This is a genomic window from Candidatus Allofournierella merdavium (assembly GCF_944382735.1).
Lineage (GTDB): Bacteria > Bacillota > Clostridia > Oscillospirales > Ruminococcaceae > Allofournierella_A > Allofournierella_A merdavium.
Window position 1 is genome coordinate 1 of record NZ_CALWND010000012.1, and the last position, 88,402, is coordinate 88,402.

An 88,402-nucleotide genomic window follows, 5' to 3' on the forward strand; every position below is an offset into this window, starting at 1 on the left:
AGGTGCGCCGCGAGCGCATGGGCCACATCGAGCTGGCCGCCCCCGTCAGCCACATCTGGTACTTCAAGGGCATCCCCAGCCGCATCGGCCTGATGCTGGACATCAGCCCCCGGCAGCTGGAAAAGGTGCTGTACTTCGCCAGCTACATCGTCATCGACCCCGGCTACACCCCGCTGGAGAAAAAGCAGCTGCTCAGCGAAAAGGAATACCGGGAGATGCGCGAGCGCTATGAGGACGAGTTCCGCGCCGCCATGGGCGCCGAGGCCATCAAGGAACTGCTGGCCGAGATCGACCTGGACGCGCTGAGCGAGCAGCTTCACGCCGAACTGGAAGAGGCCGGCGGCCAGAAGCGGGTGCGCATCCTCAAGCGGCTGGAAGTGGTGGAGGCGTTCCGCCACTCCGGCAACCGCCCCGAGTGGATGATCCTGGACGTGGTGCCGGTCATCCCGCCGGACATCCGCCCCATGGTGCAGCTGGACGGCGGCCGCTTCGCTACCAGCGACCTGAACGACCTGTACCGCCGGGTCATCAACCGCAACAACCGCCTCAAGCGCCTTTTGGAGCTGGGTGCGCCGGACATCATCGTGCGCAATGAGAAGCGCATGTTGCAGGAGGCGGTGGACGCCCTGATCGACAACGGCCGCCGCGGCCGCCCGGTCACCGGCCCCAACAACCGCCCGCTGAAGAGCCTGTCCGACATGCTCAAGGGCAAGCAGGGCCGCTTCCGCCAGAACCTGCTGGGCAAGCGCGTGGACTACTCCGGCCGTTCCGTCATCGTGGTCGGGCCCGAACTGAAGATGTATCAGTGCGGTCTGCCCAAGGAGATGGCCCTGGAGCTGTTCAAGCCCTTCGTCATGAAGGACCTGGTGCAGAAGGGCCTGGCCAACAACATCAAGTCCGCCCGCAAGATGGTGGAGCGCACCCGCCCCGAAGTGTGGGACAGCCTGGAGACCGTCATCAAGGGCCACCCCGTCATGCTGAACCGCGCGCCTACGCTGCACCGTCTGGGCATCCAGGCCTTTGAGCCGGTGCTGGTGGAGGGCCGCGCCATCAAGCTGCACCCCCTGGCCTGCACCGCCTTCAACGCCGACTTCGACGGCGACCAGATGGCCGTGCACCTGCCCCTGTCGGTGGAGGCCCAGCGGGAGGCCAAGATGCTGATGCTGGCCTCCGGCAACCTGCTCAAGCCCAGCGACGGCGCCCCCGTCACCGTGCCCACCCAGGATATGATTCTGGGCAGCTACTACCTGACCATGGTGAACAAGGGCGACAAGGGCGAGGGCAAGGTGTTCCGCGATGAGAACGAGGCCATCATGGCCTACGTCAGCAAGGTCATCACCCTGCAGGCCCCCATCAAGGTGCGCCGCACCCGCGAGGTGAATGGCGAGGTGCGCTCCAAGCTGGTGAGCACCACCGCCGGCCGCATCATCTTCAACCAGCCCATCCCTCAGGATCTGGGCTATGTGGACCGCAACGACCCCGAGACCATGTTCAACTTCGAGGTGGACTTCCAGGTCACCAAGAAGAACCTGCCGGACATCATCAGCCGCTGCCTTGCCATCCACGGCACCAAGCCCACCAGCGAGATGCTGGACCGCATCAAGGCCCAGGGCTACAAGTACTCCACCATCAGCGGCATCACCGTGGCCGTGTGCGACGCGGTCATCCCGCCCCAGAAGCCGGAGCTGCTGGCCGAGGCCGACGAGCGGGTGAGCAAGGTCATCAAGCAGTTCAACCGCGGCCTTATCTCCAACGAGGAGCGCTATAACAGCGTCATCCAGATCTGGCAGGAGACCACCGACAAGGTGTCCAAGGCGCTGGCCGACAACCTGGAAGAGCGCAACCCCATCTTCATGATGGCGGATTCCGGCGCCCGCGGCTCCATGAACCAGATCAAGCAGCTGGCCGGCATGCGCGGCCTGCTGGCCAACACCGCCGGCAAGACCATCGAGATGCCCATCCGCGCCAACTACCGCGAAGGCCTGAACATCCTGGAATACTTCGTTTCCAGCCGCGGCGCCCGCAAGGGCCTGGCCGACACCGCCCTGCGCACCGCCGACTCGGGCTATCTGACCCGCCGTCTGGTGGACGTGTCCCAGGACGTGATCATCCGCGAGGAGGACTGCGGCGCCACCGAGGGCATCGTGGTCAGCGACATCCGGGAGGGCAAAGAGGAGATCGAGACCTTCCGCGAGCGCCTGATCGGCCGTTTCGCCGTGGGCGACGTGACCAATCCCGCCACCGGCGAGGTCATCGTGCCCGAGGGCAAGATGATGGACCTGTTCGACGCCGACAAGATCATGGCGGCCGGCATCACCAGCCTGGAGATCCGCAGCGTGCTGAGCTGCCGCAGCAAGCTGGGCGTCTGCGCCCGGTGCTACGGCGCCAACCTGGCCAACGGCAACCCCGTGCATGTGGGCGAATCCGTGGGCGTCATCGCGGCTCAGTCCATCGGCGAGCCGGGCACCCAGCTGACCATGCGTACCTTCCACACCGGCGGCATCGCCTCCGCGGAGGATATCACCCAGGGTCTGCCCCGCGTTGAGGAACTGTTCGAGAGCCGCCGCCCCAAGGCGCTGGCCATCATGACCGAGATCGCGGGCACCGCCCACATCGACGACACCAAGAAGAACCGGCATGTGGTGGTGTCCGGTGTGGACGAGAACGGCGCGCCCACCGAAAAGAGCTACCTGATCCCCTTCGGCCAGCGGGTGCGCGTGTCCGAGGGCGACCAGCTGGAAAAGGGCGACATGATCACCGAGGGCCATGCCTACCCCCACGACATCCTGGCCATCAAGGGCCGCACCGCCGTGGAGAACTACCTGATCCAGGAAGTGCAGAAGGTCTACCGCCTGCAGGGCGTGGAGATCAACGACAAGCACATCGAGGTCATCGTGCGGCAGATGCTGCGCAAGGTCCGGGTGGACGACGCCGGTTCCACCAACCTCATCGGCGGCGCCCTGGCCGATAAGATGAAGGTGGAGGAGCAGAACGAGATCATCCGCCAGCGCATCGCCGACGGCGAGGAGGGTCTGAAGGAGGCCAAGTGGACCCAGGTGCTGCTGGGTATCACCAAGGCGTCCCTGGCCACCGACAGCTTCATGTCCGCCGCCTCCTTCCAGGAGACCACCCGCGTGCTCACCGAGGCCGCCATCAAGGGCAAGGTGGACCCGCTCATGGGCCTGAAGGAGAACGTCATCATCGGCAAGCTGATCCCCGCGGGCACCGGCCTGCCGGAGGTGGAGGAGGACCTCATCCGCCGCGAGGCCGAGCAGCTGGGTCTGCCCGTTCCCGAGAAGACCGAGGAGCCCGCGGAGGCGCCCGCCCCCGCCGCTCCCGCCCCTGCCGCCCCCGCGGAGGAGTGAGACCCGGGCGCCGCCCATAGAAAACAGGATACGGCGCGGCGCTTTCCTCCGTGGGAAGGCGCCGCGCTTTGCCATGGGCGGCAATTTGCGGCCTCGGGCCGGAAAATTCTGCAATAAACTGGTGTTTCCCGCCGTTTTCTGATATATAATAAAAAAGATAGGGAAATAGAAAGGGGGGAGCCGGGATGAAGGTCCTTCGGCATACATGGTGGGCGGCGGTGCTGGCGGCGGTGCTGCTGTCCGGCTGCGGCGCGCCGGCGTCTTCCGTGCCGCCCCCCGCCGCCACGGCGGCCCCGTCACCCAGCCCCACCCCCGCGCCCACGCCCGAGCCTACCCCGGAGCCGCCCGCGCGGCAGCTGGAGATCGACCTGCAGGGCGGCGGGCTGGACCTTGCGGACGTGGGGGAGCAGAGCGCCTTTGACAAGGTGCGCTTTTCCGAGGATACATCCATCACCCTGCGGGCGGACGAGACCATCGGCGGATTGTACCTGATCTTCGACCGCCCGGTGGAATGGCAGCTGGAGAGCGCCGGCGCGGTGCAGGCCTGCGGGCAGAACGGCTTCATCCACGAATATGTGGAACTGGAGCAGCCGGCCAGCGCGGTGACGCTGCGCTTCCCGGCGGACACGGTGCTCTGCCGGGTGTCCGCCTTCACCCCGGGCCAGGTGCCGGACTGGGTGCAGCAGTGGCAGCCGCCCTGTGAAAAGGCCGACCTGCTGGTGCTGCCCACCCACGCCGACGACGAACACCTCTGGTTCGGCGGGGCGCTGCCCTACTACGCCGGCGAAAAGGGCTACGCGGTGCAGGTGGCCTATATGACGAACCACTGGGGCGAACCCTACCGGCCCCACGAGCTGCTGAACGGCCTGTGGACGGTGGGGGTGCGCAACTATCCGGTCATCTCCGACTTCCCGGACCTGTACGCCTCCAAGGAGAGCCTGGAGAGCGCCAAGGCGGTCTACGGCGAGGAGACCGTCACCGCCTGGCAGGTGGAGCAGCTGCGCCGCTTCAAACCCAGCGTGGTGCTGGGCCACGACGTGAACGGCGAGTACGGCCACGGGGCCCATCAGCTGAACGCCGTCACCCTGCTGGCGGCGCTGGAGCGCAGCGGCGATGCGTCCCAGTATCCCGAGAGCGCCGCGGAATATGGCGTGTGGCAGGTGCCCAAGTGCTATCTGCACCTCTGGCCGGAAAACACCCTCCAGATGGAGTGGGGCGAGATGCCCCTCGCCGCTTTCGGCGGGCGCACCGCCCTGGAGATGGCGGCGGAGGGATTTGCCTGCCATGTCAGCCAGACCCAGTGGTTTTCGGTGAAGGCCGGCGGCAAAAACGACTGCCGCAAATTCGGTCTGGCCTACACCAACGTGGGCCCGGACGAAGCAAAGAACGACTTTTTTGAACACATCCCGGGCGCGGCGCCCGGTGAACTTGCATGAAGGAGCTGGAGCGTGCTTTGAATACTGAACAAACTTCTGCACAGACTCCCGCCGCGCCTCGCTGGCGCGGCCGTCCGCGGCATCCGGTGCTGCGGGCGCTGGCAATGGCGGGGGTGTTCCTCTGCGCGCTGCTCGCCTTCCTGCTGGGCGCGATCTACATCATCTGCAAGGGGCCCAGCCCCGCGGCGCGGGATCTGTTCGTCCACACGGTGATGGAGACCAGCGCCGCCAAATTCACCGCCCGCATCTTCCTCAGCGCGGAGGAGGTGCAGGCCATCCTGGACAAAAACGGCGTGCTGGAGACCGACGAGGTCACCCAGGCGGGCGGCGAATTTGAGGAGGGCGACGCCCGGGTGCCCAAGGACACCATCGAACTGCACGACGTCACCGGCGGCAGCTTCAAGGGCAAGATGCTGGTGGTGCACGACCCCAGCCGGGTGCGGGTGGCGGCCATCGCCTCCTTCGACCCCGAGGGCAAGGGGCAGAAGCTGGAACAGCTGGTGGCGGACGCGGGCGCGGTGGCCGGCATCAACGGCGGCGGCTTTGCCGATGAGAACGGCGTGGGCAGCGGCAGCGTGCCGCTGGGCCTGGTGATCCAGCAGGGCAAGCTGCGGGCCGGCGGCATGGACCAGGAGTATTCGGTCATCGGCTTTGACGAGAGCGATCACCTGGTGGTGGGCCGCATGACCGGCCGCGAGGCGGTGGACCGGGGCCTGCGGGACGCCCTCAGCTTCGGCCCGGCCTTCATCATCAACGGCGAGGCCGCCGAGATCTCCGGCACCGGCGGCGGGCTCAACCCCCGCACGGTGATCGGCCAGCGGGCGGACGGCGCGGTGCTGCTGCTGGTCATCGACGGGCGGCAGCCTCAGAGCCTGGGCGCCACCTACCAGGACTGCATCCAGGTGATGCAGGAATGGGGCGCGGTGAACGCCGCCAACCTGGACGGCGGTTCCAGCACACAGATGATCTACCAGGGCGAGACGGTGAATGTCTGCGCGTCGCTGTATGGCCCGCGCAATCTGCCCACCGCTTTTGTGGTGGACCAGGCGGAGGAGGGGCAGGAATGAGCAGAGAAAAAAGGGACTACGGCGGCGCCCGCCCCTTCTGGCCCTGGCTGCTGGGCTTTGCCCTGGTGCTGTGTGCCGCGGGCGGCGCGGCGCTCTGGGCGCTTTGGGGGGCGCTGGAACGGTACGAGGAGTCCACGCCCGAAGCGGCCATCCTGCGCAGCGTGCGCGCCGTGCAGACGGGCACGCTGACCGAAGAGGACGTGCCCGCGGCGATGCTGCCCGGGCGCTTTGCCACCGCGCGGCAGTATCTGGACGAAGCGCAGAAACTGCTGAACGGCCTGCCCGACGACCGGGACAGCCTGCGCTTTGTGCAGAAGGGCGACGCCGCCGGGCAGGACGGGGCCGTCACCTATGTGGTGGTGGACGATGAGGACGGCCGGGCGGAATTTACCCTCTTCCCCGACGGGCAGGGCTGGCAGGCCTGGCCCCGGGTGCAGGCGCTGTCCGCCGTCACCATCCGCGCGCCCCGGTCGGCCTCGGTCTTTGTGGACGGCCAGCCGCTGGGCGAGGCCGAATTGAGCGCCACCACCGCCGCCGCCGGCTTTGAGGCGCTGGGGGAGAGCGCGCCCATGGAGTGCACCTGGCGCGTGGAGGGCCTGCTGGAGGAGCCGCAGGTCACCGCCGAGAGCGGGGAGGGCAGCTGCAGGGTGGAATGGGAGAACCCCCTGAACGCCCTGGTCACCGTGGAACCGAACGCGGAGGATGCCGCCGCCCTGGAGGGCTTTTTCGACCGCACCGCCCGCGTCTACGCCCGGTATGTGTCCGCCGACGCGTCCTTTGCCGAACTGCAGGGCGCCCTTGTGGGGGACACGGAGTTTTACAACAGCCTGCGCACCTTCGATTCCAGCTGGTACGTCAGCCACGACTCCACCGCCTTCGAGGACTTCTCGGTCTCGGAACTGGAGAGCCTGGGCCCGGACGCGGCGGCGGGCACCGTGCGTTTCACCTACATGGTCTACAAGGAGGGGCTGCGCCCCCGCAGCTACCCTTCAGTGTACCGGATGTACGCGGTGCGCGGCGAAAACGGATGGAAGCTGCTGGACCTGCAGGTGCAGTGAGTGCGACGGTTTGGAGCCGCCCCGGTCTGCCGGGGCGGCTTTTCCGTTGCCGGGGAAAAACCGGCGGACGGGGCAATGGGCTGGCGCAAAGGCGGCGGGTGTTGTATAATGAACGAAGGTGATCAAGAGGGGAGCAAAACCATGGAGAAGCAAACGGGCCGTCGCTGGGCGGCGGTATTGATCTGCGCGGCGCTGGCGCTGGTCTGGGCGGTGCAAAGCAGCGCCCTGGACCTGTCCCTGCAGTGGGACGCGCCCGCCCGGCTGCCCGCGGCGCTGGCGCAGCAGGGCGACTGGCGGGTCAGCCAGGACGTCTGGCTGGACCCGGGGCGCTATACCGTGGAGTGGGAGGGGGAGAACGGGCCGGAGGCGTTCGTCCTGGCCCCCGACGCGCTCAGCGCCGACAACCGGGAGGGCGTGCGTCTGAACGAGGACGGCGGCCCGTCCTTCACGGTGAGCGGCCAGCGGGTGCGGGTGCAGGTGTGGGTGGACGGCCAGGCGCCCTCCGCCCGGCTGACCTCCGGCCTGTTCTGCGAAAGGGACGGCCTGCTGGCGGTGGCGGCCCTCACGGCGGCGGCGGTGCTGCTGCTGGCGCGGGGCCCCAGGACCGGCGCCCAAAAAGCGGTGCTGGCGGTGCTGGTCTGCTGTGCGCTGGCCTCCAGCCTGCCCGTGCTCACCCCCGGCCTGCCCTACGGGCCGGACCTGCACTTTCATCTGACCCGCATCCAGGGCATCGCCGACGGCCTTGCCAGCGGGCAATTCCCGGTGCGCATCCAGCCCACGGCGGTGAGCGGCAAGGGATACGCCACCAGCCTGCTGTATCCCGATCTGTTTTTGTATCCGGCGGCGCTGCTCCGCTTTGCCGGCGTCTCGCTGGAAGGGGCCTACCGCTTCACCATCCTGGCCCTCAACGGCCTCACCGCCGTCATCGCCTGGCGTGCCGGCCGGCGGATGCTGGGCGGCTCCTTCGCCGCGCTCCTCTTCTGTGTGCTCTACACGCTGTCGCCCTACCGCATCTGCAACCTCTATGTGCGGGCGGCGCTGGGGGAGGCGCTGGCCATGGCCTTCCTGCCGGCGGTGGTGCTGGGATTCTGGCTTGTGCTGTTCCGCCAGCCCGGCGGCTGGCCGGTGCTGGCGCTGGCCATGACCGGCGTCATCCAGAGCCACCTCATCTCCACCATCTTCTGCGTGGCCTTCGGCGGGCTGTTCTGCCTTTTGAACCTGCGCCGGACGCTTCAGAAGGAGCGGCTTTTCGCGCTGGTCAAGGCCGCGGCGCTGGCGCTGGCGCTGAACCTGTGGTACATCCTCCCCTGGATGCGCTTTTCCCGGGAGGACTTCAATATCTTCCACCTGCAGTTCGACGTGTGGGACTACGCCCTCTATCCCGCCCAGCTGTTCATGACCTTCGGCTCGGTGAGCGGCGACGCGGTGCGGCTGGGCACGCTGGAAGGGGAGATGCTGCTGGCCCCGGGCCTGGCCCTGCTGGCGGCGGGCGGCGCGGTGCTGCTGGCGCTGGGCTGTGCCTGGCGGGACGGCGCGCCGCTGCCCGCCCCCGCCCGGCTGGGCGGCTGGGCGGCCGCCTTCGCCGGCCTGTCGCTGTGGCTGTGCACGAACCTGTTCCCCTGGGCGCTGGCCCAGCGGCTGCCGGTGCTGGGGGCGAAGCTGTCGGTCATCCAGTTCCCCTGGCGCTTTCTCACCACGGCCAGCCTGTTCCTGGCCCTCTGCGCCGGGGCGCTGGCCGCCTGGAAGCTGGGCGGGCTGCGCCGGCAGGCCAAGGCGCTGGTGCTGACGGCGGCTTTCTGCGCGGTACTGCTGCCCTCGGCGGGGCAGATGCTCCAAAAGGCGGCCGAGTTGCCCAGCTATTCCCGTAACGGCCGGCTCATCACCGACAATCTGTACGACGGGCAATACCTGTATGTGGGTACCAGCGCGGGAGAACTGGCGGCGCGTGCGCGCCCCGTCACCGGCGGGGCGGACCTGCGGGTGAGCGGCCTTTCCCAGCGGGGCAACCGGCTGGAATTCGACTGGAGCGGGGCCGGCGGCGAGGCCATGGAACTGCCGCTGACCTGGTATCCCGGGTATGAGGCGGTGGACGGCGACGGCGTCCGGCTGGCCTGCGAGCGGGGCGAAAACGGCATCCTGACCGTGCGGCCCCAGGGCGACGCCGGGCACATGACCGTGCGGTACCGGGGCCTGTGGTATTTCCGGCTGGGCGATCTCGTCAGCCTCGCGGCGTTCGCCGGGCTGGCCGGCTGGGCCGTGGTCCGGCGGACGGGCCTGCCCCGGCCGCTGCGCCGACGGAGCAAACTGACTGTGTGAGGAGAAACGAATGGAACGAAAACAAACCATAACCTACTGGGCTGTCGTGCTGGCGCTGGTCTGCCTGCTTGTGCCCCTCCTCCGGGAGAGCCGCTATCTCCAGACCTTCACGGCTGTGGATCTGGAGTCCACCGTCGAGACAGCCACCACGGCGGCCTCCCGCTATGCCGACCCCACCTATCTGGACGCCGGCCTGTTCATGTACGGCCCCGGGGCGTATCTCGAGCCCGGCTCCTTCTCCCTGACGGTGATGTATTCCGCCGACGGGGCGGGCAGCTATGTGGAGGTGTACAGCCCCGGCTGGCTCAATGAGGACAACACCCAGGGCCGGGTGCTGGCCACGATGCAGCTGGACCCGGGCCAGACCCAGGCCCGGGCGGACTTTTTGCTGGACCGCGGGGTGGACGACCTGGAGTTCCGCGTCTGGTACGGCGGGGAGGGCGCCCTCACGGTGAACACCCTCACCCTGCGCTCGGGCTACCTCTACTGGACCGACCCGCTGCTGCTCATCCTGTTCGTGCTGGCGCTGGCCGGCCTGCTCTGGTGGGCGGCGCGCAAAGGGCGGCCCCAGGCGGCGGTGGTGGCGGCCCTCATCGGCCTGACGCTGCTGGCCAGCTATCCGCTGTTCACCGATTTTCTGACGGTGGGCATGGATCAGGAGTTCCACCTGCGGCGCATCGAGGGGCTGTTCGGGGCGCTGCAGAGCGGCCAGTGGCCCGCCCGCATCAGCACCCAGCACTTCGGCGGCAAGGGCTATGCCACCTCCGTGATGTACCCTGAGCTGTTCCTCTACTTCCCGGCGGCGCTGCGCCTGGCGGGCGCTTCGCTGCTCTTCAGCTGGAAGGCGCTGCTCTTCGCCGTCAATCTGGGCACCGCCTTTTCCGCCTATTTCTGCGGCCGGCGGCTGATGAACAGCCGGGCGGCGGGCATGGCCGCGGCCATCCTCTACCTGCTTTCGCCTTACCGCCTGTGCGATTTGTACATCCGCGCGGCGCTGGGGGAGGTGCTGGCCATGGCCTTCCTGCCCCTGCTGCTCTACGGCCTGTGGCAGCTGCTGGCGGGGGACGCGGGCCAGTGGCCCTGGCTGGTGCTGGCCTGCACCGGCATCTTCCAAAGCCACATCCTCTCCACCGAGATGGCGGCGGTGTTCGCGGCCCTCTGCGCCCTGGCGGCCCTGCCCGCCTTGCGGCGGCCCGCCCGACTGGCCGCGCTGGGCAAGGCGGCGGGGCTGACGGTGCTGCTGAACCTGTGGTTCCTGGTGCCCTTCCTCACCTACACCCTGCGGGGCGGCTTCAAGATCTTCGGCTCCCGTGTGGATCTGCACGGGCATTCGCTCTATCCCGCCCAGATGTTCGTCACCTTCTGGTCGCCCGATCCGGGGCTCTGGAGTCAGGAGCTGGGCAGCCTGGACAGCGAGATGCTCCTCACCCTGGGCCTGGCGCCGCTGGTCTGCCTGGGCCTGCTGGCGGCGGGCTGGTGGCTGTTCGCCCCTCAAACGGGCGGGCCGCGCCCCGGCCTGCGCATCGGACTCACCGCCGCCGTGGCGGCGGGCCTGTGCCTCTACGCCGCCAGCGTCTACTTCCCCTGGGAACTGCTCCAGCGCATCCCCGCGCTGGACAGGCTGCTCTCGCCGGTGCAGTTCCCCTGGCGCACTCTGGCCTTCGCCGCCGCCTGCTTCGCGGTGGTGGCCGCGGCGGCCACGGTGCCCTTTGCGGGCCGCGGGGGAAAGACGGCGGTGCTGGGCGTGCTGCTGGCGGTGGCCATGCTGCCCGCCAGCGCCCTGATGGACGGGCTGCTGGCCACCCCGGTGTACATGGGCCAGACCGACGGCATCGCGCACATCGGCGGCAACTACAACGAGTATCTGCCGGAGGGCGTGAACGACGAAGCCCTTACCGCCGCCTCCAACGCGCTGGAACCCCAGGGCGAACTGGCGGTGGCCGGCCTGACAAAGAAGGGCTGCCGCATCGAGTTTGATTATACGGCGGAGCAGGATACGACGGTTTACCTGCCCCTCACCGCTTACCCCGGCTATGCCGCCCGGCTGAACGGCGAATCGCTGCCGCTGACCGGCGCGCCGGACGGGCGGCTGGCGGTGACGCTGCCGGCGGGCTCGGGCCATCTGACGGTGGATTTCGCGGGCTACTGGTACTGGAGCGCGGCCCTGGCGGTGAGCGTCCTCACCGCCCTTGGCTGGGGCGCGAAGGCGGTGTATGACCGGCGCGGCAGCGCGCCGCGGAGAAAGAGGGGAGAGCAGGTTGGCGCTGCGGTGTCTGTATAAACTGGCGCTCTGGGCGGCGGCCGTCTTTTTCGCGGTGGTGCTGGCGGTGTGCCTTGTCTCGGTGGGGCCCTGGTCGGCGATGCTGGCCGCCGCCGCGCTGGCGGCGCTCTTCGGCGTGTGCCGGCTGGTGCTGCCGCGCCTCACCGAGCGGGGCGCGCGCCGGGCCTTTTGGGCGCTCTTTGTCCTCTTTGCCCTGGCGGCGGGCGCGTTCGCCTTCGCGGTGCGGGTGGAGCCCGCCTGGGATTTCGGCCGCGTCTACCACGGCGCGCTGGAGATCACCTCGTCCGGGGCCATCCGTATCGACTGGCAGTATTTCCTCGAGTCCAACAACAACTTCTTCCTGGCCCTTGTGCTGGCGCCGGTGTTCATCGCCGGCAGCCTGGCGGGCCTTTCGCCCCTTGCCAGCGGCATCCTGTTCAACCTGGCGGCCATCGACCTGTCCGTCCTGCTGCTGTGGGCTGCTGCGCGGCGGCGCTGGGGCGAAAAATGGGCGCTGGCGGCGGCGCTGGCCTGCTTTTGCTGCGCCGGCCTGTGGCTCTACGGCCCCATCTTCTACACCGACACCCTCTCCATGCCCTTCGTCAGCCTGGACCTCTATCTCGCCCAGCGCTGGAGCGAGGGGGAGCGCCCGCCGTGGCTGGCGGCGGCGCTGGGCCTGGCGGCCTTTCTGGCCTTCCGCCTCAAACCCACCGCCTTTTGCCTCTACCTGGCGCTGGCGCTCCTGTGGCTGCTGCGCCGGGGCGGCGCGCTGCGAGCGGCGGCGCTGGGCCTGGCGGTGTTCGCGGTGTGCATGGCCGGCTGGCAGGTCTGGCTGGGCCATAACCCCGTGCTGGACACCGGTCCCATCGAGAAATACCGCCTGCCGCCGCTGCACTATGTGATGATGGGGCTGAAGAATCCCGGCGGCTACGACGAGGCCGACCATCTGGCCAGCCAGGCCCTGCCCGATGCGGCGGCCCGCACCGCCCACGCCAAAGAGGAGATCGCCCGCCGCCTTGCGGACTACGGCCCGCTGGGCTTTCTGGACCACCTGCGGCAGAAGCTGGCCTACACCTGGGCGGACGGCAGCTACTTCGGCGGGCACAAGCTGGGTATCGACCCGGTGGCCCCCGGCGCGCTGCAGCAATGGGTGGCGGATACCGGCGCGCACTGGCCGGCCTTTCAGCGTCTGGTGAACGCCCAGCAGCTGCTGATCTGCCTGGGCCTGGCTGTGTGCGCCTTTGACCAGGCCCGCCGGGGCGAAAAGGCCGACGGCCTGCTCTGGGCGGCCCTTGTGGCGCTGCTGGGCGCGGGGGTGTTCCTGCTGGTGTGGGAGACCCGCTCGCGCTATCTCGTGGGGCTTTTGCCGCTGATCTTGTGCGCGGCGGCCCGGGGGCTCGGGGCGCTGCCGGGCCTGCGGCCGAAAAAATAAATTTTTGGCTGATTTGCTGCAAACTTTTTTGCGAATACTGTTGACATGCACAGCACCAGTGTGTAAAATAAAATTGTTGCGCCCCTTGGCGTAATTATGCCCTTTTGGTGTTTTGGCGGCGTTTGCCGCCTGAACATAAATCATTGAAGAAAGGAGATCACAATGCCTACTTTCAACCAGCTTGTACGCAAAGGCCGTGAGGTGTCCGTCCGCAAGTCTACCGCCCCTGCTCTGCAGAAGGCTTACAACTCGCTGGACAAGTCCTACAGCAATGCCAACAGCCCCCAGAAGCGTGGTGTTTGCACCGCTGTTCGTACCATGACCCCCAAAAAGCCGAACTCTGCTCTGCGTAAGGTAGCCCGTGTTAAGCTCACGAATGGTATCGAGGTAACCTCTTACATTCCGGGCATCGGCCATAACCTGCAGGAGCACAGCGTAGTACTGATCCGTGGCGGCCGTGTGAAGGACCTTCCCGGTGTGCGTTACCACATCATCCGTGGTACTCTGGACACTCAGGGTGTGGCCAACCGCAACCAGGCCCGCTCCAAGTACGGCGCGAAACGCCCCAAGGCCGGTGCTAAGAAGAAGTAATCAAACGTATACCCCGCCATCAAAGGCTTCTTATATACATTGTAAGTAAGACCTTGTGTGGCACAACGGGAGTTTATTGCTTTCGAGTACCGATGATATCATTCTGTGAAGGAGGGAAGAAAGATGCCTAGAAGAGGTATTACTGCAAAGCGTGACGTTTTGGCTGATCCTGTCTACAACTCCAAGATGGTCACCCGTCTGATCAACAGCGTTATGCTGGACGGCAAGAAGGGTGTTGCCCAGAAGATCGTTTACGATGCGTTCGACATCGTGAAGGAGAAGAGCGGCAACGATCCCCTGGAGATGTTCGAGAAAGCGCTCGAGAACATCATGCCCAGCCTGGAAGTCAAGGCCCGCCGTGTGGGCGGCTCCACCTACCAGGTGCCCATGGAAGTGCGCCCCGAGCGCCGCGAGACTCTGGGTCTGCGGTGGCTCACCAGCTACTCCCGCAGCCGCAGCGAGCGCACCATGCGCGAGCGCCTGGCCAACGAGATCATGGACGCGGTGAACGGTACCGGCAACGCTGTGAAGAAGCGTGAGGATACCCACAAGATGGCCGAGGCCAACAAGGCTTTCGCCCACTATCGCTATTGATCCAGTCTGGAGTTTAGGAGGTAAGAGCTGAATATGATGCCAAGAGACGTTTCTCTGGAAATGACCAGAAACATCGGCATTATGGCGCACATCGACGCCGGCAAGACCACCACCACCGAGCGTATCCTTTACTACACCGGCGTGAATCACAAGATCGGTGAAACGCACGATGGCGCGGCTACGATGGACTGGATGGCGCAGGAGCAGGAGCGTGGTATCACCATCACTTCTGCTGCCACCACCTGCTACTGGAGCCACACGGAACTGCTGAACGACCCTGTTGCCGCCAAGAAGAACCGGCACCGGATCAACATCATCGACACCCCGGGCCATGTGGACTTCACCGTCGAGGTGGAGCGCAGCCTGCGCGTGTTGGACGGCTCTGTTACCGTTCTGTGCGCCAAGGGCGGCGTGGAACCCCAGTCCGAGACTGTGTGGCGCCAGGCCGACAAATACCATGTGCCCCGTATGGCCTATGTGAACAAGATGGACATCATGGGCGCCGATTTCTACCGCGTTGTGAAGATGATGCGCGAGCGTCTGAAGTGCAACGCCGTGCCCATCCAGCTGCCCATCGGCAAGGAAGATGATTTCAAAGGCATCATCGACCTGATCGACATGAAGGCTGACGTCTACTACGACGACATGGGCAAGGATATCCGCGTGGAGGACATCCCCGAGGATATGCGCGAGCTGGCGGAGCAGTATCACGCCGAGCTCATCGAGGCCGTGGCCGAGAGCGACGAAGAGCTGATGATGAAGTACCTGGACGGCCAGGAGCTGACCAAGGAAGAGATCAAGAAGGCTCTGCGCCGCGAGACCATCGCCAACACCGTGGTGCCCGTGACCTGCGGTACTTCCTACCGCAACAAGGGCGTGCAGAAGCTGCTGGACGCCATCGTGGATTATATGCCCGCCCCCACCGACATTGAGGACATCAAGGGCGTTGATCCCCGCACCGGCGAGGAGACCACCCGTCCCTCCAGCGACAGCGCTCCCTTCGCCGCTCTGGCGTTTAAGATCGCCACCGACCCGTTCGTGGGCAAGCTGTGCTTCTTCCGCGTTTACTCCGGTATCGTGGAAGCCGGCAGCACCGTCTACAACTCGGTGAAGGACACCAACGAGCGCATGGGCCGCATCCTGCAGATGCACGCCAATCACCGCCAGGACATCGACGTGTGCTACAGCGGTGACATCGCCGCCGCCGTGGGCCTGAAGAACACCACCACCGGCGACACCCTGTGCGACCCCAAGCACCCCGTCATCCTGGAGAGCATGGAGTTCCCCGAGCCTGTTATCCGCGTTGCCATCGAGCCCAAGACCAAAGCCGGTCAGGAGAAGATGGGCCTGGCGCTGAACAAGCTGGCCGAGGAGGACCCCACCTTCCGCACCTGGACCGACGAGGAGACCGGCCAGACCATCATCGCCGGCATGGGCGAGCTGCACCTGGAGATCATCGTGGACCGTCTGCTCCGCGAGTTCAAGGTGGAGGCCAACGTGGGCGCCCCGCAGGTGGCCTACCGCGAGTGCATCCGCCGTCCGGCCAGCGCCAACACCAAGTACGCCCGGCAGTCCGGCGGTAAGGGCCAGTACGGTCACTGTATCATCGACATCGAGCCCAACGAGCCCGGCAAGGGCTACGAGTTCATCAACGCCGTTGTGGGCGGTGATGTTCCCAAGGAGTTCATTCCTGCCATTGACCAGGGCATCCAGGGCGCCATGAAGGCCGGCATTCTGGCCGGCTACCCGGTGGAGGACGTGAAGGTCACCCTGAAGGGCGGCTCCTACCACGAGGTCGACTCCTCCGAAATGGCGTTCAAGATCGCCGGTTCCATGGCCTTCAAAGAGGCGATGGCCAAGGCCGATCCCGCCATCATGGAGCCCATCATGAAAGTCGCGGTCATCGTGCCCGACGAGTATATGGGCGACGTCATCGGCGACCTGAACGCCCGCCGCGGCCAGATTCAGGGCATGGAAGCTCTGAACGGCTCGCAGCAGATCAACGCCTTTGTCCCGCTGAGCAACATGTTCGGTTATTCCACCGACCTGCGCAGCAAGACCCAGGGCCGCGGTCAGTATTCCATGGAGCCCAGCCACTACGCCGAGGTTCCCAAGAACATTGCCGAGAGCATCATGGCCGGCCGCAAGAAGGACTGAGCCGAAAGCCCAAATAATGCTTGATTTTTGGCAAATGTTTTAGTATTATAACCATAGGTTCAATGGTTCAAAAAAAGGAGGACAATTAAAATGGCAAAAGCTAAGTTTGAACGTACCAAGCCTCATGTTAACATTGGCACCATCGGCCACGTTGACCACGGCAAGACCACCCTGACCGCTGCCATCACCAAGGTGCTGGCCCTGAAGGGTGACGCCGAGTTCACCGATTACGCCAACATCGATAAGGCCCCCGAAGAGCGCGAGCGCGGCATCACCATCAACACCGCCCATGTGGAGTACGAGACCGACAAGCGTCACTACGCCCATGTGGACTGCCCGGGCCACGCCGACTATGTGAAGAACATGATCACCGGTGCTGCTCAGATGGACGGCGCCATCCTGGTCGTGTCCGCTGCCGACGGCCCCATGCCCCAGACCCGTGAGCACATCCTGCTGAGCCGCCAGGTGGGCGTGCCCTACATCGTTGTGTTCATGAACAAGGTGGACCAGGTGGACGATCCCGAGCTGCTGGATCTGGTCGAGATGGAGATCCGCGACCTGCTGACCGAGTACGACTTCCCCGGCGACGACACCCCCATCATCAAGGGTTCCGCCCTGGCCGTGCTGGAGAGCACCTCCACCGATATCAACGCCCCCGAGTACAAGTGCATCCTGGACCTGATGGACGCGGTGGACAACTACATCCCCACCCCCGACCGCAAGGCCGACCTGCCCTTCCTGATGCCTGTTGAGGACGTGTTCACCATCACCGGCCGCGGCACCGTGGCTACCGGTCGTGTGGAGCGCGGCATGATCAAGGTCGGCGAGGAAGTTGAGATCGTCGGTCTGAAGGAAGAGAAGATGAAGACCACCGTTACCGGCCTGGAGATGTTCCGCAAGCTGCTGGACGACGCCGAGGCCGGCGACAACATCGGCGCTCTGCTCCGTGGTGTGCAGCGCACCGACATCGAGCGTGGTCAGGTTCTGGCGAAGCCCGGCACCATCCATCCTCACACCAAGTTCCAGGGCCAGGTCTACGTCCTGAAGAAGGACGAGGGCGGCCGTCATACCCCCTTCTTCAACAACTATCGTCCTCAGTTCTACTTCCGCACCACCGACGTGACCGGCGTCATCACCCTGCCCGAGGGCACCGAGATGTGCATGCCTGGCGATAACGTCACCATGGATGTTGAGCTGATCACCTCCATCGCCATGGACGAAGGCCTGCGTTTCGCTATCCGTGAGGGTGGCCGCACCGTGGGTTCCGGCGTTGTTTCCAAGATCTACGAGTAATCGAAAGAGCTTGTGAGGCTTTCAAAGGCCCCCTGCCGCAAGGCAGGGGGCCTTTTCGCGCGCTGTATTCCTTGCCGCGGCGCGTGCGTCATGGTTCGCCGCGGCCCCGCGGGCAGCGGCGGCGGGGCCGGCTCTTTGCTTGGCCCGGTGGGATAAAAAGGTCTTTCCTGGCGTTTTTTGCCATGGAGCCGCGCCCGAAAACTTGCCGCACACGGGTTTTAACCGCCTCGGCGCGGGCCATACTGCCCTTAGAAAAAAGCAAAGGGAGCAGTGAAGCGCAGTATGCAATATCGTTTCAAGGGCTTTTCCCGCCAGGGGGCCAAGATGCTGAATCAGGCGCTGGCGATCGCGGGGGATATGGGGCAGACACAGGCGGGCACAGGGCACATCCTGCTGGCCATCCTCCGGGGGGACTCTTCGCCCGCCGCCCGGTTTTTGCAGGCGCGGCGGATCGCCGAACCGCAGGTGATGCAGCGTCTGGCCGCACTGGGAGGAATGAACGAGTGCAGTCACCTCTCGCCGCGGGACTTTCTGCCCGAGGCCTGCAAGGCGCTGGACTTTGCCGTGATGGGCGCGCACGCCGCCCGCATGAAGGAGGCGCAGCCGGAACATGTGCTGTGCGCCATTTTGGAGGACCCGGGCTGTACCGCGAGCCGCTGGCTGTCGGAGTGGGGCGTGGAACTGGGTGAGGCGGCGCGGGAATGCCGGCAGCTGTCCGGCCAGCTTGTCCTGCCGTTTCAGCCGAGGCTGACCGCGCCGCCCCGCAGCGGCCGCGCCAGCGAAAAATACGGCCGCGATTTGACCCAGATGGCGGCGGAAAGCCGGCTGGACCCGGTGCTCTGCCGGGAGCAGGAACTGGAGCGGATGATGGAGATCCTCTGCCGCCGCCAGAAGAACAACCCCTGCCTTGTGGGCGAGCCGGGCGTGGGCAAAACGGCCCTGGCGGAGGCGCTGGCCCAGGCCATCGCGGCGGGGCGGGTGCCGGCACAACTGCTGCACAAGCGCATCCTGAGCCTGGATATGGCCAGCCTGGTAGCGGGCACCAAGTACCGGGGCGATTTTGAGGAGCGGTTCAAGGCACTGCTGGACGAGATCCACAAAGACCAGAACACCATCCTGTTCATCGACGAGATCCATGTGATCGTGGGCGCCGGCGCGGCAGAGGGGGCCATCGACGCCGCCAGCATCCTGAAACCGCTGCTGGCCCGGGGCGAGATCCAGGTGATCGGCGCCACCACCCAGGAAGAGTATCGCCGGTGCATCCAGAAGGACGCGGCGCTGGAGCGCCGATTCGGCCGGGTGACGGTGGAGGAGCCCGACCCGGACAGCGCCAAGCGCATCCTGGCGGGCCTGGTGCCCCGCTATGAGCGATACCATCAGGTGCGCATTCCGCCGGCGGCGGTGGCGGCGGCGGTGGATCTGTCGGTGCGGTATCTGCCGGGCCGGTATCTGCCGGATAAGGCCATTGACCTGTTGGATGAGGCCGCCGCCGCGCTGCGCATCCGCTGCGAGACGGGGGACGACTGCCGCCGGGAGTTGACCAGTGAGGATGTGGCCCGGGTGGTGGCCCGGGCCAGCGGGGTGCCGGTGCAGCGCATCACCGAAGCCGAGCGGGAAAAGCTGGCCATGCTGGAGCAGCGTCTGGACGAGAGCGTGGTGGGGCAGCCGGACGCGGTGCACACGGTGGCGGGAGCGGTGCGCCGCGCCCGCACCGGCCTGCGGGAGGCGGGCCGGCCGCTGGGCGCCATGCTCTTTCTGGGCCCCACCGGCGTGGGCAAGACCCATCTGGCGCGGATGCTGGCCCGCCAGTGGTTCGGCACCGAAAAGGCGCTGCTGCGCTTTGACATGAGCGAGTATATGGAGGCCCACGCGGCGGCCAAACTCATCGGCGCGCCGCCGGGTTATGTGGGCCACGACGAGGGCGGCCTGCTCACCGAGGCGGTGCGCCGCCGGCCCTACGCGGTGGTGCTGTTCGATGAGATCGAGAAGGCCCACCCGGACGTGCAGAATCTGCTGCTGCAGATCCTGGAGGATGGGCGGCTGACCGACTCCATGGGCCGTGTCGCCAACTTTTGCAACACCATCATCCTGCTCACCTCCAACCTGGGGGCGGAGCACTTGGCGGGGCAGGGGGGATTGGTGGGCTTTGGCGCCACCCCCGAAACGGTGCCTCAGCGCCAGCGCCAGCAGGTGATCGGCGAGGCGAAGAAGTATTTCCGGCCGGAGCTGCTGGGCCGGATGGACGAACTGGTGGTGTTCGGCCCTCTGCTGCGGGAGGACCTGGCCCACATCGCCGAGCGCATGCTGGTGGAACTGGAGCAGCGGGCTCTGGCCCGGGGCTACCACCTGCGCCACAGCGCCGACCTGCCCGCCATGCTGGCCGGCGGCGACCGGCCGGTGTACGGGGCCCGCGACCTGCGCCGGACGGTGAGCAGGGCGGTGGAGCAGGCCCTGGCGGACAGCATCGCCGCCGGTCAGGCCCGCCCGGGCCAGAGTTTTACCGCCTGTGTGCAGGACGGGCGGGTGGTGCTGCGCAGCGAGAGCGACGCCGCCGACCACCGGGCCGAGGCCACTGTGTAAAAAACGACCGCCCGCATGGTTCCCAAAAGGGCCATGCGGGCGGTCGTTCAGGTTCATGGACGGCGCTTTTCGCGCCGCCCGGCTCAAAATTTTTTGCGCAGAAGCGCAAAATGAAAGAAGGCGGTGTAATAAGACAGGGAATACATCACCGGCTTTGCCAGCTTGGTATAACTCACTTCCTCCAGCAGAAGAAGGGCCTCGTGAGGCTGGATGGAGAGCATCCGCCGGGCGGCCGGGTCCCCCAGCACGGCGCACACACGGGCCACGGTGCTGGCCACCGACACGCCGGCCGATTCTTCCAGCAGATCGAACACCGGGCGGCTGAAGTCCAGCCGGTCTGCCAGCGGGGAAGGGAAGAGGGCGGCGGGCAGGTAGTCCACCGACCAGATCACCGGCTGGCGGTCGGCCAGCACCCGTTTTTTGACCATCAGCACCGGCTGCCCCGCTTCCATCCCCAGTCGGCCGGCCAGGGCCTCGTCGGCGAAGATGCGTTCGATGGAAACGTGATCGGCGTGGGGGGCGCGGCCCATGGCGCGGATCATGGCGTTATACTCGAATTTCTGGTCCAGCCGGCCCCGCACCGCCACCACCTGCCGGTTGATGACGGTGCCGATGCCCCGCACCCGCTCCACATAGCCTTCCCGCTCCAGTTCCGCCAGCGCGTCCCGGACGACGGTGCGGCTCACCCCCAGGCCGGCGGCCAGCTCCACCTCGGCGGGCAGCCGCTCTTCCGCGGCAAAACGCCCGTCCCGCAGCTCCTCCAGCAGCCGGGCCGCGATCTGCTGGCTGATCACCGCGCCGCCCAGCGGGCCGTCCTCCGCCCTGCGTGTCTTTGCCATCAAGCGCACCTCCGCCCCGCGCCGGATGGGGCACGGTCAAAAATCATACTTTTCACCTCAGTATATCACATCCGACAAAAAAATGCACCCTTCTTGTGAACGGGGGAAAAGAATGGTATGATGGCGGTATATCCGGGAAGGGGAGGAAAAACGCGATGCGGATACGCCTGTACCGCCCGTCCGACTGCGGGGCGATGGCGGCGCTTTTTTACGACACAGTCCACAAGGTGAACGCGGCCGACTACACGCCGGCCCAGCTGGACGCCTGGGCCGCCGGCCAGGTCGACCTTGCGGCGTGGGATCGCTCCTTTCGGGAACATTACAGCCTTGTGGCCGAGGAAAACGGCGTGCTGCTCGGCTTTGGGGACATCACCCTCAAAGGGTATCTGGACAGGCTCTATGTCCACAGCGGGCACCAGCGGCAGGGGGTGGCCACCGCCCTTTGCGACCGGCTGGAACAGGCGGTGAAAGGCGCCATCACCACCCACGCCTCCATCACGGCGCGCCCCTTTTTTGAAAAGCGGGGCTACGCGGTGGTGCGGCGGCAGCAGGTGGAGCGCCGGGGCGTGCTGCTGACCAACTTTGTGATGGAAAAGCGGCGGTGAGGCCGATGGCGTGGCCGACCGGCGACAGGGCGCACGGCATGGGACAACACAGAAACGAGGCCGGGCGGGAAGGGGGACCTTCCCGCCCGGCCTCACGCCGTTTTCCTTGCCGCAGAGGCGTGCGGACGCACCCCGTCAGCGGTTTTGAATGTACTCGTCGATGGCCTTGGCGGCCTCCTTGCCGGCGCCCATGGCCAGAATGACGGTGGCCGCGCCGGTCACGGCGTCGCCGCCGGCAAACACGCCCGGGCGGCTGGTGGCGCCGGTCTCGTCGGCCACGATGCAGCCGTGGCGGTCGGTGTCGAGCCCCGGCGTGGTGGAGCGGATCAGCGGGTTCGGGCTGGTGCCGATGGCCATGATCACCGTGTCCAGCGGCAGTTCAAAGCGGCTGTTCGGTTTTTCCACCGGGCGGCGGCGGCCGGAAGCGTCCGGCTCGCCCAGCTCCATCTCCACGCAGGCGATGCCCCGCACCCGCTTGTTCTCATCGCCCAGCACCTCCACCGGGTTGGTGAGCAGCTTGAAGACGATGCCCTCCTCTTCGGCGTGCTCCACCTCTTCGCGGCGGGCGGGCAGCTCCTCCATGCTGCGGCGGTAGACGATGTACACCTCCTCCGCCCCCAGACGCTTGGCACAGCGGGCGGCGTCCATGGCCACGTTGCCGCCGCCCACCACCGCTACCCGGTGGCTGTGCTGGATGGGGGTGTGGCTGTCCGGCTGGTAGGCCTTCATCAGGTTCACCCGCGTCAGGTATTCGTTGGCGGAGTAGACGCCGTTCAGGCTTTCGCCGGGGATGTTCATGAAGCGGGGCAGCCCCGCGCCGGAGGCCACATACACCGCCTCAAAGCCCTCTTCCTCCATCAGCTCGTCCACCGTGAGCACCTTGCCGATGACCATGTTGGTCTCGACGGACACGCCCAGCGCCTTGAGACCGTCGATCTCCTGCTGCACGATGTCCTTGGGCAGACGGAACTCGGGGATGCCGTAGACCAGCACGCCTCCCGCCAGGTGCAGCGCCTCGAACACCGTCACGGCGTAACCCTTCTTGGCCAGTTCACCCGCGGCGGTCAGGCCGGAAGGGCCGGAGCCGACGATAGCTACCTTGTGCCCGTTGGGCGCGGGCTTTTCGGGCGCCGCGGTGCAGTGAGCGCGGTGCCAGTCGGCGGCGAAGCGCTCCAGACGGCCGATGCCCACGCTCTCGCCCTTGATACCCCGCACGCACTTGCCTTCACACTGGTTCTCCTGGGGGCAGACCCGACCGCACACCGCCGGCAGGGCGCTGCTGGCGCTGAGCACGCCATAGGCGCCTTCAAAATCCTCCGCTGCGATCCTTTCGATGAAGGCGGGAATGTCGATGCCCACCGGGCAGCCGGAGACACAGGGCTTGTTCTTGCAGTGCAGGCAGCGCTTGGCCTCGTTCACCGCCATCTCGGGGGTGTAGCCCAGCGCCACCTCGTCAAAGTTCTTGTTGCGCACGTCCGCCGCCTGGCTGGGCATGGGGCAGCGCTTGGGGTCCATATTGCGTTCCATTCAGCGCACCTCCTGTTTCAGCAGATTGCAGCTTTCCTCGCGGGCGTGGGCCTCGAAATCCCGGTACATGCCGCCCCGCTGCAGCGCCTCGTCAAAATCCACCAGATGCCCGTCAAAATCCGGCCCATCCACACAGGCGAATTTGGTCTCGCCGCCCACCGTCAGCCGGCAGCCGCCGCACATCCCGGTGCCGTCGATCATGATGGGGTTCATGGAGACCATGGTCTTGACGCCGTATTTTTTTGTGGTCAGGCTCACGAACTTCATCATCACCAGCGGGCCGATGGCGATCACCTCGTCGTAGCCCTCGCCCGCGGCGATCAGTTCCTCCAGCGGCTTTGTCACCACGCCTTTTTCGCCCCGGCTGCCGTCGTCGGTCATCAGGATGAAGCGGTCGCTCACCGCCCGGAACTCGTCCTCCAGGATGACAAGATCCTTGTTGCGGAAGCCGGCGATGGTGTGCACCTCACAGCCCAGTTCGTGCAGCTTCTTGGCCACCGGATAGGCGATGGCACAGCCCACGCCGCCGCCTACCACGGCCACTTTTTTGAGCCCTTCCAGCTCGGTGGGGCGGCCCAGCGGCCCCACAAAATCGTGCAGCTGATCACCCACGGTCAGGGTGTTCAGCTGCATGGTGCCGGCGCCCACCACCTGAAAGATAATGGTCACCGTGCCGGCGACCGGATCCTGATCGGCGATGGTCAGCGGGATGCGCTCGGAGTCAGCGCAGGCTCGCAGGATGATAAACTGGCCCGGCTGGGCCTTTTTCGCGATCAGCGGCGCTTGTACCACCAACTTTGTCACGGTGGGGTTCAGCTCGCTGCGCTCCAGAATGGTAAACATGGCTTTCCCTCTTTCCTTTGTTGACATTCAATGGGTACTTTCTTCCAGTATAGCGGAAAAGTGCCGCCCGCGCAAGGGCCCGGAGGTGCCGTTAAAAAGAAAACGACGGGCTTTGCGCCCGCCGCCTGTTTTTATGGATTGAGGGAATAGGTGCTCTCCACGTCTCCGTTGTCCAGAATGTGCAGCTGATAGTCCAGCCGGGGAAGTTCGCCGCTCTCATATTCCGCTTTCCAGGGCACCTCAAAGGTCTCTGCTTCCAGCGAAAACCGCAGGTGGAAGGTCACTGGCCCCATGGGCTCGCCGGGGCTGTTCTCTCCGCCCGGCTGCATGAAATCGGTGTCCAGCGGCAGGTTCAGCACCTCCTCATCCTCCAGCGTGGCAGTCACCCAGGCCTTGACCGGCCACTGATACGGCCGCCCTTCCGCGGAGTAATACACCTCCACGGGAATATCGTAATCGCCCGCGTTCTGGCGCAGGGTGAGCGTTTTGGAAAAGTTGACGTGGCTGGCGCTCTGCAGCACAAGGGGAAGATCCCAGAGCTGCATCTCGTACCGACTGGCAAAGGCGGGCTCGGTGTAAAGCTGTTCCACCTTTGTCTCGCCGTCACGGGTGAGGCTCATGTTCAGGGTGTAGCTTTCCGCCAGGGGCACCCAGCCCTCGGCAAAGAACGCATCCCCGTCGCCCCGCTCGGCGTCCAGCACGATGCTCTGTCCGTCGCTCAGAACAAAGGTGAAGCGGACAGCGCAGTCGTCGGTGATGGTGCTGGGCGTGGCGAAGAGCGCCATCAGCACCCGTCTCTCGGCGGGGGAGTATTCCTTTGTCTGGATGTCCCAGCTGGCCGCCAGGCTTTCAGAGGAAACGGATTGCCCCTGGCCCGTGACGGCCGTGTCCAGACGGCTTTGCAGGGAATTGAGGGAACCGTCCAGCGTGGCGAGGTTCCCCTGCAGCAGGGCCAGCTGACTGCGCAGGCCGGCCAGCTGCCCGCCCTGCCACACGAGCCCCGCCGCCAGCGCCAGCAGGGCCAGAACGGCCGGAATGCCCGCCGCCGCCAGCATCCGGCGCTGCCGCCGGTGCTCCCGCTGTGTCTGCTGCTCCAGCAGAGAGGTGACATCCTCTGTGGTGGCGAAGGAGGTCGAACACGCCTCCTCCGTCTCCTTCGCCGGGGCGTCGTCGCCGTCCGGCGCGGCCTCCTTTGCGTTTTGTTCGCCGGCGAGCAGCGCGTCGATGCTCACCCCCAGTTCCTTTGCAAGCTGGTGCAGGTTGTCCAGCCCCGGCAGGCTGGCGTCCGCCTCCCACTTGCCGATGGCCTGCCGGCTGACCCCCAGCCTGGCGGCCAGCGCCTCCTGGGAGAGGCCGGCGGTTTTGCGCAGCGCCGCGATGCGGTTGCCCAGCGTCATGGCGTTCCCTCCTTTTGTCCTCTGATCGCTTCGGTCTTATTCTATCAGAAAAGACGGGAACGCGCCACCAACATACTTTTCCATTCCCTGCAACCGGCGGTTGCCCCACAAAAAAAGCCGCCCCGGCGGGGCGGCCTGTGAAAAATCAAAAATCCGCTCAGTTCTGACGGTTAAAAAGCCGGGGCGCAACCACGGCCAGCACCACCATGGCGATTACGGTGAGGATGGTCTCCGGGATCATGTAGGTGGCGTTGTAGACGGCGCTGTACAGCCAGCACAGGGCGTTTTCGCCCATGTTGGCGATGGCCGCGCCCCAGCCGAAGTTCTCCATCCACTCAAAGGCGGTCTGGTAATCCTTCCAGACGATGTAGCCGGAGAAGAAGCTGCACAGATAGCGCACGAAGCACATGATGAGGGTGCTCACGCCAATGCCCAGCGCCAGAGGCTTTTTGGGCCAGGCCACCAGGCAGGCCAGACCCAGCAGGGTGAAGGCCAGAATATAGTCCAGGAAGATGCAGCCCACAACGGCGCCGAAGGTCTGGCACCAGGCCAGGTTCTTGATGCCCAGCATCAGCTGGATGAGGCTGTGGACAAAGGCGGTCAGCACGCCCCACTTCAGGCCGTGGCGGTGGCTTGCCAGCAGGATGGGCGCCATGCTCACCAGCGTGACCGAGCCGCCCCGGGGCAGCTCATAGACGGGAATGAAGCCCAGAACGGTGGCCAGGGCCACCATCAGCGCGCATTCCACCAGGATGCGGGTTTTGGAGAAAGTTTTGTTCATACAGGGTCAGCGACCTTTCCGGAAATAGTACATAAAAACAAAACGCCCCCGCGCGAACTCGCACAGGGGCGCTCTTCAAGCGTCCGATCCTCAAACTCCCTACGCCGGCATTACCCGGATCAGGTTCAAGGTGACTCAAAGCTGCATTTCGCTTTGATCTCAGCCGGGTATGGCACCCAGCGCCCCTGTTTTTATGTCCGGGTAAAGTATAGCCCCGGGGGCGGATTTTGTCAAGCCTTGCGCGGAGAAAGGGCCCGCGAAGGGGCGCGGCGGGGCCGGGCGGCCCGGTTCGCCGCTCAGGCGTCCTTTTCTGCGGCGGCCAGTGCCTTTTTGCCCGTCTTGCAGATGTCGGCCAGGCAGCAGCCGGCGCAGTTGGGCTTGCGGGCGTCGCACACCGCCCGCCCGTGGAGCACGAACCGGTGACACAGGTCGTTGCCCTCCTCGGGGGGGATGATCTTCCACAGGGCCATCTCCACCTTTTTGGGGTCCTTCTCGTCCTTCACCAGGCCGATGCGGTTGCACAGCCGGATGCAGTGGGTGTCGGTGACGATGGCCGGTTTGCCAAACACGTCCCCCATGATGAGGTTGGCGCTCTTGCGGCCCACCCCCGGCAGCGAGAGCAGGGCGTCGAAGTCGTCCGGCACCTTGCAGTCGTACTCGTCCCGCAGCTTGCGCATGCACAGGCTGATGTCCCGCGCCTTGGAACGGCCCAGCCCGCAGGGCTTCACGATGGCTTCGATCTCCTCCGGGGTGGCGGCGGCCAGCTCTGCCACGCCGGGGTATTTGGCGAACAGGTCCTTCACCACCACATTCACCCGGGCGTCGGTGCACTGGGCCGCCAGCCGCACCTCCACCAGCAGCTGCCAGGCGTGGTCGTAGTCCAGGGTGCACTCCGCCAGCGGATAGGCGGCTTTCAGCCGTTCGATCACTTCCAGTGCAAGGGCTTTCGTGGTCATGTGTTTCCCTCTTTTCCGATGTTTTCCGCCATTATAGCACGAATTCTCACAAAGAGCAAACCGGGCCTTGTGCCTGCGGCCCGGCGGGGGTATAATGGGAATACAGCAACGCTGTCAGGGAAACTGCACATCAAGGAAAGAGGGGGAACTTCATGTACAAGGATATGATCGACACCATTGGCTTTGTGGCCGGGCAGGACCCGGAACTTGCCGCGGCCATGGGGCGGGAACTGACCCGCCAGCGCCAGAACATCGAACTCATCGCCAGCGAGAACATCGTCAGCCCGGCGGTGATGGCCGCCATGGGCACCGTGCTCACCAACAAGTACGCCGAGGGCTATCCTGCCCACCGCTACTACGGCGGCTGCGCCTGCGTGGACGAGGTGGAGAACCTGGCCATCCAGCGGGCCTGCCAGCTGTTCGGCGCGAAGTTCGCCAACGTGCAGCCCCACTCCGGCGCCCAGGCCAACCTGGCGGTCTACTTCGCCCTGCTGGATCTGGGCGACACCATCCTGGGCATGGACCTGGCCGCCGGCGGCCATTTGACCCACGGCAGCCCGGTGAACATGAGCGGCAAGAACTACCACTTCGTGCCCTACGGCGTGGACGAGAACGGCTTTCTGGATTACGACGCCCTGCGCCGTCAGGCGCTGGAGGTGCGCCCCAAGATGATCGTGGCGGGGGCCTCCGCCTACCCCCGGGCCATCCGGTTCGACCTGCTGGCGGACATCGCCAACGAGGCCGGGGCGCTGCTGATGGTGGACATGGCCCACATCGCCGGCCTGGTGGCGGGCGGGGCGCACATGAGCCCCATCCCCTACGCCGACGTGGTGACCACCACCACCCACAAGACCCTGCGCGGGCCCCGGGGCGGCATGATCCTCACCAACAACGAGGAGATCGCCAAGCGGATCAACAAGGCGGTGTTCCCCGGCACCCAGGGCGGCCCGCTGGAGCACATCATCGCCTCCAAGGCGGTCTGCTTCGGCGAGGCGCTCAAACCTGAATTCCAGACCTACGCCCGGAACATCGTCGCCAACGCCAAGGCGCTGGCCGACGGTCTGCTGCGGCGCGGCGTGAAGCTGGTGAGCGGCGGCACCGACAACCACATGATGCTCATCGACCTGTCGGACCTGGAGTGCACCGGCAAGGAGCTGGAGCACAACCTGGACGAGGTGCACATCACCGCCAACAAGAACTCGGTGCCCGGCGAAAAGCGCAGCCCCTTCATCACCAGCGGCCTGCGGGTGGGCACCCCGGCCGTGACCACCCGCGGCTTCGGCCCAGAGGAGATGGACGTGGTCGCCGGCTGCATCGCCGACTGCATCTTCGACTTTGAGAACAAAAAAGCGGATGTGGCGGCCCGGGTGGAGGAACTGGTGCGCCGGTTCCCGCTGTACGAGTAAAACGCTGCTCTCCCGGCGGCCGGGCCTTGGTCCCGGCCGCCGGGGCTGTTTTGAGGAGAAAACGCTATGGCTTACATCGAGTGCAAACTGAAATCCCAGCGGCTGCTCACCACGGTGGGCGTCAAGATCTATCTGCCCTGCGATCTGCCCGTGGAGGTGGGCAACAAGGTGAAGGGGGTGTTCACCCTGCTCCACGGCTTTACCAACAGCGGCGACGACTGGATGCAGATGACCGCCGCCCCCCGCTACGCCGCCGACAACGGCCTGGCGCTGGTGGCGCCGGACTGCGGCAACTCCTTTTACCAGGACATGACCTACGGCGGGGCCTGGGCGGGCTTTGTCACCGAGGAGATGCCGGCGCTGCTGCGGGCGATGTTCCACCTGCCGGCGGAGCGGGAGAAAAACTTCATCGGCGGCCTTTCCATGGGCGGCTACGGGGCGCTGTATCTGGGCCTCAGCCGCCCGGACCTCTACGCCGGGTGCGCCTCCTTTTCCGGCGCGGTGGATGTGGCCATGATGCTGCAAAACTCCCATGTGCCGGGGGTGAAGGAGGTGTTCGCGCCCATCTTCGGGCCGGACCTGCGCCTGCCCGAGGCCAGCGAGATCCGGCAGCTGGCGGCCAAGGTGGCCGCCCTGCCCGCGGAAGAGCAGCCCAAGATCCTGCTCACCAACGGCTTCCAGGACCAGGAGCCCTATTATATCCGGTATCAGAACGACGCGGTGGACGAGAGCCTGCGGGCGCTGCCGCTGGCCCACTATCGCCGTCTCCAGTGGGACGGCGTGCACGAGTGGAATTTCTGGGACCGCAGCCTCGTCCATGCCATCGACGATTTTGTGAATCCCGGATACGCGGCAAAGAAGCTGAACGATTGGGCCGCGCCCGTGACCGAGACGGGAGGTGCCTGTCGTGGGTGAGCCGCTGGCACAACGCCTGCGCCCCACCAGCCTTGGGCAGGTGTGGGGCCAGAAGCATCTGCTGGGGGAGGGGTGCGTGTTCCGCCGCGCCATCGAGAGCGGCACCGTGCCCAACATGATCTTCTATGGCCCGCCGGGGGTGGGCAAGACCACGGTGGCCCGCATCATCGCGGAACGGAGCGGGATGCGGTTGCACAAGCTGAACGGCACCTCCGCCTCCACGGGGGACATCAAGGCCGTGCTGGCGGAGATCGGCACGCTGCAGGGTCAGGGCGGGCTGCTGCTCTACCTGGACGAGATCCAGTATCTCAACAAAAAACAGCAGCAGAGCCTGCTGGAGTGCATCGAGGACGGGACCGTCACCCTCATCGCCTCCACCACCGAAAACCCCTATTTCTACATCTACAGCGCGCTGCTCAGCCGGTGCGTCGTGTTCGAGTTCAAATCCCTCACGCCCGCCGACGTGGCGGACGGCCTGCGCAGCGCGGCCGGGCGCCTCTCGGAGATGGACGGCGCGCCGCTGACGGTGGACGAGGAGGCGCTGGACATCCTGGCCCACGGCTGCGGCGGGGATATGCGCAAGGCGCTGGGCTGCCTGGAGCTGGCCGCGGCCGCCGCGCCCGCCGGGGCGGACGGCGCGCGCCGGGTGGACGGGGAGATGGCCCGGCAGGTCACCGGGCGCACCGCCATGCGGTACGACAAAAGCGGCGACGACCACTACGACATCCTCTCGGCCTATCAGAAATCCATGCGCGGCTCCGACCCGGACGCGGCGCTGCACTACCTGGCCCGCCTGCTGGAGGCGGGGGATTTGGTGAGCGCCTGCCGGCGGCTGATGGTCTGCGCCTGTGAGGACGTGGGCCTGGCCTGGCCCCAGATCATCCCCATCGTGAAGGCGGCGGTGGACGCCGCCACCATGCTGGGCCTGCCGGAGGGACGCATCCCCCTGGCGGACGCGGTGATCCTGGTGGCCACCGCCCCCAAGTCCAACAGCGGCGAGGCGGCCATCGACGCCGCCATGGCCGATCTGCAAAAGGGACGCGGCGGCCCCATCCCGCGCCAATTGCAAAACAAACACTTCGACGGGGAGGACGCGGCGGTGAAAGGGCAGCACTACAAATATCCCCACGCCTATCCCGGCGGCTGGGTGGCACAGCAGTATCTGCCCGACGCTTTGGTGGGCGCGCAGTATTACCACTGGGGCGAGAACAAGACCGAGCAGGCCGCCAGAGCCTACTGGCAGCGGGTCAAGGGGCAGCCGGGCGGCGGGGAAGACGCCTCGCGGTGAGGAAAATGCGCCGATGATACTATTGCGGTCTTGTTTCCTCTTGACAAAATATGTGAAAACAATTACTATTATAAAAAATAATATTACCGGCCAGGGCGTATGCCCTGGAAAAGGAAAAAGGAGGTCAGACCCATGCGCTATTCACGCCAGCGGGAGTTGGTGATGCGGCAGGTGCAGAGCCGCTGCGATCACCCCACCGCCGATGAGATCTATACCGCCGTGCGGGACGATTGCCCTGGCCTGAGCCTCGGCACCGTGTACCGGAATCTGAACGGGCTGGTGGAAGCCGGGCGGGTACGCCGGGTGAGCATCCCCGGCCAGGCTGACCGGTTCGACCGCACGCTGGCCGAACACGACCATATGTTCTGCACCCGGTGCGGCCGGGTGGAGGACGTTCAGCTGGACAAGACGCCGCTGGACGCAATGATCGCCGGGCGGCCGGAACTTGCCATCGAGGGGTACGCCCTCACGCTGTACGGAGTGTGCAGCGCCTGCCGTGAGGCAAGCGGTTCCTGAGCCCACAAGAAAACCCGCTGTTCGCCGGGGCGCGAACAGCGGGTTTTTTCATTGCATTGGCGAGCGCTTATTTTTCGGCAATGGCCTCGATCTCGCACAGCACGCCTTTGGGAAGATCCTTCACAGCCACGCAGCTGCGGGCGGGCCGGGAGGTGAAATATTTCGCGTACACCTCGTTAAAGGCGGCAAAGTCGCCCATGTCCGCCAAAAAGCAGGTGGTCTTCACCACGTTTTCGTAGCCCGCGCCGGCGGCCTCCAGAATGGCGCCCACATTCTTGCAGCTTTGCTCCGTCTGGGCGGCAATGCCCTCGGGAATGTTTCCGGTGGCGGGGTCCACGGGGATCTGGCCGCTGGCGAAGATAAAGCCGTTTGTCTCAAATCCCTGGGAATAGGGGCCAATGGCGCCGGGCGCTTTGCTGGTTTCGATCACTTTCATGTTGCAAACCTCCTTGCGGTATCCACCCTTCAGCGGGGCCTTTCTGCCGGCAGAAAGGCGTTTTTCTTTATTATAGCAGACCCGCAGGCCAAATCAACCGTTTTCGCGCGGCGCAAAAACAATCGCAGGGCCGTTCCTCCTTTGGAGGGGCGGCCCTGCGGCTCATTCACCGGGTTCGCTCTGGCAGCCGCAGCCGTGGCGGTCGGGACCGCAGTCGTCCGCGTCCAGCGGCTGCTTGTTCGCACTGCCCTGCGTCGGCGCCGGCCCGCCAAACACCGAGGGGAAATATGCTCCCATGCCCAGCCCTTCGTAGAAGGAATCCGCCTCGGTCACAAGGTCCTCCGCCCGGGGCGGGCGGCAGCCGGGCTGGTGGGGATCGGGCACGCCCACCTCGGTCACGGCGTTCTGGTCCTCGTGGTGAGGATCAAGGTATTCATGGTCCATATAAATCCTTCCTTTCCGTGTGTGCTCAATGGGACGGATGGTCCCTGCCAGTAGTATGCCCCGTGCGAACAAAATTCTTCCCTGTGCGGAAAAAGCTTGACAATAGTCCGAAATCATACTAAAATCATGGTACGATTTCGGACGAAAGGGAGGTGGCTCCTGTTGAAAACGACCCGGGAAAAGCTGAGCCGGTTCAACTATCTGCTGGGGGAAACCGAAGCGGCCTACCATGAGGTCAGCGTCAAATTGGGCTGCTCCGACAGTGCCATGAAGATTTTGTATGCCATCTGTGACAATGGAGGATGCTGTGCGCTGCGAACCATCCGCCGGCGCTCGGGGCTGAGCAAGCAGACGATGAACTCCGCGCTGCGCAAGCTGGAAGCGGAGGGGATCCTGCTTCTTGAAAACGACGGAGCGAAAGCGAAGAACGCGCGTCTGACTGCCCGGGGGCAGGCGGTGGCCGAAAGGACGGCAGTGCGCATCCTGCAGATCGAAAAAGACATTTTCGCGTGCTGGTCCGAGGAGGAAGTGGAGAGCTATCTGCGCCTGACAGAGCGCTTTCTGACCAACTTCAAAGAGAGGGCGGCACAACTGGAACGAAAGGAAACGTATGCTGATCCGATTCTCTGACCATTTTACCTGCAAAAAACTGCTGCGCATCACCTTCCCCTCCATGGTCATGCTGGTGTTCACCTCCATTTACAGCGTGGTGGACGGCTTTTTTGTCTCCAACTTTGTGGGCAAAAGCGCCTTCACCGCGGTGAATTTCATCATCCCGTTCCTGATGATCCTGGGCGCGGTGGGGTTCATGTTCGGCACGGGCGGCAGCGCCCTCATCGCCAAGACCCTGGGCGAGGGGGACAGGGAAAGGGCGGGCCGGCTGTTTTCCATGGTGGTGTACGCCTCGGTGGCGCTGGGGGTAGTGCTGGCGACGGCGGGGTTCGCGCTGCTGCGTCCGCTGCTGGAGGCACTGGGCGCCGAGGGGGAACTGCTGGAGAACTGCATCGTCTACGGCCGCATCATCCTGCTGGCAAACCCCATGTACATCCTTCAGTACGAGTTCCAGTGCCTTTTCGCCACGGCGGGCAAACCCGCGCTGGGGCTGTATGTCACCGTGGCGGCGGGGCTGACGAATATGGTGCTGGACGCCGTATTTGTGGCGGTGCTGCCCTGGGGCGTCGCGGGCGCCGCGGCGGCCACCGCCCTCAGTCAGTGCGTGGGCGGCCTGGTGCCGCTGGTGTATTTCGCGCTGCCCAACAACAGTTTGCTGCGGCTGGGCGAGATGAAGCCGGAGATTCGCGCGCTGGCCAGGGTGTGCGCCAACGGCGCCTCCGAGCTGATGAGCAACATTTCCATCCCGCTGGTGAGCATGGTGTACAATCTGCAGCTGCTGGCCATGGCGGGAGAGGACGGTGTGGCCGCCTACGGGGTACTGATGTATGTGAGCCTGGTGTTTCAGGGGATATTTCTGGGATATTCCGTGGGCGTCGCGCCGGTGGTCAGCTACCACTACGGCGCGCGGAACGCGGCGGAGGTGCGGGGCATCCTGCGCCGCAGCCTGGGGCTGATTGCCGGCTTCTCGGTGGCGATGTTCGCGGCGGCCTGCGCGCTGGCGCAGCCGCTGGCCCGCCTGTTCGTGGGCTACGACCAGGCCCTCTATGACCTCACGGTGCGGGCTTTCGGCATCTTCTCCTTTTCCTTTTTGTTCACCGGGTTTGCCATCTTCGGCTCGGCCTATTTCACCGCGCTGAACAACGGCCTTGTGTCGGCGGTGATCTCGTTTTTGCGCACGCTGCTGTTTCAGATCGCCGCGGTGCTGCTGTTGCCCCTGGTCTGGCAGGTGGACGGTATCTGGGCTGCCACGGCGGCCGCGGAACTGATGGCCGCCCTGGTGGCGGGCGTCTTCCTCTGGCTGGGGCGGGACAGTGTGGTCGTGGGCGGCGCCCCGTCCGGCTGACGCAAGCGGCTCAAGCAGGGAACGTGTATCCCCGAAAAGCGGCCTGCCGCCGCGCAAACTGCGCGGCGGCAGGCCGCTTTTGGTCGATTGAAAACCGGATGAGCCGGTCATTCGGCGCCGGTGCTTTCCGCGGGCAGGTCGGCGCTGCCGGCCGACGCCACCTGGGCCAGAGGATCGCCCACCTCTGTGTTGGCGGCGAGCTCGGACGGGTCGACGGGCTCCTCCTCGGGCTCTTCGTCCGCCCAGAGGGACTCGTGCTCCTTGCCGTCGCACCGCTGGCGCAGCAGAGCCATGTTTTTGGCCGCCATATACATTTCGGAACTGTACTCCATCAGTTTCCGCTCATCGGTGGCCGGCACCTTGTCGCCCTTGCTGATCCGGCGGAAGACCTCCAGGATCTTCATGAGCTCTTCCATGGCCTCGGCCTGCGCCTCACCCTGCTGGCGGGAGGCCTCGGCGTTTTGGATGTTGGCGTCCAGTTCCGAGAGGCGGTTCGCCACCTCCAGGGTCTGCTCGTATTCCTCCTGTACGGCGTTCAGTGTCCGCGTCAGTTCCACCCGGTCATAGTTGGCGCCGCCCGCCGAGGCGGACGGATCGCCCTTCAGGACGCCAGTGAGTTCTCTCTTTCTCTGCACAAGAAAACTGAGCCGCTCGGATGTGATCTGCCGCGCTTGTCCCAATTTCACAGGGAAGACCTCCTTTCATTGCGCTCGCGGTCCCGGTCCATTCTAATATATATTTCGACCACGACCCGGCCGCGATTAAGTGCCCGCGTCTCAAATCAGCGCCCTGTGACCCTTCTGCAAACGAAAAACGCCCGGCCAGAGGCCGGGCGTTTGGTGCGAGGGACGTTTGCCCTATTGTGGTTATAAAATCTTTTGCGGCGGTGTCCAGGTCGGGCTTTTTGCCGTCAGGGCCCAGGATGGTGTAGACGTCCACATGGTCGGCGAACACCACCACCCTCGCCACGATGGACAGCAGCACCCGGCGGCCCTCCTGGGTCTTTTCGTCCGTCAGCGACAGCTTTGTGAGGCCCTCGGCGATCTCGGCGTCGGTGAGGCCCACCTCACGGGTGGCGGCCTTGATGTTCCGTTCGGCGGCCTCCAGCCTGGCCTTTTCGTCCTCCAGTTCCGCCAGCTGGTCGGTGATGGCCTTGCTGGATATGCCGCTGGCCAGGGTGTCCACCAGGTTGCGGATCTTCTTCGTGACCTCCTGAAGCTGCTGCTTCAGCTCATCGGTGCGGGGCGCCGCCGCCTGGGTCAGGGCGTCCCGGTACTGCGCGGCCGCGCTGATGACATCCCGCAGTCCCTTCGGCGAGACGAGCTGCCGCTTGACCGCATCCGCCACCAGCTGCTCCAGCTTTGGCACGCTGATGCCCTTGGCATTGCAGGTCTTGGTCTGCCGCTTGTGCACGCAGCTGTAATACCGATACCGCTGCCCGCGGGCGCCGCTGCTGGTGCCGGCCACCACCATGGCACCGCCGCACTCCCCGCAAAACACCTTGCCGGAAAGCAGATACTCCGCCTTGGCCGAGTACCGCCCACCCAGATGGGTCCGCTCCTTCATACGCTTTTGCACCTCCGTCCACAATTCGTCGCTGATGATCCGGGGCACCGCTCCCTCCAGCCGCACGCAGCCCTCCGCCGGCTCCTGGTGGTTGTTCCGGCGGCCGGTGGGGGAGACGCTGGGCACCGCCCCGTACACCAGCACCCCGATGTATTTCTCGTTCTTCAGCACCTCGTGCAGGCTGTTCTTGCCGAAGGGCCTGCCGGCCTTTGTGAGGCGCCCTTGAGCGGCCATGGCGGTGATGATCTCCCCATAGCCGGCCCCGGCGGCGTGCATCGTGAAGATCCTCCGCACTGTCTCGGCCTCGAACTCGTTGATGATGTAGTGCCGGTCGACGTCCAGGTCATACCCCAGCGGCGGGCGGCCTCCGGGGCACTTGCCCTGCAGGGCCATGTAGCGCATCTTTTCGATGACCTTCTGCCGGGTGATGAGGACGTGCAGATGGTTGAACATGGCCATGGTGCTCTCGCTCACGAACACCGAGGGATCCAGCAGATCGCCGCCCACCAGGGGCTGTGTGACGCTGACCACCCGGGCGCCCAGGGCCTGCAGCTGACGGCGGAAGTTGAACCACTCCACCATGTCCCGGAACATCCGGCTCTGGTCGTAGATCACCACCACGTCGGCCCCGGCTTTCGCCTGGTAGGCCGCCATCATGCGGTCGTACTCCGGCCGGTGCTGCTTCATGCCGGACACCGCCTCATCGCTGAAGATGTCCAGCACGGTGAGTTGATGCTGCCGGCAGTACTCGGCGCATTTCTTCACCTGCACCGCGGTGGTGTCCGGGTTCTGGTTGTCGGTGCTGTAGCGGGTGAGAATGAACGCTGTGGGCATAGAAATACCCTCCTTTGGACGTGTCACGGAGGTTCACGACAATAATGTCGCGAACATACAGGTGTGCTTTGACAGGCCCGCCGGAGGGTGGTATAATCTCGATGTAGGGCGAGATTTCACCTCTTCGGTGAGCCTTGTCTTTTATCCCCCGCTGGTTGCCGCCGGCGGGGGATTTTCTGTTTTAGAGACTAACGGAGCACTTCTTCAGAGCGTCCATCAGGTCAGATTCTCTGATGATTTGCACGGGTCGCCCTTTCAGTTGAAGTTGGATGGCCTTTTTGATTTTGTTGCCATATTTGCCGGAGCTCCACTCGGTGGAAGCGCAGTTACCAACGATAAGGTAGTCCAATTTGGCTACCACAGAAGGATGAACAGTTGCGCCCATTTTTTCCAGAAATGCGGTAACCTCTTCCTTGGTGCCGAAATCAAAATCCCCGGATAGACAGACCAGCTTACCAGTCAAATCTGCATCTTTGCAGGTCGGAGTGTAGCTGAGTGGATCCAGGAGGAACAAAAAGTTCTTAAAAAGCTGTTGGAGTTCATGGCGTTCCAGTATTCCGTCCTGCAGAGCTTCTTGGATGGAGGCATGGATTACGGCATAAGGAAACTCCTTTGAAAGCTCCGGGTGAGCTTCGATCCAAGCAAGAAGCTGATCCACCTCATCCTTCGTTACTTGGCCATCCTCGCAGACAGATTCCAAGATGGAAAGGAGTGCATTTATCTGTTGGGTATTTGTGGACAGCTTTTTTGCGTGGGTCGTGTGTGCGGGCCAATCGCAGGATGATTTTTCGCAAGAAACGCTGATATTATCACCATCGAATGTATGAATATAAGAGTCGACCTTCACACCTTTGTTAAGGAAGTAAGTCAAGAGTGATGCACAAGCGCGGCTGTCGCTTTCTGCATGATGGTGCTCCAAGGGAATGTCGAGAGCGTCGCACAACGGCTTCAGACCATGATGGCTAAGATCTGGAAACACATTCCGAGCAATCTCAAGCGTATCGATGTATCGAATAGGGGGGATGTCAAGACAGTAACTACGGCTGCACTTGAACAGCACAGTCAAATCGAAGGTGGCATTGTGGGCCACGAAAATGTGTTGCTGAAGGTTTGTTTTTATAGAGTCCCAAATCTGTGGAAAAGTTGGCGCATTGTGCACCATGCTCTGTGTGATGCCAGTAAGGCTACTGTTATGAGGGGAAAAAGGAACCTCCGGGTTCACCAAGTGCGATTTAGTCCCAAGAATCGTCGAACCATGTACTGAGGTTATGGCAATGGAACTGATACGGTCATTGTTCTGGTTGGGGGTTTCAAGATCCACAACAGCGTAGTCAACGCGCTCGCTTATTTTATTCACCCCATAAAAAATCCTTCCGGCGTCTAAATTCTTTTTGTACATGCATCCGGAAGCATAATATGGATTGGGATGGACGCATTTCCTGTTATCGCTGCATTCGATATAAGAGGAGCAGCAGCCAAACGTATCACTCGGGAAAAGCGTTTGTAGTTGGGAGACCAAAACCGTTTGAAAATCTGACGGCAGCGAGTCAGGATCAAAGACTCCCTTGGAGCCAAGAGAAGAAAAGTAAATTTTACCGTCAATCAGTTTGCATAAGGTAGCCTCTGCGGGACTTAAATAATCAGCAGACACCTTCAACGAAAGGTTCACATTTGTACATTTAGATGCATGAAAAATGCTGTCGGAATAGCTACCCTTTAAATCGACTGTTTTAATATATTGAAGAGGATCTAAAAAATTCTTAGGGATATTCAGAACCAGCAAATTAAAAATCTCATCGTTTGTCATCACGTTACCCCCGATTTGTTGAATTTGCAATATTCACTTAAATAAAGCTTAGCCACATCTTCCGAAAAACCAGCGCGGTGGGCAAGGTCTGAAAAAGTTTCACCCTCAAAGATGTATTCTTCCGGGAATGGACACAGCAGGCAGGCGGCGAACAGCTCGGCCTCACGTTCGTAGCAGTCTGTTTTCATAAATGTGCAGCGTTCAAGAAATACCCTGTTCAGCCCACGGTGGAACAGGTGATGTGCTAATTCATGGGCGAGCACAAACTGTCTTTGCCTACCATCCAGGCCGGAATCCACAAACACCATCGGGATACCGTGCAGCGCCTTGTAAATGCCCTGTAGCCCAGACATGGAAAGATAGAAGATTTTCACGCCCTCCGCCAACAAAATCTCATCGGGGGCGTTCGTGCCGTTCGCTTCAATGACAGCGCGGACGGTCTCGAACATATTCATGTCCGCGCCTCCTTATTGCTTATTTGCCGAGTTTATCCTTATTTACCTTCTTCGCGTAAATCAGGCCCATTTCCATGGCGCTCCGCAGGCTCTCTATGGCTTCTGGAGTGGCAGGATCTCCGTCAAACATCAAATCGCCGCTCCGGGTCATCTCGTCCATCAGCTGTTCCAGCTCTATGGCAATATCCCGCCGGTCGGATTCTGTCAGCCCGTCACTATCAGTGGCGGGCTTTTCTTTTTGTTCGTTGCCGAGAAGGTAGTCCACAGAGACGCCGAAATAGGTGGCGATTTTGGAGAGTGTTTCAGCAGAAAGGGACTGTTTGCGGCCCGCCTTCAGGTCAGTGATTGCACCACGGCTGATTCCCAACTCGTTGCACATACGGCCGGGCTTTATTCCCTTTTCCGCGCAAAGGCTGGATATTGTTTCATACAAATTGTACATTTTCAAGTACCTCTCCTGTGCATAACGCCAAATGTACATAAAAAAGAACAAAAAGGCGTTGACTTGTACTTGAACGGGTACTATAATGTGACCATAACAAGTACATGGTTACGTGCTGATTTTAAATGACATCTCTATATTAGTACGTAATTGAGTACTTGTCAATACAGCTTGCGGCAAGGAGGTGATAATTTATGCAAAAGAGCAAATTGACCGATTTCGGTTTGTGCGTAAAAACGGAACTTTTACGCCAAGGAATGAGTCAGGCAGAACTGGAGAAAAGCGTGTCGGAAGATACGGGCCTTTTTGTCGACAGCGGATATATGTACAAAATTCTCACAGGACAGAGAAGCCCTGAAAAAATCGTATCCAGCATCTGCCGCATCCTGGATATCCCTGCACCCACAGAATAACACATCGACAGTCCTATAAACAGGACAACTGACCGGGATGAAAGGAGGAGACAGGTATTGGATGAAAACATCCCTCTCGGCAACTGCATTGTGATCGACCGCAAAACGGGCGAGGTGCTCCAGTGGGAGCGCACCACTCCCGAGCGGATGAAGGCAGCGGCTCGGGTGATCGCAAAGGCGCTCGTGGACGAGCTGATGAAAGAAAGGAGAGCACAGCAATGAACAAAACAAAAGGCCCCCGGCTGCTGGAACAGTCGGGAGCCAAGCACCAAAAAGGTGCTGCCAGTACGGCACCTTTCATTTTACATGTTTTTCAGAGTGCCGTCAATTTTCTGCTGGCCGCGGAGGTCGGCCTGATCTGCGCCATGGCCGCGGCCCTGTGGGCGCTGCCGGCTGCATGGGCCGAACGAGGATATATGGGCGGCATCGGCGGAGAGTGGCTGCTGATCCTGCTGGCCAGTGCCGGAGGCGGCTTGCTGACAGCCAAAGTGCTGCGGGCGTGGGAAGGAGAGCGGCAATGAGCATCACCGAGGAAATCAACGAGTACCTGGAGCGGGTGCTGCGCTACATGGATACCCCGTGGGATCAGCGCGACCCCGGAGAGTATGAGGCCATTTTGGCCGCCAAAGCAGCAATTTACCGAGAAACCGGCAAACTGGCAGCAGCACAGCCCGGGAAAGGGGAGTGAGCCTTGTGAGCCAGGAGGAAGTAAAGCACTTGGTGGACGAGCTGGCCCCGGTGGTGTGGGCGGAGCGGTGCCACGAGGCGGCGGCGACAAAGCCGCCCCAGGCAGTGCCCTGGTATTTCATCAACATCAACCACCCGGCGGTGCGCACCATCTACGACAGATACCGCCGCAAGGCGGGCATCCTCAGGCCGCCCAGCGACATTGAGCGGGTGAAGTTTGAACTGTATGTGCTCCACCCGGCGGTCCTGCGGGATCTGCGCCGGCACTACATAGAGATCGGCGCGCTGAAAGGAGAAGAGAATGGATAACGAAGTCTTTGACAGAGGTCATTGTGTCTACTGTGGCCAGCTGCGCGTCTTGGAGCGGGACATGGGCAGTCAGGACGCCGCCAACAAGGAGGCCACTATGACCTGTAACTGCGAGGCAGGGAGGCAGGCCCGGCGGCAGGCCAAGGAGTGCCAGATCATCAGCGGCCTGTTCCCGGAACTGCCGGAGGTCACGGTGGATTTCCTTTTGCAGATGGCCGCCATGATCCGCGAGGAGCAGCTGTATAGCGGCACCAGCGTCAAGGTGGCGCCGAACGTCACCGCTCGCTTCAAGCTGAAGGATGGCTCGGTGGTGGTCACACGCAGCGAGAAGATGGAACATCAGTCCAGCATTTGAGGAGGAAACCATGGAAGACGGGAAACAGAGATTTTACTGGCTGTTCCGGGATGTGGACGGAGATTATTATCCCGGATCAGCAGAGTTTTTGCGTTGGTTGGAAGGCACCGACTTTTTCACCGCGCCGGCCAGCACCAAATATCACCTGTGCACCCCCGGCGGGCTGGTGCTGCACAGCGTCCATGTGGCGGAGGAGGCGGCTGCTATGTGCCACAGGTACGGGATGCACGAACTGGCGGACAGCGCGATCATGTGCGGCCTGGTGCACGACATCTGCAAGGTGGGGGTGTACAAGCCCACCACACGGCGGGCGCGTGGTGAGGATGGAGTATGGAAAACCGTTCCCTCCTATGAGTACGATGACGCCCTGCCGCTGGGCCACGGAGAGAAAAGCCTCTTTCTTGCGCAGCGGCACGGCCTTCAGCTCAGCGACGAAGAGGCGGCGGCGATCCGCTGGCACATGGGGCCTTACCGGGACGGGGACGCCGCGCGGGAGATGAGCGAGGCGTTCCAGCGGTTCCCGCTGGCGGCGATCCTCCACACTGCGGACATGGCCGCCACCTACATCGTCGAGCGGGGCGTCGGGGAAAAGCCCTGACGCCCGTTTTGCACTCAACTGCAAAAAGAAAAGCGCGGCCATTGCAGTGGCCGCGCCCGGATGAAGCACCCGTTTACATATCATGTATAAATCATAGCAGAACCGGGTCGCTTTGTCAATTTTGAGCGCCACCGATGCGGTGGCGGACGGGCTCGTATGAGGTAATAAAAACCCGACACTCACCCCCAAAAAAAACAAACTCAAAGGGGGCTGACCTTCGCAGAAAGCCGGAGGGAGAGGGAGGAGGCCGCCAGGGCTACCGCATACCCAAGGAGGACAACGTGAGAGCGATCCAGAGAGAGCGGCGCTTTGTCTGCGGACGGAGCAGGCAAAGCGCCATGTACCAGGAGGTAGAGATCTACACCTGCAGCGCCGACCCGGCGGGCCGCTGGCGGGACAGGGGGATGAGCGAGGGGCCGCCCTTCCGGGGGAAGAACCCGGAGACCTGGGAGAAGCACAACGCCGCCGCGGCCAGAAAGTTCTTTGTGCGGCTGGTGAACACGAATTTTGGGCAGGACGACCTGCACACAACCCTCACCTATGCCGACGAGACACTGCCGGGGGACGACCGACAGGCGGAGCGGGATGTTTCCAACTTCCTGCGGCATCTTCGGGCAGAGTGCAAAAAACAGGGGTTCGACCCGCCGGAGGCCATCATCGTGACCGAGCACCAGGACGAGGACCACGCCCAGGGGAAAAAGGCGGTGCGCTACCACCACCATGTCCTGCTGCGGTGCGATCTGGGCCGCGACGATGTGGAGAGATGCTGGCACAGGAAGGGCGAAAGCCTGGGCTTTGCCAACTGCGACCGGCTGAAGCTGGACAAGTCCAGCCTGGAGGCACTGGCCAGCTATTTGATGAAAAGCCCAAACCGAAAGCACCGATGGAGGCGCACCAGGGGCATCCGGGACCCCATCCGGCCGCGGCCAAACGACAGCCGCTACACCCGGCGGGCCATCCAGCGCATCGCCACCGGCCCGGACCTGCACAGCCCGGAGTTCTGGGCGCGAAAATATCCGGGCTGGGAGTTGAACGAGGCAGAGGCGAACTATAACGACTTCTGGGGATGGAGCATCACCCTGAAGCTGCGGCGCCGGCCGGAAAGGGGAAAAGATGGGCGTGGACATTGAGCGCCTCGGCCCGGCGGCCCGGGAACAGGTGCTGAAGGAACTGGCCCGGCGGGAGCGCCTGGCCAACGCGGAACGCCGGCGGCAGCGGGCGGCGGAGAAAACACCACCCGGCGGGCAGGGCAGCCGGCTGGAGGAAGACTATTACCGGGCCTTCATCTGGCCGAAGGAACTGGCCGGGCAGGTGGCCAGGGTGGAGCGCCACAGGCGCTTTGAGTTGCTGCCCCCGGCGGAATACTGCGGCCTGCGGCTGCCGGCGGCCCACTATACCCCGGATTTCGTGATCGAATACGTCACCGGCACGGTGGAGGTCGTCGAGGTCAAAAGCCACTTCACCCGAACGGCCCAGCGGGACTACATCTACCGCCGGCGGCTATTCATCGAACTTATAGCCCGCCCGAGAGGGTGGGTGTTCACCGAGTACATTGAAAAGGAGCAATAACCATGAATGAATGGTACTTGAGCGCAAAAAAGAAGCTGGAGACGGAGCGGAAAAGCGGAAAGTATGACCGCTACGCGGCAGTCATGAAAGATGCCGTATGTGATGCGTTGGACGGCTTTTGCCGGCAGGATGGGGAGTTTGCCCAGGCGGTAGTCCAGGGCGGGACCTTAGAGGACTGCATGAAGGCGGTGGCCAGGAACTGCGGGAACGCGATCTCCGACCTGGAGGCGTTCCGCCGGGCGGTGCAGTTCTACTTCCCGGGGGCGGATGTGCGGTTTCAGATGAGCGTCAACCTCTGCGCCAGCGTCGAGGGAGAGGAAGAGGCGGCGCCGCTGCCGGCGCCGAAGACGGGACGGAAGATCCTCTCGCTGGCTGATTTTCTGTAAGGGGGGTGGACACAGTGACAGAACAGGAGAAGGCCGAGAAGTTCGCGAAGATGGCCCCGCCGCTGCGGGAGGGGGAGCTGGAGGCGATCAACGCCCTGTTTCCCACGTATCTGTTCCGAAGGAGAAAGACCGGGGAGGTGTGGACGACCTGCTGCCACGAGCATATCACAGCTGGCATGAACAGCGGATACTGGGATATGCGGCGGGCCATGTGGGAACCGCACCAGCGGGAACCGACGAACCACTGGAATGAAGCACCCAAGCCGAGCATGAACTGCCCGTTCTGCGGTAAGCCGGTCATCGTGAAGGAACTGCGCTACACCGGCAGGCGGGAGAAACTCTCCAGCTACCGGCGGGCGGTGGTCCTGCAGTGGTACAAAGGGGCGCTGTGGGCCAGGGCCTATGACTGCAGCAAGCACTATACAGCGGACTATGACCTGGCCGGGGAGCCGGTGTGCAAGCTGGTGGGGGTGTACCGCTTCCGGCCGGGTTTGGCAGAAGAGACCGCGCGAGCGTGGTACGGGAACTACCCCTTCAGGTCCATTGTGACCCAGGACGGGCCGCTCACAAGGGGAAAGTGGAAGATCCACAGCCCGTTCGCTGCCAATGCCTATTATGGGATTGGATATGATGTGATCGGCCTGGACGAAGTGCTGGAGAGTCCGATGCGCTACTGCTTCCAAAAAGATGACGATATGTTCTATGGCCGCCTGCTGGAGTTTTTGACCGCCTGCTGCTTCTACCCCCGGCAGATCGAGATGCTGCTCAAGGCGGGGATGGACGATGTGGTCCGGGATCTGGTGAAGCGGGGCGTGAAGCACGCCGCCGTGATCGACTGGAACAATGAGAATCCGGCAAAGGTCTTTGGCCTGAACCGGCAGGAGCTGAAGACCTTCCTTGGAACGAACCGGAACATTGAGATTCTGGAGCTGCACAAGCGGCTGAAGGGCCGTGTTGCTATCCAGGTATGTGCGGAATGGATGGGCATGGGTCTGGACATCCGCAAGACCTTTCAAGCGGCAAAGAAGTGGGGCCTGGCCCCGGAGCGGTTGATTCGCTATCTGGTCGGGAATGTGGGGTGTGCCAGGTATGGCGGCCTGCCCGGCCTGCGTGAGGCGCTGCGAATCTGGGAGGACTATGTGACTGCCGCTGAGGCAACGGGCTATCCGCTCCATCGAGAGAACGTTCTGCTGCCAAAGGAGCTCGGGGCAGCCCATGATGAGGCCACGAAAAAGCATAATGCGATCCTGCAGAGACAGATAGCGCAGGCGGAGCAGCAGTGGAGACAGGCGGAACAGGAAAGACTGGCCGCGGCGAACGCGGCCTATGCCGAGCGCAGGGAGAAGCTGGATCAGAAGTATGGCTTTGAGATGGACGGCCTTCTGATCCGGGCACCCATCAGCGGCGCGGAGGTCCTGGACGAAGGACGGGTACTGAAGCACTGCGTGGGCGGTTACGCAGACCGTCATGTGCAGGGGAAAACCACGATCCTGTTCATGCGCAGGGCAGCGAAGCCTAACGAACCGTGGCTGACCATTGAAATGAACGAGAACAGGCTGGTACAGATACATGGGTACCGAAACGAAGGCATTCACACAATGGAGGGCAGGTTTGCTCCCGATCCGAGAGAAGTCTACCGCGAGTTTTTGGACACCTGGCTGGACTGGCTGAAGAAAGGGAGCAAGCGTGACAAGCAGGGCAGGCCGAAGCTGCCCCGGAAGAAAAAAGCGGCAGCATAAGGAAAGGAGAAACCCATGGAACAGTTGACCATCATCGCCGGCGCGACGCCGGCTCAGCAGGAAGCGGCGGCCATGCACTTTGAGATCGTGGAGGCGGCCAAGGGAGCGGTGAACAGCCTGCTCGACCTTGGCCGCAAGCTCAAGCGTATGCGCGACAGCGGGCGCTTCAAGGACCTGGGCTTTGAGACCTTCGGGGCCTACACCGAGGCAGCGGTAGGCATCAAGCAGCGCCAGGCTTACAGCTACATACAGGTCGTGGAGACACTGCCGGCGCGTCTCATCGAGGAGAATGCCGCCAGCGGCATCACCAAGCTGGCCCTGCTCTGCAAACTCAGCCCGGCGGATCGGGAAGAAGTCGCCGGCGAGGGGCTGGCGGAAATCACCGTGGCCGAGCTGCAGAAGCTCATCGAGGAAAAGAACGGCCTGGCGGAGCAGCTCTCCATGCTGGAGAGCGGGACCACGGCGCCCGCCGCCGAGGCACAGGCAGAAGAGGTGGATTTGGACGCGATCCGCGCCGAGGCCGCCGCCCAGGCCCGGGAGGAAGAGCAGCGGCGCCACGCGGAGGCGCTGGAAAGGGCAAAGCAGGAACAGGATGAGGCGGTGGCCGCCGCCCGGCGGGAAGCCGAAGCAGAGGCGAAAAAGAGAATCCGGGAGGCCACCGAGAAGGCCCAGGAGCAGGCCCGGAAGACCGCGGTGCAGCAGATCGCGGAGGAGCGGGAGAAGGCGGCCAGTCAGGCCCGCGCCCAGCAGGAGGCGGCGGACCGGGCGGCGCTGGAGGAAGCCCGACGCCGGGAGGCCGAGGCCATGCAGCGGGCGGAGGAGACGGCAAAGCAGCTGCAGCTGGCCTCCGACAAAGACAGTGCCCGCTTTGCCCTCCTTTTTGATGACCTGCAGGCCAAGGCCACGGCCATGGTGGAGCTGGCGGAAGAAATGCGGGCCAAAGGCAAGGCGGAGCAGGCCGAGAAGTTCATGGGCGCCTTAAAACGGGCGCTGGAGGCCCTGCGGGAGAGCCTGGAAGGGGAAGATGAATGAAATGAACGACAAGTTTATTGAAGCGATGGCAAAGGCAGTGGTTTATACCTGCATGGTGCTGACCGGAGCGGCGGTGATCTTTCTTTTCACGGGTGCCGCCGTGGCCGCCTTCAACTGGATGATGGGGGTGATGTAATGCCGATAAAGAACTACACGACCACGGTGCCGGCGGCGCAGTCCGTGGCCGAGATCGTGGGTGCGCTGGCCGCTCACGGCGCCACGAAAATCCAGCAGGACTATGATGCCGGCAGGCCTGTTTCCATCGCCTTTGTAATTGACACCCCGGCGGGCCTTCGCGCGTTCCGGCTGCCCAGCAGCGCAGACCGGGTCAAGGCGGTGCTATTGCGGCAAAAGGTCAAAACTGACGATGCCCAGGCCGAGCGAGTCGCCTGGCGTATCCTGCGGGATTGGGTGCTCTCGCAGATGGCCATCTTGGAGACCGAGATGGTGGCCATGGACCAGATCATGCTGCCCTACATGGTTGACGACAATGGGAGAACCGTGTACGAACTGTACCAAAGCCGACAGCTGCAGCTTGGAGACGGGGGCGCGCAATATGACTGACTATATCGAACGGAAAGCCGCATTCGACGCTGCGCAGGAACACTTCTGCGACAGCGCAAGAACGCTTGAGGCTATTGAGACCCTTCCGGCCGCTGATGTCCGTCCGGTGGTGCGGGGGCGGTGGGAGCGCATTGACGGCCTGGACGAACTTGACCCGCGCATGAGGTGCTCTGTGTGCGGAAGCGTTGAAACACCGCTGGCAAGGCACAGGTTTTGCCCGGTATGCGCGGCGGATATGAAAGGAGGCGAATCTGATGGTTGACATCGTCGAAATCAAAAGCGCCGTCCGCTCCGGGGAAATTACGGTGTATGAAGAGGCCGGGCGCTTATACATAGAGAACACGGCCGGGGAGCGTATCGAACTGAAACCGAAAGGCTGCATATCCAGAAGAGAGGAGGGGGCGTCCAGTGAATTGGCAGAAAGAAGCAATCGCTGACCTGCGTTGTCATGAAAAGCGCAAGGCCGCATTGGAGAGCCTTGCAGATGAGATTCGTGAACTGCGCGGCCGTACATATGGCTCCAGTTCCCCGGCGGCCGATGCCGTGCCGGTACAGGGCGGTTCAAGCACTGCGGAAGGCCGTTGGATTGCCGCCATCGATGAGATGGAGAGAAAGAAAGAGGCGTACCGTCTTACCAAGCGCCGGGTGGAAGCAGTAGAGCGGGGCCTTGCGGCGCTGGACGAACAGCAGCGGTTGATACTGAACGTGTTTTTTATGAACCGCGTACAGGGCGGAGCGGACTACCTGGCAGAAGAACTCCACCTGGAGCGCACTCGTATTTATGAATTGCGGGAGCGCGCGCTCCGCGACTTCACTATGGCCCGTTATGGGATAGTGGACGCATAAAAAGGGCGGAAAAAAAACGGACGAAATTTCTAAAAATCCGTGGTATGATGGTAAAAAGAGAGATTGCAAAGGCACCAACACCCAGGCGGGCGTTGGTGCCTTTTTATGCCGCTTTGGGCCGCGGGAGGCCCGGGGCGGCTCGATCTTCCATCGCCCGCCCCGGCGCCCAGAGAAGCTCAGCACACAAGTGACCAATTTCTTCTGTCATCGCGCTGCCGGGGCGGGCAAAAGGAAAGGCCGGGGATCACTCCCCGGCCTTTGTCAAGTGGACCAGAATCACTCAATATTCAGCTGCTGCTTCAGACCAGCCGCCAGAGCGCTGGAAAAGTTGAGGTGTGCCGCTTCGGCGGCCTCGTTCAGCCAACTCGGAATAGTGCAGTTCTTTCGCACGGCGCGCATATCGTTCGCCCGCCGGTAGGCGGCGAAGTCGATGTCCACCAGCGTGGCCACCTCGTTCGGTTCACAGGCGGGGAGTTTTGCGGAACCGGCAGGAATCTGCCGCCCGGCATCTTCTTCGGCCAGACCCCACAGCCCGATGGCGTCGCGGGCCATGGCGATGGCATCCGGGAGGGTGTCGCCCTCGGTGTTGATGTTGAGGTCGGGGACAAATACAACATAACCACGCTCTGCAGGGGTGAGGACAATGGGATAAACAGCTTTCATGGTGGATGACCCCTTTCTATATTTCAGAAGGCTGGGGGCTTATTTCAGCCCCCGCCGTTTGATGATTGCTTTTGCCAGTAGTTCGTTCAACTCTCTGTGCCTCGGTATCGTCTCACTCTCCTTTCCGTTTGTGTAGATGATGTGGTTTCCGCCTTCGCGTTCCTTCCACCATCCATTCTTTTCGAGGAGCTTTATCAAGTCTTTTTGCTTCATGTCCTCACCTCTTGATTATATTATACGCATTTTATGCGCATTTGTCAATAGGGAAGAAGAAAAAATTTGAAAAATTTCACTGCCCACGCCTCATGGCGCGGGCTTTTCTTTTGCGCGGATATCCCCGCGCTATGCTTGCAAAATCAGACGCGCCAGGAGGCGGGAACAAATGGCGAAACAATGGGCAAAGTCATTCTACAACAGCGATGCGTGGAAAGTGACCAGATTGCAGTTCCTGGTAGATCATGCGTTCACTTGCGAGATGTGCGGAGGACACGCCGAAGAAGTCCACCACGAAGTGGAGCTGACGCCAGAGAACATTCACGACCCGGCGGTCACGCTGAACCCGATGCTGTTGCACGCGCTGTGCGGGGACTGCCACAAGCTGGTCACCAAGCGGCAAAAGAATATGCGGCGGCCGGACTGCGATCCTGGTTTTGCTTTTGATACGGACGGCAACCTATCCCCCCGGGGGGTCTGAGTTTTTGACCCGGGGCGGAAGACCGCACGCCACCCACAGGAAAAACCGACCGGGAAATACATGGGAGGGGGTGGGTCACGTGCGCGATCATATTGCGCGCGGATAGTGGTATAAAAGGCAGACTTCGCAAAAGCTGGGAATATCTGAGGAAAGGACGGTGGTTTTGGTGGATTTTGAGCACATCTATACCCCGGAGCAACGAGCTGAAAAACTGGCGGAAAAGAAAAAGGAATTTGCGCAGCTCCTTACCAAAATCCCCGGGAAGAAGAAAAAAGCCGGTCGGGCAATTTCCGAACAGGCAGCGTTTCTGGCGGTGGCCATCGAAGAACTGGACAAGATCGTGATCCGGGACGGATATGTGGAGGAATACCAAAACGGGGAGAGCCAGAAGGGCACAAAGAAAACCGTGGCCGCCGACCTGCTGGACCGGTACACAAAAACCTACACCACCACCATCAAGCAAATTGTGGATCTGCTGCCGGAAGAAGAAGCCAAAACCGCCAAGGATGAAATGACGGAATTTATGAAGCGTCGGCCTAAGGTGTGAGCCTATGGGCGCAAGCTGCAAAAACTGGCCAAAGATTTATCTGGAAAAGATTCGGGCAGGAGAGATCCCGGTGAGCCGGAAGGTGCTGGCGGTGTACGAGCGGGAATGCAGCTGGATGGACGATCCGCCGCCCAACTTCCCTTACAAGTTTTCGCCGGAGCTGGGGCAGTATTACATCGACTTCATGGAGAAATTCTGTCGCCAGTCCAAGGGAAAAGCGGGAGGCCAGCTCATCAAATTCCAGCTTTTCCAACTGGCCAAGATGCAGCTTGTGTTTGGGTGGGTGGAGAAGGGTACAGGCTTGCGGAGATTCCGGGAAGTATTCGATATCCGCGGCCGCAAAAACGGAAAATCCACCGAAACAGCTGCTGTGATGCACGCCATGCTGGAGATCGATGGAGAGGCGGGCCCCGAGATCTATTGTGTGGCCAACTCCAAGGATCAGGCCGACACCGTGTTCAATGAATGCGTCAATATGCGGGCGCAGTCTCCGGCCCTGCAGAAAATCACCAAAAAGCGGCGCACCGACATATACTGCCCGCGCAACTTCGGCTTCATCCAGGCGCTGGCGGCCAAAACCGACACGCTGGACGGCAAAAATGCTCATTTTGTCTGCCAGGACGAACCGCACGAGCAGCGGAACAGCAAACTGTACGATGTTATGAAGCAGTCCCAGAGTTTCCGGGAGCAGCCGCTTTACTGGATCATATCCACAAACGGTTCTGTCCGGGAAGGCTTTTTCGACTCCAAATACCAGATGTACAGCGCCGTGGCGCTGTGGCAGGATGGTTTCCAGGACTACACCGTGCTGCCGCTGATCTACGAACTGGACAGCCGGGAAGAGTGGACAGACGAAAAATGCTGGGAAAAGGCAAACCCGGGACTGGGCACCATCAAAAGCCTGAAGACCCTGAGGGAGCATGTGGCCCAGGCAAAGCGAGATCCGTCTTTCCTTCCCACCGTGCTCACGAAGGACTTCAACATCCCGGAGAACAGCGCCGAGAGCTGGCTGCGGTTTGAGGATATCAAAAACGAAACAGTGGCGGACATGCCCTATCTGGAGCACAGCTACGCGATAGGCGGATGCGATCTGTCGGCCACGACCGACCTGACCTGCGCCACTCTGCTGATCATGAAGCCAAACGACCCGAATTACTATGTGCTCCAGAAGTACTTCCTGCCGGAAGGCCGCCTGGAACAGCTGCGGGAGACAAACGACCGGGAGGCGCCCTATCAGCGGTGGGCAGAGCTGGGATGGCTGCACCTCTGCAGGGGCAAAACGGTGGACTACAACGATGTGACACAATGGTTTGTGGAGATGGTGCAAAAGCACGACATCCGCCCCTTGTGGATCTGTTACGACGCCGCGCTGTCCGGCTATTGGGCGCCGCAGATGGAAGAGACAGGGTTTGTGATGGAGAAGATCCGGCAGGGACCGATCACATGGACGTACCCCATGAAGCTGCTGGGCGGTGCGCTGCAGGAGCATCGCATAATCTACCAGAACAACCCGATGCTGCGCTGGTGCCTGTCAAACACCGCCAAAAAAAGCACCAACCGCGACGGTATCGAGAGCATACAGCCGGTCAAATGCGCCAGCAACCGGCGCATTGACGGCATGGTGAGCCTGTTGAATGCCTGGGTCGGGCTGCAAAAGCATACAGACGAATTTTTGCCATATTTGAGGTGATACAGTGGGATTTTTCAGCACGTTTATCAGTAGTTTCAAGCGGCCGGTGGCGGCGGTGGTCGGAATGGGGTCCGACAGCAAACCATGGACTGCGGCGGTCGGAGACCAGAAGACCTGCGCGGCAATCATGGACTGCACAGCGACGCACACCGCGAAAGGGAAGGTGCTGCACGTGGTCCTGGATGAAAACGACAGGATCAGGCAGATCAACCGCACAAGCGCCTATACAAGGCTGTTCGAAAAACCGAATCCGATGATGAGCGGGTACGATTTTATGTACGCGATGAGTTGGCAGCTGGACGAAAAAAACACCGCTCTGGCCTGGGTGGATTGGGGTGAAGGGACAAAACCCAAGGCGATCTGGCCGGTCTACTACAACCAATACCGGCTCAAGAAAATCGTGGGTGAAAACGCCTGGGCGATGGAGCTCACCACGATCGACGGAATGCCCAGGCTGGTACGCCTTGAAGATGTGATCATCCTGCGGCAGCACTACCAGGGTGAGGGTATTTCAGGCGGCAACAACCGCCCGATCTATGATGCCATCACAATGGCCGAGGCCAGTGACCGCGGCCTGATGGACGCGATCCAGGGAGCCAACAGGCTGCACGGCTACGTAAAGCTCAAAAACGCCATGCTGGCGCCGCAAAGCACAAAGAACAACAACAAAACCCTGAATGACCGTATCAAAGAAGCCGCCGAAAATGGCGGCATTTTTCAACTGGATGCCACCGAGGATTTCACCGCGGTAGCGGTCAACACCTGGGCGGCGTCCAGCGCCCAGATGAAGGACGTGCAAGGCAACCTGTACGACTATTTCCGAACCCCCAAAGAGGTGGTGAACGGGACAGCCAACGAGCAGACCATGCAGAATTATTACGAAGGCCGCATTGAGCCCCGGTGGATGGCCATGGCTCAGGCGTTCACCGCGGCACTGTTCACCAAGCGAGAATATGAGATGGGCAACCGCATCATTGTCTCCAGCCCGGCGGCCACAGCCGCCAGCTGGGCCACCCGCATGAACATACTGAATTACACGCGGGAAACCGGCGACCTCACCACCAACGAACGACGGGAGCTGATGGGGTATCCGCCGGTGGAAGGCGGTGATAAGCGGCAGATCTCTCTGAACTATGTGAGCAACAAGAATCAGGAAAATTACCAGACATGAGAACAGGCACCCCAAATAAGCAGGAGGAAATGAGACGTGAAAAGAGTTGAACGCCGCGCCCTGAGCAGCTTTGTGATGGACAGCGGCGAAAAAAGGCTGAACAGCGACTACTATGTGGAAGGCTATGCCACCACATACAACCAGCCGTATGAGCTGTACACCGATGAATACGGTGTGGCGCACTACGAAATGATCCAGGCCGGTGCTCTGCAGGGCGCAGAGATGGCCGATGTGGTCATGCTGTACGACCATGACAGCCGGGTGGTGGCGCGCACCACGAATGGCACGCTGCTGCTTTTCCCGAATGACCCGGCCGGCCTGCTGATCGCGGCAGATCTTAGCAAGAGCGACTTTGCCAAGCAGATCCATGGCGACATCCAGGCAAAGCTGCTGACCAGAATGAGCTGGACCTTCGAGGTGGCGCCCGGCGGCGAGTATTACGACCAGGCGAACCATACATGGGTAATCACCAGGATCCGCAGGGTGTACGAGGTGGCGGCGGTCGCGCTGCCCGCAAATGAAGACACCGTGATCGAGGCCCGCAACAAGACGCGGGCCGCAGAAGCCGCGCAGGCAAAAAATCAGCTGGAACGGTGCCGGGCAAAGTGCCGGGCACTGCTCAATTTATAAACCATGGAAAAGGAGAAATGACAATGGCATGCAATTGGAAAGACCGACTGGCCCAGATCGAGCAGCGCAAGAAGGTGCTGCTGGATGAGGTGAACAACCCCGAGACCACCGCGGAGCGGATGGCCCAGATCGAAACCGAAAGCGCGGATCTGAGCAGGGAAGAGAAGGAAGTGCGCAGCCGCTGGCACCTGAGCGAGGCACTGACCGTGGATCCGGAGCCCGCGCCCGGGGCGCCCGCCGGCGGCCAGCCGGCGGAAAACCTGATCGAGCAGCGGGCCAAGCAGTTCCGCGCCAAGAACAAAATGACGATTCCCATGTTCGCCGAGCAGCGCAGCCTGCTCGTGAGCAGCGGCAAGATCGCTACCCCCACCGCCGTGTACCAGACCATCGGTGAGCTGCCCAAGGTGGTGAGCAGTATTGTGGACGACGTTGAGGTAATCGACGCCACCGGCACCGGCGCATGGGACTTCCCGTACAAAAAGACCGATGCCGAAGCTTCGGATGTGACCGAAGGCAGCGAGATCGCCGGCACCGGCGCCACTTACGACAAGGTCACTATTTCCCCCAAGATCTGGGGCGTCCTGGATGAAGTCAGCAACCAGGTGGCAAAGATGACCGACGTCGCCTACACGGCCAATGTCCAGAACAGCGCGTATCTGGCGCTTCGGCGGGTCGCCCGCGACAAGATCGTGGCTGCCATCAAAGCCTCGGGCCTGACCGAGACCAGAAGCAACATTGCGCTGGATGAGAACTACCTGCGCACCATTGTCTTGGGGTACGGCGATGACGAAAACGTCATCGGCGGTGAGACCAAGCTGTACATCAACAAGGCCGACATGGATACCCTCGGCAAAGTGCGCGGCAGCGACAAAAAGCCCGTGTATGACATCACGTTCACCGACAGCAACAATGGCACCATCAAGGACGGCGGCCTTGCTGTAAAGTTCTCTCTGACCAAGCTGACCACCGGCGAGCAGATCTATGGCAACGCGCGCACCGTGAAAATGCCGCTGTGGGGCGGCTATGAGGTCAGCACCGACCAGGGCGGCGAATATTTCAAGCGCAACATGATGGGTGTTCGCGGCCTGGCCACCGCCGGCGCCGATCTGACCGTATGGCATGGTATGCAGCTGATCAAGCAGGGCGAATGACCGAAAGGGCGGTGCAGGCAATGATCAGCGACAATTACCTTGATTCCATGATCCGGGCAGTGCGCCGCAGCAAGACCGATGCAGTTGCCGGAGAAATCACCGATCTGATTCTGGAAGCCCGCGCCGACATGATCGGCGCGGGTGTTTCTGCAGAAAAGGCGGAAAACGAGGAAGACCCGATGGTGAAGGGCGCGATACGCAGCTTCGTTCGCTGGAAGTTCGGCCTGGAAGCGCCCGGGGCGGAATCCGAGCGGCGGGACTACCTCGTCCAGGTGGACAACATCCGCAGGCGGGGGTGATGAAAGGTGCAGTTTTCGGATGAGATTTTTCTCTTGAATAGCACACAGGCACCAACCGATTCCGGGCACCCGGCGGGAGAGAGCACAAGCGGGCGGGCGGTATGGGCAAACAAAAAGAGCGTCGGTATGAGCGAGTACTACAAGGCCGATGCCAACGGCAAAAAAATCACCGCCGTATTCGAGGTGCATACCGAGGACTATGAAGGTGAAATGCTGCTGGAATACCATGGGCAGCTGTTCGATGTGGAGCGCAGCTATGAGACAAAGCCCAGCACCGTGGAGCTCAGCTGCACCAATGCAAAGCGGGATAAAGCGAATCGGGGGCCGGTGGCATGAGATTTGAAACAAATTTCCCAAAAGAATTTTGGGATCAGTTTGAACGGCTCGAGAAAATCGACGATGTGGCGCCCAAGATGCTGCAAGCAGCCGCTCCGATTGCAGTTGACGCAATCAAGAAAAGATTGCGGCCGCACAGACAGACCGGGGAGCTGATCAGAAGCGTCAAGGCGTCAAAGCCCAAAGAAGCAAAAGTTGGTGGATACATACTCAAAATAAATTTCGTGGGTTATGACAAAACCCGCAAACCAACGCCTTCGCAGCCGCGTGGTGTACCTAATGCAGTGAAGGCTGCCGGCATTGAGTATGGAAATGCCACAGAAGAGCCAAAACCGTTTTTGCAGTCGGCTGCAAAGGACTGTGAAGCCGACGTGGCAGAGGCCATGCAGCGGAAATTCGAAGTGGAGATGGCCATCAATGGAACTAAATGAACAGCTTGCCCAGGCCATGGGAACGCTCCTGCCGGGGGCCGTGTGGCTGGTGGTCTGCGATCAGAAGCCGCTGCCGGATGAGTACATTGTGGTCACAACGGTGGATGAGCGGCCGGAAGTGTACAGCGGAGACCAGGATGAACAGCTGGCGGGAACATATCGCGCAGCATGGTACAGCAGAGCAGGCACAGAAGGCAAAGCGGCCAAAATGCGCCGCGCCGCCAGAGATGCCGGCTTCCTGATTGAAAGCACACCCCCGGCGGGATATGACAGCGCGACCGGGCATTACATCACCTATATCGAGGTGTCAAACACAGACACTTGCGAGGACTACCAAATCACATAAAGGAGGACAATGCTATGGCATACGTTGGGCTGCCCTACTACGGGTACTGCACTTACACCGAAACCGACAATGGGGACGGCACTGTGACCGAGAACCTGGGCACCGGAAAGCTGACCCGCAGCGTGATCAAATTCGCGCCCTCCGCCGAAAGCAACGCGGTGGAGCTGTGGGCCGGGGATCTGAAGGAGCAGGATGAATACGACAACCCCGGCGGCACGATCAGCATCGACCGCAGCTACATCAGCCTGGAAGAAGAGGCGGCCATGGGCGGCCACAAGTTCACCAAGGAAGGCGCGGAAGGCGGGATGGTCCATAACGCGGACGACACCCCCGCCCTGTTGCGCGTGGCCGCGATGGCAAAGCTGAAAAAGCCGGACCGGAAAGTGGCATACCGGGTCGTCGGGTACTATCGCGCCACGATGGCGCCCATCGCCGACGAAATGAGCACCCGCAGCGCCCAGAAGGCCTTCGGACAGCAGAACATGACCGGCACTCTGGGCACCAACGCGAAGGGGGATTTTTCCTACAAGAACGAGTATCCCGATTTCGCCGCGGCTCTGGCGGATATGAAAAAGTTTTTGAACATCACCTGAGGAGGGGCTATGGCAACGATCACGATCCGGGGCAAAGTTTACCCCGCCCTGTTTGACCTGCAGAATGTGGAGGAGCTGCAAAACCACTACGAGAACGGCCTGGACGACATGATCGACGCGCTGAAAGAGCCGCACAAGAACATGCGGGAGATCGCCTATATCGTGTGGCTGATGATTCGGGAAGGGGTGGAGCTGGACAATGAGGAGCACCACCGCGGCAACACGGCGCCGACCCGGAAGATGATCGAAAAGCAGCTGTGCTTTGCGGATCTTGTGGGGGAAAACAACATTTCCAAATCTGTGGAGGAGGCGTTTTTGGAGTTCTACGGAAAAAACGCGGAAAGCCGGAGTTTGATGGAGACGAGCCAGCAGATGGTGATGGAGAAACTGTCTGGATCGACGACGTCGAGCCCCGGCACTTCGGAACAGAACGCCTGGTAAACTTTCCAAAACTGCGATACATTGCGGTCGGCCTGCTGGGGTATTCCCGGCGGGAAAGCCGTTTTTTGAGCATGGACGAGCTTTTGAGCCAGTATGAGGCTTTCTGCGAGATCCACGGAATCCGAAGGGAAAGGAGCATTGCTGATGAGCTTGCCTAAAATCGGCGGCACGCTTGTGCTGGACAACGAAGCCCAATTTAAGAAGGCGCTGGCAGAGGTGAACCAGGGCCTGCGCGTGAACCAGAGCAACATGCGGCTGGTGGAAGAGCAGAGCAAGAGGTCTGGCGATGCCCAGAAGGCCCTGCAGGCCAAAATGGACGCATTGAGCGATACCATCAACAGCCAGAAGGACAAGGTGGCATTGCTGGAGCAGGCGCTCACCAAGAGCGCCGAAAAAACCGGCGAAGGAAGCAAGGCCACGATGCAGTGGCAGGAGAAGCTGAACAACGCGCGGCGCGATCTGCTCAAAATGGAGTCCGAGCTGCAGGGTTACCAGGACGAACAAAAGGAGGCGTCAGAGCAGACCAAAACCTTTCGTGACCGGCTGGAAGAAGCCGCCAAAAAAATCGGAGTGGAACTGCCGAAAAGTACCCGGGATGGGGAGAGCGGCCTGAACGACTTCAAGGAAGCCGCGCTGGCCGCGGGGGCCGCGATCGCCGGCGTCACAGCAGCGCTTGTAAAGATGACCATGGAAGTGGGCACCAGTGCCGAGGAGATCAAGAACAAGAGTCAAACCATGGGCATGAGCATGACCGAATATCAGGAATGGGATTACATCTTCAAGTCTGTGGGATACAGCGCCGAGCAGGCCAGCGGAGACTTCGCCGCTCTGGCCGAGCGGGCAAAAGATGCGGCGGCCGGCGCCGGTGAAGGCGCAGAGGTATTCGAGGCACTTCGAATCAGGGTAAAGGACACCAGCGGGCAGCTGAAAAGCCAGAACGAACTGTTTGTGGAAGTCATTGAAAAGCTGCAGAAGATGAAGGACGAAACCCAGCGCAACGCATATGCCAGCCAGCTGCTGGGGACCACCGGAGAAGAACTCATCCCGATTTTGAACATGAGCGCACAGCAGCTGGAAGAGCTGCGCCAGAAAGCCCATGAAACCGGCAGCGTGATGAGCGATGAGGCAGTAAACGGGTTCGCCCGGATGAACCAGGCAAACCGTGAAATGGAGCAGCGCTTTCAGGCAGCCAAAATTGCGCTTGCCACCGTTCTGATGCCGGTGCTGACAGACTTTTTTAATCTGGTAAGCGGCATTCCAACCCCGGTTTTGATTCTGGTGGGCACGATCGGCGCGCTGATCGGCATCTTCAAAACGGCAACGAGTGTGATCCAGATGATGAGCGCGGCGAACATGATCCTGGCCGGAACCAACACCGCGGTGGGAACCACCGCCTTGGTCGCTGGCACTGGGATGAGCAAGCTGGTCCTGGCAGTGGCCGCGATCGTGGCCATTGCCGCACTGGTCACCGGCGCGGGCCTTGCCATCAACAGCGCGCTCAGCAGTACCGGGAACGCGGCAGCTACAGCCCAGCAAAATCTGCAGTACATGCAGAAGACCGTGCCGGCTTACGCGGCCGGCACCCGCAGTGCAAAGCGGGGATGGGCGATCGTGGGTGAAGAAGGCCCGGAACTTGTGGAGCTGGGCGGCGGTGAACGGGTATATAACGCGCGCCAGACCCGCCGTATGCTGTCCGGCAGCGGTGCCACATACGTTGACCGCAGCACCACACAATATATCTTCCGAGTGGACGACATTGCCACATACAACCAGATCATGCAAAAAGAGAAGCGCAGGAAAATGAACATGCGCCAGGGCTTTGTGGGGGTGTGATGTGTGCCAAGCATAACCGTTAATGCGAATCAAATGGCCGTTGTGTCACGAACTGAACCAGATAAAAACTGGAGCGGACTTGAAACGTTGGACGTCAAAACGGGAGATCCGCAAAGTTATTCGGAAAATCCAGATAAAATAGCCTATGTCTCGTTTGATAAGATCGAAATACCGCAAGGCGCAGTAGTATCGAATTACGTTGTTAAGCTTTACGCTCAGTTTACGGTCAATAAAATCACAGATCAGTTTATCTATTTGTATGTATTTCCACTGGCCCAACCGTTCAAACAAAATTCGATCACATACAACACAAGACCAGCGCAAAAGGAGTTATCTCGAAGCGTTGGATTTTGGCAGGAGAGTATGCCATCCGGCTATGTGTGGTGTGAAGTTGAATTTGATGATGACATAGCTACCAGTGAATATCTAAACGCGCTGCAAAACGGTTGCAAGATACAGATTACAATCGAATATGGGCGTTACACATCCGTGATTGCTCATATAAAATCCCATTTGAGCCAACAAACCCCACAGGCAGTGATCACATACTCACCGCCTACCGTGCGCGTGACACCAGGTTTCACGAATGGAATATACATCCCCAAAAATCTTGCAAAAAGCATTTCCTGGTCAACCGGGTATGACAGCAACAAAAATATGATCGGAACGCCAAAACAGGTGAGCGCAGAAGTGCGCTGCAAAAGCGGCGGAACGACAAAAACAATTCGTGTCGAAGGCGGCGCCACCACGGCGACCATCCCGGCGGGCACATTTACCGAAGGCACGGGTCAGATTCAGATCGCGATTACGACAACGGCCGGCGGCACGGCAGTAAGCGACTGGATCACCGTGAACAACACGGACGAGACGGGCACGGCGATAGCTGTAAGCCCGAGGGGCGTTCGTGTGGACGGCGACACAGCGCAGGCGTTCTCCTGGGACTATGACAGCCCCACCGGGACACCGCAAACCAAAGCAGAACTGCAGGTCAGCTATGACGGGGGCGGTAAATGGCAGGAACTTGTGACTGCACAGGGAGACGTGCGGCAAGCCATAGTCAACGCAGGCACTTTGGAAGCGGGTGCGGCAGCATGGAGAGTGCGCTGCTTCAACTCGGATGGAATCCCAGGTGAATACAGCGCGGCGGCCTATATCATCGTGGCCAAAAAGCCGCTGCCGCCCAGCTATGTGACCACAAATGCCAGGCCGAGACTGGCCGTGGAATGGGCCAGTGTCAACCAGCAAGGCTATCAGGTCCAGGTAATGAGCGGCGGGCAGCTGCTGTTTGACAGCGGCACTGTTTTTGGGCTGGCAAAACAGCTCACATTGCCGGAGTTTTTGCAGGACGGGGACTTTACCGCACAGGTTCGTATCATCGACAAGCAGGGCCAGTGGAGCAACTGGGTCAGCATTGATGGCACTGTGCAGAATGTCCCGGCGGAAACGATCAGCGCGAGCGCGGCAAAAAGGCGGTTCGGGGTATCTGTGGAATGGATCACAGAAGGAGAATATCAGGCCTTTTACCTGCTGCGGGATGGAATCCCTATTGGGAAAGCGGGGGCAGAAATCAGGCAGTGGATGGACTGGGCCGCCAACGGAAAGCATTGGTATACGGTGCGCGGCGTGAAAGGCGATGGATACTATACAGACAGCAACGCCATCGTGGGAATAACGGCAGTTCCATACGGAGCAATTTGCCAATGGGGAGACTTTGCGCACTGGATGGTGCTGAAGCTGCACGAAGAGGGGCCGTTTGTGCACAGCGAAAAGCGGGCGGCCGGAACGGAGTATGTGCAGTACGCAGGCCGGGCGCTGCCGGTGGCATACGAAACCGGCTGGAAAACAGTAAGTCACACGGTGGAATACACAGTGCGCAAAAAAGCAGAATGGGAAGCACTGAAGGCCCTGGAAGGGAAAACCGTGCTGTACAAGGACTATCGGGGCGCCCGAGTGATCGGAACGCTGGAAAGCATTGAAGCAGAGCACACCAAGAGGATCAATTTCAGTCTGACGATCCAGGAGACCGATGTGCAGGAGCGTATTGCCTATGATTAGTGTGGAATATCTGGTGCTGCGCAGCAACGTGGAATGCACCCGCCTGACTGCCGACAGTGAAACCGCGGCACAGATCAGCATGGACAATACTGCGGGCATTAAAATGACCCTGACCGGGGATTTTGAAATCAACGACAAAGTAAACACGCTGACCGATCGCCTGCAGGTCATTATGCACATCAACGGAGCAGCGCACCCGCTGGGAAAATATGTGATTTGCGGCATAGAACCGCAGACCACCCAGGCGGGCCGCCGCGTCGGCAGCTACACCGCATACGACCTCACATACCTGGTGCAAAGCTCAAAAACGGAGCAGCGGCACTACATCGCGGCCGGCACAAAGTACACGGACGCGCTGCAGGCGCTGCTGATCGAAAGCGGGATCACTGACTTCATCATCGAGCCGAGCGACGCCACGATCCGCACCGCCCGTGAAGACTGGGAGCCGGGAACATCCCGCATGGACATTTGCAACGACCTTCTGGCGGAAATCAACTACAACAGCCTGTGGATGGACTTGCAGGGCACCATACGCTGCAGCAAATACCTGCAGGCCACAGCGGAGAATATCACGATGGACTACACCGCCGGGCAATACAGCCTGCTGTATCCGGAAACAGAACAGGTGATTGACACGTTCGACCGGGCCAATGTGTTCATTCGCGTCGTGGAGGATGCGGAAAACCAGACGCCGCTTCGGGCCGAAAGCGTGAACAACGACCCGGACAGCGCGCTGTCCACCGTGAACCAGCTGCGCCGGGTGGTCGACTATGACACGCTGGACAACATCGCCAGCCAGGAAGAGCTGCAGGCCTTTGTGGACAACCTGAAATTCAAGAGTTTGCTGGCCACCACAGAGACGACCTTCAGCACCGGGCCCAACCCGGTGCATCAGGCGTTCGATGTGGTGGCGTTGAGTTTTGGACCGGACAGCGGAATCTATGCTGAGACGCGATGGAGCATCGACCTGAGTGCCCCGTACCGTATGCAGCACACTGGAAAGCGGGTGATGATCATTTGATTTTGGAGACCGAGCAGCAGGTGGCGGCGCAGCAGCAGAGAGCCCAGCCGGAGTTCCATTTTGCCACGGTGGCCGGAGTCCATAGTGACGGCCTGAGCCTTTACATCGGTGCGGAAACATCCCCGACCGAGAAGCACTACAAGTGCAACACCACCTGCAAATTCGCAGCCGGGCAAAAGGTGTATATCCAGAAAGCCGGCGGGGAATATGTGGTGCTTTTCCCGATTGGAAACCCCGTGACGGAAATTTTTGCTGACAGAGCAGAGATCGCCAACTCGGTGCAAAGCAACGACCTGGAAACAGATCGCATTTTACTGAGTGCGAACCCGGAAAAAGATCATTATTATGCCTGGAGCCAAACACTTGGATGGCGTCAGATTGACTAAGGTGGTGAACAAATGCAAATTACCTTTGACGAAAATAAGAAGCTGGATACAAACCCGGTTTTCAACCTGTTTGTCCAAGGGGAAAACATGGCGGAAAGCATCCGGATCGTAGGCCCCAAAATGGTGGGGGCGCTGGATCTGAGCCAGCTGCGAATGGCCGTGAGAATGACGAACGCGGCGTATGAAACAATGGTTGAACAAACGCTGGAGCAGGACGTTACGGACGATGACACCATCACCCTTGTATGGAATGTGGACAGACAGTTTACCAGCAAGCCGGGCCATGCCCAGGTGATGCTGGTCGGCTACGGAAACAACGAAGAAGTGATTAAAATCACGTCCTCGGGCATCGAAATAAAAGAGGACGAGACGTTTGTTTCGGCCCCGCAGGGGAGCACTTGGGACCAGATCCTGTCTGAGATGTATGAGCTGGCGACACAAACGCGCGCCAGTCAGACGGCTGCTGCAGCCAGCGCGACCAGCGCCGCCGCCAGTGAGCAGGTGGCCATTTCCAAAGCAGAGGAAATAAAAACCGCTGCGGAGCAGACCTTGGCCAACGCGCAGGCCGCTGCCGCCAGCGCAGCGCAGGCCGCAGAGAGTGCCACCAGCATCGACCCCTCGACGCTGGTCAAGGAGGTCAACGGCGAGACACCCGTGAGCGGGGCCGTGAGCGTGACCACGCAAAATCTGGAGTATCAGGTGGGAGACACCATCACATCGGCAAATGGCGCGTTTGACCCCAACACAGCCATTGGTGGGACGTGGACGAGCCAAACCATGCGCGTACAGGATGTTCCGGCAACCAAAATTCAACTGGGTAACGGAGTCACATCTACGGCGCCAGAGGTGTGCACTTTTAGTGTGATCGGAGGAATTTGCATCGCTACTTTTTACGGACTTAGCTGCACTGGTGCAAGCAATTTGACCGTAAATTTGCCCGCCCCGGTTTCGACCATTTATGACAGTTCCCCGAAAGGACAACTGCTCTTGATGCAGCCCGATACACTTCGCTCCGGCGGATCGCTGGCAAGCGAGTCCTTTACGTTCATTTACCCAACGGCCGGGTATCAGACGCTCACGATCTGGACAAAAACCGCGTAAAAGGAGGACACAATGCAAAAAGCACTGGACATTTCCAAACATCAGAACACCTTCACGCCGGCGGCGGCGCAGGCGGCGGGCGTTTCCACCGTCATTCTGCGGGCGGCCTACGGCAATTTCATGGATGTGCGTTTTCAGCAGTTCGCCGCCGACTGCAAAGCGGCGGGCCTGCGCACCGGCGCGTACATCTTTCTGACCCACCACTACGCGAACAAGAACGACGGCGACGTGAACGCCGCCCGCACCATCATGCACAAGCACCTGGACGTGCTGATGGAGATTTTGGAAGGCCGGGGCATCACCAGCTGGGTGGCGCTGGATCAGGAGCTTGAGAAAGGCCAGGCCATGACACTCACCCCGGCGGAAAACACCGCCCTGCTGAACGAGGCGGCCGCCAGGCTGCGGGCGGCGGGCTACACCCCCTGTGTGTATTGCTCCGCCAGTTGGGCACAGAGTAGCATCGACATGGATGCGCTGACTTGCCCGGTGTGGCTGGCCTACTACTACGCCGACCCCAACGACCCGGATTTTGACGGGTGCTCCTCCATCGAGGAGGTACATACCAAGTGGGGGGCCTATATGGCCAGCCTGGGGGACAAGCTCTGCGGCTGGCAGTTCGGGCGCATCGGCTACGGCGGCAAGTACGGCGTGGGCAGCACCAACGTGGACCGGGACTGGATCTACTTCCAGCCTGACGAAGAAAAGGAGGAAAAACCCATGTACACCAGCGATACCCTGAAGATCGGCCCCGTTTCCGGCGGTGACCGGGCGACCATCCGCACCCTGGCGGAAAACCTGGCGGTGGCCGCCGTAGATGACGGAGACTTCATCATTGTGGGGCCCATGTCGGCCGGCGACCGGGCTGCTGTGAGCAACAAGGCGCTGGCCCTGGGCCTGGGCTGTGAGGACTACACTACCCCGGACGAGGAGCCGGAGGGGGATGAGGGGGCCGAGCAGCCGCCTGTGGAGCAGCCGGAGGACAAGCCCCAGGCCCCCGCCGTTGATTTGACCGGGGTGTTGGCGGCGCTGGGCCGGATCGAGGCGGCCCAGGCGGCCCAGGGCCAGCAGCTGATTGACCTGGCAATCGGCGTTTCGGAACTTGCGGACAAGCTCACCGCCGCCGGCGCGGCACTGCAGTAAAGGAGGAGAAGACCATGGAAAACAACAACATCTTTCTGGTGATGAAGGCCGCCATTGTGGGCATCTTCGGCGCATTTGGCGCGGCCTTCGGCTGGCTGGGCTGGCTGGTGCTGGCCTGGGTGGCGTGCATGGTGATCGACTACATCTCCGGCTCCTCGGCGGCCATGAAGGCGGGCCAGTGGTCCAGTGCCCAGGCCCGCAGCGGCATCTGGCACAAGGGCGGCATGATCGTGGTGGTCATCGTGGCGGCGCTGGCGGATGCGGTGCTGGGCATGGTAGCTGCCAAGGTGCCCGGCCTGCCCATTGATTACACGGTGCTGCTGTTGCCGGTGGTGTTGGTGTGGTACATACTCACCGAGCTGGGCAGCATTTTGGAGAACGCCGCCGCCATGGGCGCGCCGGTGCCGGAGTTCCTGGTGAATATCCTGGCCGCCGCTAAGGATAAGGTGGAGGCGACCGCCAGCGACACCGGCGAAGATTCTGAATGATACAGCAAGGCCCCAACTGTCCGGCAATCCCGGATGGTTGGGGCCTTTTTTGCATGAAAAAAGCTCTCCCCGACAGAAGGGAGAGCAATTCTCATCGTTTACAGCTGAAAGCCACCAGAAGGCGCTGCTTGAACAGCTTTATAAACAAACTTGGTGCGAGGGAGGGGACTTGAACCCCCATGGTATATACCACACGCACCTCAAACGTGCGCGTCTGCCGGTTCCGCCACCCTCGCATATCAGGCGGGAAATTCCGCAAAAAGTATTCTACCATAGGATGCGGGGGAAGTCAATACCCAGTGTTCGGCCCGGCGGCGGGGTTTTTGCCGCTGTCGTTCGCGCCGCCGTCCTCCTCGCCGGGCAGCAAGGTCACCTGCTGCAATTTGCGCTGGATCTGCCGGGTGCGCACCCCCACCAGGTTTTCCAGTTCGCTGCTGGCCTGGTTCAGGCGGTTCTGTGCCTGGGCCAGCGCCTGTCCGAAGGTGTCAAACTCGGCCTTCACGCTGCCCAGCACCTGCCACACCTCGCTGCTGCGCTTCTGGATGGCCAGCGTCTTGAAGCCCATCTGCAGGCTGTTCAGCAGCGCCGCCATGGTGGTGGGGCCGGCCACCACGATCTTGTACTCCCGCTGCAGCCGCTCGGCGGTGCCCCGGCGCACCACCTCGGCGTAAAGTCCTTCCACCGGCAGGAACATCACCCCGAAATCGGTGGTATGGCCGGGGGCAAGGTATTTGTCGCGGATGTCCTTGCCGAAGCCGCGCACCCGCTTGTCCAGTTCCTTGGCCGCCGCCTCCACCGCCGCTTTGTCCGCCGCGTCGTAGGCCGCCAGCAGCGCGGCGTAGGCGTCCTGAGGGAACTTGGCGTCAATGGGCAGCCACACCGGGCCGCCCTCGCCGCCGGGCAGCTTCACGGCAAACTCCACCCGCTCGGCGCTGCCCGGCACCGTGGCCACATTTTCGGCGTACTGCCCGGGGGAGAGGATCTGCTCCAGAATGGCCCCCAGCTGCACCTCGCCCAGAATGCCCCGGGTCTTGACGTTGCTCAGCACCTTTTTCAGATCGCCCACGCCCGCCGCCAGCGTGCGCATCTCGCCCAGCCCTTTGTACACCAGTTCCAGCTGCTGGCTCACCAGGCCGAAACTTTTCTGCAGCCGGTCCTCCAGCGTTTTTTGCAGCTTTTCGTCCACCGTCTGACGCATCTCGCCCAACCGCCGGTCGGTCACGGCCTGCATGGCGTTCAGGCGCACCTCCATGGTGTTGCGGATGCTCTCCAGCTTCTGCTCGGTCTGCACGTTGGCGGCCTGCAGCCCGGCGGCCACGCCGCCGGAAAGTTCCTGCCGCGTCTGGCGGATCTCGGCCAGCAGGTCCTGCCGCACCTTTTCCAGATCCTCGCCGGAAAGGCCCCGCGGGCGGCGCAGAAGATTGGCAAGGCTCAGCGCGCAGGCCAGCCCTGCCAGGATCAAGGTCACGATTTCCATCATTTTCTCCTCGCAAAAGGGGATAACCCGTCCCCTGACTTCATAGCTATAAGTATAAATGGTTTGCGATGGCAAATCAACAATGCAGAAGGTGGCGAAGCGAAGATGAAAGATTCACTGAAACGAAAGCGGCGGCTCTGGGTGCTGGCCTGGTGCGCCGGCTGCGCGGCGGCGGCCAGCGCAATGTTGTGGGCGGCACAGCGCTCCGCGCCGGTGTGCCGCCAGTCGGACCTGGAGGCCACCACCTTTGTGTCCGCGCAGGCGCTGGCGGAGGAGGAGAACGGCGAAAAACGGGTGTTTCTCACCTTTGACGACGGCCCCAGCACCACCACCGAGACGGTGCTGGACGTGCTGAAGGAAAAGGGGGTGCCGGCCACCTTCTTCGTGGTCGCGGCGGAGAACAACCGGGATCACCTGCCCCTCATCAGGCGGGCGGTGGAGGAGGGGCACCAGATCGCCCTGCACAGCTGCACCCATTCCTACAAAACCATCTATGCCAGTTCCACCGCCTTCTGGGCGGACATCAAGGAACTGCGCCAGCAGATCAGCCCCTATGTGGATCTGGAGACGGTGCACTGGCTGCGCTTTCCCGGCGGCAGTACCAACACCGTCAGCCGCAAATACGGCGGCAGTTCCATCATGAAGAGCCTGGTGGCGCAGGCGGGGGAAAAGGGCTATCGCTATGTGGACTGGAACGTCTGCGCCGAGGACGCGGCTGGCGGCCATCCCAGCGCCGAGGACGTTTTTCGCAACGTGGTGAAGGGCGCGGAGGGGAAAACCGTCTGTGTGGTGCTGATGCATGACACCAAGGCCACCCGCAAGACCACCGCCGCCGCCCTGCCGGACATCATCGACTGGTTCAAGGAGCAGGGGTATCGCTTCTGTCGCATCGATGAACTGGACCGGCAGGTGTGAATGTAAATTTTTTGGGAATTATGGGCCCGCGGCGGGCGCGTGAATTGTAAACAGGGGCAAAATAGTGTATGATAATAGGGTTGACAGCGGCGCTTTTGCGCAGAGTGAAAGGCGGCTGTCAGCCCATTTTCTGTGGAAAGGGGCGTCCGGCGTGTTCGGCTATGTCACCCCCGACAAAGGCGAGATGAAGGTGCGGGAGTACGAGTGCTACCGGGCTGTTTACTGCGGGCTGTGCATGCAGCTGAAAACGGACTATGGCTTTGTGAGCCGGATGCTCCTCAACTACGACCTGGTCACCGTGGCGCTGCTGGCCGACGGGCTCAGCGGCCAGCAGGGCAGCCCCTGCATGAAGCGGTGCATCGCAAACCCGCTGCGCCGCCGCTGCATGCACGCCGGCACCGACGGGCTGCGGCTGGCCGCCGCGTCGCTGGTGCTGCTGAGCTGGTACAAACTGGCGGACGATCTGGCGGACGAGCCCTTTGCCCGGCGATTTGCCTCGGGGGCGCTGCGGCTTCTGCTGCGCCGGGCCCACAAAAAGGCCGCCGCCGCCCAGCCGCAGCTGGACGAACTGCTGGCGGCGCAGACGGTGTGCCAGCAAACATTGGAACAGGCGGGCTGTGCGAACCCCGACGAGGCGGCGGAGCCCACCGGCCGCATGACCGCGGCCATCCTGCGGCAGTGCGCGGTGCAGCCGGAGCAGGCGCATATCCTGGAGCGGATGGGCCTGTTTCTGGGCAAGATCCTCTATTGGCTGGACGCCGCCGAGGATTACGAAAAAGACCGGGAAAGGGGCCGCTACAACGTGTTTGCGCGCATGGGCCTTGACCGGGACGCCGCCATCGGGCAGGCGGCCCTCCAGTGCCGCCTGGCGGCGGGGGAGGTGGCCCGCTGCTACAACCTGCTGCGGCTGGAACTCAACCGCCCCATTCTGGACAACATCATCTTCCTGGGCCTTCCCGCCGGCATCCGCCGCGCAGGGCAGCCGCCCAGACACGAAAAACACGCAGCGCCGGTGTGACGCCGGCGCGGAAAGGACGGAACGATGGACGCATATCAGGTGCTGGGGCTGCGCCGCGGCGCGAGCGAGGACGAAGTGAAGGCCGCTTACCGCGCGCTGGCGCAGAAATACAATCCCGATAACTACGAGGCCGGCCCCCTGAAGGAGGACGCGCAGAAGAAGATGGACGAGATCAACGCCGCCTTCGACGAGGTGATGGCCGAACTGCGTGGCGCGCCCGCCCACACGGGCGACCACGACGTCCGGCAGGACGGGCGGCAGACGGACCCCGGCAGCCTGCCCGAGATCCGGGCGCTGATCCAGCAGGGCAGGGTGGACGAGGCACTGTCCCGGCTGCAGGCCATGCCCGACGGCCCCGCCAGCGCCGAGTGGAACTTCCTGATGGGCAGCGCCTATTATTACAAGGGCTGGCTGAACGAGGCGCTGCGCTACTTCCAGGAGGCCTGCCGCCTGGCGCCCTCCAACCGGGAGTACGCGGCGGCGCTGCACAACCTGCAGAGCACCGCGAACGGCCAGATGCCCGGCAACCCTTATGGCCCCTACGGCGCGGGGACCCAGGCGAACGCGGTGGGATGCAGCTGCTGTGACATCTGCACCGCCATGATGTGCATGGACCTGTGCTGCAACTGCGGCCAGTGCTGACCATGCGCGGGAGAAAGAGCGGGCGCATCGCGCTGTGCGGCGTGATGTGCGCGCTGGCCATGACGATGATGCTGAGCGGCAGCGTGCTGCCCTTTGCCACCTTCTGCGCGCCGGCCTTGGGCGGGCTCTTTCTGGTGCCGGTGGCCATGGAGTGCGGCATGCGCCTTGCCTGGGTCAGCTACGCCGCCCTGTCGCTGCTGTGCGTCCTCTTTGTGCCCGACAAGGAGAGCGCCGTCGTCTTTGTGTTTTTGCTGGGGCATTATCCGCTGCTGAAGGCATATCTGCAGCGCATCCGCTGGCGGTGGCTGCGGGCGGCGGTGAAAACGGCGGTGTTCAACGGCCTTGTGTTCGCCTGCTACGGGCTGATGCTCTATGTGCTGCCCATCCAGGCCATCGTGCAGGAGTTCGCCCAGACGGCGCCCCTGGCGCTGGCGGGGCTGGTGGTGCTGGCCAACGTGTGCTTTTGGGTCTACGACGCCGCGCTGAACAACCTGGTGCGGGCCTACGCGCTGCGGCTGCGCCCGCTGCTGCGGCGGTTTTTGTGACCGGCGGCTCGCTTTGCGGAAAATCCAACAAAAAGGAACGGTGTGAATGAATCAGAACAACAGATGGAGACCCAACCCGAATTTCTTCTCCAACCTGATGGTGGTGCTCATCGGCATCTCCTTTTATCTGGCCATGTCCCACCTGGACCTGGTGCGCCAGACCATCGGCGGGGTGCTGGGCGTCCTCTCGCCCTTTGTGGGGGGCTTTGTGATCGCCTACCTGCTGGACGGCCCCGTGCGCTTCTTTGAGGAAAAATTCTCGATGAAGCGGGGAGTGAGCATCGCGGTGAGTTACCTGCTGGCCGTGGCGCTGTTCAGCGTGCTGCTGAGTTTTGTGCTGCCCCAGGTGGTGCAGAGCGTGATGGTGCTGGGCAACAACCTCAACTCCTACCTGCGCAGCCTCAACTCCTTTGTGGCGGATGTGTCCACCCGGTTCCATCTGGATGAGGAACTGATCGAGGGGATGATGCTCTCCTATACCGACCTGATGCAGCGGTCCACCGACCTGATGCGCACCTTCATGCCCCAGCTGCTCAATTACAGCATGGCGGTGGGCAGCGGTGTGGTGTCGGCCCTCACGGCTTTCATCGCCTCGGTGTATATGCTCATGGGCAAATATCGGCTGCTGAGCCAGATGCGCAAGGTGATCTACGCCTTTCTGCCCATGGAAAAGGCCCGGCGAACGCTCACCGTGTGCCGCAACGCCAACCGGGTGTTCAACGGCTTCATCTACGGCAAACTGATCGACAGCGCCATCATCGGGGTGCTCTGCTTCATTCTGATGAGCCTGTTCAAGATGCCCTTTGCGCTGCTCATCAGCGTAGTGGTGGGCGTCACCAATGTGATCCCCTTCTTCGGACCCTTCATCGGCGCCATCCCCAGCGTGATGATCCTGCTGATGGTGGACCCCATCGTGGCCATCGAGTTCGGGGTGCTGATCCTGATCCTGCAGCAGTTCGACGGCAACATCCTGGGCCCCAAGATCCTGGGCGACTCCACCGGCCTTTCCGCCATCTGGGTGCTGGTGGCCATCATTGTGGGCGGCGGTTTGTTTGGCTTTGTGGGTATGGTCATCGGCGTGCCCACCTTCGCCGTGCTCTACTCCCTCACCAGCGACCTGCTGGCCCGCCGGCTGAAGGCGAAAGGCATCGACAAGGACGGAAACCCGCTCCCCGCCGATCCCGCGGACGGCCAGGGGAGCAGTCTTCCCGAAGGGGAAAAAACCGTGGAACAGTCTGCGGCAGAAAAATAACGCCGGGCCCGCATGGCCCTGAAAGGAACCGATTATGTGGTTTGACCGGGCAAATGTCTATCAGATCTATCCCCTGGGCCTGTGCGGCGCGCCGGAGTACAACGACGGCGTGACCGAGCACCGCATCCTGAAGCTGCTGGACTGGGTGGAGCACATCAAGGCGCTGCACATGACCTGTGTGCTGCTGAACCCGGTGTTCGAGAGCGACAAGCACGGCTATGACACCCGTGATTACAACCGGGTGGACTGCCGCCTGGGTACCAATGAGGATTTGAAACAGGTGTGCGACGCGTTCCACGCCGCGGGCATCCGGGTGATGCTGGACGGTGTGTTCAACCATGTGGGCCGGGGCTTCTGGGCCTTTGAGGACGTGTGCCAAAAGAAGTGGGACAGCCCCTACAAGGACTGGTTCCATCTGAACTTCGACGGCAACACCCAGTACAACGACGGCTTCTGGTACGAGGGGTGGGAGGGCCACAACGAGCTGGTGAAGCTCAATCTGAACAACCCGGCGGTGACAGAACACCTCTTCGCCGCAGTGAAGGGCTGGGTGGAACAGTACGGCATCGACGGCCTGCGGCTGGACGTGGCCTACTGCCTCACGCCGGACTTCCTTGCCAGGCTGCGCGCCTTTACACAGGGCCTCAAGCCGGAGTTTGTGCTGATGGGGGAGACCCTGCATGGCGACTACAACCGCTGGATGAACGACAGCGCCTGCCACTCGGTGACCAATTACGAGTGCTATAAGGGCCTTTATTCCAGCTTCAACAGCATGAACATGTTCGAGATCGCCCACAGCCTGAACCGCCAGTTCGGCCCCGAACCCTGGACGCTGTACAAGGGCAAACACCTGCTGGCCTTTCTGGACAATCACGACGTGGAGCGCATCGCCAGCATTCTCACAAACCCCGCCCACATCCGCCCGGCCTACGGCCTGTTGTTCGGGATGCCCGGCACCCCGGCGGTCTACTACGGCAGCGAGTGGGGCCAGCAGGGGAAAAAGAGCGACGGCGACGCGGCCCTGCGCCCCGCGCTGGACGGCCCGCGGGAAAATGAACTCACCGCATGGGTGGCGGCGCTGGCCGCCGCCCGCGAGGGCAGCCGGGCGCTCTGCGAGGGCGATTATCGCACCCTGGCGCTGACCAACCGGCAGCTGGTGTTCCAGCGGGCGGCGGAGGGCGAGCGGGTGATCGTGGCGGTGAACGCCGACGGCGAGGAGTACACCGCCCACTTTGACGCCGGCGCCGGCCGCGCCACCGACCTCATCACCGGCGAGGCCCACGACTTCGGCGGCGGCAGCCGCCTTGCGCCTTACAGCGTGCACTACTGGCGCACCGAGTAAAACAAACAAAAAGGCCCCGCAGGCGATGCCTGCGGGGCCTTTTGCTGCAAGTTTCAGGACAGTTCGAATTGCCCGGTGTAAAGCTGATAATAGCGGCCCTTCTGCGCCAGCAGGTCGTCGTGGTCGCCCCGCTCGATGATCCGTCCGTGCTCCAGCACCATGATGGCGTTGGAGTTGCGCACGGTGGAAAGGCGGTGGGCGATGACGAACACGGTGCGGCCCGCCATCAGTTTGTCCATGCCCTTTTCGATGAGCTTTTCGGTGCGGGTGTCGATGGAGGAGGTGGCCTCGTCCAGGATCAGCACCGGGGGGTCGGCCACCGCCGCCCGGGCGATGGCCAGCAGCTGCCGCTGCCCCTGGCTGAGGTTCGCGCCGTCGGCGGTGAGCACCGTGTCGTACCCTTGAGGCAGGTGGCGGATGAAGAAGTCGGCGTTGGCAAGCTTTGCCGCCGCCACGATCTCCTCGTCGGTGGCGTCCAGCCGGCCGTAGCGGATGTTCTCCTTCACGGTGCCGGTGAACAGGTGGGTGTCCTGCAATACCATGCCCAGAGACCGGCGCAGGTCCGCCTTTTTGATCTTGGTGATGTTGATGCCGTCGTAGCGGATCTTGCCGTCCGGCACCTCATAGAACCGGTTGATGAGGTTGGTGATGGTGGTCTTGCCCGCGCCGGTGGAGCCCACAAAGGCGATCTTCTGGCCGGGCCGGGCGTAGAGGCTCAGGTCGTGCAGCACGATCTTGTCCGGGTCGTAGCCGAAATCCACATGTTCAAAGGTCACGTCGCCCCGCACCGGCACATACTCCAGCCGCCCGTCGTGGTGAGGCCACTTCCAGGCCCACTGGCCGGTGCGCTTTTCGCTTTCGGTGATGGAGCCGTCGGGCCCGATGACCGCATTCACCAGCGTCACATAGCCCTCGTCCAGTTCAGGGGTCTCGTCGATGGCGGCAAAGATGCGCTCGGCGCCCGCCAGTGCCGCCAGGATGGCGTTGAACTGCATGCTGATCTGGGTCACCGGCTGGCTGAAGGAACGGGTGTACTGCAAAAAGCTGCCGATGGTGCCCAGGTCCAGCCGCCCCGCGATGGCCAGCGCCGCGCCCACGGCGGCGGTGAGGGCATAGTTCACATAGGAGAGGTTGCCCATCAGGGGCATGATGATGTTGGCAAAGGTGTTTGCCTGGGTGGCGGCCTGCCGCAGTTCCTCGTTCAGCTGGGCAAAGCGGGTGTTCACCGCCTGCTCGTGGCAGAACACCTTCACCACCTTCTGTCCCTCGATCATCTCCTCGATGTAGCCGTTGGCCGCGCCCAGCGCCCGCTGCTGCGCCATGAAGCCGCTGGCGGAGCGCTTGCCCACCACCGCGATCATCTTGATCATCACAAACAGCATCAGCACGATGAGCAGCGTGAGCAGGGGACTGAGCACCAGCATCATGATGAAGGTGCTCACCAGTGTCACCGCGCTGGTCACCAGCTGGATCATGCCCTGGGCCATGGCCTGCCGCAGGGTGTCCACGTCGTTGGTGAACAGGCTCATGATGTCGCCGTGGGTGCGGCTGTCAAAGTAGCGGATGGGCAGATCCTGCAATTTGTTGAACAGATCCCGCCGGATGCCGTTCAGCGCCCGGTTGGAGATGAAGGTCATCACGGTCTGCTGGATGAAGGTGCACAGCGCGCCGATGAGATACACCGCTGCGGTGATGGCCAGCATCCCCACCAGCGGCGCCAGTGTGGCGGCATTGAGGGGCTGACCCACCAGCGGCAGAATGCCCTGGTTGATGATGGGCTTGAGCATATAGGTGCCGAACACGCCCGCGCCCGCGCTCACGGCGATGCACAGCAGCACGCACAGCATCAGCCATTTCTGGCGCAGCATATAATCCAGCACCCGCATGAAGGTACGCCGCGCGTTTTTCGGCCGCTCAAAACCGCCCCGCCGTCCGCCGGGGCCTGCCATATGTCCTGCCATTTATTCCACCCCCTTCTGCTGCGAGGTGTACACCTCGCGGTAAATCTCGCTGCGGGCCATCAGTTCGTCGTGGGTGCCCATGTCGGCGATCTTGCCGTCGCTGAGCACCACGATCTTGTCGGCGTCGCACACGCTGGCCACCCGCTGCGCGATGATGATCTTGGTGGAGTCCTTCAGGTGGGTGCGCAGCGCCGCGCGGATGGCCGCGTCGGTGGCGGTGTCCACCGCGCTGGTGGAGTCGTCCAAAATCAGGATCTTGGGTTTTGCCAGCAGCGCCCGGGCGATGCACAGACGCTGTTTCTGCCCGCCGGACACATTCACGCCGCCCTGGCCCAGGTCGGTCTCATAGCCCTTGGGGAAGGAGGTGATAAAGTCGTGGGCGCTGGCGGCCTTGCAGGCCTCCACGATCTCCTCATCGGTGGCGTTCGCGTCGCCCCAGAGCAGGTTTTCCCGGATGGTGCCGCTGAACAGCACGTTCTTTTGCAGCACCATGGCCACGCCGTGACGCAGCACATCCAGATTGTATTCCTTCACCGGATGCCCGCCCACCAGCAGCCGGCCGCCGGTGATGTCATACAGGCGGGGGATCAGCTGCACCAGCGTGCTTTTGGCGCTGCCGGTGCCGCCCAGGATGCCCACTGTCTCACCGGAGCGGATGGACAGGCAGATGTCGCTGAGCACATCCTCGCCGGCGGTCTTGGCGTATTTGAAGTTTACATGGTCGAACACCACGCTGCCGTCCTCCAGCTGAGGGCCCTCGCCCGCGGGCGCGCCCACGATCTCGGGTTGTTCGTTCAGCACCTCCACGATGCGCTGGATGGACGCGCGGCTGATGACCAGCTGGGTAAAGGCCATGCCGATCATCATCAGGCTCATCAGGATCTGGGTGACATAGCTGATGAAACTCATCAGTTCGCCGCTGAGCATCACGCCGCCGATGATGAGCTGGCCGCCGAACCACAGGATCGCGATGATGCAGCTGTACACCGTGACCTGCATGATGGGCATCAGGGTGATGACGATGCGCTCGGCCTGGATGGAACGGCGCATCAGGTCATCGTTGGCCTCCTTGAACTTCTGCTTTTCGTATTCCGAGCGCACAAAAGCCTTTACCACCCGGATGGCGATGAGGTTTTCCTGCACGCTGGCGTTCAGCCGGTCGTACCGGGCCAGCATGGCGATGAATTTGGGATAGGCCAGCCGGATGACACAGCCGATGGCACAGGCCAGCACCGGGATGGCCACCAGGAACACCGTCACCAGCTCCCGGTTGATGGACAGCGCCATGAAGGTGGCGCTGATGAGCATCACCGGCGCGCGCACCAGCATGCGGATGCACATCTGATAGGCGTTCTGGGCGTTGGTCACGTCGGTGGTCAGGCGGGTCACCAGGCTGGCGGTGCTGAATTTGTCCACGTTGGAAAAGCTGAAATTCTGCACATTTTGAAAGGCGGCCAGCCGCAGCTGGCTGCCAAACCCCATGGAGGCCACCGCGGAAAAACGGCTGCTGGCCGCGCCCATGGCCATGCCCGCCAGCGCCATCAGGATCATCAAAAGGCCGAGTTTGGCCACATAGGCCAGGTCCTTGTTTTCAATGCCCACATCCACGATGCGGCTCATCAGCAAGGGGATGGTGATCTCCAGCAGCACCTCGGCCGTCACGCACAGCGGCGCCAGGATGGACTCCTTTTTATAGGGGCCCGCGTATTTCAAAAGTGTCTGTATCAAGGGCGTTGCGCCTCCTCTTTTGCTTCGTTTTGGGGTCCGTCCGCTGCCGCCGCAAGGCAGAGAAGGGTCTTGTCGCGGTATTCCTCGCCGGCAAGATTGTCCTCCATGCGCACCAGCAGATCGCTCAAAAGATCGATCTCCCGGGCGCTCAGGCCCTGCAGCATCCGGTCGGTCACCTGCTCGTAATAGCCCCGCCCGCGGTCCACCGTGCGCTGGCCGCGGGGCGTCAGGGTAATGTGGTTGCAGCGCATGTCCGCGGCGTCTGCTTTTTTCTCCAGCATACCGGCCTTTTGCAACCGTTTGATGGAGGTGGCGATGGACGGGCTGGAAACCATCAGGTGCGCGGCGATGTCCGTCTGTGTGCAGCCGGGATTTCGGCTCACATACAACAGAATGGGGATCTGAGAACCCCACACCCCGGTATCGCTCAACAGATTGTGCACATGCACCTTATGCAGCAGGGTGACGCGGTTGAGACGGCGCAGCACATCGATCAGCCGCTGCTCCATTGGTTCACCCCTTTCGAATGATTAATCGAATAACTGTTAATCGAACAAGAAATAGTGTACCATGGGCCGGCCAAAAGTCAAGAACGGCGGGGCGGGGCCATAAAAAATTTACAATTGAAACGGGCACCCTCCCCATAAAAGGGGAGAGCGCCCGTTTTGGTAAAATCGTCACACGTTGAAGCGGTCGTAGGCGGGGTAGCAGTCAAGGCAATAGTGCTTGCCGCCGGCCACCCTCACCCAGTTCGCGCCGGTCACCTCTCCGCAGCTCTCACACACATAAGAGTCAAAGAGCCGGGCCCGCTCGGGCACCGCCAGGACGGCGGGTTTTACGTCGAACAGTTCTTCGGGCTCCTTCGCCTGGTAGTAGGCGAAGGACTCCTCCCGGCTCATGCCGGCGGGGGCGGGGCGCAGTACCAGCCGCGCCGAGCGGCCGTTTTTCCGGTTGTAGAAGGAGAAGGCCTGCTTGCCGCGGATGTGGAACAGCAGGTTGCCTTTGCCCACGGTGCAGCCCAGGATGGCCTGGATGGCGTCCACGCCGCAGGCGTCGTTCTCGGTGATGCACACGATCTCCTCGTCCTTGGAGCAGACGCCGTCTTCCATCCCGATGCCCAGCAGTTCGATGGCGTAGAGCGATGCCTTGTAGCCGATGGTCAGCCCGCCGCACACATGGCCGTGAAAGGCCGCGGCCCTCTGCCAGAGTTCTTTGTTTTCGTCCATTGGTTTTCCTCCCTTATTCGTTCACCAGCACGATGTGCCGCCCGTTCACCGTCACCGGCTCGGCGTCCACGTCGTACACCTCCCGCAAGGCGGTCTTGTCCAGCACCTCCAGCCCGCCGCAGCGGTAGACCTGCCCGCCCCGCATCAAAAGAAACCGATCGCAGAAGCGCAGCGCCAGCGTCAGGTCGTGGATCACCACCACCGCGGTCAGCCCCTCGGTGCGGCAAAGTTCGCCCACGATCTTGAGCACCTGATACTGGTTGCGGATGTCCAGCGCGCTGGTGGGTTCGTCCAGCAGCAGCAGCCGGGGCTGCTGGGCCAGCGCCCGGGCCAGCATCACCTTCTGCCGCTCGCCGCCGGAGAGCTGGTTCAAAAACCGGCCCCGCATCTCCATCAGGCCCAGCCGCGCCATGGCGGCGTGGACGATGGCGTGGTCCTCCCGGGAAAAACTCCACCCCATGTAGGGCCGCCGCCCCAGCATCACCATGTCGTGCACCGTCATCTGGGTGGAGGCCACCGTCTGCGCCACAAAGGCCACCCGCTGCGCCACCTGGCGGTGGGGCATGGCCAGCAGGTCCTCGCCGTCCAGCAGCAGGCTGCCGGCGTCCGGCCGCAGGATGCCGTTCATGCACTTGAGCAGGGTGCTTTTGCCGGCGCCGTTGTTGCCCAGAATGGCGGTGAAGCTGCCGTCCGGGGCCTCAAAACTCACGTCTTGCAGCACCACCGGGCAGTTTTTGTAGTGGAAGCTGATGCCCTTTGCCTCGATCATGGCTGTCGACCTCCCCGGAAGAGAAGATAGAGGAACAGCGGCCCGCCCAAAAAGGAGGTGATGGCCCCGATGGGCAAAATCACCGGCGCGATGGCCGTGCGGGAGAACAGGTCGCCCAGCAGCAGCAACGAGGCTCCCGCCAGCAGCGAGCCGGGGATGAGGTAGACGTGGTTGTTGCCCACCGCCAGCCGCACCAGATGGGGCGCCACCAGCCCGATGAAGCTGATGAGCCCGATCTGGGAGACGATCACCGAGCTGGTCAGGCAGCAAAGCAGCATGCTCACCAGTGTCAGGCCGCGCACGTTGATGCCCAGGCTCACCGCCATCTCGGCGCCGCCCAGCAGGGCGTTATAATCCCACCGGTGGAACACGCAGTAGGCCGCCAGCAGCGCTACCACCGGCCCGGTGAGGGCCAGATCGCCCATGTCGGTGCTGCCCAGGTCGCCGAAGGTCCAGAACACCAGGGTGGACAGCTGCACCTCGTTGGCGAAGTACTGGATGAGGGTGGTGGCGCCGGTGAGCATGGAGCTGATGGCCACCCCCGCCAGCACGATGCCCTCAGGGCTGATCTGCCGGAAGCGGGAAAGCCCCAGGATCACCGCCGCCACCGCCAGCGAACCCACAAAGGAGCACAGGGTCACACCCACGCCGCTTTTGCCGGCAAGGCCCAGCACCACGATGGCGAAGGCCGCGCCGAAGGTGGCACCCTGGGAGACGCCCAGGGTGGAAGCGGAGGCCAGGGGGTTGTGCAGGATGGCCTGCAAAATGCAGCCGGCAAGGCCCAGCCCCGCGCCGCCCAGAATGGCGGTGCAGATGCGGGGCAGGCGGTTGGCACGCACCACCAGATTGATCTTTTCGTCGGTCGCCCGGCCGAACACCCCCCGCACCAGTTCGGCCAGGGGCGTATTGTAGGAGCCGGCCCGCAGCGAGAGCAGCGCCGCCGCCAGCAGCACCACCGCCAGCAGCGTCAGAAAGCACAGGCTTTTTACCTGGTTGCGGTGGTATGTGGCGTCCCGGACGTCATTTGCCGAGGACAATGGGACGGAATTCATATCCGGCCTCCTTCAGGTCGTTGTAGGGATTTTCGCCCAGCAGGGTGGTGAAGATCTCGCCCGCCTTCTCCACCGGGTCCACATCCGCGAACTGCTCCGGGTAGATCACGCATCCGGCATAGTAGGCGTCGGCCAGGGCGGTGTCCAGGTTGGAGGCGTAGGAGCGGAAGGAGATCTGGGAATAGACCTTGCCGTTTTTCACCGCGGAGAGAGCGTTGTAGAAATCGGGATTGGCGGCGTAGTCCTGATTGATGAGGTCCATGCCGTTGAAGTCCAGAAAGATGATATCCGGGTCCCAGGTCAGCACCTGCTCGGTGTCGATGTCAAAAGCGCCGGCCTGGCCGGTGGAGTCCGCCAGATTGTTCGCGCCCAGCAGTTCCAGCGGGCCATAGTGGGCTTCGGTGCCCTCAAAGCCGTGCACCCCCTTGAAGGAGACCCCCGCCACATACACCGAAGGACGCTTGGTTTCGGGCACGGAGGCGGTGCGGGCGGCCAGGTCCGCCTTGATGCCGTCCAGATAGCTTGTCAGCTCCTCGGCCCGGCCCTCCAGGCCGTACAGTTCGCCCAGCACCCGCAGCGTCTCGTAGGCCTTTTCGTCCAGGGTGGTGTCGCTGCCGGGCACCACCACCACCGGGATGCCGGTGCGGGCGGCCAGATCGTCGGCATCCGCCGAGGCGTACTCGCTCATCACGATCACCTGGGGATCCACCGCGATGATCTCCTCGGCGCTGGGCGAGCCATTGGTGCCGATCACCGGCAGGTCCTTGAATTTTTCGCCGTTCACATAGCTGTAAAGGCGGGTCAGAGAGGGCTCATTCTCATAGTCCTCCACGCCCACCACCCGGTCGGCAGCGCCCATGTAGCAGGTGTAGCGCAGCGCGCCCACACCCACGCAGACCACCCGTTCCACTGTTTCGGGCAGTTCCACCTGCCGCCATGCGCCGTCGGTGAGCAGGCGGGCACCCGCCGCGCCGGATGCGGAGGAAACGGCAGGGGAGGTGGCGGAGTGGGCGGAGGCGGGGGCATTGGAGCAGGCCGCGAGAGAGAGGCCCAGCGCGAGAGCCAGCGCGAGGGCGGCGCATTTCTTCAACAGTTTCAAGACAGTGTCCCTTTCTTGCCGCAAAAGCGGGCAGTTAAAAAAGGCGTATGCCTCCCCGCCGGGGAGATCATACGCCTTCATCAGCATATAAAATCGTACAAAAGCAAAGTTTTTGAAAATTTGCGCGCAAACCGAAACGCTTCAGCGCCGGGCCGCCGGCTTCCTGCCGGGGCGGAAATCGTCTTACCCAGTTTACTATATTTTGGGTGGTGTGTCAATCTTTTTCAGCGGCGCGCCGGGGGAGGCGGCGGTTGGCGATCTCAAAATTCAGCCAGTTTCCGTGGTGGTAATACCAGAAGAAAAAGGTGGAACTCAGCGCCCAGGTGAGGGGATAGACCCAGTACACCATCTGGATACTGTGGGTCAGCGGCACGGTGATGGTGAGAAACGACACCCGGATGACACACCAGCAGACCATCATGGTGAACATGGGGATGATGGCTTTGCCCGCGCCCCGCAGCACCGCCGCGATGGAGTGGGAATAGGCCAGCAGAAAATAGAACAGGGCGGAGGTGCGGGCCTTGTCGGTGCCGAACCTCACCACCTCCTGCGTCGGGTCAAAGGCGGCGATGAGCTGGGGCGCCAGCAGGAAAATGACCACGCCGATGCCCTCTGCCAGCAGCACGGTGGTGAGCACGCCAAAGCGCACGCCCTTGCGGGTGCGCTCGAATTCATGACCGCCCAGATTTTGCCCCACAAAGGTGGTCAGGGCCATGGTGAAGCTGTTGATGGGCAGAAAACCGAACCCCTCCACCTTGGAGTAGGCGCCGCAGCCCGCCATGGCCATCTCGCCAAAGGCGTTCACGTTGGACTGCACCAGCACGTTGGAAAAGGCGATGATGGAGTTCTGCACGCCGGAGGGCAGGCCCAGCCGGATGATCTCCCGCAGGTAGTGGAGATCGAACCCCAGCTTGCGCAGCCGCAGCCGGTAACACTCCCGGCTGCGCAGCAGATGCACCAGGCACAGCACCGCGCTCACCGCCTGGGAGATGACGGTGGCAAAGGCCGCGCCGCCCACGCCGGTGTGTGCGAACTCGATGAATACCACATCCAGCACCAGGTTGACCACCGAGGAGACCATCAGGTAATAGAGGGGATGGCGGCTGTCGCCCACCGCCTGCAGAATGCCCACGAAGATGTTGTACATCACAAAGAACAGCGAACCGGCAAAGTAGATGCGCAGGTAGGTGATGGACTGGGGCAGCACGCTCTCCGGGGTGCCCATCCAGAGCAGGATCTGAGGGCTGAGCAGGACCCCCAGCACAGTCATGACAGAACCTGCGACCAGGCCGAACGCCACCGTGGTGTGCACCGCGCGCTCCACGCCCTCGTTGTCCCCGGCCCCGAAACGGCGGGCCACCGCCACGCCGGCGCCGCCGGCGATGCCGCTCAAAAAGCCGATGAGCATGAAAATCAGGCTGCCGGAACTGCTCACCGCCGCCAGGGCGCTGCTGCCCAGAAAGTTGCCCACGATCAGCGAGTCCACCGTGTTGTAGAGCTGTTGGAACAGGTTGCCCAAAAACAGCGGCAGCGCAAAAAAGGTAAGCCGTTTCCAGATGGCGCCGCTGGTCATCGGCTCCGCGGCCTTTGTCATCCGATCACCTTCCACATGAATGATTTTGCATAAAATATCATTCTCTATTATAGAAGTATAAAACGGACGGCGCAAGAGGCGGCCGGCTGTTATTAATTTGACGGCGTGCCCGGCGGGCGCGCGCAATAAAAACTCCCCCGCGCGGGCGGGGGAGCGATCATAAGAAATCAGCCGGGGGCGAGCGTGACCGACGCGGCAAAATCGGTCAGGGCCTGTTCTGTTTGAGCGGAGGCGGCCAGGGCTCCGTCCATGAAGCCAAACTCCACAGAATAGGGCATGACACGCCAGTCATAGGCCAGCACGCAGGGGTCGCTGCGCCAGGGCTCGAAATCCTGGCCGCCGGGGAACTCGCGGTCAGCGGTGGCTGTGGCGCCGGTGGCCCAGTGGCGCGTCACGCGGTAATTTGCGTAGCCGAGGCCCTCCCCCATGACGGCGGGGGAGAAGATCTGCATGGGCACGCTGTCGGCGGCGGTGTCCACCGTGGCAAGGGTGGGCTCGTCGGCGGCCCCGAAGGGGCGCAGACGCACCCAGCCCATAGATTCGCCGCTTGCATCCTCAATATAGAAAAAGGGCAGGCCCTCTTCCGACAGGGACGCTTCCGGCTCCACCGTCAGCCAGTCGGGCAGCGCAAAGGAAAGCCGGGCCGTGCTGCCGTCCGAAAAGGTGTAGTCCAGCGTTGTGACGGCGCCCTCTGTCTGCACCCGGGCCGTCGGCTCGGAATACCCCACCGCCTCACCGAAGGTGAAGGGGGCGTTCAGTTCAATGCTGCCCCGGGCGTAGATGCTTTGCATGTTTTCACCTTCGTCGGTCATGAAGAAGACGTTCAGCGAAACGCTGACCAGGGTGTCCATGTCGCCGGAAAACCGCCCGATGATTGTCTGGGCGTACTGTAGCATATCCTGGGTGATCTCGTGAGATTCAGTGGAATAGCTCCCCGGCTCGTCGGAATAGGTGGCGTTCAGGGTGATGGAAAGGGTGGTCTTTCCGTCTTCAGAGACAGGGATGGGCCCGGGCAGGTTGAGTTCGTACCCGCCGTCGCTGCTCAGGACGAAACTGTCCAGCGTGCCGGCGATGAACTCATCCGCCACCTCCGGGGTCAGCGCCGGTGCACTCTGGGAGGTGACAATCGCCTCGACAATGGGGCGCAGCGAAACGTACTTTTCTTCCTCGCTGCCGTCCGGATAGCGGGCGATGAGGAAAATGCCCAGTGTCGTATAAGCCTCGTCGTAGGGGATGGAGTATTGCTCGCCCGGCGTCCAGACAGCCGTCTGCAAAAATTCCAGGTCTTCCCGGCTGCCGTCCTCATACACCGCGCTGCCCGCCACCCGGACGTCCGGCTGCACGCCCTCGGGCACCTCTTCGGGCAGGGTGAAGAAGATCTGACCGTCCTCCACCTCCACGGTGTCCCGCAGGGCGTCGGCGTACAGATCCAGGGCGCTGGGCTCGGGCACAGCCTGGGCGGTGTCGGCCGCCTGCCACTGATTGTAAAGATAGGTGCAGAACTCCTCGTCCGTCACCTGCCACAGCCTGCCCTCGTACTCGGTGCGCACCTGGCTGCCGTCGTCGCTGTACCCGTTGAAGGTCAGGGAGGTGCCGTCCTCCCGCTGCACCACCAGGGCGTATAGCGGGGTGAAACCCTCCTCGGTGGTGCGGGCAAGGCCCCGCAGCCCTTCCAGACGGCTGGTCAGCTCGTCCAGCTGGCTGGCGTTCAGCGCCCGCTCTTCCGGAACGGCGTAATCCCAAACGGAAGCGGAGGCAATGGCGTTTTGGGAAAAATCGTACCGCGGGGTGAGGGGGTCGGTGAGAAAGACCACCGCCACCACGACGCAGAGCAACAGCGCCGCGACGATCACCCAGAAGGCAGGCTTTTTGTAGTGGAGCGCCGCCCTCACCCGGGTCTTTACCCCCACCTCGCCAAAGGCCAGCGGACAGGCACCCAGCGCCCGGCGGCCCGTGCTGCACTCCAAAAGTGCCTGGGAGTAATCCGCCCGCTGCTCTGGGGCCAGACCCCGCACCACCCGCTCGTCGCAGGCAAGTTCAATGTCCCGGCAGAACAGGATGTAGGCCGCCCACAAAAGGGGATTGAACCAGTAGACCGCCAGCAGTGCGAAGCCCAGGGGCTTCCACCGGTGGTCCCGGCGGGCGATGTGGGCCTGCTCGTGGTCGATCACCGGGCCGCGGGCCGCCGCGGGCAGGGCAGCCGGCAGATAGATGCGCGGACGCACCAGCCCGAACACGAAGGGGGTGGGCACCCGGCCGCTCTCGAAGATGTTGTCCCGCACCAGAACGGCCTCGGCCACCCGGCGGCGCAGCCGCAGCCAGCTGACCAGCGTGTAGAGGCAGAGGGCCAGAACGCCTGCTGCCCACACCAGCGCCAGCAGGGGAATGAGCAGCTGCAAGGGATTCGCGCTGGCGGCGGGGGCGGGGGTGAAGGTGCCGGTCACGATGGGGTTCACCACCCGGTCCACCGCGGGCACGCCGCTGTCCAGCGCCGGGGCGGGGGATAGCATGATGTCCCGGGGCACCGTCTCCCGGCTGGGCAGCAGGCTCAGCGCGCTCTCCAGCGTGAAGGGGCACACCAGACGGAACGCCACCAGTCCCCACAGCAGCACGTTGGCCCACCTGGGCCCTTTGCGCAGCAGAAGGCGCAGTGCCAGCACCGCCAGCACCAGCCAGGAGGCGGCGATGCTCCGGTTCACGAGATCGATGAATACCTCCGCCAGCCATTCAAACATCGTGGGCCGCCTCCTTTCTGTAACGGTCGATCATCGCCTGTACTTCGTCCACTTCCTTCGCCGAAAGTCTGTGGTGTTTTGTGAAGGCCGCCACAAAGGCGGGCAGCGAGCCCTCAAAGGTCTTTTCCACCAGTTCGTCGATCTCGGCGGCCTGCACCTGATCCTTGCTCACCAGCGAGGTTACCAGGGTGTTCTCGTTCTTCAGCACCCCCCGCTCGCTCAGCCGCTTGATGACGGTGTAGGTGGTGGTGGGTTTCCAGCCCAGCTGCTCGCGGCACAGCCGCACCAGTTCGCTGCTCTTTATCGGCTCATGCTCCCACAAAATGAGGCACAGCCGGTATTCGCTGTCAAACACCTTAGGCACGTCCATCTTACCCGATCTCCTCTCTAATGGATTAGAGTACACTGTAAGTCTAACACATTAGAGCGACCCTGTCAAGAGGGGCAGGCCCTCAACGGACCGAAAAAACACCGGCACGGAGAAAATAAAAAATATGGGATTGACAATCGCGCTTCTGCGTGGTAAAGTGATACCAAACCGATGAGAAAGTGTAAGTACCTTCAGCGAAGCATCCCAGAGAGCCGCGGCGGGTGAGAGCGCGGCATGACGAAACTGAAGCGAATGGGCTTTTGAGGGCGGACCGAACGCAAAAGTAGGCGAGCCGGAGAGACGACTCCGTTATCAAAGAGAGCATATGTTTGTATGCATGAGTGGATACGGGAGACTGTATCAAGCCGGGTGGTACCGCAGGAGTATAGCGTCAGCAAACTCTTGTCCCTGCAACGAAAGTGGTTGCGGGGGCAGGAGTTTTTTTTATGAAAAAACGGGGTGAAAGGGGAGGTTGCAGTTGAAACTGGAGAATTATGAGGTACATCTTCCGAATTATTCCATCGGGGATGAGATCTACGGGAAGATCGGTCCGGTGTGTGAATCGTACGGCAAAAAGGTGCTGGTGATCGGCGGCCCAAAGGCGTTGGCCGCCGCCTACGACAAGATCGAGCGATATGTCAAACAGACCAATCTGACGATCATCGGCAAGGAGTTTTACGGCGAAAACTGCACCTACGCCACCGTGGAAAAGCTTCGGCAGATGCCGCTGTACCAACAAGCGGATATGGTGTTCGGTGTGGGAGGCGGAAAAGCGCTGGACACGGTCAAGTGCCTGTGCATCGAGGATGACAAGCCGGTTTTTGCCTTTCCCACCATCGCCTCCAACTGCGCCGCCTGCACGTCGGTCTCCATCATGTACAACGAGGACGGCACCTTTCTGCGGCCGCACTTTTTTGTTCGCCCGGTCATGCACTCCTTTATCGATACAGAGATCATCGCAAAGGCGCCCAGCCGATATATGTGGGCCGGCATCGGCGATACATACGCCAAATACTATGAGGCGACGATCTCCTCCCGGGGGGAGCGGCTGGAGCATTTCACAGCCCTTGGCGTGGCGGTCAGCTCCATGTGCCGCGACCCGCTGATCGAATACGGCAGGCGTGCCTTTGAGGATCACAAAAAGGGCCTGTGCACCTACGATGTGGAACAGGTGGTGCTGGCCATTGTGGTGACCACGGGGATCGCCTCCATCTTTCTGACCAAGGATTACACGCCGGATTACAACAGCGGTCTGGCCCACGCGGTGTTCTATGCCCTGACATCCTGCCCCGTGATCGAGGAGAGGCACCTCCACGGAGAGGTCGTGGGGTTCGGGGTGCTGCTGGCGCTGCTGGCGGACGGCCAGTACGAAGAATTTGAAAAAATCTACCGGCTGAACCGCTCCATCGGGCTGCCGGTCTCGCTGGAAGAGATCGAGATCACCGAAAGCCAGTGGCAGAAATGCGCGGAGCGGATCCCCGATATGTCGGACGTGGCCCACTATCCCTACCGCGTCACAAAAGAGATGCTGGAGGGGGCCATGGAATATTTAAAGGAAAAGGTGAGAAAAGACAGTGAAGAGGACTAAAGCAAATACCGCGATCCTGGGGGTGGCGTTTGTGTGGTTCACCACACATTTCGGGGGCGGCTTTGCCTCCGGCGCCCAGATCTACAGCTATTTTGTGCGCTACGGGGCGTGGTGCCTGCTCATGCCGGTGCTGGCAATGCTGTACAACACGGTGTTCTTTGCCTACAGCCTGCGGTTTGCCCGAAAGCGCGAGACCTATGATTACCGCACTTACAACAACGCTTTTTACGGGAGATTTGCGCCGGTGTTCTCCAATCTGTTCGAGGTGCTGTATGTCTGCGTCATGTGCGTGGCGCCGGCGGTCGCCTTTGCCACGGGCGGGGCGACCCTCAGCGAACTGACGGGCCTGCCGTATCTGCTGTGCACGGTGCTCATCGGGCTCTTCATCTTCGTGGTGGCCATTTTCGGCACCGATCTGGTGCGCAGGGTGGCCGTGGTGCTGTCGGTCTGCATCATCGCCGGACTGGTGGTGGTGTACGTCCCGAATATCGTGTCCAACTTTTCTGCCATCACGGAGGCGGTGAACACCATGAACGCCGCCCGGCTGCCGCTGCGGGACGCGCTGTACTCCGCCTTTTTGTACGGGACGTTCCAGCTTTCCAACATCGCGGTGTTCGTGCAGCACGCCCGGTCGTTCGATGAGCCGGCCGACGCGGTGAAGAGCATGGGCGTGGGCTTTGTGATCAACTCGCTGCTCATGGTGATGGTGGTGCTCGGGCTGATGACGGTCTATACCGACCCCGAGGCCGCCGGACAAAGTGTGCCGACGCTGTTTATGGTGGAGCAGGGCGTGGGCGCATCCTTCATGACGCCGCTGATCTCGGTGCTGATCATTCTGGGCGCGGTGTCCACGGCGGTGAATATGGTGGCGGCCATGGTAAAACGCATCTGCGGGGAAACCCGGCAGGCTGCGGCAGAGGCGAAGCAAAGCGGATTCCGCACGACCAAAAAGGAGATCGCGGCGGCGCTGGGGTGCTGCGCGGTCGATTTCGGGATCGCCCAGTTCGGCCTGCTGACGCTGATCCAGAAGGCATACAGCGGCATCGCCTACCTGGTCATCCCGGTCATTCTGGTGCCGTACCTCATTCACATGGCCGTGACCCGATTCGACACAAAGCAAAGCGCATAAAAGCTTTGCCCGCAGTGCCGGTCACCGTCCGGCAAAACGGCGGCGACCACAGCGAAAAAAGTGATACCGGACAGGATGGAGTGCTCTCAAGATGATAAAAATACTGTTTGTTTGCCACGGCAATATCTCGAAAAGTCCTGAAAAAGCCTGTAAAATCAGTGGTTCTTTGGAGCAGAAGGGCGCTTACTACACCACTGCTACACCATTTTTGAAAGAACCTTGATGTGACAAGTTTCGATATATAAGAACGCAAGCGGCGATATTCCAGAATAGGAGTATCGCCGCTTGCTACATGTAGGTAAGTATGTTCCTTGAGCAAATGCTCATGTGCCATAAAGTAACACAAAAAAGCAACAGACAGCCGCCACAATTCCGTAAAGATTGATACTTGACAGTCTCCCGAAAGCTCGCTATAATAATTAGACGTAAAATTTGAGTGGACTTTTCCGGATTCGGTCATCTTTTTGCCACACAACTGTCTTATGATAGTTGTGTGGCTTTTTTGTTGCCTGCATCTCGGAAATGTTGACAGAATGGAGGATGATTTTTTATGGAAAACAACTTCTTATCTCTGATCAAGACGCGCCGTAGTGTACGGGCTTACAAACCGCAACCTGTCCCTTCCGAGGCGTTGGACGCTGTACTGGAAGCCGGGACTTATGCACCTACCGGCGGAGGACGTCAATCCCCTACCATCATTGCAATCACAGACCCCAAATACCGGCAGGAAATCGCCAGGTTAAACGCAGAAGTGATGGGGAACAATACAGACCCTTATTATGGCGCGCCTGTCGTGATTTTGGTTCTGGCAGATGGCTCCGCAAACACCTTTGTAGAGGATGGAAGCTGCGTCCTTGAAAATATGATGCTCGCCGCCCATGCTCTTGGGCTGGGAACCGTATGGGTACATCGGGAACGTGAGATTTTCGACAGTGAAAGCGGTAAGGCTCTCCTGCGGGAGTGGAAGCTGCCGGAAACCTTGCGTGGCGTCGGAGCGATTGCATTGGGTTATCCAGCTAAGGAAGCCGGTCAGCCCGCAGCACGCAAACAAAACTATATTGTTCGGATTTAATAACCTGCTGTCCGGCGCAATTTTTTTGCGCCGGACACTTTGTGGAGAGGAGGGAAAGTATGCAGACCAGTAATAAAATGGCAGTTGCGCCCGTTGGAAAGCTCATTTGGCAAATGTCGATACCGCCGCTGATCTCCATGTTCCTGCAATATTCCTATAACCTGATAGACAGCGCGTTTGTAGCGCGGCTGAGTGAGAATGCGCTGACGGC

General features: G+C 62.1%; 90 protein-coding genes, 1 tRNA gene and 1 riboswitch. Of the genes, 64 read left to right on the plus strand and 27 right to left on the minus strand.

Annotated features, from left to right (window positions below):
* The 12 genes from rpoC to ACH2A7_RS10490 all read left to right on the plus strand — a co-directional run.
* A partial coding sequence (rpoC, locus tag ACH2A7_RS10435) for a DNA-directed RNA polymerase subunit beta' (protein ID WP_394961864.1) occupies positions 1 to 3,365 on the plus strand: 3,365 nt, incomplete at its 5' end.
* 185 nt (positions 3,366 to 3,550) lie between these two features.
* Entirely contained in the window at positions 3,551 to 4,801 is a 1,251-nt protein-coding gene (locus tag ACH2A7_RS10440) for a PIG-L deacetylase family protein (RefSeq protein WP_394961866.1), read from the plus strand.
* A gap of 17 nt (positions 4,802 to 4,818) precedes the next feature.
* Entirely contained in the window at positions 4,819 to 5,868 is a 1,050-nt protein-coding gene (locus ACH2A7_RS10445; RefSeq protein WP_394961867.1) for a phosphodiester glycosidase family protein, read from the plus strand.
* Complete coding sequence (locus ACH2A7_RS10450) at positions 5,865 to 6,926, plus strand: hypothetical protein (protein WP_394961868.1); 1,062 nt, start codon at positions 5,865 to 5,867, stop codon at positions 6,924 to 6,926. The genes ACH2A7_RS10445 and ACH2A7_RS10450 overlap by 4 nt, the downstream gene beginning before the upstream one ends.
* A 141-nt stretch (positions 6,927 to 7,067) precedes the next feature.
* Positions 7,068 to 9,242 (plus strand): hypothetical protein, encoded by a 2,175-nt coding sequence (locus ACH2A7_RS10455; RefSeq protein WP_394961870.1) that lies wholly within the window; start codon positions 7,068 to 7,070, stop codon positions 9,240 to 9,242.
* Between the two features lie 10 nt (positions 9,243 to 9,252).
* A complete protein-coding gene (locus tag ACH2A7_RS10460; RefSeq protein ID WP_394961872.1) occupies positions 9,253 to 11,523 on the plus strand; it encodes a hypothetical protein in 2,271 nt (756 codons plus the stop codon).
* Entirely contained in the window at positions 11,501 to 12,934 is a 1,434-nt protein-coding gene (locus tag ACH2A7_RS10465; protein WP_394961874.1) for a glycosyltransferase family 39 protein, read from the plus strand. Before ACH2A7_RS10460 ends, ACH2A7_RS10465 begins: the two co-directional genes overlap by 23 nt.
* A 162-nt stretch (positions 12,935 to 13,096) precedes the next feature.
* Positions 13,097 to 13,525, plus strand: coding sequence for a 30S ribosomal protein S12 (gene rpsL / locus ACH2A7_RS10470; RefSeq protein ID WP_394961876.1), 429 nt, complete (start codon positions 13,097 to 13,099; stop codon positions 13,523 to 13,525).
* A 123-nt stretch (positions 13,526 to 13,648) separates the two neighbouring features.
* Positions 13,649 to 14,119 carry a 30S ribosomal protein S7 gene (gene rpsG, locus ACH2A7_RS10475; protein ID WP_177522823.1) on the plus strand — a complete coding sequence of 157 codons (471 nt, stop codon included), beginning with the start codon at positions 13,649 to 13,651 and terminating at the stop codon, positions 14,117 to 14,119.
* Positions 14,120 to 14,155: 36 nt separating this feature from the next.
* Positions 14,156 to 16,276, plus strand: a complete 2,121-nt coding sequence (gene fusA / locus ACH2A7_RS10480) for an elongation factor G (protein ID WP_394961955.1) — start codon at positions 14,156 to 14,158, stop codon at positions 16,274 to 16,276.
* 90 nt (positions 16,277 to 16,366) lie between these two features.
* Positions 16,367 to 17,569 (plus strand): elongation factor Tu, encoded by a 1,203-nt coding sequence (gene tuf, locus ACH2A7_RS10485; protein ID WP_394961877.1) that lies wholly within the window; start codon positions 16,367 to 16,369, stop codon positions 17,567 to 17,569.
* Positions 17,570 to 17,851: 282 nt separating this feature from the next.
* Positions 17,852 to 20,149 carry an ATP-dependent Clp protease ATP-binding subunit gene (locus tag ACH2A7_RS10490; protein WP_394961878.1) on the plus strand — a complete coding sequence of 766 codons (2,298 nt, stop codon included), beginning with the start codon at positions 17,852 to 17,854 and terminating at the stop codon, positions 20,147 to 20,149.
* An 83-nt stretch (positions 20,150 to 20,232) separates the two neighbouring features.
* On the opposite strand, the gene ACH2A7_RS10495 is transcribed toward ACH2A7_RS10490, so the two are convergent.
* Positions 20,233 to 20,988, minus strand: a complete 756-nt coding sequence (locus tag ACH2A7_RS10495) for a GntR family transcriptional regulator (RefSeq protein ID WP_394961879.1) — start codon at positions 20,986 to 20,988, stop codon at positions 20,233 to 20,235.
* A 155-nt stretch (positions 20,989 to 21,143) separates the two neighbouring features.
* On the opposite strand from ACH2A7_RS10495, the gene ACH2A7_RS10500 reads away from it, so the two are divergent.
* Positions 21,144 to 21,593, plus strand: a complete 450-nt coding sequence (locus tag ACH2A7_RS10500) for a GNAT family N-acetyltransferase (RefSeq protein ID WP_394961880.1) — start codon at positions 21,144 to 21,146, stop codon at positions 21,591 to 21,593.
* Positions 21,594 to 21,728: 135 nt separating this feature from the next.
* On the opposite strand, the gene gltA is transcribed toward ACH2A7_RS10500, so the two are convergent.
* The 5 genes from gltA to nth form a co-directional block, all read right to left on the minus strand.
* Entirely contained in the window at positions 21,729 to 23,120 is a 1,392-nt protein-coding gene (gene gltA, locus ACH2A7_RS10505; RefSeq protein WP_394961881.1) for an NADPH-dependent glutamate synthase, read from the minus strand.
* On the minus strand, positions 23,121 to 23,963 hold the full coding sequence (locus ACH2A7_RS10510) for a sulfide/dihydroorotate dehydrogenase-like FAD/NAD-binding protein (RefSeq protein WP_394961882.1): 843 nt from the start codon (positions 23,961 to 23,963) through the stop codon (positions 23,121 to 23,123).
* Between the two features lie 131 nt (positions 23,964 to 24,094).
* On the minus strand, positions 24,095 to 25,360 hold the full coding sequence (locus ACH2A7_RS10515) for a helix-turn-helix domain-containing protein (RefSeq protein WP_394961883.1): 1,266 nt from the start codon (positions 25,358 to 25,360) through the stop codon (positions 24,095 to 24,097).
* A gap of 157 nt (positions 25,361 to 25,517) precedes the next feature.
* Positions 25,518 to 26,141: an energy-coupled thiamine transporter ThiT gene (locus ACH2A7_RS10520; protein WP_394961884.1), complete on the minus strand. Its 624-nt coding sequence runs from the start codon at positions 26,139 to 26,141 to the stop codon at positions 25,518 to 25,520.
* A 79-nt stretch (positions 26,142 to 26,220) separates the two neighbouring features.
* Positions 26,221 to 26,338, minus strand: a riboswitch (TPP riboswitch).
* A 99-nt stretch (positions 26,339 to 26,437) separates the two neighbouring features.
* A complete protein-coding gene (gene nth, locus ACH2A7_RS10525; protein WP_394961885.1) occupies positions 26,438 to 27,097 on the minus strand; it encodes an endonuclease III domain-containing protein in 660 nt (219 codons plus the stop codon).
* 152 nt (positions 27,098 to 27,249) lie between these two features.
* Here nth and glyA point away from each other — a divergent pair, with 152 nt between their 5' ends.
* The 4 genes from glyA to ACH2A7_RS10545 all read left to right on the plus strand — a co-directional run bounded on the left by glyA (position 27,250) and on the right by ACH2A7_RS10545 (position 31,222).
* Positions 27,250 to 28,503, plus strand: coding sequence for a serine hydroxymethyltransferase (gene glyA / locus ACH2A7_RS10530; RefSeq protein WP_394961886.1), 1,254 nt, complete (start codon positions 27,250 to 27,252; stop codon positions 28,501 to 28,503).
* Between the two features lie 66 nt (positions 28,504 to 28,569).
* Complete coding sequence (locus ACH2A7_RS10535; RefSeq protein WP_394961887.1) at positions 28,570 to 29,418, plus strand: alpha/beta hydrolase; 849 nt, start codon at positions 28,570 to 28,572, stop codon at positions 29,416 to 29,418.
* Positions 29,411 to 30,706: a replication-associated recombination protein A gene (locus ACH2A7_RS10540; RefSeq protein ID WP_394961888.1), complete on the plus strand. Its 1,296-nt coding sequence runs from the start codon at positions 29,411 to 29,413 to the stop codon at positions 30,704 to 30,706. Before ACH2A7_RS10535 ends, ACH2A7_RS10540 begins: the two co-directional genes overlap by 8 nt.
* A 132-nt stretch (positions 30,707 to 30,838) precedes the next feature.
* Positions 30,839 to 31,222, plus strand: coding sequence for a transcriptional repressor (locus ACH2A7_RS10545; RefSeq protein ID WP_394961889.1), 384 nt, complete (start codon positions 30,839 to 30,841; stop codon positions 31,220 to 31,222).
* Positions 31,223 to 31,289: 67 nt separating this feature from the next.
* Here ACH2A7_RS10545 and ACH2A7_RS10550 read toward each other — a convergent pair whose 3' ends face one another.
* Positions 31,290 to 31,658, minus strand: coding sequence for a RidA family protein (locus tag ACH2A7_RS10550; protein WP_394961890.1), 369 nt, complete (start codon positions 31,656 to 31,658; stop codon positions 31,290 to 31,292).
* A gap of 162 nt (positions 31,659 to 31,820) precedes the next feature.
* Positions 31,821 to 32,102 carry a hypothetical protein gene (locus tag ACH2A7_RS10555; RefSeq protein ID WP_394961891.1) on the minus strand — a complete coding sequence of 94 codons (282 nt, stop codon included), beginning with the start codon at positions 32,100 to 32,102 and terminating at the stop codon, positions 31,821 to 31,823.
* A gap of 162 nt (positions 32,103 to 32,264) precedes the next feature.
* Between ACH2A7_RS10555 and ACH2A7_RS10560 the strand changes: the two genes are divergently transcribed.
* Both ACH2A7_RS10560 and ACH2A7_RS10565 read left to right on the plus strand, forming a co-directional pair.
* The gene (locus ACH2A7_RS10560; RefSeq protein WP_394961892.1) at positions 32,265 to 32,732 is read left to right on the plus strand and encodes a MarR family winged helix-turn-helix transcriptional regulator; all 468 of its coding nucleotides are present in this window, start codon (positions 32,265 to 32,267) and stop codon (positions 32,730 to 32,732) included.
* Positions 32,713 to 34,059, plus strand: a complete 1,347-nt coding sequence (locus ACH2A7_RS10565) for an MATE family efflux transporter (RefSeq protein WP_394961893.1) — start codon at positions 32,713 to 32,715, stop codon at positions 34,057 to 34,059. The genes ACH2A7_RS10560 and ACH2A7_RS10565 overlap by 20 nt, the downstream gene beginning before the upstream one ends.
* A gap of 107 nt (positions 34,060 to 34,166) precedes the next feature.
* Here ACH2A7_RS10565 and ACH2A7_RS10570 read toward each other — a convergent pair whose 3' ends face one another.
* The 5 genes from ACH2A7_RS10570 to ACH2A7_RS10590 all read right to left on the minus strand — a co-directional run bounded on the left by ACH2A7_RS10570 (position 34,167) and on the right by ACH2A7_RS10590 (position 39,163).
* Positions 34,167 to 34,694, minus strand: coding sequence for a hypothetical protein (locus ACH2A7_RS10570; protein ID WP_394961894.1), 528 nt, complete (start codon positions 34,692 to 34,694; stop codon positions 34,167 to 34,169).
* Positions 34,621 to 36,459 carry a recombinase family protein gene (locus tag ACH2A7_RS10575; protein ID WP_394961895.1) on the minus strand — a complete coding sequence of 613 codons (1,839 nt, stop codon included), beginning with the start codon at positions 36,457 to 36,459 and terminating at the stop codon, positions 34,621 to 34,623. The genes ACH2A7_RS10570 and ACH2A7_RS10575 overlap by 74 nt, the downstream gene beginning before the upstream one ends.
* A 181-nt stretch (positions 36,460 to 36,640) precedes the next feature.
* Complete coding sequence (locus ACH2A7_RS10580; protein WP_394961896.1) at positions 36,641 to 38,266, minus strand: exonuclease domain-containing protein; 1,626 nt, start codon at positions 38,264 to 38,266, stop codon at positions 36,641 to 36,643.
* Positions 38,266 to 38,721 (minus strand): ImmA/IrrE family metallo-endopeptidase, encoded by a 456-nt coding sequence (locus ACH2A7_RS10585; RefSeq protein WP_394961897.1) that lies wholly within the window; start codon positions 38,719 to 38,721, stop codon positions 38,266 to 38,268. The genes ACH2A7_RS10580 and ACH2A7_RS10585 overlap by 1 nt, the downstream gene beginning before the upstream one ends.
* A gap of 19 nt (positions 38,722 to 38,740) precedes the next feature.
* Complete coding sequence (locus ACH2A7_RS10590; RefSeq protein WP_394961956.1) at positions 38,741 to 39,163, minus strand: helix-turn-helix domain-containing protein; 423 nt, start codon at positions 39,161 to 39,163, stop codon at positions 38,741 to 38,743.
* Between the two features lie 194 nt (positions 39,164 to 39,357).
* Between ACH2A7_RS10590 and ACH2A7_RS10595 the strand changes: the two genes are divergently transcribed.
* The 17 genes from ACH2A7_RS10595 (at position 39,358) to ACH2A7_RS10675 (ending at position 47,661) form a co-directional block, all read left to right on the plus strand.
* Positions 39,358 to 39,576 (plus strand): XRE family transcriptional regulator, encoded by a 219-nt coding sequence (locus ACH2A7_RS10595; protein WP_394961898.1) that lies wholly within the window; start codon positions 39,358 to 39,360, stop codon positions 39,574 to 39,576.
* A 57-nt stretch (positions 39,577 to 39,633) separates the two neighbouring features.
* Entirely contained in the window at positions 39,634 to 39,798 is a 165-nt protein-coding gene (locus ACH2A7_RS10600; RefSeq protein ID WP_394961899.1) for a hypothetical protein, read from the plus strand.
* On the plus strand, positions 39,795 to 40,097 hold the full coding sequence (locus ACH2A7_RS10605) for a hypothetical protein (RefSeq protein ID WP_394961900.1): 303 nt from the start codon (positions 39,795 to 39,797) through the stop codon (positions 40,095 to 40,097). The genes ACH2A7_RS10600 and ACH2A7_RS10605 overlap by 4 nt, the downstream gene beginning before the upstream one ends.
* Positions 40,094 to 40,264 carry a hypothetical protein gene (locus ACH2A7_RS10610; protein ID WP_394961901.1) on the plus strand — a complete coding sequence of 57 codons (171 nt, stop codon included), beginning with the start codon at positions 40,094 to 40,096 and terminating at the stop codon, positions 40,262 to 40,264. Before ACH2A7_RS10605 ends, ACH2A7_RS10610 begins: the two co-directional genes overlap by 4 nt.
* Positions 40,265 to 40,269: 5 nt before the next feature.
* The gene (locus tag ACH2A7_RS10615) at positions 40,270 to 40,572 is read left to right on the plus strand and encodes a hypothetical protein (RefSeq protein ID WP_394961902.1); all 303 of its coding nucleotides are present in this window, start codon (positions 40,270 to 40,272) and stop codon (positions 40,570 to 40,572) included.
* Complete coding sequence (locus ACH2A7_RS10620) at positions 40,565 to 40,927, plus strand: hypothetical protein (protein WP_394961903.1); 363 nt, start codon at positions 40,565 to 40,567, stop codon at positions 40,925 to 40,927. The genes ACH2A7_RS10615 and ACH2A7_RS10620 overlap by 8 nt, the downstream gene beginning before the upstream one ends.
* Before the next feature lie 10 nt (positions 40,928 to 40,937).
* Complete coding sequence (locus tag ACH2A7_RS10625; protein ID WP_394961904.1) at positions 40,938 to 41,525, plus strand: HD domain-containing protein; 588 nt, start codon at positions 40,938 to 40,940, stop codon at positions 41,523 to 41,525.
* A gap of 281 nt (positions 41,526 to 41,806) precedes the next feature.
* The gene (locus tag ACH2A7_RS10630) at positions 41,807 to 42,655 is read left to right on the plus strand and encodes a hypothetical protein (RefSeq protein ID WP_394961905.1); all 849 of its coding nucleotides are present in this window, start codon (positions 41,807 to 41,809) and stop codon (positions 42,653 to 42,655) included.
* Positions 42,639 to 43,094 carry a DUF1064 domain-containing protein gene (locus ACH2A7_RS10635; protein WP_394961906.1) on the plus strand — a complete coding sequence of 152 codons (456 nt, stop codon included), beginning with the start codon at positions 42,639 to 42,641 and terminating at the stop codon, positions 43,092 to 43,094. The genes ACH2A7_RS10630 and ACH2A7_RS10635 overlap by 17 nt, the downstream gene beginning before the upstream one ends.
* Positions 43,095 to 43,096: 2 nt before the next feature.
* The gene (locus tag ACH2A7_RS10640; RefSeq protein ID WP_394961907.1) at positions 43,097 to 43,480 is read left to right on the plus strand and encodes a hypothetical protein; all 384 of its coding nucleotides are present in this window, start codon (positions 43,097 to 43,099) and stop codon (positions 43,478 to 43,480) included.
* 14 nt (positions 43,481 to 43,494) lie between these two features.
* Positions 43,495 to 45,219, plus strand: coding sequence for a PcfJ domain-containing protein (locus tag ACH2A7_RS10645; protein WP_394961908.1), 1,725 nt, complete (start codon positions 43,495 to 43,497; stop codon positions 45,217 to 45,219).
* A gap of 15 nt (positions 45,220 to 45,234) precedes the next feature.
* Positions 45,235 to 46,251: a hypothetical protein gene (locus ACH2A7_RS10650; RefSeq protein ID WP_394961909.1), complete on the plus strand. Its 1,017-nt coding sequence runs from the start codon at positions 45,235 to 45,237 to the stop codon at positions 46,249 to 46,251.
* Between the two features lies 1 nt (position 46,252).
* Positions 46,253 to 46,387 carry a hypothetical protein gene (locus ACH2A7_RS10655; RefSeq protein WP_394961910.1) on the plus strand — a complete coding sequence of 45 codons (135 nt, stop codon included), beginning with the start codon at positions 46,253 to 46,255 and terminating at the stop codon, positions 46,385 to 46,387.
* Positions 46,387 to 46,815 carry a hypothetical protein gene (locus ACH2A7_RS10660; protein WP_394961911.1) on the plus strand — a complete coding sequence of 143 codons (429 nt, stop codon included), beginning with the start codon at positions 46,387 to 46,389 and terminating at the stop codon, positions 46,813 to 46,815. Before ACH2A7_RS10655 ends, ACH2A7_RS10660 begins: the two co-directional genes overlap by 1 nt.
* Positions 46,808 to 47,077, plus strand: a complete 270-nt coding sequence (locus ACH2A7_RS10665) for a hypothetical protein (RefSeq protein WP_394961912.1) — start codon at positions 46,808 to 46,810, stop codon at positions 47,075 to 47,077. The genes ACH2A7_RS10660 and ACH2A7_RS10665 overlap by 8 nt, the downstream gene beginning before the upstream one ends.
* Entirely contained in the window at positions 47,070 to 47,252 is a 183-nt protein-coding gene (locus ACH2A7_RS10670; protein WP_394961913.1) for a hypothetical protein, read from the plus strand. Before ACH2A7_RS10665 ends, ACH2A7_RS10670 begins: the two co-directional genes overlap by 8 nt.
* A complete protein-coding gene (locus ACH2A7_RS10675; protein WP_394961914.1) occupies positions 47,224 to 47,661 on the plus strand; it encodes a hypothetical protein in 438 nt (145 codons plus the stop codon). Before ACH2A7_RS10670 ends, ACH2A7_RS10675 begins: the two co-directional genes overlap by 29 nt.
* Positions 47,662 to 47,937: 276 nt before the next feature.
* On the opposite strand, the gene ACH2A7_RS10680 is transcribed toward ACH2A7_RS10675, so the two are convergent.
* Together ACH2A7_RS10680 and ACH2A7_RS10685 are read right to left on the minus strand one after the other, a co-directional pair.
* Positions 47,938 to 48,324 (minus strand): type II toxin-antitoxin system HicB family antitoxin, encoded by a 387-nt coding sequence (locus ACH2A7_RS10680; protein WP_394961915.1) that lies wholly within the window; start codon positions 48,322 to 48,324, stop codon positions 47,938 to 47,940.
* Between the two features lie 39 nt (positions 48,325 to 48,363).
* Positions 48,364 to 48,537: a type II toxin-antitoxin system HicA family toxin gene (locus ACH2A7_RS10685; RefSeq protein ID WP_394961916.1), complete on the minus strand. Its 174-nt coding sequence runs from the start codon at positions 48,535 to 48,537 to the stop codon at positions 48,364 to 48,366.
* A 169-nt stretch (positions 48,538 to 48,706) separates the two neighbouring features.
* Between ACH2A7_RS10685 and ACH2A7_RS10690 the strand changes: the two genes are divergently transcribed.
* From ACH2A7_RS10690 to ACH2A7_RS10780, 19 genes are all read left to right on the plus strand, one after another.
* On the plus strand, positions 48,707 to 49,018 hold the full coding sequence (locus tag ACH2A7_RS10690) for an HNH endonuclease (RefSeq protein WP_394961917.1): 312 nt from the start codon (positions 48,707 to 48,709) through the stop codon (positions 49,016 to 49,018).
* 163 nt (positions 49,019 to 49,181) lie between these two features.
* A complete protein-coding gene (locus ACH2A7_RS10695; RefSeq protein ID WP_394961918.1) occupies positions 49,182 to 49,565 on the plus strand; it encodes a hypothetical protein in 384 nt (127 codons plus the stop codon).
* A 70-nt stretch (positions 49,566 to 49,635) separates the two neighbouring features.
* Complete coding sequence (locus tag ACH2A7_RS10700) at positions 49,636 to 51,255, plus strand: terminase large subunit (protein ID WP_394961919.1); 1,620 nt, start codon at positions 49,636 to 49,638, stop codon at positions 51,253 to 51,255.
* 4 nt (positions 51,256 to 51,259) lie between these two features.
* A complete protein-coding gene (locus ACH2A7_RS10705; protein WP_394961920.1) occupies positions 51,260 to 52,426 on the plus strand; it encodes a phage portal protein in 1,167 nt (388 codons plus the stop codon).
* 36 nt (positions 52,427 to 52,462) lie between these two features.
* Positions 52,463 to 53,056, plus strand: coding sequence for an HK97 family phage prohead protease (locus tag ACH2A7_RS10710; RefSeq protein WP_394961921.1), 594 nt, complete (start codon positions 52,463 to 52,465; stop codon positions 53,054 to 53,056).
* Positions 53,057 to 53,079: 23 nt separating this feature from the next.
* Positions 53,080 to 54,207 carry a phage major capsid protein gene (locus ACH2A7_RS10715; protein WP_394961922.1) on the plus strand — a complete coding sequence of 376 codons (1,128 nt, stop codon included), beginning with the start codon at positions 53,080 to 53,082 and terminating at the stop codon, positions 54,205 to 54,207.
* Between the two features lie 20 nt (positions 54,208 to 54,227).
* A complete protein-coding gene (locus ACH2A7_RS10720; protein ID WP_394961923.1) occupies positions 54,228 to 54,506 on the plus strand; it encodes a hypothetical protein in 279 nt (92 codons plus the stop codon).
* 6 nt (positions 54,507 to 54,512) lie between these two features.
* A complete protein-coding gene (locus ACH2A7_RS10725) occupies positions 54,513 to 54,842 on the plus strand; it encodes a phage head closure protein (protein ID WP_394961924.1) in 330 nt (109 codons plus the stop codon).
* Positions 54,839 to 55,273, plus strand: a complete 435-nt coding sequence (locus ACH2A7_RS10730; protein WP_394961925.1) for an HK97 gp10 family phage protein — start codon at positions 54,839 to 54,841, stop codon at positions 55,271 to 55,273. The genes ACH2A7_RS10725 and ACH2A7_RS10730 overlap by 4 nt, the downstream gene beginning before the upstream one ends.
* Positions 55,260 to 55,619, plus strand: coding sequence for a hypothetical protein (locus tag ACH2A7_RS10735; protein WP_394961926.1), 360 nt, complete (start codon positions 55,260 to 55,262; stop codon positions 55,617 to 55,619). The genes ACH2A7_RS10730 and ACH2A7_RS10735 overlap by 14 nt, the downstream gene beginning before the upstream one ends.
* Positions 55,620 to 55,633: 14 nt before the next feature.
* Positions 55,634 to 56,212, plus strand: a complete 579-nt coding sequence (locus ACH2A7_RS10740; RefSeq protein ID WP_394961927.1) for a hypothetical protein — start codon at positions 55,634 to 55,636, stop codon at positions 56,210 to 56,212.
* 9 nt (positions 56,213 to 56,221) lie between these two features.
* Complete coding sequence (locus tag ACH2A7_RS10745; RefSeq protein ID WP_394961928.1) at positions 56,222 to 56,653, plus strand: hypothetical protein; 432 nt, start codon at positions 56,222 to 56,224, stop codon at positions 56,651 to 56,653.
* A 144-nt stretch (positions 56,654 to 56,797) separates the two neighbouring features.
* Positions 56,798 to 58,486, plus strand: coding sequence for a hypothetical protein (locus tag ACH2A7_RS10750; RefSeq protein WP_394961929.1), 1,689 nt, complete (start codon positions 56,798 to 56,800; stop codon positions 58,484 to 58,486).
* Positions 58,487 to 58,489: 3 nt separating this feature from the next.
* Positions 58,490 to 60,541, plus strand: coding sequence for a DNRLRE domain-containing protein (locus ACH2A7_RS10755; RefSeq protein ID WP_394961930.1), 2,052 nt, complete (start codon positions 58,490 to 58,492; stop codon positions 60,539 to 60,541).
* The gene (locus ACH2A7_RS10760; protein ID WP_394961931.1) at positions 60,534 to 61,562 is read left to right on the plus strand and encodes a hypothetical protein; all 1,029 of its coding nucleotides are present in this window, start codon (positions 60,534 to 60,536) and stop codon (positions 61,560 to 61,562) included. Before ACH2A7_RS10755 ends, ACH2A7_RS10760 begins: the two co-directional genes overlap by 8 nt.
* Complete coding sequence (locus ACH2A7_RS10765; protein WP_394961932.1) at positions 61,559 to 61,948, plus strand: hypothetical protein; 390 nt, start codon at positions 61,559 to 61,561, stop codon at positions 61,946 to 61,948. The genes ACH2A7_RS10760 and ACH2A7_RS10765 overlap by 4 nt, the downstream gene beginning before the upstream one ends.
* A gap of 12 nt (positions 61,949 to 61,960) precedes the next feature.
* A complete protein-coding gene (locus tag ACH2A7_RS10770; protein ID WP_394961933.1) occupies positions 61,961 to 63,049 on the plus strand; it encodes a hypothetical protein in 1,089 nt (362 codons plus the stop codon).
* 12 nt (positions 63,050 to 63,061) lie between these two features.
* Positions 63,062 to 64,189 carry a GH25 family lysozyme gene (locus tag ACH2A7_RS10775; RefSeq protein WP_394961934.1) on the plus strand — a complete coding sequence of 376 codons (1,128 nt, stop codon included), beginning with the start codon at positions 63,062 to 63,064 and terminating at the stop codon, positions 64,187 to 64,189.
* A gap of 14 nt (positions 64,190 to 64,203) precedes the next feature.
* Positions 64,204 to 64,677 (plus strand): holin family protein, encoded by a 474-nt coding sequence (locus ACH2A7_RS10780; protein ID WP_394961935.1) that lies wholly within the window; start codon positions 64,204 to 64,206, stop codon positions 64,675 to 64,677.
* Positions 64,678 to 64,828: 151 nt separating this feature from the next.
* On the opposite strand, the gene ACH2A7_RS10785 is transcribed toward ACH2A7_RS10780, so the two are convergent.
* A tRNA-Leu gene (locus ACH2A7_RS10785) sits at positions 64,829 to 64,913 on the minus strand.
* Between the two features lie 53 nt (positions 64,914 to 64,966).
* Positions 64,967 to 66,154, minus strand: a complete 1,188-nt coding sequence (locus ACH2A7_RS10790; RefSeq protein WP_394961936.1) for a DNA recombination protein RmuC — start codon at positions 66,152 to 66,154, stop codon at positions 64,967 to 64,969.
* A 105-nt stretch (positions 66,155 to 66,259) separates the two neighbouring features.
* Between ACH2A7_RS10790 and ACH2A7_RS10795 the strand changes: the two genes are divergently transcribed.
* The 6 genes from ACH2A7_RS10795 to ACH2A7_RS10820 all read left to right on the plus strand — a co-directional run bounded on the left by ACH2A7_RS10795 (position 66,260) and on the right by ACH2A7_RS10820 (position 71,868).
* A complete protein-coding gene (locus tag ACH2A7_RS10795) occupies positions 66,260 to 67,069 on the plus strand; it encodes a polysaccharide deacetylase family protein (protein ID WP_394961937.1) in 810 nt (269 codons plus the stop codon).
* A gap of 151 nt (positions 67,070 to 67,220) precedes the next feature.
* The gene (locus tag ACH2A7_RS10800; RefSeq protein WP_394961938.1) at positions 67,221 to 68,087 is read left to right on the plus strand and encodes a DUF5685 family protein; all 867 of its coding nucleotides are present in this window, start codon (positions 67,221 to 67,223) and stop codon (positions 68,085 to 68,087) included.
* Between the two features lie 24 nt (positions 68,088 to 68,111).
* The gene (locus tag ACH2A7_RS10805; protein ID WP_394961939.1) at positions 68,112 to 68,729 is read left to right on the plus strand and encodes a DnaJ domain-containing protein; all 618 of its coding nucleotides are present in this window, start codon (positions 68,112 to 68,114) and stop codon (positions 68,727 to 68,729) included.
* A complete protein-coding gene (locus ACH2A7_RS10810; protein WP_394961940.1) occupies positions 68,705 to 69,274 on the plus strand; it encodes a hypothetical protein in 570 nt (189 codons plus the stop codon). Before ACH2A7_RS10805 ends, ACH2A7_RS10810 begins: the two co-directional genes overlap by 25 nt.
* 46 nt (positions 69,275 to 69,320) lie before the next feature.
* The gene (locus ACH2A7_RS10815) at positions 69,321 to 70,526 is read left to right on the plus strand and encodes an AI-2E family transporter (protein ID WP_394961941.1); all 1,206 of its coding nucleotides are present in this window, start codon (positions 69,321 to 69,323) and stop codon (positions 70,524 to 70,526) included.
* Between the two features lie 34 nt (positions 70,527 to 70,560).
* Positions 70,561 to 71,868: an alpha-amylase family glycosyl hydrolase gene (locus ACH2A7_RS10820; RefSeq protein ID WP_394961942.1), complete on the plus strand. Its 1,308-nt coding sequence runs from the start codon at positions 70,561 to 70,563 to the stop codon at positions 71,866 to 71,868.
* A gap of 53 nt (positions 71,869 to 71,921) precedes the next feature.
* Here ACH2A7_RS10820 and ACH2A7_RS10825 read toward each other — a convergent pair whose 3' ends face one another.
* The 10 genes from ACH2A7_RS10825 to ACH2A7_RS10870 all read right to left on the minus strand — a co-directional run bounded on the left by ACH2A7_RS10825 (position 71,922) and on the right by ACH2A7_RS10870 (position 84,402).
* A complete protein-coding gene (locus ACH2A7_RS10825) occupies positions 71,922 to 73,829 on the minus strand; it encodes an ABC transporter ATP-binding protein (RefSeq protein WP_394961943.1) in 1,908 nt (635 codons plus the stop codon).
* Positions 73,830 to 75,557 carry an ABC transporter ATP-binding protein gene (locus ACH2A7_RS10830; RefSeq protein WP_394961944.1) on the minus strand — a complete coding sequence of 576 codons (1,728 nt, stop codon included), beginning with the start codon at positions 75,555 to 75,557 and terminating at the stop codon, positions 73,830 to 73,832.
* A complete protein-coding gene (locus ACH2A7_RS10835) occupies positions 75,554 to 76,066 on the minus strand; it encodes a MarR family winged helix-turn-helix transcriptional regulator (protein WP_394961945.1) in 513 nt (170 codons plus the stop codon). Before ACH2A7_RS10835 ends, ACH2A7_RS10830 begins: the two co-directional genes overlap by 4 nt.
* A 168-nt stretch (positions 76,067 to 76,234) precedes the next feature.
* A complete protein-coding gene (locus tag ACH2A7_RS10840; protein ID WP_394961946.1) occupies positions 76,235 to 76,783 on the minus strand; it encodes an FmdE family protein in 549 nt (182 codons plus the stop codon).
* Positions 76,784 to 76,796: 13 nt separating this feature from the next.
* Positions 76,797 to 77,552, minus strand: a complete 756-nt coding sequence (locus ACH2A7_RS10845; RefSeq protein WP_394961947.1) for an ABC transporter ATP-binding protein — start codon at positions 77,550 to 77,552, stop codon at positions 76,797 to 76,799.
* Positions 77,549 to 78,604 (minus strand): FecCD family ABC transporter permease, encoded by a 1,056-nt coding sequence (locus tag ACH2A7_RS10850; RefSeq protein WP_394961948.1) that lies wholly within the window; start codon positions 78,602 to 78,604, stop codon positions 77,549 to 77,551. Before ACH2A7_RS10850 ends, ACH2A7_RS10845 begins: the two co-directional genes overlap by 4 nt.
* Complete coding sequence (locus ACH2A7_RS10855; RefSeq protein ID WP_394961949.1) at positions 78,573 to 79,703, minus strand: iron ABC transporter substrate-binding protein; 1,131 nt, start codon at positions 79,701 to 79,703, stop codon at positions 78,573 to 78,575. The genes ACH2A7_RS10850 and ACH2A7_RS10855 overlap by 32 nt, the downstream gene beginning before the upstream one ends.
* Before the next feature lie 214 nt (positions 79,704 to 79,917).
* Positions 79,918 to 81,297 (minus strand): MATE family efflux transporter, encoded by a 1,380-nt coding sequence (locus ACH2A7_RS10860; RefSeq protein WP_394961950.1) that lies wholly within the window; start codon positions 81,295 to 81,297, stop codon positions 79,918 to 79,920.
* Between the two features lie 167 nt (positions 81,298 to 81,464).
* Positions 81,465 to 84,032 carry a M56 family metallopeptidase gene (locus tag ACH2A7_RS10865; RefSeq protein ID WP_394961951.1) on the minus strand — a complete coding sequence of 856 codons (2,568 nt, stop codon included), beginning with the start codon at positions 84,030 to 84,032 and terminating at the stop codon, positions 81,465 to 81,467.
* The gene (locus tag ACH2A7_RS10870; RefSeq protein ID WP_394961952.1) at positions 84,025 to 84,402 is read right to left on the minus strand and encodes a BlaI/MecI/CopY family transcriptional regulator; all 378 of its coding nucleotides are present in this window, start codon (positions 84,400 to 84,402) and stop codon (positions 84,025 to 84,027) included. The genes ACH2A7_RS10865 and ACH2A7_RS10870 overlap by 8 nt, the downstream gene beginning before the upstream one ends.
* A gap of 478 nt (positions 84,403 to 84,880) precedes the next feature.
* Here ACH2A7_RS10870 and ACH2A7_RS10875 point away from each other — a divergent pair, with 478 nt between their 5' ends.
* The 3 genes from ACH2A7_RS10875 (at position 84,881) to ACH2A7_RS10885 (ending at position 88,191) form a co-directional block, all read left to right on the plus strand.
* Positions 84,881 to 85,990 carry an iron-containing alcohol dehydrogenase family protein gene (locus tag ACH2A7_RS10875; protein ID WP_394961953.1) on the plus strand — a complete coding sequence of 370 codons (1,110 nt, stop codon included), beginning with the start codon at positions 84,881 to 84,883 and terminating at the stop codon, positions 85,988 to 85,990.
* Positions 85,977 to 87,119 carry a hypothetical protein gene (locus ACH2A7_RS10880; protein ID WP_394961954.1) on the plus strand — a complete coding sequence of 381 codons (1,143 nt, stop codon included), beginning with the start codon at positions 85,977 to 85,979 and terminating at the stop codon, positions 87,117 to 87,119. Before ACH2A7_RS10875 ends, ACH2A7_RS10880 begins: the two co-directional genes overlap by 14 nt.
* A gap of 550 nt (positions 87,120 to 87,669) precedes the next feature.
* A complete protein-coding gene (locus tag ACH2A7_RS10885; RefSeq protein WP_205151839.1) occupies positions 87,670 to 88,191 on the plus strand; it encodes a nitroreductase in 522 nt (173 codons plus the stop codon).
* Positions 88,192 to 88,402 lie beyond the last annotated feature (211 nt).

Coding starts and splice junctions, on each gene's coding strand:
- ACH2A7_RS10550 (WP_394961890.1), bottom strand. CDS start 31,658: ATGAAAGTGATCGAAACCAGCAAAGCGCCCGGCGCCATTGGCCCCTAT.
- ACH2A7_RS10510 (WP_394961882.1), bottom strand. CDS start 23,963: ATGTTTACCATTCTGGAGCGCAGCGAGCTGAACCCCACCGTGACAAAG.
- ACH2A7_RS10440 (WP_394961866.1), top strand. CDS start 3,551: ATGAAGGTCCTTCGGCATACATGGTGGGCGGCGGTGCTGGCGGCGGTG.
- gltA (WP_394961881.1), bottom strand. CDS start 23,120: ATGGAACGCAATATGGACCCCAAGCGCTGCCCCATGCCCAGCCAGGCG.
- ACH2A7_RS10640 (WP_394961907.1), top strand. CDS start 43,097: ATGAATGAATGGTACTTGAGCGCAAAAAAGAAGCTGGAGACGGAGCGG.
- ACH2A7_RS10520 (WP_394961884.1), bottom strand. CDS start 26,141: ATGAACAAAACTTTCTCCAAAACCCGCATCCTGGTGGAATGCGCGCTG.
- ACH2A7_RS10555 (WP_394961891.1), bottom strand. CDS start 32,102: ATGGACCATGAATACCTTGATCCTCACCACGAGGACCAGAACGCCGTG.
- ACH2A7_RS10770 (WP_394961933.1), top strand. CDS start 61,961: ATGCAAATTACCTTTGACGAAAATAAGAAGCTGGATACAAACCCGGTT.
- ACH2A7_RS10795 (WP_394961937.1), top strand. CDS start 66,260: ATGAAAGATTCACTGAAACGAAAGCGGCGGCTCTGGGTGCTGGCCTGG.
- ACH2A7_RS10740 (WP_394961927.1), top strand. CDS start 55,634: ATGGCATACGTTGGGCTGCCCTACTACGGGTACTGCACTTACACCGAA.
- ACH2A7_RS10805 (WP_394961939.1), top strand. CDS start 68,112: ATGGACGCATATCAGGTGCTGGGGCTGCGCCGCGGCGCGAGCGAGGAC.
- ACH2A7_RS10790 (WP_394961936.1), bottom strand. CDS start 66,154: ATGGAAATCGTGACCTTGATCCTGGCAGGGCTGGCCTGCGCGCTGAGC.
- tuf (WP_394961877.1), top strand. CDS start 16,367: ATGGCAAAAGCTAAGTTTGAACGTACCAAGCCTCATGTTAACATTGGC.
- ACH2A7_RS10685 (WP_394961916.1), bottom strand. CDS start 48,537: ATGAAGCAAAAAGACTTGATAAAGCTCCTCGAAAAGAATGGATGGTGG.
- ACH2A7_RS10585 (WP_394961897.1), bottom strand. CDS start 38,721: ATGAATATGTTCGAGACCGTCCGCGCTGTCATTGAAGCGAACGGCACG.
- ACH2A7_RS10455 (WP_394961870.1), top strand. CDS start 7,068: ATGGAGAAGCAAACGGGCCGTCGCTGGGCGGCGGTATTGATCTGCGCG.
- ACH2A7_RS10580 (WP_394961896.1), bottom strand. CDS start 38,266: ATGACAAACGATGAGATTTTTAATTTGCTGGTTCTGAATATCCCTAAG.
- ACH2A7_RS10450 (WP_394961868.1), top strand. CDS start 5,865: ATGAGCAGAGAAAAAAGGGACTACGGCGGCGCCCGCCCCTTCTGGCCC.
- ACH2A7_RS10665 (WP_394961912.1), top strand. CDS start 46,808: ATGACTGACTATATCGAACGGAAAGCCGCATTCGACGCTGCGCAGGAA.
- ACH2A7_RS10565 (WP_394961893.1), top strand. CDS start 32,713: ATGCTGATCCGATTCTCTGACCATTTTACCTGCAAAAAACTGCTGCGC.
- ACH2A7_RS10575 (WP_394961895.1), bottom strand. CDS start 36,459: ATGCCCACAGCGTTCATTCTCACCCGCTACAGCACCGACAACCAGAAC.
- fusA (WP_394961955.1), top strand. CDS start 14,156: ATGCCAAGAGACGTTTCTCTGGAAATGACCAGAAACATCGGCATTATG.
- ACH2A7_RS10625 (WP_394961904.1), top strand. CDS start 40,938: ATGGAAGACGGGAAACAGAGATTTTACTGGCTGTTCCGGGATGTGGAC.
- ACH2A7_RS10610 (WP_394961901.1), top strand. CDS start 40,094: ATGAGCATCACCGAGGAAATCAACGAGTACCTGGAGCGGGTGCTGCGC.
- ACH2A7_RS10775 (WP_394961934.1), top strand. CDS start 63,062: ATGCAAAAAGCACTGGACATTTCCAAACATCAGAACACCTTCACGCCG.
- ACH2A7_RS10495 (WP_394961879.1), bottom strand. CDS start 20,988: ATGGCAAAGACACGCAGGGCGGAGGACGGCCCGCTGGGCGGCGCGGTG.
- ACH2A7_RS10750 (WP_394961929.1), top strand. CDS start 56,798: ATGAGCTTGCCTAAAATCGGCGGCACGCTTGTGCTGGACAACGAAGCC.
- rpsL (WP_394961876.1), top strand. CDS start 13,097: ATGCCTACTTTCAACCAGCTTGTACGCAAAGGCCGTGAGGTGTCCGTC.
- ACH2A7_RS10885 (WP_205151839.1), top strand. CDS start 87,670: ATGGAAAACAACTTCTTATCTCTGATCAAGACGCGCCGTAGTGTACGG.
- ACH2A7_RS10835 (WP_394961945.1), bottom strand. CDS start 76,066: ATGGAGCAGCGGCTGATCGATGTGCTGCGCCGTCTCAACCGCGTCACC.
- ACH2A7_RS10735 (WP_394961926.1), top strand. CDS start 55,260: ATGGAACTAAATGAACAGCTTGCCCAGGCCATGGGAACGCTCCTGCCG.
- rpsG (WP_177522823.1), top strand. CDS start 13,649: ATGCCTAGAAGAGGTATTACTGCAAAGCGTGACGTTTTGGCTGATCCT.
- ACH2A7_RS10655 (WP_394961910.1), top strand. CDS start 46,253: ATGAACGACAAGTTTATTGAAGCGATGGCAAAGGCAGTGGTTTATACC.
- ACH2A7_RS10490 (WP_394961878.1), top strand. CDS start 17,852: ATGCAATATCGTTTCAAGGGCTTTTCCCGCCAGGGGGCCAAGATGCTG.
- ACH2A7_RS10500 (WP_394961880.1), top strand. CDS start 21,144: ATGCGGATACGCCTGTACCGCCCGTCCGACTGCGGGGCGATGGCGGCG.
- nth (WP_394961885.1), bottom strand. CDS start 27,097: ATGACCACGAAAGCCCTTGCACTGGAAGTGATCGAACGGCTGAAAGCC.
- ACH2A7_RS10690 (WP_394961917.1), top strand. CDS start 48,707: ATGGCGAAACAATGGGCAAAGTCATTCTACAACAGCGATGCGTGGAAA.
- ACH2A7_RS10745 (WP_394961928.1), top strand. CDS start 56,222: ATGGCAACGATCACGATCCGGGGCAAAGTTTACCCCGCCCTGTTTGAC.
- ACH2A7_RS10535 (WP_394961887.1), top strand. CDS start 28,570: ATGGCTTACATCGAGTGCAAACTGAAATCCCAGCGGCTGCTCACCACG.
- ACH2A7_RS10825 (WP_394961943.1), bottom strand. CDS start 73,829: ATGGCAGGACATATGGCAGGCCCCGGCGGACGGCGGGGCGGTTTTGAG.
- ACH2A7_RS10635 (WP_394961906.1), top strand. CDS start 42,639: ATGGGCGTGGACATTGAGCGCCTCGGCCCGGCGGCCCGGGAACAGGTG.
- ACH2A7_RS10780 (WP_394961935.1), top strand. CDS start 64,204: ATGGAAAACAACAACATCTTTCTGGTGATGAAGGCCGCCATTGTGGGC.
- ACH2A7_RS10860 (WP_394961950.1), bottom strand. CDS start 81,297: ATGACAAAGGCCGCGGAGCCGATGACCAGCGGCGCCATCTGGAAACGG.
- ACH2A7_RS10815 (WP_394961941.1), top strand. CDS start 69,321: ATGAATCAGAACAACAGATGGAGACCCAACCCGAATTTCTTCTCCAAC.
- ACH2A7_RS10820 (WP_394961942.1), top strand. CDS start 70,561: ATGTGGTTTGACCGGGCAAATGTCTATCAGATCTATCCCCTGGGCCTG.
- ACH2A7_RS10865 (WP_394961951.1), bottom strand. CDS start 84,032: ATGTTTGAATGGCTGGCGGAGGTATTCATCGATCTCGTGAACCGGAGC.
- ACH2A7_RS10545 (WP_394961889.1), top strand. CDS start 30,839: ATGCGCTATTCACGCCAGCGGGAGTTGGTGATGCGGCAGGTGCAGAGC.
- ACH2A7_RS10760 (WP_394961931.1), top strand. CDS start 60,534: ATGATTAGTGTGGAATATCTGGTGCTGCGCAGCAACGTGGAATGCACC.
- ACH2A7_RS10730 (WP_394961925.1), top strand. CDS start 54,839: ATGAGATTTGAAACAAATTTCCCAAAAGAATTTTGGGATCAGTTTGAA.
- ACH2A7_RS10840 (WP_394961946.1), bottom strand. CDS start 76,783: ATGGACGAAAACAAAGAACTCTGGCAGAGGGCCGCGGCCTTTCACGGC.
- ACH2A7_RS10850 (WP_394961948.1), bottom strand. CDS start 78,604: ATGAATTCCGTCCCATTGTCCTCGGCAAATGACGTCCGGGACGCCACA.
- ACH2A7_RS10660 (WP_394961911.1), top strand. CDS start 46,387: ATGCCGATAAAGAACTACACGACCACGGTGCCGGCGGCGCAGTCCGTG.
- ACH2A7_RS10590 (WP_394961956.1), bottom strand. CDS start 39,163: ATGTACAATTTGTATGAAACAATATCCAGCCTTTGCGCGGAAAAGGGA.
- ACH2A7_RS10715 (WP_394961922.1), top strand. CDS start 53,080: ATGGCATGCAATTGGAAAGACCGACTGGCCCAGATCGAGCAGCGCAAG.
- ACH2A7_RS10515 (WP_394961883.1), bottom strand. CDS start 25,360: ATGACGCTGGGCAACCGCATCGCGGCGCTGCGCAAAACCGCCGGCCTC.
- ACH2A7_RS10680 (WP_394961915.1), bottom strand. CDS start 48,324: ATGAAAGCTGTTTATCCCATTGTCCTCACCCCTGCAGAGCGTGGTTAT.
- ACH2A7_RS10650 (WP_394961909.1), top strand. CDS start 45,235: ATGGAACAGTTGACCATCATCGCCGGCGCGACGCCGGCTCAGCAGGAA.
- ACH2A7_RS10460 (WP_394961872.1), top strand. CDS start 9,253: ATGGAACGAAAACAAACCATAACCTACTGGGCTGTCGTGCTGGCGCTG.
- ACH2A7_RS10595 (WP_394961898.1), top strand. CDS start 39,358: ATGCAAAAGAGCAAATTGACCGATTTCGGTTTGTGCGTAAAAACGGAA.
- ACH2A7_RS10845 (WP_394961947.1), bottom strand. CDS start 77,552: ATGATCGAGGCAAAGGGCATCAGCTTCCACTACAAAAACTGCCCGGTG.
- ACH2A7_RS10720 (WP_394961923.1), top strand. CDS start 54,228: ATGATCAGCGACAATTACCTTGATTCCATGATCCGGGCAGTGCGCCGC.
- ACH2A7_RS10620 (WP_394961903.1), top strand. CDS start 40,565: ATGGATAACGAAGTCTTTGACAGAGGTCATTGTGTCTACTGTGGCCAG.
- ACH2A7_RS10870 (WP_394961952.1), bottom strand. CDS start 84,402: ATGGACGTGCCTAAGGTGTTTGACAGCGAATACCGGCTGTGCCTCATT.
- ACH2A7_RS10605 (WP_394961900.1), top strand. CDS start 39,795: ATGAACAAAACAAAAGGCCCCCGGCTGCTGGAACAGTCGGGAGCCAAG.
- ACH2A7_RS10670 (WP_394961913.1), top strand. CDS start 47,070: ATGGTTGACATCGTCGAAATCAAAAGCGCCGTCCGCTCCGGGGAAATT.
- glyA (WP_394961886.1), top strand. CDS start 27,250: ATGTACAAGGATATGATCGACACCATTGGCTTTGTGGCCGGGCAGGAC.